Origin of the sequence: Colwellia polaris (assembly GCF_002104515.1) — a bacterium.
GTDB classification, from domain to species: domain Bacteria; phylum Pseudomonadota; class Gammaproteobacteria; order Enterobacterales; family Alteromonadaceae; genus Cognaticolwellia; species Cognaticolwellia polaris.
The window spans coordinates 57,672-168,093 of the sequence record NZ_NBOE01000008.1; the positions used below are offsets into that span (position 1 = coordinate 57,672).

General features: G+C 36.7%; 99 protein-coding genes, 12 tRNA genes and 2 pseudogenes (1 of these 113 running past the window's edge). 42 read left to right on the top strand and 71 right to left on the bottom strand.

Annotated features, from left to right (window positions below; all coding sequences use genetic code 11):
* On the bottom strand, positions 1-257 hold the 5' portion of the coding sequence (locus B6A32_RS13090) for a hypothetical protein (protein ID WP_085304791.1). 121 nt of this gene lie to the left of the window's left edge; 257 of the gene's 378 nt are visible here — the first part of the coding sequence; the start codon lies at positions 255-257; its stop codon lies off the left edge, out of view.
* Positions 258-529: 272 nt separating this feature from the next.
* Positions 530-1,795 (bottom strand): bifunctional alpha/beta hydrolase/OsmC family protein, encoded by a 1,266-nt coding sequence (locus tag B6A32_RS13095; RefSeq protein WP_085304793.1) that lies wholly within the window; start codon positions 1,793-1,795, stop codon positions 530-532.
* A gap of 171 nt (positions 1,796-1,966) precedes the next feature.
* On the opposite strand from B6A32_RS13095, the gene B6A32_RS13100 reads away from it, so the two are divergent.
* The 4 genes from B6A32_RS13100 (at position 1,967) to B6A32_RS13115 (ending at position 4,690) form a co-directional block, all read left to right on the top strand.
* Positions 1,967-3,187 carry a M24 family metallopeptidase gene (locus B6A32_RS13100; protein ID WP_085304795.1) on the top strand — a complete coding sequence of 407 codons (1,221 nt, stop codon included), beginning with the start codon at positions 1,967-1,969 and terminating at the stop codon, positions 3,185-3,187.
* A 159-nt stretch (positions 3,188-3,346) separates the two neighbouring features.
* A complete protein-coding gene (locus tag B6A32_RS13105) occupies positions 3,347-3,913 on the top strand; it encodes a septation protein A (RefSeq protein ID WP_085304797.1) in 567 nt (188 codons plus the stop codon).
* A gap of 48 nt (positions 3,914-3,961) precedes the next feature.
* The gene (locus B6A32_RS13110) at positions 3,962-4,264 is read left to right on the top strand and encodes a YciI family protein (RefSeq protein ID WP_085304799.1); all 303 of its coding nucleotides are present in this window, start codon (positions 3,962-3,964) and stop codon (positions 4,262-4,264) included.
* A gap of 15 nt (positions 4,265-4,279) precedes the next feature.
* Positions 4,280-4,690: a lysozyme inhibitor LprI family protein gene (locus B6A32_RS13115; RefSeq protein WP_085304801.1), complete on the top strand. Its 411-nt coding sequence runs from the start codon at positions 4,280-4,282 to the stop codon at positions 4,688-4,690.
* Between the two features lie 122 nt (positions 4,691-4,812).
* Here the strand turns inward: B6A32_RS13115 and B6A32_RS13120 are convergent, their stop codons facing one another.
* On the bottom strand, positions 4,813-5,565 hold the full coding sequence (locus B6A32_RS13120; protein WP_158088489.1) for a lipoprotein intramolecular transacylase Lit: 753 nt from the start codon (positions 5,563-5,565) through the stop codon (positions 4,813-4,815).
* A gap of 398 nt (positions 5,566-5,963) precedes the next feature.
* Here B6A32_RS13120 and B6A32_RS13125 point away from each other — a divergent pair, with 398 nt between their 5' ends.
* Together B6A32_RS13125 and B6A32_RS13130 are read left to right on the top strand one after the other, a co-directional pair.
* The gene (locus tag B6A32_RS13125) at positions 5,964-6,434 is read left to right on the top strand and encodes a hypothetical protein (RefSeq protein WP_085304805.1); all 471 of its coding nucleotides are present in this window, start codon (positions 5,964-5,966) and stop codon (positions 6,432-6,434) included.
* Between the two features lie 243 nt (positions 6,435-6,677).
* Positions 6,678-7,166: a YchJ family protein gene (locus tag B6A32_RS13130; RefSeq protein WP_085304807.1), complete on the top strand. Its 489-nt coding sequence runs from the start codon at positions 6,678-6,680 to the stop codon at positions 7,164-7,166.
* Here the strand turns inward: B6A32_RS13130 and B6A32_RS13135 are convergent.
* The 3 genes from B6A32_RS13135 to B6A32_RS13145 form a co-directional block, all read right to left on the bottom strand.
* Positions 7,163-7,696, bottom strand: coding sequence for a VC2046/SO_2500 family protein (locus B6A32_RS13135; protein ID WP_233131417.1), 534 nt, complete (start codon positions 7,694-7,696; stop codon positions 7,163-7,165). The two genes, B6A32_RS13130 and B6A32_RS13135, sit on opposite strands and share 4 nt — an antisense overlap.
* Positions 7,697-7,818: 122 nt before the next feature.
* Complete coding sequence (locus tag B6A32_RS13140; RefSeq protein WP_085304811.1) at positions 7,819-9,111, bottom strand: ATP-binding protein; 1,293 nt, start codon at positions 9,109-9,111, stop codon at positions 7,819-7,821.
* A gap of 76 nt (positions 9,112-9,187) precedes the next feature.
* The gene (locus tag B6A32_RS13145; RefSeq protein ID WP_085304813.1) at positions 9,188-9,904 is read right to left on the bottom strand and encodes a response regulator; all 717 of its coding nucleotides are present in this window, start codon (positions 9,902-9,904) and stop codon (positions 9,188-9,190) included.
* Between the two features lie 381 nt (positions 9,905-10,285).
* Here B6A32_RS13145 and B6A32_RS13150 point away from each other — a divergent pair, with 381 nt between their 5' ends.
* Complete coding sequence (locus B6A32_RS13150) at positions 10,286-11,545, top strand: MFS transporter (RefSeq protein WP_158088490.1); 1,260 nt, start codon at positions 10,286-10,288, stop codon at positions 11,543-11,545.
* A 213-nt stretch (positions 11,546-11,758) separates the two neighbouring features.
* Here B6A32_RS13150 and B6A32_RS13155 read toward each other — a convergent pair whose 3' ends face one another.
* The 8 genes from B6A32_RS13155 to B6A32_RS13190 form a co-directional block, all read right to left on the bottom strand.
* On the bottom strand, positions 11,759-14,011 hold the full coding sequence (locus tag B6A32_RS13155; RefSeq protein WP_085304818.1) for a hypothetical protein: 2,253 nt from the start codon (positions 14,009-14,011) through the stop codon (positions 11,759-11,761).
* The gene (locus tag B6A32_RS13160; protein WP_085304820.1) at positions 14,011-16,572 is read right to left on the bottom strand and encodes an Ig-like domain-containing protein; all 2,562 of its coding nucleotides are present in this window, start codon (positions 16,570-16,572) and stop codon (positions 14,011-14,013) included. The genes B6A32_RS13155 and B6A32_RS13160 overlap by 1 nt, the downstream gene beginning before the upstream one ends.
* Entirely contained in the window at positions 16,572-18,263 is a 1,692-nt protein-coding gene (locus B6A32_RS13165) for a BatA domain-containing protein (RefSeq protein WP_085304822.1), read from the bottom strand. Before B6A32_RS13165 ends, B6A32_RS13160 begins: the two co-directional genes overlap by 1 nt.
* On the bottom strand, positions 18,260-19,183 hold the full coding sequence (locus B6A32_RS13170; RefSeq protein WP_233131418.1) for a DUF58 domain-containing protein: 924 nt from the start codon (positions 19,181-19,183) through the stop codon (positions 18,260-18,262). The genes B6A32_RS13165 and B6A32_RS13170 overlap by 4 nt, the downstream gene beginning before the upstream one ends.
* Before the next feature lie 13 nt (positions 19,184-19,196).
* On the bottom strand, positions 19,197-20,231 hold the full coding sequence (locus B6A32_RS13175; RefSeq protein ID WP_085304824.1) for an AAA family ATPase: 1,035 nt from the start codon (positions 20,229-20,231) through the stop codon (positions 19,197-19,199).
* A gap of 29 nt (positions 20,232-20,260) precedes the next feature.
* Positions 20,261-20,962, bottom strand: coding sequence for a DUF4159 domain-containing protein (locus tag B6A32_RS13180; RefSeq protein WP_085304827.1), 702 nt, complete (start codon positions 20,960-20,962; stop codon positions 20,261-20,263).
* 81 nt (positions 20,963-21,043) lie between these two features.
* Positions 21,044-22,411: a TldD/PmbA family protein gene (locus B6A32_RS13185; RefSeq protein ID WP_085304829.1), complete on the bottom strand. Its 1,368-nt coding sequence runs from the start codon at positions 22,409-22,411 to the stop codon at positions 21,044-21,046.
* A gap of 51 nt (positions 22,412-22,462) precedes the next feature.
* Positions 22,463-24,091: a TldD/PmbA family protein gene (locus B6A32_RS13190; protein ID WP_085304831.1), complete on the bottom strand. Its 1,629-nt coding sequence runs from the start codon at positions 24,089-24,091 to the stop codon at positions 22,463-22,465.
* A gap of 473 nt (positions 24,092-24,564) precedes the next feature.
* Here B6A32_RS13190 and xthA point away from each other — a divergent pair, with 473 nt between their 5' ends.
* Positions 24,565-25,374 (top strand): exodeoxyribonuclease III, encoded by an 810-nt coding sequence (gene xthA / locus B6A32_RS13195; RefSeq protein WP_085304833.1) that lies wholly within the window; start codon positions 24,565-24,567, stop codon positions 25,372-25,374.
* Positions 25,375-25,385: 11 nt separating this feature from the next.
* Complete coding sequence (gene rlmA, locus B6A32_RS13200) at positions 25,386-26,216, top strand: 23S rRNA (guanine(745)-N(1))-methyltransferase (protein WP_085304835.1); 831 nt, start codon at positions 25,386-25,388, stop codon at positions 26,214-26,216.
* Positions 26,217-26,279: 63 nt separating this feature from the next.
* Here the strand turns inward: rlmA and yfbV are convergent, their stop codons facing one another.
* From yfbV to B6A32_RS13220, 5 genes and pseudogenes are all read right to left on the bottom strand, one after another.
* Complete coding sequence (gene yfbV, locus B6A32_RS13205; protein ID WP_085304837.1) at positions 26,280-26,711, bottom strand: terminus macrodomain insulation protein YfbV; 432 nt, start codon at positions 26,709-26,711, stop codon at positions 26,280-26,282.
* Positions 26,712-27,284: 573 nt separating this feature from the next.
* Positions 27,285-27,521, bottom strand: coding sequence for a hypothetical protein (locus B6A32_RS13210; RefSeq protein ID WP_085304839.1), 237 nt, complete (start codon positions 27,519-27,521; stop codon positions 27,285-27,287).
* 787 nt (positions 27,522-28,308) lie between these two features.
* Complete coding sequence (locus tag B6A32_RS13215; RefSeq protein WP_085304841.1) at positions 28,309-29,283, bottom strand: transposase; 975 nt, start codon at positions 29,281-29,283, stop codon at positions 28,309-28,311.
* 114 nt (positions 29,284-29,397) lie between these two features.
* Positions 29,398-29,496: pseudogene (locus B6A32_RS19165) on the bottom strand (transposase); the annotation flags it as partial.
* A gap of 97 nt (positions 29,497-29,593) precedes the next feature.
* Positions 29,594-30,313: pseudogene (locus tag B6A32_RS13220) on the bottom strand (transposase); the annotation flags it as partial.
* Positions 30,314-30,500: 187 nt separating this feature from the next.
* Between B6A32_RS13220 and B6A32_RS13225 the strand changes: the two are divergent.
* The gene (locus B6A32_RS13225; RefSeq protein ID WP_085304843.1) at positions 30,501-31,256 is read left to right on the top strand and encodes an IS110 family RNA-guided transposase; all 756 of its coding nucleotides are present in this window, start codon (positions 30,501-30,503) and stop codon (positions 31,254-31,256) included.
* A gap of 653 nt (positions 31,257-31,909) precedes the next feature.
* Here the strand turns inward: B6A32_RS13225 and B6A32_RS13230 are convergent.
* From B6A32_RS13230 to B6A32_RS13280, 11 genes are all read right to left on the bottom strand, one after another.
* Entirely contained in the window at positions 31,910-32,341 is a 432-nt protein-coding gene (locus B6A32_RS13230) for a hypothetical protein (protein ID WP_085304845.1), read from the bottom strand.
* Between the two features lie 107 nt (positions 32,342-32,448).
* Positions 32,449-32,778 (bottom strand): hypothetical protein, encoded by a 330-nt coding sequence (locus B6A32_RS13235; protein ID WP_085304847.1) that lies wholly within the window; start codon positions 32,776-32,778, stop codon positions 32,449-32,451.
* Between the two features lie 166 nt (positions 32,779-32,944).
* Positions 32,945-33,574: a DUF6988 family protein gene (locus B6A32_RS13240; RefSeq protein WP_233131420.1), complete on the bottom strand. Its 630-nt coding sequence runs from the start codon at positions 33,572-33,574 to the stop codon at positions 32,945-32,947.
* Positions 33,575-33,721: 147 nt separating this feature from the next.
* A complete protein-coding gene (gene ptuB, locus B6A32_RS13245) occupies positions 33,722-34,552 on the bottom strand; it encodes a retron Ec78 anti-phage system effector HNH endonuclease PtuB (RefSeq protein ID WP_085304852.1) in 831 nt (276 codons plus the stop codon).
* Entirely contained in the window at positions 34,539-36,152 is a 1,614-nt protein-coding gene (ptuA, locus tag B6A32_RS13250) for a retron Ec78 anti-phage system effector ATPase PtuA (protein WP_085304854.1), read from the bottom strand. The genes ptuB and ptuA overlap by 14 nt, the downstream gene beginning before the upstream one ends.
* Positions 36,149-37,096: a retron St85 family RNA-directed DNA polymerase gene (locus B6A32_RS13255; RefSeq protein WP_085304998.1), complete on the bottom strand. Its 948-nt coding sequence runs from the start codon at positions 37,094-37,096 to the stop codon at positions 36,149-36,151. The genes ptuA and B6A32_RS13255 overlap by 4 nt, the downstream gene beginning before the upstream one ends.
* 649 nt (positions 37,097-37,745) lie before the next feature.
* Positions 37,746-39,557, bottom strand: coding sequence for a replication endonuclease (locus B6A32_RS13260; RefSeq protein WP_085304856.1), 1,812 nt, complete (start codon positions 39,555-39,557; stop codon positions 37,746-37,748).
* A 4-nt stretch (positions 39,558-39,561) separates the two neighbouring features.
* Positions 39,562-39,855, bottom strand: a complete 294-nt coding sequence (locus B6A32_RS13265; protein WP_085304858.1) for a hypothetical protein — start codon at positions 39,853-39,855, stop codon at positions 39,562-39,564.
* A 75-nt stretch (positions 39,856-39,930) separates the two neighbouring features.
* Entirely contained in the window at positions 39,931-40,134 is a 204-nt protein-coding gene (locus B6A32_RS13270; RefSeq protein WP_085304860.1) for a helix-turn-helix transcriptional regulator, read from the bottom strand.
* 140 nt (positions 40,135-40,274) lie between these two features.
* Positions 40,275-41,090: a hypothetical protein gene (locus B6A32_RS13275; protein ID WP_085304862.1), complete on the bottom strand. Its 816-nt coding sequence runs from the start codon at positions 41,088-41,090 to the stop codon at positions 40,275-40,277.
* Complete coding sequence (locus B6A32_RS13280) at positions 41,077-42,300, bottom strand: tyrosine-type recombinase/integrase (protein ID WP_085304864.1); 1,224 nt, start codon at positions 42,298-42,300, stop codon at positions 41,077-41,079. The genes B6A32_RS13275 and B6A32_RS13280 overlap by 14 nt, the downstream gene beginning before the upstream one ends.
* Before the next feature lie 1,179 nt (positions 42,301-43,479).
* Here B6A32_RS13280 and B6A32_RS13285 point away from each other — a divergent pair.
* The 5 genes from B6A32_RS13285 to B6A32_RS13305 all read left to right on the top strand — a co-directional run bounded on the left by B6A32_RS13285 (position 43,480) and on the right by B6A32_RS13305 (position 46,453).
* The gene (locus B6A32_RS13285) at positions 43,480-43,860 is read left to right on the top strand and encodes an ACT domain-containing protein (protein WP_085304866.1); all 381 of its coding nucleotides are present in this window, start codon (positions 43,480-43,482) and stop codon (positions 43,858-43,860) included.
* Between the two features lie 12 nt (positions 43,861-43,872).
* Complete coding sequence (locus tag B6A32_RS13290; RefSeq protein WP_085304868.1) at positions 43,873-44,217, top strand: ArsC family reductase; 345 nt, start codon at positions 43,873-43,875, stop codon at positions 44,215-44,217.
* Between the two features lie 16 nt (positions 44,218-44,233).
* The gene (gene dapE / locus B6A32_RS13295; RefSeq protein ID WP_085304870.1) at positions 44,234-45,382 is read left to right on the top strand and encodes a succinyl-diaminopimelate desuccinylase; all 1,149 of its coding nucleotides are present in this window, start codon (positions 44,234-44,236) and stop codon (positions 45,380-45,382) included.
* 10 nt (positions 45,383-45,392) lie between these two features.
* Complete coding sequence (locus B6A32_RS13300; protein WP_085304882.1) at positions 45,393-46,070, top strand: M15 family metallopeptidase; 678 nt, start codon at positions 45,393-45,395, stop codon at positions 46,068-46,070.
* Between the two features lie 134 nt (positions 46,071-46,204).
* Complete coding sequence (locus B6A32_RS13305) at positions 46,205-46,453, top strand: hypothetical protein (RefSeq protein ID WP_233131421.1); 249 nt, start codon at positions 46,205-46,207, stop codon at positions 46,451-46,453.
* 48 nt (positions 46,454-46,501) lie between these two features.
* Here B6A32_RS13305 and bamC read toward each other — a convergent pair whose 3' ends face one another.
* The gene (gene bamC / locus B6A32_RS13310) at positions 46,502-47,587 is read right to left on the bottom strand and encodes an outer membrane protein assembly factor BamC (protein WP_085304884.1); all 1,086 of its coding nucleotides are present in this window, start codon (positions 47,585-47,587) and stop codon (positions 46,502-46,504) included.
* Between the two features lie 552 nt (positions 47,588-48,139).
* Positions 48,140-48,931: a PhzF family phenazine biosynthesis protein gene (locus B6A32_RS13315; RefSeq protein ID WP_085304886.1), complete on the bottom strand. Its 792-nt coding sequence runs from the start codon at positions 48,929-48,931 to the stop codon at positions 48,140-48,142.
* A 185-nt stretch (positions 48,932-49,116) separates the two neighbouring features.
* Here B6A32_RS13315 and B6A32_RS13320 point away from each other — a divergent pair, with 185 nt between their 5' ends.
* Positions 49,117-49,647: a glycine cleavage system protein R gene (locus B6A32_RS13320; RefSeq protein ID WP_085304888.1), complete on the top strand. Its 531-nt coding sequence runs from the start codon at positions 49,117-49,119 to the stop codon at positions 49,645-49,647.
* Positions 49,648-49,706: 59 nt separating this feature from the next.
* A complete protein-coding gene (gene bcp / locus B6A32_RS13325; RefSeq protein WP_085304891.1) occupies positions 49,707-50,168 on the top strand; it encodes a thioredoxin-dependent thiol peroxidase in 462 nt (153 codons plus the stop codon).
* 119 nt (positions 50,169-50,287) lie between these two features.
* On the opposite strand, the gene cobA is transcribed toward bcp, so the two are convergent.
* From cobA to B6A32_RS13340, 3 genes are all read right to left on the bottom strand, one after another.
* Positions 50,288-51,118, bottom strand: a complete 831-nt coding sequence (cobA, locus tag B6A32_RS13330) for a uroporphyrinogen-III C-methyltransferase (RefSeq protein WP_085304893.1) — start codon at positions 51,116-51,118, stop codon at positions 50,288-50,290.
* A gap of 610 nt (positions 51,119-51,728) precedes the next feature.
* Positions 51,729-52,802 carry an AI-2E family transporter gene (locus B6A32_RS13335; RefSeq protein ID WP_085304896.1) on the bottom strand — a complete coding sequence of 358 codons (1,074 nt, stop codon included), beginning with the start codon at positions 52,800-52,802 and terminating at the stop codon, positions 51,729-51,731.
* Between the two features lie 5 nt (positions 52,803-52,807).
* Positions 52,808-53,032, bottom strand: coding sequence for a sulfurtransferase TusA family protein (locus B6A32_RS13340; RefSeq protein ID WP_085304898.1), 225 nt, complete (start codon positions 53,030-53,032; stop codon positions 52,808-52,810).
* A 117-nt stretch (positions 53,033-53,149) separates the two neighbouring features.
* Between B6A32_RS13340 and B6A32_RS13345 the strand changes: the two genes are divergently transcribed.
* The 5 genes from B6A32_RS13345 (at position 53,150) to B6A32_RS13365 (ending at position 58,455) form a co-directional block, all read left to right on the top strand.
* A complete protein-coding gene (locus tag B6A32_RS13345; protein ID WP_085304900.1) occupies positions 53,150-53,746 on the top strand; it encodes a hypothetical protein in 597 nt (198 codons plus the stop codon).
* 44 nt (positions 53,747-53,790) lie between these two features.
* Positions 53,791-55,245, top strand: coding sequence for a beta-barrel assembly-enhancing protease (bepA, locus tag B6A32_RS13350; protein ID WP_233131422.1), 1,455 nt, complete (start codon positions 53,791-53,793; stop codon positions 55,243-55,245).
* A 56-nt stretch (positions 55,246-55,301) separates the two neighbouring features.
* On the top strand, positions 55,302-55,652 hold the full coding sequence (gene arsC / locus B6A32_RS13355; RefSeq protein ID WP_085304902.1) for an arsenate reductase (glutaredoxin): 351 nt from the start codon (positions 55,302-55,304) through the stop codon (positions 55,650-55,652).
* Between the two features lies 1 nt (position 55,653).
* Complete coding sequence (locus B6A32_RS13360; protein ID WP_085304904.1) at positions 55,654-56,046, top strand: DUF2069 domain-containing protein; 393 nt, start codon at positions 55,654-55,656, stop codon at positions 56,044-56,046.
* A gap of 444 nt (positions 56,047-56,490) precedes the next feature.
* On the top strand, positions 56,491-58,455 hold the full coding sequence (locus tag B6A32_RS13365; RefSeq protein WP_085304906.1) for a hypothetical protein: 1,965 nt from the start codon (positions 56,491-56,493) through the stop codon (positions 58,453-58,455).
* Between the two features lie 86 nt (positions 58,456-58,541).
* Here the strand turns inward: B6A32_RS13365 and B6A32_RS13370 are convergent, their stop codons facing one another.
* Positions 58,542-59,141, bottom strand: a complete 600-nt coding sequence (locus B6A32_RS13370) for a TetR/AcrR family transcriptional regulator (protein WP_085304908.1) — start codon at positions 59,139-59,141, stop codon at positions 58,542-58,544.
* A gap of 105 nt (positions 59,142-59,246) precedes the next feature.
* Between B6A32_RS13370 and B6A32_RS13375 the strand changes: the two genes are divergently transcribed.
* Complete coding sequence (locus B6A32_RS13375; protein WP_101685962.1) at positions 59,247-60,065, top strand: peroxiredoxin family protein; 819 nt, start codon at positions 59,247-59,249, stop codon at positions 60,063-60,065.
* 70 nt (positions 60,066-60,135) lie between these two features.
* Here the strand turns inward: B6A32_RS13375 and hda are convergent, their stop codons facing one another.
* Together hda and B6A32_RS13385 are read right to left on the bottom strand one after the other, a co-directional pair.
* Positions 60,136-60,846 (bottom strand): DnaA regulatory inactivator Hda, encoded by a 711-nt coding sequence (gene hda, locus B6A32_RS13380; RefSeq protein ID WP_085304912.1) that lies wholly within the window; start codon positions 60,844-60,846, stop codon positions 60,136-60,138.
* Positions 60,843-61,964: a DUF2066 domain-containing protein gene (locus B6A32_RS13385; protein WP_085304914.1), complete on the bottom strand. Its 1,122-nt coding sequence runs from the start codon at positions 61,962-61,964 to the stop codon at positions 60,843-60,845. Before B6A32_RS13385 ends, hda begins: the two co-directional genes overlap by 4 nt.
* A gap of 141 nt (positions 61,965-62,105) precedes the next feature.
* Here B6A32_RS13385 and purM point away from each other — a divergent pair, with 141 nt between their 5' ends.
* The 3 genes from purM to B6A32_RS13400 are packed head-to-tail and all read left to right on the top strand — an operon-like array spanning position 62,106 to position 64,572.
* A complete protein-coding gene (gene purM / locus B6A32_RS13390; RefSeq protein ID WP_085304916.1) occupies positions 62,106-63,152 on the top strand; it encodes a phosphoribosylformylglycinamidine cyclo-ligase in 1,047 nt (348 codons plus the stop codon).
* Positions 63,153-63,158: 6 nt separating this feature from the next.
* Positions 63,159-63,803: a phosphoribosylglycinamide formyltransferase gene (gene purN, locus B6A32_RS13395; RefSeq protein WP_085304918.1), complete on the top strand. Its 645-nt coding sequence runs from the start codon at positions 63,159-63,161 to the stop codon at positions 63,801-63,803.
* A gap of 25 nt (positions 63,804-63,828) precedes the next feature.
* A complete protein-coding gene (locus tag B6A32_RS13400; RefSeq protein WP_233131423.1) occupies positions 63,829-64,572 on the top strand; it encodes a DUF3108 domain-containing protein in 744 nt (247 codons plus the stop codon).
* Positions 64,573-64,670: 98 nt separating this feature from the next.
* Here the strand turns inward: B6A32_RS13400 and B6A32_RS13405 are convergent, their stop codons facing one another.
* Entirely contained in the window at positions 64,671-65,462 is a 792-nt protein-coding gene (locus B6A32_RS13405) for a class II glutamine amidotransferase (RefSeq protein WP_085304922.1), read from the bottom strand.
* A 306-nt stretch (positions 65,463-65,768) separates the two neighbouring features.
* On the opposite strand from B6A32_RS13405, the gene fadE reads away from it, so the two are divergent.
* The 3 genes from fadE to B6A32_RS13420 all read left to right on the top strand — a co-directional run bounded on the left by fadE (position 65,769) and on the right by B6A32_RS13420 (position 71,969).
* Positions 65,769-68,189 (top strand): acyl-CoA dehydrogenase FadE, encoded by a 2,421-nt coding sequence (fadE, locus tag B6A32_RS13410; RefSeq protein WP_085304924.1) that lies wholly within the window; start codon positions 65,769-65,771, stop codon positions 68,187-68,189.
* Between the two features lie 567 nt (positions 68,190-68,756).
* Positions 68,757-70,394, top strand: a complete 1,638-nt coding sequence (gene ushA / locus B6A32_RS13415; RefSeq protein ID WP_085304926.1) for a bifunctional UDP-sugar hydrolase/5'-nucleotidase UshA — start codon at positions 68,757-68,759, stop codon at positions 70,392-70,394.
* A gap of 522 nt (positions 70,395-70,916) precedes the next feature.
* Positions 70,917-71,969: an aldo/keto reductase gene (locus tag B6A32_RS13420; protein ID WP_085304928.1), complete on the top strand. Its 1,053-nt coding sequence runs from the start codon at positions 70,917-70,919 to the stop codon at positions 71,967-71,969.
* 64 nt (positions 71,970-72,033) lie between these two features.
* On the opposite strand, the gene B6A32_RS13425 is transcribed toward B6A32_RS13420, so the two are convergent.
* The 6 genes from B6A32_RS13425 to B6A32_RS13450 all read right to left on the bottom strand — a co-directional run bounded on the left by B6A32_RS13425 (position 72,034) and on the right by B6A32_RS13450 (position 77,621).
* Positions 72,034-72,432, bottom strand: coding sequence for a DUF1801 domain-containing protein (locus tag B6A32_RS13425; RefSeq protein ID WP_085304929.1), 399 nt, complete (start codon positions 72,430-72,432; stop codon positions 72,034-72,036).
* Positions 72,433-72,558: 126 nt separating this feature from the next.
* Positions 72,559-72,897, bottom strand: coding sequence for a hypothetical protein (locus B6A32_RS13430; protein WP_143327910.1), 339 nt, complete (start codon positions 72,895-72,897; stop codon positions 72,559-72,561).
* A gap of 90 nt (positions 72,898-72,987) precedes the next feature.
* Positions 72,988-74,127, bottom strand: coding sequence for a heparin lyase I family protein (locus B6A32_RS13435; protein WP_158088492.1), 1,140 nt, complete (start codon positions 74,125-74,127; stop codon positions 72,988-72,990).
* A gap of 250 nt (positions 74,128-74,377) precedes the next feature.
* Positions 74,378-76,198, bottom strand: coding sequence for an acyl-CoA dehydrogenase C-terminal domain-containing protein (locus B6A32_RS13440; protein ID WP_085304935.1), 1,821 nt, complete (start codon positions 76,196-76,198; stop codon positions 74,378-74,380).
* Between the two features lie 378 nt (positions 76,199-76,576).
* Positions 76,577-76,996, bottom strand: a complete 420-nt coding sequence (locus tag B6A32_RS13445) for a hypothetical protein (protein WP_085304937.1) — start codon at positions 76,994-76,996, stop codon at positions 76,577-76,579.
* Positions 76,997-77,093: 97 nt separating this feature from the next.
* A complete protein-coding gene (locus tag B6A32_RS13450; RefSeq protein WP_085304939.1) occupies positions 77,094-77,621 on the bottom strand; it encodes a hypothetical protein in 528 nt (175 codons plus the stop codon).
* Positions 77,622-77,973: 352 nt separating this feature from the next.
* On the opposite strand from B6A32_RS13450, the gene B6A32_RS13455 reads away from it, so the two are divergent.
* The gene (locus B6A32_RS13455) at positions 77,974-78,477 is read left to right on the top strand and encodes a hypothetical protein (protein WP_085304941.1); all 504 of its coding nucleotides are present in this window, start codon (positions 77,974-77,976) and stop codon (positions 78,475-78,477) included.
* A gap of 112 nt (positions 78,478-78,589) precedes the next feature.
* Positions 78,590-79,066 (top strand): hypothetical protein, encoded by a 477-nt coding sequence (locus B6A32_RS13460; protein WP_085304943.1) that lies wholly within the window; start codon positions 78,590-78,592, stop codon positions 79,064-79,066.
* 7 nt (positions 79,067-79,073) lie between these two features.
* Here B6A32_RS13460 and B6A32_RS13465 read toward each other — a convergent pair whose 3' ends face one another.
* Together B6A32_RS13465 and B6A32_RS13470 are read right to left on the bottom strand one after the other, a co-directional pair.
* A complete protein-coding gene (locus B6A32_RS13465; protein ID WP_085304945.1) occupies positions 79,074-79,415 on the bottom strand; it encodes a hypothetical protein in 342 nt (113 codons plus the stop codon).
* Positions 79,416-79,483: 68 nt separating this feature from the next.
* Entirely contained in the window at positions 79,484-80,374 is an 891-nt protein-coding gene (locus B6A32_RS13470) for an alpha/beta fold hydrolase (RefSeq protein WP_085304947.1), read from the bottom strand.
* 656 nt (positions 80,375-81,030) lie between these two features.
* On the opposite strand from B6A32_RS13470, the gene B6A32_RS13475 reads away from it, so the two are divergent.
* On the top strand, positions 81,031-82,200 hold the full coding sequence (locus B6A32_RS13475) for a hypothetical protein (RefSeq protein ID WP_085304949.1): 1,170 nt from the start codon (positions 81,031-81,033) through the stop codon (positions 82,198-82,200).
* 107 nt (positions 82,201-82,307) lie between these two features.
* On the opposite strand, the gene B6A32_RS13480 is transcribed toward B6A32_RS13475, so the two are convergent.
* Complete coding sequence (locus tag B6A32_RS13480) at positions 82,308-83,171, bottom strand: MipA/OmpV family protein (RefSeq protein WP_085304951.1); 864 nt, start codon at positions 83,169-83,171, stop codon at positions 82,308-82,310.
* Between the two features lie 496 nt (positions 83,172-83,667).
* On the opposite strand from B6A32_RS13480, the gene B6A32_RS13485 reads away from it, so the two are divergent.
* Both B6A32_RS13485 and B6A32_RS13490 read left to right on the top strand, forming a co-directional pair.
* A complete protein-coding gene (locus B6A32_RS13485; protein ID WP_085304953.1) occupies positions 83,668-85,503 on the top strand; it encodes a GNAT family N-acetyltransferase in 1,836 nt (611 codons plus the stop codon).
* A gap of 91 nt (positions 85,504-85,594) precedes the next feature.
* A complete protein-coding gene (locus B6A32_RS13490; RefSeq protein WP_085304955.1) occupies positions 85,595-86,518 on the top strand; it encodes a histone deacetylase family protein in 924 nt (307 codons plus the stop codon).
* Positions 86,519-86,843: 325 nt separating this feature from the next.
* Here the strand turns inward: B6A32_RS13490 and B6A32_RS13495 are convergent, their stop codons facing one another.
* From B6A32_RS13495 to B6A32_RS13515, 5 genes are all read right to left on the bottom strand, one after another.
* Positions 86,844-87,293, bottom strand: coding sequence for a hypothetical protein (locus B6A32_RS13495; protein WP_085304957.1), 450 nt, complete (start codon positions 87,291-87,293; stop codon positions 86,844-86,846).
* Positions 87,294-87,480: 187 nt separating this feature from the next.
* The gene (locus B6A32_RS13500) at positions 87,481-87,771 is read right to left on the bottom strand and encodes a DUF6172 family protein (RefSeq protein ID WP_085304959.1); all 291 of its coding nucleotides are present in this window, start codon (positions 87,769-87,771) and stop codon (positions 87,481-87,483) included.
* A 294-nt stretch (positions 87,772-88,065) separates the two neighbouring features.
* A complete protein-coding gene (gene hpf / locus B6A32_RS13505; RefSeq protein WP_085304961.1) occupies positions 88,066-88,401 on the bottom strand; it encodes a ribosome hibernation-promoting factor, HPF/YfiA family in 336 nt (111 codons plus the stop codon).
* 145 nt (positions 88,402-88,546) lie between these two features.
* Positions 88,547-89,485 (bottom strand): DUF808 domain-containing protein, encoded by a 939-nt coding sequence (locus B6A32_RS13510; RefSeq protein ID WP_085304963.1) that lies wholly within the window; start codon positions 89,483-89,485, stop codon positions 88,547-88,549.
* A gap of 42 nt (positions 89,486-89,527) precedes the next feature.
* Positions 89,528-89,872, bottom strand: a complete 345-nt coding sequence (locus tag B6A32_RS13515) for a YajD family HNH nuclease (protein WP_085304965.1) — start codon at positions 89,870-89,872, stop codon at positions 89,528-89,530.
* Positions 89,873-90,088: 216 nt separating this feature from the next.
* Between B6A32_RS13515 and B6A32_RS13520 the strand changes: the two genes are divergently transcribed.
* The 3 genes from B6A32_RS13520 (at position 90,089) to B6A32_RS13530 (ending at position 91,968) form a co-directional block, all read left to right on the top strand.
* On the top strand, positions 90,089-90,616 hold the full coding sequence (locus tag B6A32_RS13520) for an Mpo1 family 2-hydroxy fatty acid dioxygenase (RefSeq protein WP_085304967.1): 528 nt from the start codon (positions 90,089-90,091) through the stop codon (positions 90,614-90,616).
* A 243-nt stretch (positions 90,617-90,859) separates the two neighbouring features.
* Positions 90,860-91,450 carry a TetR/AcrR family transcriptional regulator gene (locus B6A32_RS13525; RefSeq protein WP_085304969.1) on the top strand — a complete coding sequence of 197 codons (591 nt, stop codon included), beginning with the start codon at positions 90,860-90,862 and terminating at the stop codon, positions 91,448-91,450.
* Between the two features lie 17 nt (positions 91,451-91,467).
* Positions 91,468-91,968 carry a YqhR family membrane protein gene (locus B6A32_RS13530; RefSeq protein WP_269844046.1) on the top strand — a complete coding sequence of 167 codons (501 nt, stop codon included), beginning with the start codon at positions 91,468-91,470 and terminating at the stop codon, positions 91,966-91,968.
* Between the two features lie 73 nt (positions 91,969-92,041).
* On the opposite strand, the gene B6A32_RS13535 is transcribed toward B6A32_RS13530, so the two are convergent.
* The 17 genes from B6A32_RS13535 to B6A32_RS13615 form a co-directional block, all read right to left on the bottom strand.
* Entirely contained in the window at positions 92,042-93,358 is a 1,317-nt protein-coding gene (locus tag B6A32_RS13535; RefSeq protein ID WP_085304973.1) for an outer membrane protein transport protein, read from the bottom strand.
* Between the two features lie 567 nt (positions 93,359-93,925).
* Positions 93,926-94,615, bottom strand: coding sequence for a glycerophosphodiester phosphodiesterase (locus B6A32_RS13540; protein ID WP_198946918.1), 690 nt, complete (start codon positions 94,613-94,615; stop codon positions 93,926-93,928).
* Positions 94,616-94,745: 130 nt separating this feature from the next.
* Complete coding sequence (locus B6A32_RS13545) at positions 94,746-96,716, bottom strand: tetratricopeptide repeat-containing sulfotransferase family protein (RefSeq protein ID WP_085304975.1); 1,971 nt, start codon at positions 96,714-96,716, stop codon at positions 94,746-94,748.
* Positions 96,717-96,832: 116 nt separating this feature from the next.
* Entirely contained in the window at positions 96,833-99,232 is a 2,400-nt protein-coding gene (locus tag B6A32_RS13550; RefSeq protein WP_085304977.1) for a TonB-dependent receptor, read from the bottom strand.
* 428 nt (positions 99,233-99,660) lie between these two features.
* The gene (locus B6A32_RS13555; protein WP_085304979.1) at positions 99,661-101,010 is read right to left on the bottom strand and encodes an MFS transporter; all 1,350 of its coding nucleotides are present in this window, start codon (positions 101,008-101,010) and stop codon (positions 99,661-99,663) included.
* A gap of 900 nt (positions 101,011-101,910) precedes the next feature.
* Positions 101,911-101,997 (bottom strand) — tRNA-Leu (locus B6A32_RS13560).
* A gap of 80 nt (positions 101,998-102,077) precedes the next feature.
* Positions 102,078-102,153 (bottom strand) — tRNA-Gly (locus B6A32_RS13565).
* Positions 102,154-102,194: 41 nt separating this feature from the next.
* Positions 102,195-102,281 (bottom strand) — tRNA-Leu (locus B6A32_RS13570).
* 63 nt (positions 102,282-102,344) lie between these two features.
* Positions 102,345-102,420, bottom strand: a tRNA-Gly gene (locus B6A32_RS13575).
* 51 nt (positions 102,421-102,471) lie between these two features.
* Positions 102,472-102,547 (bottom strand) — tRNA-Gly (locus B6A32_RS13580).
* A gap of 63 nt (positions 102,548-102,610) precedes the next feature.
* Positions 102,611-102,697: transfer RNA gene (locus B6A32_RS13585), tRNA-Leu, on the bottom strand.
* A 4-nt stretch (positions 102,698-102,701) separates the two neighbouring features.
* Positions 102,702-102,775, bottom strand: a tRNA-Cys gene (locus B6A32_RS13590).
* Between the two features lie 56 nt (positions 102,776-102,831).
* Positions 102,832-102,907, bottom strand: a tRNA-Gly gene (locus B6A32_RS13595).
* Positions 102,908-103,054: 147 nt separating this feature from the next.
* Positions 103,055-103,633, bottom strand: coding sequence for a CDP-diacylglycerol--glycerol-3-phosphate 3-phosphatidyltransferase (gene pgsA / locus B6A32_RS13600; protein WP_101685963.1), 579 nt, complete (start codon positions 103,631-103,633; stop codon positions 103,055-103,057).
* A 65-nt stretch (positions 103,634-103,698) separates the two neighbouring features.
* Positions 103,699-105,552: an excinuclease ABC subunit UvrC gene (uvrC, locus tag B6A32_RS13605; RefSeq protein WP_085304983.1), complete on the bottom strand. Its 1,854-nt coding sequence runs from the start codon at positions 105,550-105,552 to the stop codon at positions 103,699-103,701.
* Positions 105,553-105,554: 2 nt separating this feature from the next.
* Positions 105,555-106,199 carry a UvrY/SirA/GacA family response regulator transcription factor gene (gene uvrY / locus B6A32_RS13610; RefSeq protein WP_085304985.1) on the bottom strand — a complete coding sequence of 215 codons (645 nt, stop codon included), beginning with the start codon at positions 106,197-106,199 and terminating at the stop codon, positions 105,555-105,557.
* A 147-nt stretch (positions 106,200-106,346) separates the two neighbouring features.
* Entirely contained in the window at positions 106,347-106,601 is a 255-nt protein-coding gene (locus B6A32_RS13615) for an anticodon-binding domain-containing protein (RefSeq protein WP_198946919.1), read from the bottom strand.
* Positions 106,602-106,777: 176 nt separating this feature from the next.
* Between B6A32_RS13615 and fabA the strand changes: the two genes are divergently transcribed.
* Positions 106,778-107,293 (top strand): bifunctional 3-hydroxydecanoyl-ACP dehydratase/trans-2-decenoyl-ACP isomerase, encoded by a 516-nt coding sequence (gene fabA / locus B6A32_RS13620; protein WP_085304989.1) that lies wholly within the window; start codon positions 106,778-106,780, stop codon positions 107,291-107,293.
* Between the two features lie 442 nt (positions 107,294-107,735).
* Here fabA and gltX read toward each other — a convergent pair whose 3' ends face one another.
* Positions 107,736-109,148: a glutamate--tRNA ligase gene (gene gltX, locus B6A32_RS13625; RefSeq protein WP_085304991.1), complete on the bottom strand. Its 1,413-nt coding sequence runs from the start codon at positions 109,146-109,148 to the stop codon at positions 107,736-107,738.
* A gap of 281 nt (positions 109,149-109,429) precedes the next feature.
* On the opposite strand from gltX, the gene B6A32_RS13630 reads away from it, so the two are divergent.
* The 4 genes from B6A32_RS13630 to B6A32_RS13645 all read left to right on the top strand — a co-directional run bounded on the left by B6A32_RS13630 (position 109,430) and on the right by B6A32_RS13645 (position 109,948).
* A tRNA-Val gene (locus B6A32_RS13630) sits at positions 109,430-109,505 on the top strand.
* Positions 109,506-109,535: 30 nt separating this feature from the next.
* A tRNA-Val gene (locus B6A32_RS13635) sits at positions 109,536-109,611 on the top strand.
* Positions 109,612-109,648: 37 nt separating this feature from the next.
* A tRNA-Val gene (locus B6A32_RS13640) sits at positions 109,649-109,724 on the top strand.
* Positions 109,725-109,872: 148 nt separating this feature from the next.
* A tRNA-Val gene (locus B6A32_RS13645) sits at positions 109,873-109,948 on the top strand.
* Positions 109,949-110,422: the final 474 nt, after the last annotated feature.

A 110,422-nucleotide genomic window follows, 5' to 3' on the forward strand; every position in this document is an offset into this window, starting at 1 on the left:
AAAACCTCAATACCTATAACAACACAGTTTTTACTACTTAATCGTTGAAAAAACTTTACGATTTCATTTACTGCTTCGGGAGTTAATCCTGCAGAATCATCAGGGTGTGCTACTAAAGCCCAAGGTGCTTCGTCAGGCGCAATCAACAGTACTTCACCGTTCAACTGCTTTACTCCTTGCTCATTAAACCCACCTGACGGGTAAATATGAACTTTATTTTCAATAAGTTCTATTTTGTAATTACCATGCGACTCCATGCTAGCTCCTAAATGCAATTAGCCAATAACAACTCTATCAAACTATTGATGCTGAACACGAATATAAATAGCTAATACACAATATTAAATCTAAGCATAAAAATATAATGCCCAATGACAGTTAAAGTAATCACAGTTAAAGTAATGACAGTTAAAGTAATATCGGCTATATAGTGTCAATACAACGATTTAAGATTACAGGTTTTTTTACCTTTATACTATTAGCTTTTTAAAACATTCAGCATGTTTTAACGGCATAGCAACAATGTAGATTAACTGACCAACTTACTGACAACCTTCACATTATTGTGCAAAGTTTTATGTACTGGGCATTTGTCTGCTATTTCTAAAAATCGAGATTGTTGTGCAGCATCTAATTCGCCAATAAAGCTAATTTCTCGCACAATAGCTTCAATACCCTGGCTTTTTTCTTCACACGTTTCACAGTCTTCTAAATAATTTCGGCTATGTTTCAGTTCAACTTTTATCTGCTTTACAGCAAGTTTTTTTCGCGTAGCGTACATGCGCAATGTCATGGCAGTACATGCACCTAAACCAGCAAGCAAGTGCTCATAAGGATCAGGTCCCATATTATCGCCTCCAACACTTACGGGTTCATCAGCAAGCCAATAATGACTAGCCGTGCTTATATGTTGGGTAAATTTATGATTTTTCTCTTCAACAACAACATGGCCTTGCGTTACTTTGGTTTGCTCAGCGTTTGAGTTTTTATCAACCGTATTAATTGTTGAGTGTTGCTTACTACTTTCACGAGTAATAAGGTCTTCATGGTTTATATATCGACCTGACCAAGCGGCAATTACGTCAGCAGCATATTCAGCGTCATGTTTATTCGTTAGTAAATGATCAGCGCTATCTAAACTAACAAAACTTTTGGGATGTACAGCAGATTGATATATCTTTTCTGCTTCACTAATATTTACAGTGCCATCGACCGGCGAGTGCATGACTAATAATGCTTTTTTCATTTTGGCAATATGGCTGCTATCGTAGCTTTTTATGTCGTCCAAAAATTGCTTTTCTATTGTAAATACCCGCCCTGCCAAATTAACGGCTGCTTTGCCATTTTTTTCAATATCTTCAAGCTGTAAAGCAAAGTTATGCGCAACATGTGCAGCATCTGAAGGCGCACCTATAGTAACAATAGCCATGGTTTCATTGACATACTGAGCAGCATTAAGTACAGCAGCGCCCCCTAAGCTATGACCAATAAGTAACCTAGGCGCTTGATAGCTCGTACGGAGAAAATCTGCAGCGGCGATTAAATCCTGTATATTGGAAGAGAAGTTACTATTAGCAAAATCACCATCACTGTTACCTAAACCTGTAAAATCAAATCTGAGCACTGCAATTCCTTTGCGTACTAACGCTCGACTGATACGCGATGCGGCGGCAATATCTTTACCACAAGTAAAGCAATGTGCAAACAAAGCATAAAATTTCACATCAGTTTCTGGTGTTTCTAGTAGGCCGCTTAGTTTATGCTCCCCGCTAGTAAACTCTACTTTTTTACGCATAAGTAATCCTTAGTTCATTTACATTTTTTCTAGTTGCCACAATTGACCGTTCAAACGGGTATTTAATTTTTATGACAAGTGTTATTCCGCTATAAATTACCTCAATATTTACGATACATAGCGTAGCATTTTGTATAAAATATACCGACATTAAAATGTAAAGGACCCAATATGACGATAGGTGTCGGCGGCTCTAACGCCAAAATTGAGCTTGAAAAATTAGTTAATATGACCAGCCAAGTTAATTCAGTTTCTGAAGCTGAATTTAAACAACGCATTACAAAAGCCCAAGCATTAATGGCTAAACATAACATTGCAGCCACCTATATTGATGCTGGAACAAATTTATACTACTTCACGGGTACGCGTTGGTATGCCAGTGAGCGTATGGTTGGCGCTATTATTCCTCAAAAAGGCGAAATACAGTATATTGCCCCTTCATTTGAAGTTAACACGCTTAATCAATACATGACAATTAAAGGTGAAATTAAAGGTTGGCAGGAGCATGAAAACCCTTATCAACTTGTCGCCCAAACCTTGAAAGATCTTGGCATTACCACAGGTCAGTTAGCCATTGATGAGTCAACCGCGTTTTTTATTGCTGATGGTATAAATAAAGCCACTCCTGAGTTAACGCTTATCGATGCAAAAGCAATCACAGCAGGTTGTCGTGCAGAGAAATCCACTAATGAAATTGCTTTATTACAACAAGCAAAAAATATGACCCTTGAAGTTCACAAAGCTGTTGCGCGGATATTACGCATAGGAATTACAGTTGAAGAAGTGACTAACTTTATTGATCAAGCACACCGCAAAGTGGGCGCTAAAGCGGGATCATACTTCTGTATTGTTTTATTCGGTGAAGACTCTTCATACCCACATGGCGTTAAAACACCAAAAGCTCTAGCTGAAAATGACATTGTACTTATAGATACCGGCTGTCAGCTTGAAGGATATAATTCAGATATTACCCGTACATATGTTTTCGGTGAAGCAAATCAACGCCAACGAGAGATGTGGTTAATTGAAAAACTAGCACAAAAAGCAGCCTTTGACGCCGCTAAAATAGGTGTTGCCTGTGGGGATGTAGATACCGCTGCAAGAGAATATTTAGCAAGTCAACAGTTAGGTCCTGATTATCAAACACCTGGATGCCCACATAGAACAGGCCATGGTGTTGGTTTAGATATTCATGAATGGCCTTATTTAGTTCGTAGCGATAGAACACCTTTAGCCAAAGGTATGTGTTTTTCTAATGAACCTATGTTGGTTTTGCCTAATGAATTTGGTATTCGTTTAGAAGACCATTTCTACATGACAGAAACGGGGGCAAAATGGTTTACTGAGCCTTCATATTCTATTGACGATCCATTTGGGTACAAACAAATTTAAACACAGTAATAAAATTAACTAGACTAACTTAAAAGCTTGGGCCTAAACCGATTTTATGCCCAAGCTTTAAAAATATTACATTTTAACCGACTAAATTGAGTGGCGTATGCCTTTCGCTTTAAGTAGAATCGATACATTGTTACTTTTGATACCATATTTATGCACGCATTTTTAGAATATATTCCACTGATTATTTTTTTCGTTTTTTATAAGTTTGCAGACATTTATTGGGCTACAGGCTCATTAATTGTTGCTTCAGCGATTCAGATTGCTTATTTTTTAATTAAAAAACAGCCTATTCCTAAAAGAAATTTGATCTTTTTCGGTTTAATTGCCATTTTTGGCGGCTTAACTATTTATATGCATGACGATACTTTCTTAAAATGGAAAGTCACCATTATTCAAGGTATTTTCGCTATTGCACTTATTGTTAGTCAAAAAGTATTTAATAAAAATATCATCAAAGAATTTTTAGGAGAAGCGCTTACATTACCCGAGCATATTTGGAATAGATTAAACTTAGCGTGGGCATTGTTCTTTGCCTTATGCGGTTTTTTAAATTGGTACATAGCCTTTAACTATAGTTTAGAAACTTGGGTTAATTTTAAAGTGTTTGGCTTAACGGCTATGACCTTTATATTTGCTATTGGCTCAGTATTTTCTTTATATAAATATATGCCGGAAGAACAAGAAGAATCAGAACAAAAAATAGAAAAACAAGAGTAGAACACTCTTATTCACGCTTTAATTTTAACTTAACTTATTGGACGTAAAATGTTTTATCTTATCTATAGTGAAGATGTTGAAAATAGTTTGTCGCTGCGTATGAGTGTTCGAGAAAATCATTTAGACCGACTTCGTACATTACAAAACCAAGGCAGACTACTTGTCGCTGGACCTTGTCCTGCTATTGATAGCGAAAACCCCGGTGATGCAGGTTTTACAGGCTCGCTTATTATTGCAAAGTTTGACAGTTTAGTCGCTGCTCAAGAGTGGGCAGACCAAGATCCTTATATCGCTGCGGGCGTTTATAAAAACGTTACTGTAAAACCGTATAAAAAAGTCCTTCCAGCATAAGTAATCGCTTTAACCATGAATAAAAAGACACTTAGTATCTACATATTAGTAAACGCCCTGTTGTTCTCAAACTCGGTAATGGCTAACAATAATGTTCAAAACTGCGAAAGCACTATGGACAGCAATACTGAAGTGTCTCGTTGCTTAGATAGTGTTAGAGAAAAGAAAGACCGTGAATTGCAAACCTGGATAAATAACCAAACGTTTATTTTAGAAGAGTTATCACTGATTAATGGCCGAAGTACTTCGCTAGATATGTTTAAGCGCTCACAACAAAACTTTATTACCTACCGAGAAAATAACTGCCGCTGGCAATATTTAGTACTAACCCCTGATGAAAGCGCGGCTATCGCTTATAAAAAATGCTATATCACGTTAACACAAGACCGTATTGAAGAATTAACACATCTTAACAAGCAAAACTAAATATTTTAGCTCTAATATATACTCATAATCGAGTAAATATAGTGAGAGTAAAATTGCACTCAAATACTTTAAAACTCTGTATTGAATTCATCACCACGATAACGAGTCACCTTAAACTAAGCTCATTTATTGCTGTTTCTAAGGCGCTTTACTTGATAAGAACTTAGTGCAGTATCGACTGCCCAAGCTATCAATAAAGCAACGGCTAAAAGCTGTGCAGCAATAGCGGAGAAAATATCAGGGGCTTTCATAAGCGTTGCCATTAAAGAGTCGCGATAATAAAAAAACCATTGATGCTCTGCCGGAAATATTACCGTGTGCAAATAATAAAAAACCTCGGTAAAGCCCCAAATACCTAAAACCACCACCAGTAAAACAATAAAGCTTAAAAGTGACATAATTTTTTGCTTACCTGTTGGCATTTTCCTTATCGAGTTAACATTTATTTTATCTATATTTAAGCCATATAAAAATAACACCCCAAATAACAATATCAAGCTTCCCCACCATAACTTTTCAACTGCGTTTAATAAGTTGGCAACATCTTTAAGATGTAGTACCTCAGCATTGGTTAACAGACGTTTTGATACCGCGTGATTATTTACATAACTGATTTCAGCTAAACCATAACCTTGTTGATGAATCGCTTGAACAATGTCGGCAAATTTCGTTTCATGTAGTTGGATGTTATCGATAGGGAAATCTCGTTTACCTTGAGTATTCTTCGGAACATTTTTTATGACTACGTCATTAATATGTAAGGTTTGATACCAAAAACTATACAAGAAATTTGTAGTTTTACTTATCTGCCAGCTAATACCCAAAGAGAAAACCAACAAAATTAAAGCAAAGATACACCAAAGAAATTGCCTCAAAACAGCACCTTTTTTCATAAAAATATACATTACCTTATTAATTAAATACGCAACAGCCTGCTCTAGTTTACCGCTTATTAGTTTAAAACTAATTAATAGTTGCACATTAACATATAGTTAAGCGTCTAAGGTCAAGTATAAGAAAGATAAATGAACGCTTTTATATTAACTTAAAAGCATAAATCTAACCCAATCACATCGAAATCATTGTTGACACGTTTTTTTAAAAAACTTTTATTTCAGTTTGTATTTCCATTTGAATTTTCATTTAGCATCTCGCCAGTTACTACCCAAACAAATATGCTAAAAAAGATGACATAAAAATAAATTCAATAATACTTGATCTTACCTTTAGATCGATATACTGTACATGCATACAGTATATCGAGGTAAGCAATATGATTAACGTTAACAAAATAGATTTAGATTTTAATATCAATAACTTAAAGTCAATCACCACTTTAACAAACCCAGTTAAAACAGAGTTAACTACTGTTTGGTGTAACGTAGTGCATGTGAATAATGCCATTGACTTAACTGAAAAATACCAAGATATTTGCCAGAAACATTACGACAATAGCAAGTGGATTTTAATGATTAATCCCGAAAATGACTCGCTAGAGCAACTCTCTACTATGGGGAAAATTAACCCTGAAAAAATATTGAAAGTAAATGCGAATAAGGTCAATGTTAGCTTAGAACATATTAAAAGCACTTTATTAAAAGGTACTTGTTCTGCAATGATATTGAATGATGCGAGTTATAATGAAGACGAATTAAATGACATAGCGCACTGTGCAGCTATAGGGAAAACGCAATGCATATTATTGCAACATCACCAGAATTGCCAAGCACAAAAATTACATTAAACCAGAGTTAGCTTTCAAGCCGAGTCAGAAAACTTAACCTGAAAAGCCAATTCACACGCTTATTTAAATACATCGCTTTATTTATAAAGACTCACTTATTTAGGCTGTTCATAGGGCTTAAATTAAGCCGGCTTAACCGACAGTAAGCTCAAAATATTGCCATATATGAACTGACATAAATAGCTCAACGACTTTGCAATGTCATGATAAACTCTTAATAATTTACTTTAGAAGAATATCTCCATGCAATGTCCATGTGGCTTAGAACTTACCTTTGCACAATGTTGCCAACCTTTAATAACGGCGACAAAGTTAGCAAACTCCCCAGAGCAATTAATGCGCTCTCGTTACTCTGCTTATGCAACAAATAATGCTGAGTACATTTACCTTACCTATGCAAGTTCTAGCAGGCTTGAACAATCTATTGCTGATATAGAGCAATGGGCCATACAAACAAAGTGGTTAAAGCTTGTTGTTCATAGTGCTAGTGAGTTCCAAACAAGCAGCGATAATAATGACAGTGCACAAGTTATGTTTTCAGCATTTTATCAACATCTTGGGAAAATATGGCAAATGCAAGAAAACTCAAACTTTATTATTGAAGATAGTGTTTGGCGATATGTAGATGGTGATGTTTCTGAAAGTAAAGTACTAAAAAAACCGAAAAGAAACGAAGCGTGCTTTTGCCTGAGTAATAAAAAATTTAAACAGTGTTGTGCTAACGCACTTTAAGCAACAGCCTCTACGGCAGCTGACTTCTCAAGGGTATTTTTTATACCAGATAACCACGCCTCAGCGTTAAATTCTGTATGGGGCTGAGATTGCTCCAGTGCTTTATTTATATATTTTTGCTGACAATATAAGCTTGTGTTACTCATTACTTGCTGGTTTATAAAGCCTGTATCGTTACGAAAAGCTAAAGGGTTAGGGTTTAATGCATTCATCAAACGTAGGTGTTCTAAACGTTTAGATTCAATTAAATCAGCTTGATTAAAAAGTTGCGTATCCTCAATATCCTTTAAAGCGATCGGCGCTTCTTTAGGAAGTTGAAAACGCTTTCGTAATAGCTCTGAAGTAGTGACATTGGCAGGGGTAACGGTTTGTGGAAGTTTGAACTGGCTATGGGCTCGAACATCATCGGTTAGCATAGCGAGTAACAACGAAAAATCAGCGCGACGTTTACTATGAACACTTTCATTAAGCTGTTCGCCCAATTGAAGTTCATGAACAAGAATGTCGTTTGATATGTTTTCTATTGTCAAAATAATCTACTATTTTACTGCCGATAGTGCTTTATCGGCAGTAAGGTAAATTACTTTATGGTTAAAATGAATTAATTAGATATTTTTATAATATTTACAGAATGTTGTACGATTACTATACCTTAAGTTACAACGTGCTTAATTGGCCAACTTAGAATAAAACTCGCCCCACCGTGTTCACTATCAACAACAGAAGCACTACCGCCATGCCACTCCATAATACGGCAAACTATCGCTAGGCCTAAACCAAAACCACCCGTTTCACGATTGCGTGAAATGTCACCTCGAGAAAAGGCATCAAAAATTGTGCATTTAAAGTCGTCACAAACACCTGCTCCGTTATCTGTCACTTTTATTTGACATTGATCGGAGTTTTTCGAAATAGTGATATCTATTTCACCATTGCCGTATTTTATTGCGTTAGAAATGTAGTTGTTCAAAGCCCGAGCGATAAATTGTTTATCAACGTCAACTTTATCTTCGCCAAGTAAGTTATTCACCGTAAAGTTTTGTTCAAATTGCTGGAAATTACCGACTTGGTTTTTAACAATATCCACTATTGCTTCGTTGGTAAATTTTAACTCCGGCTTTTCATTATCAAAACTAGCATAAATTAGCATTTCACTGATCAGCTGTTCTAACTCACAAATATCTTTACTAATAGCCTTTCGGTATTTTTCTTGTTTAACTTTATCATCAGTACACTCTAACATTTGTAAAGCAAATTTTGTGCGTGCTAAAGGGGTACGTAATTCATGAGCTACTGCCGTAGACAATTCTTTATGAGCATCAATTAAACGTTTTATTCGACTTGCCATGGTATTAAAAGCTGTCACCATAGGTTCAGTCATTGTTGATCTTGCTTTTGGGGCCACCATATCAAAACTTTCTTGACCAAAAGCTACGGCGGTTTTTCGCAACTGATCTAAATCACGAGAAAGAGGTCGTAACCAAAAAAACAATAAACACGCTAAACTTGCCAGTAAAATAACACGAATTAAAGCCTCAACTCTTGGTCTGGTTGGCATTTTAGCTGGACCAAGTACAATCACTGCACCTGTACTATTAATACGGTGATGAATTTCTACGGCATCATTATCATAAAAGATATGGGTGTTATCTTCTTTAATTACATCATGGCGTTGATGACTAATTTTTTCTACTTGCTTTTCTGACATTAGCTTTAATGACAGCTTCCATTCTTTTGAAGCGCCCGCCAATATATCTTGCCATTCGTTTTCAGGGTGTTTTTCTAAATAATTAGAAAGCGATAGCAGCATACTTTTATAACCAGTATATGACTCTATATCTTGTTCTAAATAAGAACTCCACACTTCATCTAGCATCCAAGAGAAGATGATAAAGATAGAGATTATTAGAAAATATAAGCTAAAAAATGAGCGACCGAGTTTCATCAAAGTGCCTAAATAGAGGAAAGAAATTCTGATGAGTTGGCGTAGCAACCCATCAGTTTACACATTGAAATAATGTTTAACTCCATGCGTCAGGAACAAATAAGTAGCCTTGACCCCAAATGGTTTTAATTCTGAAAGGTGTTTCATTACTATCTTGCAGTTTTTTACGTAAACGAGAAATACGTACATCGACACTTCTGTCCATACCATCGTATTCACGACCAACAACGGCTTTATAGATGTAGTCGCGATTTTGCACTTCGCCTGCACGGCTAGCTAACAACCAAAGTAAATCAAATTCTTGACTGGTCAGATCGACATTTTTACCATGTAATAACACTTGTCTTGAGCCACGACTAATGTGGAGTTCTCCGCAATCAATTTCCGCACTTTCTTTACCTTCATTAGGTAATTGTCCTCGACGTAATAATGCATTAACTCGTGCTAATAATACTCTTGGCTCAACAGGTTTAATAACATAGTCGTCTGCACCTATCTCTAAACCTAACACTTGATCAAAATCAGTGCCTTTTGCTGTTAGCATTAAAATGGGACCTTTAAAGTTAGGACGCAACTCTTTACAAACAGTAAAACCATCTTTACCTGGTAGCATAATGTCTAAAATAATTAAATCAGGGACAAATTTGTCCACACGTTTTTCGACAGTATCACCTCTAAACTCTTGTTTAACATGATAACCTTCGTTTTCTAAAAACTCTGTGACTAAATCCGATAACTGGCGGTCATCCTCAACGAGCAATATCTTTTTTACTGGCAATTTATTATCTGACATTAATTTGGCCTACTTTATTACACTGAACTAACAGTATTTTCATGGATGCATTATCAACACGGTTCAATGTTTATTCTAGCGTTTTAGCGCTAATCAATAAATAACAACCATTGAAAGTATGAATGACTCTAATTTTTAATAATCATAAAATGTTTATAATTAATTAACAACGCTATGTACAAGGTGTTACGGCAATAGTACAACTTATTACCCTGAGTTAACATTTAATTACAACTTGTCAACCGACTGATTTTAAATGACTTTTAATGAAGTTAATTCTTAAGTTATATTCATTATACTTTGGAGTTAAGTTTACTTAGCTACTAATGACATTTATTATATTCGAACAAATCTATGTTAATCATTGCTGTTAAGTACACTATGACAATTCACTTACCCCAAGCACAAAATTCGACAGAGAACACTTCTAACGCCGAAACATTAATAGCCAAAAAAACGCTATTCTCTGTCATGCTTGTTGTGCTTTTCAGTTGTGCCGGTATCGCCCTACCTTATCCTGTGTTAGCGCCTATATTTTTAAATGAAATTAGTCCTCTTACTACCTTTGCAGATTTACCCAGTAAAATTTTGTTAGGCATAATATTAGCAATCTATCCATTAGGGGTTATTTTAGGTAGCTCAGTGTTGGGTGCCGCTTCAGGAGTTTATGGTCGAAAGAAAACGTTAATTATTACATTAATGTTAACAGTTGTGGGATATGTACTCTCAGCATTAGCCGTGATGGCTGAAAGCTTTTTATTATTAATTTTCGCCCGTTTTATTACTGGCGTATTTTCCGGAAATATCAGTATCGCAAAAGCTATTGCGATAGATTTGTCGCCTACGCTAGATAAAACCCATACATTTAATTTGGTTAATGCGACAGGTTATATTGGTTGGTTGTTAGGTCCTTTAGCAGGAGGTTTACTGGCAATATATGGTTTAGATACTGTTTTTTATTTTGCGGCTTTAGCTCTAGTTATAGCGCTGTTCAGTGTTACCTTGGTTTTACAGCCCGACAAAACTAACCTCAATAAAACTCAGGTTAAATTTTCTCAGCTTTTTAGTAAACAAAATTCATTTGCTTTACTCGCGAATACTAAGATTAGACGCATATTTTTAATTTATTTATTGGCGACTCTAGGTCTTAATGCTTATTATGAATTTTATCCAGTTTGGTTAGTTGAGAACTTTAATTTTTCTAGCCTTAATATTGGATATATTACCGTTGTATTAACCTTTTTTATGACAATAACCAGTGTATTTTTTGTTAAAAAGTTAAAGGTAATTATGGGTCTTAAGTTTGGTGCAATATTCGGTATGCTATCACTGGCATTACTATTAGGTTTACATATGGTGCTATCTTTATCTAGCCTATGGCCAGTTTATGCCATAACCGGTATTTCAATCGCCATATTTAATGGCTTATTACCGGTTTATATTTCAGAGCAATATGCCGATATTGAGCAAGGTCAACTTATGGGACTAATCACCACAACTTTTAGTCTAGCAAATGTGCTGATGGCGCTTATTGGTAGTGTGCTAGCGTTGCTTGGTGCGCATTGGGCGATTTTATTTGGCGCTGTGTTACTAATTATCGCCTCGGTTGACTTTCACTTTAGTCAGGAAGATATTCGATAATGATAATGCATGGAAATACGCCTAAATCTTAGCCAATACGAAGCTAAAAAGCGCTAAACATTATTTTGCATAAATTGCATAGTATTAGCTTTGCTTCACTTCTAGCTTATTGCTTCGGACTAATCCTTTCGGGCTCATGTGCTTGAATAATGTTTCGATATAAATTAAAAGTACATAATTAAAATATATAACTAAAGTATATAACTAAAGTGCTTAACTACTTCGCCATTTTTGTTCAATCCATAATACGATTAGCGATATAAACATAATTAACCATAATAAAAATTTATTTACTGGCTGATAAGTAGAAGATAAGTGAGCGGTTTCACTTTCCATCGCGACAACATCCGAAGGCATAATCTTGTTCAAATTCCCCGACTCTAATTGATGTTCACTAGCTTGATGCTTAATAGCTTGCTGCCAAGCTGGAAAGTCTTTTTCGCTATAATAATAACGATGCTGTTCACTAAGAATGGTTTGTTTATCATTCAATACTTTAAAAGAGTGCCAACCTTTAAGAGCAGTTATAAACTGGCCACATTGCTTATGTGTTGAAAGCGGATATGTCGTTAATTTCATGTTCGGAACATCAAGTTTTTCTAGTGAAGATATGAAACAAATATTTTCAAAGTTTTTTACTTTAGCAACAGACTTTGGCGATGGAATTAACCAGCGGGTATTATTTTCCGCACGCGATAGGTTCAATAATAAGTACTGCCAATAAGCGCTATAGTACGCTGGTGTAATTTGCGAAGACCATTGATATGTCTCGTTTAATGTCGTGAGTGAAACTACTCCTAAACCTAAGGGTTGCTTCACCACTAAAGCTTGGCCAGTTGCTGACTCAACCAGTGATTGGCCCTGTTTAGCATTCATATTTATTGTAATTGCTTGCGGTGAAATAACTTCGCCCTTTGCTAAGGAAGGTTGATTAGGCCATTTAGCTGCAACCTGATTAAGAGACGGGTCAATTGGCGTTAATTGAAAAAATCGTAACAGTTTACTTAATTTGTCCCGATTATTATTTTCAGTTGATAGCAAAGCCCCATCGGCATTAATTAATAGTCCTAGCCCTTGTTTTATAGCCTGATAAAGCGCATCAAGTTCGCTTTCTTTTAATGCTAACAACATTCTGCTATCCACTATCAAAAGATCATAATTATCAAGTATTGCTTTAGTTAATTCGGTTGGTTGAGCTTTATTTATTGCTTGGGAGGTATTCACTCGCTGTTGCGACCATTTACTTTTACTTATTTGACTAATAACCGTAACTTCACTGCCTGTTTCACTAAGCCATTGTTTCAAGCGTCTTGTTTCAAAAGACGGTGCTGATTGTTTTATTAACACCTTAGGTTGGTTGTCATTTATAACGCTAAAAGCAATATCTTCACTTATGTTAATTAGGCGTTTATCGCTATTTTTTACATTAACAGCTACAAGCTTGTTTATATCGTTTTTCGGTAACTCTTGCAGTACCAGTTGATAATTAAATAAACCTGTTATCTTGCTCGTCGAACTTAATGAAAAAGTATGATTACTCTGCACGATCACACTATCTTGAATACGCCCATTACTTACTAAGCTCAGCTCGAACTTAGTATTATTATCTAATGAATGCTGAAAGCGCCCTGTTATTGTTAATGCTTGTCCTAAAATCAACTGTTTCGGCCACTGTAAAAAACTTAAACCGGTTATTGGTTCACTTTTATAGAAGGTAAATTTAATAGCATTTGGGGCAGGTGTACTTTTGTTTAACGGTTTTGAAGCTTCAACGTTAGAAATTTTTGTAATTAAGTCTGTTGTGTCGAGTTTATTCGCATGCAACTGGTTAAAGGCATTTAATTGTTGCCACTGTATTTTACTTAGACCATCACCAAAAACTTGCAATAACGTGGGTATGGCATAATTTTCTATATCGGTATTTGAATAAGTAAGCTTACTTAGTGACCAAATATCGACAAGCTCTTCAATGGCTGTAATTACCACTACCTTATCTTGATAATTATTAGCTAGCCACTCTTTTAATAATTGATTATCTTTAGATTTTTCTGATGGCGTTGTTAGTAACCAGATACGATTAGCAGACTTTAGCGCCTTATCTATCTTGCTTTTATCAATGCCAATAATATTAAAATCTTCATTATATGATGATTGTTTAAAGCCATTAGTAATTAAAACGTCATAAGTAGATGTGGGTGCTTTTACCTGAAAAGGTAAAAGAAACAGTAATACACTGATCAGAGCAATAACATTGCCAAGTATTAATAATGACAGATGGGTGTATTTATTTAATCCTGCGGCTTTTTGTGTTGTTAAACTGCTTTGAGATTCTTGTGTAAAGCGTCGATAAATTAAGCCACAGCTGACCAACAAGCCAAATAATGCGATAAATATGATTGCCCAATGAAATGGTGTATTTACCATTAAACGTAAGCTAGCAAAATCAATGTGGGTTGCTGAATTCATCACAAGTTAGCCTCTAAAAATTGACTATATTGTTCAACCAAAGGTTGTTGATTTTCAAAGTCTTGTATTTTACGATTCGGACTAGAAGTTGGGCTGGGTAATAACTGCGAAATTTTACCTGCTAATAAGTTAATACATTGCTGGCATTGTGATAAATTTAACCTTTGTTCCAGTAATATTTGCTCAATAACCACTAAGACATCGACTAAAGCAGGTCGATCGTCAATTAGTTCTTCTATTGCTAATTTTGCTTGTTTAACAAGCGCTAGTTCGTTAACAGATAATGGTACGTTTTTCGTCAACTCACTTTCATTTTCAACATAGCTAGTGTTTCGAACTATCACTGTTTTTGGTCGCTTACTGACAACTACAAGCTGTTGATTAACATTATTCAATAGTTGCAAGAATTGGCGAAATACAACTAGTGTTTGATCAGATAATTGCTCAGGTTTAAAGCGTGAAATTTGCACCGAGTTCGCTAGAATATCGCTTTGTTCGCCTTGATAGCGGCGCTGCTCGGTTACCGGTGGTGGCTCAAAACCCAGGCGTTTTACATAAATACGCTCTGCTTTTCTCGCTAAATTTAGTAATTTAAGTGCTTGTTGTTCAAAAGGTAAAGCCAGTTCAGGTTCAAACAACATCAAGTGCAACTCGGCCTGCCACATATTCGCTAAACTTTTTTTCATTAGGGCTCGCGGATCTTGACTTGTCATAACGCCAACATCACTATCTTCATGGTTATGTCCGTATTTATTAATAAGCTCCATGCGGGCTGAACCTTGGCTATTATTTTTCGTGGTATGGTTTTCATGTTCGTGACCCGAATTGCCACTAGGGTTTACCGTTTTATTCGCAGAAATAACAGCATTAGCGCTACCGCCCTGCTCATCGTGTATGTGTATTTTCGGTTTAATATGCTCTGTGTCATGATTGTCATGATGACTGTCATAAGACTCTGTGGCTTCATTTTCCTCCCGCTCAACTTCATCCCCGAGGTACTGACCATATTTTTCTTTCAGTGCACTTTGTGCCACACCTAACAGTTCTGACTTCTGATTAAAGCTTTTGCGATCAAGGTCAAGCTTATCTTCAATTAACGCTAGGGTTTCAATAATAATTTGTCGTTGGCTTTTAAAATATTCAGGCATGAAGTCGATCAGTATTCCATCAGCATTAATACCTGTTTGCTCTTCGTCTAACCAACGTATAATTTTAGTTTCTGAGCGAGTCTGTTGCTGCTCAGGTTCACGATTATCTGTTGCAACAATACTAAAATAGAGTTCGTCCCCAGGCTCCATAGCTAGCTCTTCTATCGACCACTTTTTGTAATAATGTTGTTTAGCGTTAACCATAGTATTGCTGTCGAATGTAAAGTTTTCATCTCTAAACTTGACGCCTTCACCAGAGCCTTTGGCTATAGAAGCCTTAATGTGAATATCGGTTAGTGCAAAGTCATCTGATATTTGTACTTCAGCATAGAGTGCAGGCACTGTATTTTTTCCGTACTCGGTTATGGTACTTTTAGGATTAATAAAGCGAATTTTTGGCGCGTTATCTGGAGTTAAGTTTATCCGAAAAACATCTGAAATAGCTTCAACAACTTCGCTAGCTTGATCCCTAATTGCGATATGGTAAACCATGCTTTTGTGCAGTGTTAATTCAACCTGAAATGTACCATCAGTTTGTATAATTAATTGATGCTGCTCGCCATTAGAAAAAATCAGAAAGACGTTTGCGCTTTGTTCAGAGGTTGTTAACTGCCAGCGCACTTTACTGCCCACTAACGTATCAACATCTAACACCTGAGAGGTAAATTCAGTTGGCTGCCCTTCTGCTACGCTATAGCTTGGTGGCGTTACAGTAACGTTTGTAGATAATAGCTGCACAATTGTCTTATCTTGTTCGCTTTGGTTTTGGTTTTTATCGTAAATTTCATGAATGTTGTTATCTGCAGAACCCTGCAACAATAACGCTTTATCAATTAAGTTGAACTGAGTAAAAATGAAAAAAATTATGAGTGAAAAAAACAGTGATACATTCCTTAAGATGAATTTTCTCTTGTCAAATTTGGGTGTAATTTCAGCATCATTTATTTGAGATTGTTGTAGAATATCGTTTAAACGGACAAACACTTTGCTCTGTTGTAGTTTCTCTAAATTAGACAGTTTATCTTGTTCTAGTAATAGCAATTGCGCACTTTGTTCAAGTGATTCAAAGCGACTATTTAGATGAGCGATCAGGTTTTTCAATGTAATGTTATGATAATTTTTACTACGCTTTATTAACACCAGCTTAGTCATTATGCCGAAAATAAATAACATCACGCCAGCTACCGCAAGCTCATTTTCAGCAACATCACCAGCTATATTCAAACCGCTTAAAGAAAGGCAAAATGAAAACACCACTAACACAATTAACCAAAGCGGCAAAAATAATAACAAATGCTGCTGTAGGTGCTTACGTCGCCATTTTTTTAATTTTTGACTTAGCAAGCTAATAGCTAGCTGTTGATCATCATTTTTAAACGCTGGATTGTTTTTATCGAACGGGTTATTCAACATTAAACATCAACCTTAGTAGGAGATACGGTTGGTGTACTATGAGTTTTGATATTATCAATGTTACTAGCACCATCAAAAGCTAATGTTGATGTTTTACTGCGGTTTCTTCTACGATAATACTCACTAGCTATTCGCTCAAGGCTCCATAATATAATAATCAGTAGCGATAAGAATTCAGTCCAATAATTTTCATTGCTTTGTTGTTTAACAATTATATCTTCAGCGCTTTTTAAACGTGGAGTAACACTGTTATTTTTATTTTTAGCTTTATCTTCAAAACTCACCGTTTCATGCTCGTCTAAAACTCGATCTTCATTGCTAGAAACTAATTGAGTTATTTGTGTATGCGTTAATGTTTGCTGATCAACAAACCTGTTAATTTGCCATTGCTGAAATAGTATTGATTGTAATAACAACGGAAATTGTTTTGATACTATTAAGTTACTCCAAGACGGTGAAAATCTTGAATACAGCTGGTAAACATAACTTTCATGAGCATTACTTTCGTTAACTGTGCTTTCTTTAGCACTATTTTCGGCGCTACTGCTTTGATAAGAATGAGTCGTTTTCGTTAACATATCAGTGCTAGCGCCATCGGGTTGATTAAGCTGCCAAAGTGTTTCTTTATATACACTTGTAGGCTTTGGACTTAATTGTTTTGTAACATCTAACGGCAAAGCGCGTTGGTAAAACCTAGCCTCGGTACCAAGTAAAGGAGAGTTATTATTGATTTCGCTAGCAGTACTCAACAATGTGCTCTCTTGCGAGTTTTGTGCATCAACAAAAAGGTTGGTGCCTGTCGATAACGCCTGCATTATTTTATGATTAAGTTTTTGGCTGCTTAAATAAAATAACCAGTTAGGCTTATTATTCATTGCTTGTTGATACGGCTCTGATTTTTCAAGGCTGTTGTGGCTAAAGTAACTAACAGATAATTGTGTTGCCGTTTCTTGTTTAATTAATGCAAAGGCTTTCTGAAAATATTTAACGTCTTCGAAACGATCTTGATCGTAAATCAACACGACATTCATTGTATCAACATATTGTGCGTCGGCTTGATAACTCGTATTAAGAATATGCCATTCAAGGGTGTTGTTAATATTATATAGGTGCCCTTGTTGCGATAATTTATATTGCGCAGCACGATCAGTAACAAAAAATTTAATGTCGGTTTCTGGCGTTAATAATTCACTAAACGTTATCAGGTTTTTAAGTATATTTTCAGTTTGGAGGATGTTTTGCGTTTGAACATTGGGCTTTGGCGGCCATTGTAATATTTCGTCATCAGTTATTAACTTAGTGTTACGGTTTAAAAGATAAAACGGCTGTTTTAGCGCCTGTTCAATTAACTGTTGTCGCTGTATCGATGAACTTTGATTTAACCAATCAGCACTCACAAGATAAATGCTTTCATTTTTAATCAAAGGCTTAATTAAAAATAATTGTGCTAACAGTAATATAGAAAACAACAGTAATAACAGTCGTAATAACAATAACCAAAATTCGGTTAAACGCAGCTGTCTCATACTTTTCGGCTGTTGGGCGTCGATTAATGCAATATTAGAAAATTTAATCTGTTGCGGTTGGCTTTTACTGAGTAAGTGCAACACTATGGGCACAACTAAGCCTAATAATGCAATAAAACCCCACGGATTTTGCACGATCAACGAGGCAAATAAATTCAAATTCACCTGCGATTACCTCTTTGCCTGATACCAAGGAAGTCGATTAACGTTTGATCTAAAGCTTGATCGATATTTGCGTGAAAATATTGAATGTTTTGTTGGGCTAATTTCAATTTTAATACATCGTTCAAGCGCTGTTTGTTTTTAAGATAGCCGGCCCGTACTTCTTTCGCTGATACTTGGCGATACTGATGAGTTTCTAAGTCTTGAAAATTAACGAGTCCTTGATAAGGAAAGTTAATTTCATCATCGCTATCTAAATGAAAAGCAACCACATCGGTTTGTTTATTACTAAGCTTTGAGGTGATCTCAAGTAACTCAGTATTTACTTGATGAAAATCACTAATAACAATCACTAAACCATTTTTACGTACTGCTTCTAGGTGAGTTAATATTGCTTGTGCATTAGGTATTACGCCACTCACCTTTAATTGCGTTAATGTGTGTAATATTTTTTGCCAATGACGTTCGCCTGACAAGGCGGGTATTTGTTTTTGCTCATCTGCGCCCAATGTTAACAAACCAACCGAATCACCTTGTTTTTGTGCTAAATAGGCAATAGATGCAGCTAAGTATTGCGCATAAGTTATTTTATTCCATTGCCCTATTGTTGAAGCTTTATTCTCGCCTTGAGCAGATTGTTGCAGCATAGACTCACTGCAATCAACGACTAACCAAACATTGATATTACTTTCTCGTTCTGCTTCTCGAACAAAATATTTATCTGAACGAGCAAATAGTTTCCAATCGATTTTGCTTGGTTCATCGCCAGGCTCATAAGCTCGAAACTGGCTAAATTCGATACCAACACCTCGTTGCATACTGGCATGGTTGCCGTGTAAAAAACCTTGCGCTAAGGCTTTTATCGCTAACGGTAAATCTTTAACGCGTAATAAGGTTTTGGCATCAAAATAAGGCTTTTGCACGTGTATTACCTGCTTACTGCAATGGACTGTTTGGCAAACTTACAAAAGCTAATAAGTCTTCAATGACCATATCTGGCGTAATGTTTAAGGCCTCTGCTTGAAAATTCACTAAAATTCGATGCCGCAACACTGCCGGGGCAACAAATTTAATATCGGCCAGCGAAATCGCATATCGACCTGCCATTAAGGCTTTTGCTTTTGCACATAATATTAAGGCTTGTCCGGCTCTTGGTCCTGCTCCCCAACGCACATGCTCTACAACACTTGGGCAGCAACTTTGTGATTGCTTTGCCTCTTTATCGTTAAGCCCGTTGGATGCAGCAGGTCTTGTCGAACGAGCCAAGTTTGCTGCATAAGCCAATAACTCATCTGAGACAGTGACATTTCGAACAAGCGCTTGTAAGGCAATAATATCATCGCCTGTTAGTACTTGGGTTAATTCGGAGTGACGACTACCCGTTGTACGTTTTAGAATTTCAATTTCTTCTTGCTCTGTTGGGTAGCCAACGCGTACAAACATTAAAAATCGGTCTAACTGTGCTTCAGGCAAAGGATAAGTGCCTGCTTGTTCAACCGGGTTTTGAGTGGCTAAAACAAAAAATGGTTTGGGTAAGCCATAACTTGTACCGGCATAACTTATTCGACGCTCTTGCATCGCTTCTAATAATGCAGCTTGGGTTTTAGGCGGTGTACGGTTTATTTCATCAGCCAATAAAATTTGGGTAAATACCGGACCTTTTTGAAATTTAAAAAAACGTTCGCCACTTTCATGATCGGTTTCTAATATTTCAGTACCGACAATATCGCTAGGCATTAAATCTGGCGTAAATTGCACACGATTAAACTTCAAGGCTAATGTTTGTGCTAACGAACTTACCATTAAGGTTTTCGCTAACCCTGGCACACCTTCTAATAAACAATGTCCGCCAGCTAATATACTAATTAATAGTTCATCAATAACGTCTTGTTGACCCACAATAACTTTGGCTATTTCGTCACTAACTTGATTAAGCTTGCCCAGTAATTCGGTTATCTGTTGCTCTTGCATGTATATTCCATTTTATAAATTTTTAATCTTTAGCTATTCATAGCGTACATAACAATATTGACAGCGAAGCGGGTATTATCTTCCTTTAACCAACGTTTATTTCTAAAATCATAATCCCATTCACAACCTAAGTCTTTATTACTATATAACACCGCAATTCGACCATCGATTTCTATGGCTTTTAAATAGTTATGCACCAAATCATCTCCCCAACCATTAAGTTCTATTGACGTTCTTGGGGGACCTTCAAACTTAAAAAATGAAGAATATATAGCGTGGTCATTGGGAATTTTTTTTAATGCACCTTCACCAAAAATTTCACGCATTTGTCGCTCAAAACTGCGTGCAAACATACCATCTATATCATGGTTACAGTCATCAACAAAAACAAAGCCACCGTTTTCAACATATTGTTGGAAGTTTTGTTTTTCTTCGCGATTAAATTGCACTAAGCGATGCCCTGCTAAATAGCAAAATGGTGCCGCCAGCATTTGTGGATCAGACAAAGGAATGATTCGCTCTTTAATATCCACGCGTAAACTGGTGTATTCTATTAATGAGTTCAAGACATTGGCAGGCATTCTTTCGTCAACTTCCCAATCACCTGATTCATAGCTCAAGCGTGTAAAAAAGAAGTCAATTTGCTCTTGGGCACCCAATTGTAAAAACGGTATGGCACAGGTACCTACCGTAAATAGTGACAGAGTACGAATAAAGTTACGTCGATTCATATAAACTCAAGAAAATTAAGGGTAAACAATGATGATTGATTTACCCTTACTAACCTTCTTATTTTTGCTCCTGTATTATCACTATACAGCGTCAGATAAACTGCTGAAGGTAAAGTCACGTATTTTCATCGGCGGTATCATACTGCCATTAACACGTTGGGGTTTACCTAATGCTTCGATATTATTTAACATAACAATTGGGCTTTCATTAAAGCGGAAGTTTTTAATTGGAAACTTAATTTTACCGTTCTCAATATAAAAAGTGCCGTCGCGCGTTAAGCCGGTATACAGCAAGGTTTGTGGGTCTAAAGCTCTGATATACCAAAGACGAGTAACAAGAATGCCACGACGAGTGTCTTTGATCATATCTTCAAGACTATCACTACCACCTGCCATAATAATTTGTGAAGGCCCGCCAAATAAACCAGAACCAGCATATGCTGTTGGGGTATATTCCACGCCAGTTTTACTAGCCCAATAAGGAGAATTAGGCATATTGACTATTTTGCCATCTTTGATCCAATCGGTTTTTGTAACGCGATGTCCGTCACCTGCAAAAGGTGCCGTTGGTGCTTCAGGGTGCATAGGATCTGAATAAATATGAACACGTTCATCAAACAGCTTTTCGCCTAACTTATTGGTTGGTCCGCCTTCTTTACCTTCTTCTTGCAGTTTACTTAAAAAGCTACGACCTTCGTCAGCGGTTCGCTGATTCATGCTACCAAACATATTATTTAATAATTGCACGCTAGCAGCAGGTTCTAATATAACCGTATATTTGCCCGGTTCTAACTCTTTGGCGCCAGAAGAACCAATAGATTTTTCAATGGCAACTTGTGACGCTGTTTTCGTGTTCAACTTTTTAAAGTCACTATAATCACGAGTAACCCAGCCAGAGCCTTTACCGTCTTCAGTTCTAATAGTTACGGTGAAGTCGACATTAGTAGACTTATTATAAGCGAACAAACCTTTATTATTCATAATCGCAATAAATGTTGTCGCATCTTGTAAAAATCCCGAAGAAACCAGTTTATTTTCTTTAGATGGCTTAATACTATTTTCTGCAGCTAACGCTCGGTCATCAGGGGTTATGTTGGTTGTTGAGTCAAATGCGCTTTTGGGTGCCTCATATTTTTGCTTACTAAACAGTGGCATGCTTTCTGGATTTTCAGGGGCTAACTTTGCTAACTCTTCTGAACGTTTAACCACTTTCATTAATGAGGCGTCGTCAAATTCATTGATCGTGGCAACACCCGTTTTCTTACCAAAAGTAGACTGCACAGACAAAGTTAAATCGCTTTGCTCGCCAGCAGTTGAAACGGTATTACGTGCGGTTCGAATATTGCCGCCAACTTCACCACCTAAATTACACTCACATTCGTCAGCTTTTGAAAATGAAAGTACTTTTTCTAATAACGCTTTCGCGTGTTGTTCTGTTAATATTGTCATGACGCTATGCTTCCTTTTATACTTTATTTTTATCGTCAAATATCAGTAAGATTAAACTTTACGAGCGGTATTGATCACGTTGATATTGTTAAACCGTGTGGTTGGACAACCGTGTGAAACCGCACTAACTTGCGAAGGTTGGCCTTTACCATCAAAAAATGACCCGCCTATGCGATAGTCAGATTTACCCGCTATTTGTGTACAGCTATTCCAGAACTGTTGGGTGTTTGATTGATAAGCCACATCTTCAATCTGCTCAGTAATTTTACCGTTCTTAATTTCAAAAAATAATTGCCCGCCAAATTGAAAGTTATAACGTTGTTGGTCAATCGAAAATGAACCTCGACCAGCAATGTAAATTCCATTTTCAACATCTTTGATAACATCGTCAGCCGATATATCTTTATCATTGGGTTTTAAAGAAACATTTGGCATACGTTGAAATTGCACATCGCGCCAGCTTTGCGAATAACAACAGCCATGCGATTCTTTTTGATCGATCATATGCACTTGGTCACGAATTGCTTGGTAATTAACTAACGTGCCTTTTTTAACTAGATCCCACTCTTTAGTTTTAACACCTTCGTCATCATAACCCACATTACCTAATGAATAAGGCTGGGTTTTATCAGCAAATAAGTTAACGATATCTGAACCGTAATTAAACTTGCCACTCTTCCACTTATCTAAAGTCGCAAAGCTCGTACCGGCAAAATTAGCTTCATAACCCAATACACGATCAAGCTCTAAAGGATGCCCTACCGACTCATGAATAGTTAACATTAAGTGGGCTGGGTCTAGTACTAAGTCATATTTACCCGGCTCAACTGATTTTGCTTTTAACTTAGCTTGTAGCTGTTTACCTGCTGCAACTGCATCTTCTACTATATCGTAAGAGTTTTTATAACCAACGTTAGCACCCGAAATACGAATTTTGTCTTCTTCTTTACCATCTAAGTATTCAAAGCCCATACCAACAGGATTACCTAAACCCGTGCGTTGCTTAAAGCCTTCTTTACCAACTGCGGTTGCAAAAAATGGTGCCCATAAGCGATGTACATCTTGATCTATATAAGAACCATCAGTAGAGGCAAAATACTTTTGTTCATTCACTAAAAATAAAACCGATGTAATATAATTAGCACCATTAGACATAGCAGCATCGTTTACCGACAACAATAAATCTACTTTATCTTTAATAGGAATTTCTAGGGCATTCTTTTTAATGGGTGTATTCCAACTGACATCGCCAACGCCTTTTACTGGCGCAAGTTGTACGGGAACCGTTTGAAATTTAGAATTTGCCATGGCAACAGCTACGGCTTTTTCGGCAGTTTTAGCAATGCTATCTGGTGTCATATTCGACGTGGAAGCAAAGCCCCAAGTGCCATTAGCAATAACTCGAATACCAATACCGGCTGACTCGGTGTTAACAATGTTATCTACGCGTGTCTCTTGTGTGGTAACAAACTGATTAAGGTAGCGTCCAATACGCGCATCAGCATAAGAAGCGCCCTTTGCTTTTGCGGCGTTTAAGGCGATATCAGCTAGTTTTTTCTTATAAGCGACATCCATTGGTTTATCTAACAACTGATCTGCTGATACCGCGAAGCCTGACATCGGCAACATTAACCCACCAGCACCAACGCCAGTAAGTTTAATAAAATCACGTCTTTGCATTTCCAATTCCTCTTTGTTTTTATTTTAACTTCTTGTTATATTTTATGTTTTTTAAACTAGCTACAACAAAGCCCTAAACATACTTAAAACAAACAACTCGTACCTACATGCGTAAATAAGCTTCATGCGGATAAATAACACCCATCAAATATAGCGTAATGCTTCACTTGATAAAAGCGGTTAAAACAATATACGAAGATATTTATTAACAATTAAGTCACAAAATATTTACGGTTGAAAAAGCGCTTTGTTGTAATGTTAAATCACTCCTCTCAAGTCTGTGCCAAACATATAATATTTATTACTTTCACTTTGTTCAGTACAAAACAAACGTTATCGCATTATTTAATATTGATAAATATGTCTGGTAGGCCTAGCTAATAACAAGTTTTCATTACTTTTCAACTCAATATGACTACTGCTAATAGGCAAGTTCTGGTAGCATAAGCGAAAAATAATTATCGAGTTTCAAAATGAAAATCATCTCTTTTAATATTAATGGTCTACGTGCACGTTTACATCAATTACAGGCGATTATAGACAAACATCAACCTGATATTATTGGCCTACAGGAAATTAAAGTTCATGATGAAGCTTTTCCGCTTGCTGATGTTGAAGCTATGGGTTATCAGGTTTATTTTCATGGCCAAAAAGCGCACTACGGCGTGGCTATGATGTGTAAAAAACCTGCCGATGTTGTTAGTAAAGGTTTTCCTACTGACGATGATGAAGCTCAAAAGCGTATGATCATGGTAGAAACTACCGATGAAAATGGCGAGAAAGTTACGGTTTTAAATGGTTATTTCCCTCAAGGTGACAACATTGCCCATGAAACAAAATATCCATATAAGCGCCAGTTTTACAAAGATTTAATGCAATATTTAAATGAAAACCATACCCCTGATGAAAATATTGTTGTGATGGGAGATATAAATATTTCTCCTACCGATTTAGATATAGGCATTGGTGAGCCAAATAAAAAACGTTGGTTAAAAACCGGTAAATGTAGTTTTCAGCCAGAAGAAAGACAATGGTTAGCTACCCTGATGAACTGGGGGTTTACTGATACTTTCAGAGCACTGCATCCAACAAGAGAAGAACGCTATTCGTGGTTTGATTATCGCTCACGAGGCTTTGACGATAATCGTGGACTTCGCATTGATGTGGTGCTTGCTACCGAAAAACTTGCAAAGCGCTGTATAGAGTCAGATGTTGATTATGAATTACGAGGCATAGAAAAGCCTTCTGATCATGCCCCTATTTGGTCTACTTTTAGCAAATAAAATTATACAAAATGATATCTATAACGCCCACGCATTATACTTGCCCTTTGTGCAACTTACCCTTGCTTAATCAAGCCAGGGTATTTCGCTGTGAAAACAACCATAGCTTTGATCTTGCCAAAGAAAACTATTTAAATTTGCTACCAGTACAATTCAAGCATTCTAAAAACCCCGGTGATAATAAAGCCATGGTGAATGCTCGTCGTGAATTTTTAGAGCAAGGTTATTATCAACCTCTGATGGACAGGTTGTTAGCTTTATATAATGAAAAAGTAACGGCTAATAGCGATAAACCCGCTATGGTTCTCGATGCAGGTTGTGGTGAAGGCTTTTATACTCATCAGCATAAAAATGACCAAAATAGCGTTTACGGTGTCGATATTGCCAAAGAAGCCATAAAAAAAGCCGGTAAAAAATATCAACAGTGTCACTTTAGTGTCGCAACGTTATCAAAACTGCCTTTTGCAGATAATCTATTTTCTTGGATAGTATCGGTTTATGCGCCAATACTAGAAAAAGAATTTACCCGTGTATTATCACCAGGTGGTTTTTTGTTAACCGTAACTCCGGCTAAGCAACATTTAATGCAATTAAAACAGTGTATTTATGATGACGCTAAAGAGCATGATATGGAAAAGTTACCTATTGAGAATCTATTACTTGTGCATCAAGAGAATATTTCTTATCAAATGCAGTTAAAGTCGGGACAAGACACCTTAAATTTATTGTCGATGACCCCTTTTGCATTTAAAGCCAGTGAAGAAGTTAAGCAAAACTTGTTAAATAAAGACAACTTTACTTGTCAGGCTGACTTTCTCATTCGACTTTACCAAAAATCATAATAAAAAAGCGATACGTTTATGACGTATCGCTTCGTTCAAATGCTTAATAACTTATTGTACTTGCTAAGAATTTTTGTAGCGATTTTGAAAAGTTAAATTCAATAACTGAGCAAGGTCTAAGTAACGTGGGCGCTTTGAAGAAAGCTTAACATCCCCGCCACTTTGATTAACACGAGCTACACTTTCTTTGTACCAACCTTCTAATCCTGGCGGTAAAAATTTATCGGCTTTAATGCCCATAAAGATCAAGGCTTGTAACGGAAAGCTCAAAATACATAGAGTGTATAAAAGTGCTTGAGGTAAAACCGCCCAAGAACCAAAATATACTTGCATGATTAAACAAAACAAGGCTAATCCTGGCATTATTTTACACACCAAACGACTCATTCTAACTGCTTGATAATCAGCAAAATATTCGCCAAGCTCTGTGCGCGATGGCCATAAATTAATGTACTTTCGGCCGAGAACAATAATTTCTAAAATAGATAATTTCATAAATTACACACTACATTAGCGGTTGGTTAAAAGATAGTACTAACTTGTTACCCCAATAAAATGCAATTAAGGCACAGTCATGTTGATATAAGATTATTTTAATATACTTAGCTTAGATCAGGTATATATTATTTGGTATAGCGTGGTGATAATCAATGTTGTTAATTAATGACGTTAGTCAGAATGTCAAATCCGCTGCTTAATGGGTAATTACATTAGTTATGCCACCCTATTGCATTAGAACGGCTGATGGTGAACATTCACTACTCCCCATTAAATATTAAGTAGCATTGACTTTGACCCTCTTACTAGCACTTAGGTTAGTCATTATTTGTAATAAGTAAATCATTATAATTTTAGGAAGGTAGTCTTTAAGAGTAATTTTTAAAATGGCAACTTTTCCGACAAAACGGTCATTAGCTTTGTTAACTCATGAACATATTTAGGGAGAATTTTAACCAGAAATAATTCTATGATTCATGGACTGATGTAAGGTCATAGCGGCCAGTGCTTTTTCATCTCAGAACGCTAATTTTATTTGTTGTCCACCTCAGGGCGTGTTGTTATATTGCTTTACTGCCAACCCCATTCTGCATAAGTTTTCTTATATTCAAGGTTGTTGGTTTCATATTCACCCCAATCCATATATTCATAGTATTTAGTCATGGCTTCAAAATGAGATTTCGCATCAAAAGTAAAAACTAGTTTAGCGTCAGGCTCAAGAATATTATTCCTAGCATCATCACCATGTTTCCCTTCTAAACATAAAGTTGTTAAACCTTCGTCATCTTTCCATATTTCATGCTTCATAGTTCGAGAGCCATATAACGAGCCTGTAGAATTACTCGTTTTTTATATAATTTTTAATCAAAATACTCTAACTGGATTATTTTCTTTTAACAATCAAAAACGTTTACGTTTTTGGAGGATTTTTATTTTTGCATCGTTAAAGGTTTATTAAGGGTGTTGATTAAGTGGTTTATGTCGCTTCGAGGCTGGTTTTTCGCGTGATGTTGGGCTTTTAGGCCCTAATGCAGATTGTTTCTTAACTTTTAAAATTTAATAATTGTTTTAATAATTGTTTTAATAATTGTTTTAATAATGACACTCATCCTAAATAATAAAACCACATAGCATTGATATTTCTCTGTTGTTGCCATAAATAAGCTTAACGATTGGCTATTAGCAACGGAAGATTACTAGTTCTCTCTTAAACGACACCAAAAAACCAACTTTTTGGCAAGCCTCATCCTCAAGTAATGACTCGTTAAGTGTTTGGCTGTTTTTAATAGTGTAATTTAATAATGACACTCAGCCTAAATAATAAAACCACATAGCATTGATATTTCTCTGTTGTTGCCATTAATAAGCTTCACGATTGGCTATTAGTAATTTAATAATGACACTCAGCCTAAATAATAAAACCACATAGCATTGATATTTCTCTGTTGTTGCCATTAATAAGCTTCACGATTGGCTATTAGCAACGGAAGATTACTAGTTTTCTCTTAAACGACACCAAAAAACTAACTTTTTGGCAAGCCTCATCCTCAAGTAATGACTCGTTAAGGGTTGTTTTAAATAGTGCGTTGTGAGTTTACGCAAAGAGTTTTTTGCAGTGGCTTAAGTTTTGTCGTCGTTTGAGTTGTTGGTGTTCGCAATAATCACTGAGTACATCTTCGCGCCCTATTGCACCATGGAACTGTGTTTTAAATTCAGTGGTGATGATTAGCCAGTTTTCAGCTGATATGTTTAATCGGCTCAGTATGCTTGGTAGGTTTTCGTCGATGTAGCCAGGTTTATCTTCTCTGATACAACGACCGGTAAGTTCGATTAATTGTAAATAGTCAGTCAGCTCAAACGGTAGGCCTTTGGGCATGTTTTCTCTGGGGTTACCAACAAAGGGCATGAGTGTTTTGGGTTGTTGGCTTTGTGTGGTTTGCTTGCAGCGCAGTTTAACGCTGGTGTGCGTTGAGTCTTCTGGGGTGTTGGCGATATTGGCGCGAATGGGGTTTAAGTCCACATAAGCCATACAAGCAGCAAGTGCGGCTTCATCAAGTAAAGCTTGAGATTTAAACCGACCTTCCCAGAACCTGCCTGTGCAGTTATCTTCTTGGTTGGCGGCTCGTGCAATGTTTTCGTTGATATAGCCCATAAACCAGCTGATTTTCATCAGGCGCTTTCGATACACTTCAGCGGTAGCTTCAACGATAGCCATTAAGTGCTTTGGCAGTGCATCACCACGACAGTATTGTTGTGTGAGTATTGTGCCTTTGTATAAGCGATGCCAACGCTCAAGCACCTCTTTCATACTCCATTGTTGGGCTTTTTCTTCATCAATAAATAACACCACATGATAATGATTACTCATTACCGCATAAGCACAAACGTCAATGGCAAACACTTGGCTGAGAAAGTGTAACTTCTCTTCTATCCATTCTCGGCGATGTTCAAAGCTTTGGCCTGATACGGTATCTTCACCGCATAAAAAAGCGCGTCGAACACAACGCGCCACACAATGATAATACGGGGTGTTAACTAAACTAATTTGCTGCTTCCTTGGCGTAGCCATAACTCACCTGAGATAATGTTGTGGGGTTTTTCTTAGTTTAGTTCAGTGTTCTGTAATTTCAATTTAGGATGGGTGTCCTGTTAATTCCGTTATTTAGGATGGGTGTCCTGTTAATTCCGTTCCGCATAAAAAAGCGCGTCGAACACAACGCGCCACACAATGATAATACGGGGTATCTACTAAACTAATTTGTTGCTTCCTTGGCGTAGCCATAACTCACCTGAGATAATGTTGTGGGGTTTTTCTTAGTTTAGTTCAGTGTTCTGTAATTTCAATTTAGGATGGGTGTCCTGTTAATTCCGTTGTCAGTCAATTCAAACGGTAGGCCTTTGGGCATGTTTTCTCTGGGGTTTCCAACAAAGGGCATCAGGGTTTTGGGTTGTTGGCTTTGTGTCGCTTGCTCGCAGCGTAGTTTAACGCTGGTGTGTGTTGAGTCTTCTGGGGTGTTGGTAATATTGGCGCGAATGGGGTTTAAGTCCACATAAGCCATACAAGCGGCAAGTGCGGCGTCATCAAGTAAAGCTTGAGATTTAAACCGACCTTCCCAGAACCTGCCTGTGCAGTTATCTTCTTGGTTGGCGGCTCGTGCAATGTGTTCGTTGATATAGCCCATAAACCAGCTGATTTTCATCAGGCGTTTGCGATACACTTCAGCGGTGGCTTCAACGATAGCCATTAAGTGTTTTGGCAGTACATCACCACGACAGTATTGTTGTGTGAGTATTGTGCCTTTGTATAAGCGGTGCCAACGCTCAAGCACTTCATTCATGCTCCATTGTTGGGCTTTTTCTTCATCAATAAATAACACCACATGATAATGGTTACTCATTACTGCATAAGCACAAACGTCAATGGCAAACACTTGGCTGAGAAAGTGTAACTTCTCTTCTATCCATTCACGGCGGTGCTCAAAGCTTTTTCCGGATAAGGTATCTTCACCGCATAAAAAAGCGCGTCGAACACAACGCGCCACACAATGATAATATTGGGTATCTACTAAACTAATTTGCTGCTTCCTTGGCGTAGCCATAACTCACCTGAGATAATGTTGTGGGGTTTTCTTAGTTTAGTTCAGTGTTCTGTAATTTCAATTTAGGATGGGTGTCCTGTTAATTAGTATTTAAGATGGGTGTCCTGTTAATTAGTAATTTCAATTTAGGATGGGTGTCCTGTTAATTTTTTTAGTTTAGTTCAGTGTTCTGTAATTTCAATTTAGGATGGGTGTCCTGTTAATTTCGCGCGCGGCAAATATAAAACCAGCCAGAGTGTTAACCAATGAAGAGCAAGGGTTGCAGTCGGTTGGGAAAATGAGAGATTTACTTGATAAACAAAAACTTCAGATATCAAACCAAGTACGTGGCTTATTATTAGAGTTTGGTATCATAATCAATAAAAGTATAAAAAGCTTTAAAGCGCGAATACCTGACATTTTAGAAGACGCTGAAAATCAGTTACCGATGCCGATGCGTCACAGTATCAGTAAAATGTGGACGCTATATTCTCGCCTAGAAGATGATTTTAAAGTCATGAATAACGAATTAATCAACTTAACAGGGCAAGACAATGTCTGTAAAAAATTCATGAAACTTGAAGGTGTTGGTCCCATAACATCGATGAGACTGAAAATACAGTTAGGTAGTGGTGAACATTTCAACAGTGGTCGACAGGTATCTGCTTGCATTGGACTTACCCCAAAACAACATAGTAGCGGTGGAAAAATACAACTCGGCTCCGTAGGGAAAAGTTCATGTGATAAGCCATTACGAAGTTGTCTTTTTTTAGGGGCAAGAGCCGTGGTCTCCAAACTTAAAAACAGGCCAGCAAGAACAGAAAAAGAAAAGTGGTTAAAAGCCTTAATTGAACGTAGAGGATCTAATTGTGCATCAATGGCATTAGCCAATAAAAACGCACGAACCGCCTATGCGCTATTGAAAAATAATACAGATTACGCACCAGTACTAATAACCAATTAAAAATGATGATAAGCACATTAAAAATTTACACGTAAAATTGCTACAAAAAAGATCTTAAAAAAGGTTAGACCAACCTTCAACAGCCTGATTTTTGCTCTGAACATATAGAATGTCGTGAAGGAGAATAGGCATGAAGGTGCGAATACATCAAAGTGGCCGGGATAGCTTCCCATTATGAGCCCGAATATAAGCGCGCATCTAAAATTTTAAAAGTTTTTTCTTGTACAATATGAGGAGTCCATATAAGCCTTAATTGAACGTAGAGGATCTAATTGTGCATCAATGGCATTAGCCAATAAAAACGCACGAACCGCCTATGCGCTATTGAAAAATAATACAGATTACGCACCAGTACTAATAACCAATTAAAAATGATGATAAGCACATTAAAAATTTACACGTAAAATTGCTACAAAAAAGATCTTAAAAAAGGTTAGACCAACCTTCAACAGCCTGATTTTTGCTCTGAACATATAGAATGTCGTGAAGGAGAATAGGCATGAAGGTGCGAATACATCAAAGTGGCCGGGATAGCTTCCCATTATGAGCCCGAATATAAGCGCGCATCTAAAATTTTAAAAGTTTTTTCTTGTACAATATGAGGAGTCCATATAAGCAAAAACCAACTGTTATTTGTCCTTTTGAGTGCCTTGTTATAAGGCAATTACTTCACCCAACACTTTTTCTATATTTGTTTCCAAGTCACTATTAGATTTGTAGCCCTGTTCAATCAAGTCTACTTCATCACTTATCCAGATAAACTTATCAAAGGCTTCGCAACCCCATTCAAGTGACAAGTATAATTTATGCGAAATATCACCTAGCTTTTGAGTATTAAGTTCACCTTTTTTGTAAAGGGTGAGTAGCTCACGTGCAATGATTTTACAGTCATCTTCATTAATAGGCTCAAGTATTAAATCAAGTAAGGGTTCTCTTTCTAGGCTTTCACCAAGAGATATTTTAGTAACCCAATCAGGGAATACTTCATTATCAATAATGTAGTTATCGGCTAACTGTATTAATTGATCTTTAGACAGCAAGCCCACTTTATTTTGTATAATCCATTGTCGGAATTCAGACTTCAATATCGACTTGCCTTATAACGCCTTGCTAAGAGGCGAGTAATTGTTGGCTAAAATGTGGAGCGAAGCGGAACCGAGCCAACTGTTACGAGTCCTGCTTGAGCAACTTGTTAGAGTGAAAAGTTCGCCAAGCCTCCAAGGTACATGCTTGTAAAAAATAATAAGGCTAAATAAATACTTAACGAGATTAAAACAATTTTTTTAAAGTTTAAACTAGTTGCTTGAGTGAAACTTTTTTGTAATTTGGTAACAGTTAACCAAACACCGTAGCTTGCCAAGAAAAGTAACAACAACCAAAAAGCTTGAATACGAAAAATAACCGTTAATACAGTTATAAGTCCGATAATACCTATTTGTATGCGTTGTGATTTCCCTTGCTCGTCATTATTTAATTGGACAATAAAACCTTTGCGTCGTCCCCAAGTGATTAATGCAACCAAACTTACGTAATAGATTATTATGAAAAAACTCAAGTTGGATAACATTATTTGATATTCACTCTAACAGCTTATTAGATTTCAATTTAATAATTAACCAATAAATTCAAATGCTTACCTAAACAAGCACTATACATGTATGCACTATGTAGTCGAAAAAATATTTATTTTATAAATTTTTATTCGTTCTCATTTGAAAGCAATCAGAAAACGTTTGAAATGAGTTATACACATCCTTGGTTAAACTTTGTCTACCTGTAAGAATAGAACCTAAAATCGCAACCATGCCATTTACTCCATTTGATGCTTTTAATGCTTGCTCAAGTATTTCAATGGGGTAGCCTTTACTATGACGATTAACAGCATGTAGACCACCATGAACATACCCACTCAAAGGCTTCCAAGAATATTTTTTAAACTCAAGTATTGGATTAATCGCATTCTTTGGAGCTGTTTCTTCAAGGCGTTTAATCATTTCACTCAACATTGGTAAATTGTCTGCTCTTTTTTGATTTTTTTCATTTAATTCAGCAGTAAGTTTACTTACTGCACAGTCTGTAGCAACATAAAGAATCCACATTCCTCGAACTAGACATTCAAACTGCAGTCTTAATAAACCTATGGCAGATGTGAAATTTCGAGAGGCTAAAAGAATTTTAAAACTTTCGGCATGCTCTAAAGAAACACTGCACATTATTCTACTTACTTTCACTCTTTGTGAATTATCATAGAGAGGATAACTCAAAACATTAAGGACATAGTTTTCGAATTCCGAAGACCTTAAAAGTAATTTATCCATAAACTATCCCTGAAATTTAGAACGCCCTGATAATGGCCTTTTAATTTAAATTAAACCCAACAAAAACAATTAACTGATAACCTCTCTTTCAGGGGTGACAATAAAATATAGCGCATATGTAGCACGAGATAGTATTAAAGTTTAATACTAATTTTCATCTTTTAATAAAGCCACAGCTATTGGACTTTCACTTATTAGAATATCGCGAGTGGTTTGAAATAACTTGGGTTTTTCAACTCCCCACTTACACAAAAAAAATTTAAATTTTTCCATGTTTCCTGAATCTCTAGCCCGCTTTTTCGCTCGTTCAAAATCATATAAGATCTGGAGCCTAGCTTTATTTAGACGTTCACAATTTAAGTTAAATGAGTTAATCGTGTGCCTAACTAAACTAGCTGTGTCAGGGTGGTTATTTTTTATAAAACTTAATTTAGAACAGTATTCAACATTTTCGTTAAGCTCACCCGTTGCTTTATTAAAAGTGAATAATTGATGAAAACGGGGTAAATATACGGGGAAAAGGACATTACCATGCCAATCTTTATTAATGTTTTTCGATTTGGACTCTAAGAATTCTTTGTATGCATCGCAGCTTTTATTCTCCGACATACTAAAGTCTTCTAAATTCTTATTATAATTATCAGTACCCCCAATACATACACCAATAACATTATCCCAATCTAGACTCCAATTTATTCCATGGTCTCCTAATTTCCAACCTGATTTAGATTTAAAATGCTCAACTCTCCGATGATGCTCGAATATACCTGCTGGATTATTTACAGTTGAATCAGCTAAAGAAAGATCAACTTCGCAATAAGCACATAAGTCATATTGTTCGTCGAATAATTTTTTCTTTATTGCTGTTGAATCTAAACCTCCATTAAAATCCCTAAAATTTTTCCAAGTGTCATTAGGGTATTTTGATTCGTAATGAGTCAGCTTATTAGGTGGTCTTGATTTATCAACCTTCCTCATATTCTTTATCCCACACACGGTTATCTATATAAAGTTTAATTTTTATTAAAGCTTCATCATCTTCTCCAAAATGCGCAGTAAGAGTTTTACCTAATGATATACTACGTTCTTCCTTATATTTTTCTTGATAAACTAACTCTTTATATTCATTTAACATTTCGGTGTATTTATCATTAGGAGGTCTTTCATCAACAAAAAAAAGATTCTCTAGCACCCATGAAGATACAGCCCCTCTTGTTCCTTTAGGCGGTCGATATTTTTTCCCATTTCTTAAAAGCCAAATGTTGTCACTATCAATCGTGTGACAGACTTGTGGACTATGAGTGGTAATTATGAATTGTAAATTAGGAAATGTATGCTCGAGCCTCTGGATTATTTTTTGTTGCCAAGACGGATGTAGATGCAGATCAATTTCATCTATTAATACAATTCCCGAACCATTTAGTGATTCAGTACTATTAGGATTTAATAATGTTAGTCTTCTAGCAATATCCGCGACTAAGGATAATACACTTTTTTCACCCTGCGATAACTGGAGTACACTTAAAGTAACTTCATTCTTAACGATAGTAAGATCAAGTGGACTGCGCATGAGCTTGAGGTTACTAAAACCATCAAGAAACATGTAAATTGCATTCTTCACAACCTCTAGAGATTTATTATCAATATTAGAAGTAGCGTTTAGTTGTTTTTTTAAAGCATTAACTTCTGATTGATATTGCTTAATTAGTTCTTTCGTTTCTGGGTGTTTAGTTAACAATTTCTTAAGTAGAGGGCTATTTATTTCTTCTTCTTTAGATTTGATTTTCGACTTTAATACAATAAATTCTGAGTTTTCTGAGTTATCTTTCTCAACCATCTCTTTAAACCATCGAAAAAACAATTTAAAGTCAGCTTTTCCAGATAAACTTTTATTGTAAGCCTTTGCTTTATTCCAGATATGGTTATCTTTTATTTCTTCTGAGTCTTCTATATCTTTTGTTGTAACGTCATTGGCACGACCAACTGTATAAGAAGCAAATAGAGGTAATGATAAATCAGGCCTCTCTGAATTAGCTAATCGAAGTACTTTACTTAACTCGTTAATTTCTGAATACTTTCCCTTTAGTTGTGTTTCTTCAAGAACTCGGCTTGACGCTAACTCCATGGAAAATTCACAATCCTGTAGACTAAAAGTAGGAATTATCTTTGAAAATTTAGATTTTTCCGTAATTTCAAGTTCGTCGATCAACTCACCGTTCGGGGAGTTAGTAGCAAGTCTGGCGCTCAAGTGAGTAAGGGTCTTTTGAATTGCCTCTAATATTGTGGATTTACCACAACCGTTATTTCCTATTAATATAGTTGTATTATTCTTTTTTGAAAATTCAATTTCAATATTATTAAAGCCTTTAAAATTCTCTAATTTTAAAGAATCAATCTTGAATTTATTATTAATTAATTGTCCCGCACAAACCTGTTTATAATGTTGATATTTTTCTGGACTTTTTTCGACGCTTATTCCTTCGTTATATAGCATAGCCAACTGAAAGGATGCTGCGAAATCACCTTTTTGGGAGCGCCTACTTAATTTTATACTGCCTTTACTTTCGTTGCTGCTCATTTTAAGTCCTCACTATTAAATTTTCTGATTCTTATCATTATATCGCTACCATACTTTTTAGTTAATCTTACAATGAAGTTTGGTTCAATATAATAAGCAAAACCAAGCAACCCTTTAAGGTGATTAATTTCAGTTAAGTCATTTAATTGGTTAGTTTTGAATTTGTGAACTAATGCAGATATATATCGTTTTCTGATTCTACCGATAGACAACTTATTACTATTAGTTAGTGTTATACCCGTGACATGCCTATTATGTTTTTTCGAAGAAAACACCGTTTTTGAGCTATTAATATTTATCTCACCTTCAAATTCTATTTGTAAGGCTTCATTGACCATATCGACAAGATTAAAAAGTACTGATTTTATGTTTGTAGAAAATGTTAAATCATCGGCATATCTAGAATAGTTTATATCTAAAGCTTTACATATATCTTCGATTTTTCTATCAAACGAATACATAACGATATTTGAAATTAGAGGGGAGCTTGGTGCTCCAATACTTAAGACTAATGGAGCATTAATTTTTTTTGACCTATTCCAAAATAATATTTCTGATAATATTTTGGAATCGCTTTTAGATACACTCACTCCTTGTTCCGCTAGCACTTTAAATAACATTATAGGTGTGATGCTATTGAAAAAATTTTCGAAATCCAATTTCAATAAATATTGTGAGTTCAAATGAACAGCAGCGTTATCTTTTATACTACATTTTTTTATGTATGCCTTAGCTGCATGATGAACTTTTACATGAGGAAGCAATAAATCTACCACCTTTCGTTGAACGTCTTTTAATGAAGAGGTAGGTTGAGCAATAGTCCTAAAGCCAATAGTGCGTTTAGGTATTTTGAATACTTTATAGTGCGTAGAAGGTGTTTTTTTGACAAGCTCTTTGAGTTCAGGGAACTCTTTAATTAATGCTTGAACTATTTTAAATTCCATTAAAATCATTTCTTAATTAAATTTAGCGATGCAAGTTACCTTGCATCGCTTTTTTACTCTTTACTTAAAGACGCGGAATCAAATTATTGATCCGTTATCTGTGCGAAGTATGAGTACATATCACGGATCAATAATTTGATTTCGCAACTGTAAATGTACTCAATAAATTTGAGTTTGGCGCAACGCCAAACTAGATTAAACCATTAAATTCAATCAAAAATACACTAAAGAGCTCTTGAATTGTATATTCATCACAAGTAAAGATCAATGCTACTTATATTATAAATATCCTTATAATATTCATCTAAGAAGACATTTAATTATAACTACCGGACTAAATAATTAATTAGGAAACTCATTTACAGTAGGAGTATAGGCTTTAAGTTCAACTGTTATTTGAGTCCACTCAGTTGTATTGACTTTTATTAGTACAGTTATTTACAGAACTCCAAGTAAAAGCATCTTTACCATTCTGGCAGTCGACTAACTAAAGCCTTAACATTACTATTTGAGTGTTTTTCGGTGTGAGCTAAAGCCTATTTCTAGCTAAAGGCTCTTTTGAGGTGTGCTGAGTTGCTCATGTTTGTAGATTTACAACAAAATAAGCCTTTAGCCTATTCTGGACGATATTAGGCTTTACCTAAGGCTGTTATGCTTTTTCTATTTTCCAGTGGTAATGACGTGTTACAACCGCTTTACCTGCGAACCATAACCCTTTTACTTTGAGTATCAGTTCTCCATCATAATAACTTTGCAGGCATTCGCCTGTTTGCTCATTAATATTTAAATCGTAATGTAACTGAATAGGTCTGTCTTTGTGTTTTATGTGTAATCCGCCCATAGCGAGCGTGTAACCTTGCCAATCACTGTTATCGGCAGCATATCGCGCTTGCTCTAATACGCTATCGGCTTTATCCATGAACTTGATACGTAACCGCCTGAGTTCACGCCAAACAGAAACACTTGCACCACCAATTTGTTGAAATTGACGAATACACCAACAAGACGCCCATGCATCAATGCGCTGTGCGACCAATAGCGAGTCATTACCAAACTTATCTTCGCCAACTCCTTCACCATCAATATTTTTAACGATGTACTTTAGGATATAGCCCGTTGCTGAGCCTTTTGTTGGGTCGATTTTTTTAAAGTCACAACGATTCTCTGCCGCGCCTTTTTCATCACCATCAACTTCTAAGGCGTAACGGCGAATAACGCTCTCTAAGGCTTTAAGTTTTTCAGCGTCAATGAAAAGCAACATGTGCCAATGCGGTGTTCCGTCATGTTGAGGTTCAACGACACGAAAGCCATAAGGTGAAATACCTTGTCTTTGAAGCTCTGCTCTTGTTTTTTGCCATTGGCGATTTAAATACGCGTTGGCCGCATCAGGCATTAACCCTTGCCACTTTGGATTCGCAGCACCAGACTTAGCAAACGCGCGATGATATTTTGAAGGGCAAGTAACAGTAATAAATAAAGCCTCATGGCCTAACTCTTTAGCGAGGTTTTCAAAGCCTCTTGCTCGGCAAATAAGCTCGTCTTTTCGTACCTTGGGGTTTGACACATTTAAGTCAGATATTTCTTGTAATGAATAGCGTTGACCTTGTTCGTTAAGAATGAAACTTGAACTGAGTAATTCTTGATTTCGTAACCGTTGAGCAATACGATTTTTAGTCGTTATGTTACTGGCATAAACTTGTCTTTTACTGTTAACGAAATTTAAATGCAATGCGGCCTTTTCATTTGCTTGGGTAATGAGTTTGCGAAACTTGCGTAACCACCAACGATTATCAGCATAACGCTTTATACAACCTGAAAGCTGAATTGTTTTATTTAGCTCAATAGGTTTGATTGAAAAGGTTTCAACATAACGGGATAAAAATTCATATACGGTTTTTTGCTCTGCCATAGCGAATTCGCTAGCCTTTTCGCTGTTGGTATAGCGAACGGGAGCAAAACTTTCGTTAACGGTTTCGTTACCACTTACTTTTTCGTTACGAAATACGGGCGAAATATTTCGCTCAATTTCGCTACTGTTTGGCTTATGATTTTCGTTAACGGAAATATCAGGCGTCGACATTCCGTTAACGGAATTTACATGATGGACATAAAGAAAACTAACCTTTTGCGGGTCGATAACAATTTGTCGGCAATAGTTCGCACACTCTTTCGCTTTAGCGTTAATGTCATCATCAAAACAAAAGAACATACTGGCGAGCTTATTGGGTAATAATTGATAAAGTTGGGTTGAGGTATCCAAAATATGACGATTACGCTCATAGTCACTTGGTTTGTTAAATGCCTGCGTTAAAATCGTGCTTTTAATGATGTTAGAAAAAGGCGCTAGCTTTCTCGTAATAAATGCAGCATCCGCCCTATCAACTTGAGCTAAATAAGGTGCAATAACATTATCTTTATCGTTAATGGCTTTAACGAGTATTTTTTCTTTAAAAGTATTCATGTAACTAGCGCGCTATCGCTAGCATCAAGACATAAACTTGACCTGCTTCAGTCAAGAAGTAATGCTCATGCTTCACACCAAATGGATAAATAAATTCGCTCGTTACAAGGTTTTCGTTAACAAGTTTAACGAGTGTTCGCATATCAAACTTGTAAGGAACACCATCTTTACTAATGTAACTATGAAGGCCATTTACTTTACGGTATGAGCAACCAATTTCACGGCATATTTCAAAATGCGTTTCGCGATAAGATAGCCAAATTAACAGGCGAATTTGCTCATTAGTTAACTTAGGCATGTTTACCCCCTAAAGGGTTTTGGCCTAGGTATTGTTCTGGGTATAAACCAGTGAAAAAATGCTGAGAATATTGCATTACGCCATTCCACCTTCACTGGTTGAATAACATAAGTTATCTTCAATGTACTTTTCGATATCTTGTAGACGATAACGAATAGCTCGAGCGCCTACCTTGATGAATGGAATTCTTGCGCCTGCCCATCTGTCACGCTCAAGAAAGGCTTCACTAACACTTAAAATAGCAGCTGTTTCTTTGGTATTTAATAATTTGATTTGCATGTTTGTTACTCGTAGTTTTAAAAGACGAGTACAGTTTTGATCATGTTTTAATTGGTATGAATGTCGCTAGGGGGTAGCGGTATACCTATAGGGCGTAGGAGTATACTTATAGGGGGTATAAGTATACTTTTGGCGTATTATTAATTAATAGAAAGCTTAATTTGACCATTTTTAAATTTACCTATCCACTTTCCAAATTCCACCTGTTTTTCTTCTGAACTTGATAAAGCCAGTAAAGGGCTGCCTAATTCGATTAATTCAGCTTCAATTAATTTACTAGCGTGTCGATTCGAACGACTCGTGTATTTTGCCAAATATAGTCGAATGACCTCGTCTTTGAGGGGCTCTATTCGCTTACCTTTTGAAGTACCACCTTTGCTGCCTGTTATGACTGATTTTTGTTTTTTATCAAATAAACATTCTGCTCGCGCAATACTATCTAATGTTTCTGTAGCCATATCGAGGATAAATTTCTCTGAATATAACTTCATTGCTTGCGACATATCGTCATCACCATAGCTTTTATGCCTAGCGCCTGAAATCTCAGCCGACTGCATAAGTGTTAACGTGGCAAACATTTCACACCACAGAGCTTTTTTAACCGCTATTGTTGTTAAATCGAAATAATCAGAAAGTAAATATAAAGCACGACCTTGAGTAAATGTAATCGCCTTTCTCGTTGTGGAAGCAGATAGTTGCTGCATAGAAAGGATTGTTAATAAATTTTCACCAACTTGTAACATCGAATCAATACCGATAGACATTAACAAAATATCTTCATTAGTGCGTTTTGATAGAATATCACGGGCAATATGTGCGGCGTCATTACCTTCTTCTTCAAGCACGAAATCTAACGGTTGCAGTTTTTCACGAATGAACACATTTGGGTGATTATATCCCTCACTAGCGCTTGCTATAAGCGATTTAGCTTCAATTTCAATTTTATCTTGATACATAATCTTCCATTGTTATGTTGCAGTTATCTTTAAAAAAGTCTGTTATGCGTTGCATAGGCGCTCGTAAGCGGTCATGGTTTGCAATAATATAACCTTCAGTAACATCATTGCCACTTTTATGATTAACGAGTCGTTTAATGGCATAGGATGATATATCTAACGATTCAGCGACCGTAATAAACGTCCTCCTTAAATCATGAAAGGTAAATTTGACACCTGACTTTTCACATAGGTGTTTTAAGGCTTTTTCTGGGTAAGCAAAATACTGTGACTTTCGTGAAGAAAACACATAGTTATTGATTTTAAAACGTTGTCGATAATTGAGTATGGCAATCAGTACATCAGATAATGGCAATGTTAACGGCTCTTTGTTTTTGGTATCAGGTATATGTATGGTTCCTTCTTCCAAATCAACGTTATCCCATAAAAGCGTTGCCCCTTCATTTTTTCGTAAACCTGTTAGCAATAAAAATAAGATATAATCTGCACCTACATGGTGTGATTCTGCCTCTGCATTAAATTTCATTTCTTGAAGTGCTTTGTACCAAGATATTAATTGCGTTGGTTTAATGATGTTTTGGCGTCTAGGCTCTTTAGCCCATGCTTTCATTTGCCCAAGTCGCTCAACAGGGTTGTGAGGAAATAAACTTAACCCATTATTGTCTTCGTAATGCTCTTTAGCAAATTTGTATATGGCACTTAAAATACGCATAGCGGTATTGGCGTAGGAAGGACTATGGCTTTTTAATAGTTTGCCATGACGCACCGAAACCATGTCTTTTGTAATATCGACGAGGCGCTTATTCTTCCAATCCTTTAACTCACCGTTCAAATACATTTCATATTGAACGTAGGTTTTATCTTTTAAGTAAGACTTAACACGACGATAATCTTGCCATACTTGCCATAGCGTTGTTTGCTCAGCTTGTGCTTGCTGTCTTTTGGCAATGGGATCTATACCTGTAGCAATTTCACCTAAATACTTAAGTGCCTCTTTACGCGCCATTTCAACCGTTATTTCAGGATAGCGACCCAGTGTTATTCGTTTGAGTTTGCGGTTGATACGTTTCTCTAGAATAAACGCTTTACTACCGCCTGTAGTCACACGAACGGCAAAGCCTTTTAATTCAGAATCTCGGTAGAAAACTTGCCCTTTTTCAGGAAGAGTAAGTTTGTCTACAAAAGACTTGGTTATTTTGCATGTAGACATTGTGTAGTCATGCTATATAAAAATTAGGTGGGCTATTTAAAACAGCAAAGGGGCGCCTTGTCAATTAAAATAAGGGATGTAAGTAACATGAGTATTTATTCAAACTACGTAAAACAACTGGAAATAAAACAGCTTATTATGAGGAAAAATTCCTTGTTTAAACAAGGAAAAAATCCTTCTTTCATATTTTAAGATAATCAAAACATACCTGATTTATTCACTATCTACAATAAGTTACTAATAAAACATCTCGTTATGCTAAAGACATAAACGAGAATATTTCCTTTTTATTGGATGAAAGCAGGAAATCGCACTAATCTGTACAAATACACAGTTAAATTTGTGACGTAACAAAATAAATAAGGATAAATATAAACTGCGGAGTCAGGCTCATTGAAATATCAGCAATGTGCTCAAACCGAAATATTAGTCGAGTTATACTACGTCTGTTTTAGGTTCACAATTGCCATAAAATAAATGAATGATTACATCTTTTTTCTAAATGCTTAAAAATTTTAGGGTGGCAAACTTAAATATAATTTGCTGGCAACGATAAATGCAATTCGGTGGCACTGATGATCGATATATCCAACTTATTAAACTTATATTAAATCAAACCCACTAATCGTAGAAAATTATTACTTTTATCTTGCCTTGTGAGTAAAAGTGCATTAATGCAAAAAAAACTATGGTTACAAATCACACGTATTATTACTCTACTCTGTGTATTCATGGTTAATAGTACGATCTACCCTGATAAAAATACGATCTTTTAGCACTTTGATTACAAATGGGATATTTTAATAACTTATCTAAAAATTATTTTTTTAAATTGCACCTGTCACTTTTTAACCAACACGATAAACAATTTATAAACAAACACTTACACAGTTAAACAATAGTTGTACACAATGATACCCACAGCTTATGTGGATATCATTAAATGCACAATTTTTAAATTAAGCCATTTAATTGACTTTATATTTAACTCTAGACATATAAATACACTAGCTTGACAGCAATAATTCATTTAATACAACCTAAGTACAGGTTAACCAGTTTATTAAATAGCAATTCAAGCATACTTGGTTGCACTGTATTGTATGATAATCGCTAGAGATCATACGTATTAACCGTTATAGTAATGCCCACAAGATTTAAATTATCAAGAAGTTATTTATGAGCAATTTAACCCTGCGCCGTTTAACTGAAACATTTGCGATTCATAGCTTACAACGTGAAAGTGCTATACCCGATGCGGTATTTAACGCGCCAATATTTTTTCTAGCCAAAACCTATGATGAAATTTCAATTGTCTTACCTGAACACATTGAAATTGACAGTGAAGAGGCTGAGCTTGGTTGGCAAGCATTTGAAGTGGTTGGCCCATTAGATTTTAGTTTAACAGGCATAATGTCAAACATATCTACAGTTTTAGCGAATGAAAAAATCAGTATTTTTGCTATTTCTACGTTTGATACCGACTATGTGCTCGTAAAATCAGATAAAATAGCAGCAGCGACAAACGCCCTTATAAAACATAATTATCAAGTAATATAATCAGGAAATAAAATGACAATACTTTATGGCATTAAAAACTGCGATAGCGTAAAAAAAGCAAAAAAATGGTTAGAGCAAGAGAATATTCCTTACCAATTTCACGACTTTAAAACTGACGGTTTAAGCGCTGAATTATTACAAGAATTTATTAGCGCTTCAGATTTAACTTCCTTATTAAATAAACGAAGCACTACATTTCGTAATCTCAGTGATGAAATTAAAAACAACCTTAGCGATGAAGTTATAAAAGAAAACATTCTAGCACAACCTACGTTAGTAAAACGTCCACTCCTTAAACATGACCAAGCATTTTTAGTCGGGTTTAAAGACAGTCAATATCAAGCAGTTTTCTGCTAGTTATAACGGTACCTTCATGACAAAACATCCAAATATCACCATCTCATTAGCCCAAGCATTAATTGAACGTCCTTCTGTAACCCCAGAAGATTTTGGCTGTCAGCAACTTATGTCTGACCGTTTAGCCAAATTAGATTTTAATAATGAAAGCATGGTATTTGAAGATACCACCAACTTATGGTCTCGACGAGGTAACACTGGCCCGGTATTTTGTTTTGCCGGTCATACTGACGTTGTGCCCGCTGGAAACCTTGACAGCTGGCTTACTCCTCCTTTCGAGCCTGTAATTACTGACGGCATGCTTTATGGTCGAGGTGCTGCAGATATGAAAGGCAGTTTAGCGGCTATGGTTGTCGCTACAGAAAGGTTTGTTAGCGATCACCCTGATCATAAAGGCTCAATTGCATTTTTGATCACCAGTGACGAAGAAGGCCCTTTTATCAACGGCACAACGCGCGTTATTGATACACTTGAAGCACGAAATGAAAAAATTGATTACTGTATTGTTGGTGAGCCTTCAAGTACCAGTAAACTAGGCGATGTTGTTAAAAATGGTCGTCGAGGTTCTATATCAGGTGAATTAACTATTCGCGGTAAACAAGGCCATGTTGCCTACCCTGAACATGTTATTAACCCTATTCATAAAGCTATGGCTGCATTAGATGAATTAAGTAAATTTCATTGGGATAAGGGTAATGAATATTTTCCACCGACAAGTTTTCAATTATCTAATATCCAATCAGGCACCGGGGCAACTAACGTCGTTCCGGGTCATTTAACTGCCTTGTTTAACTTAAGATATAGCACAGAGTTAACAGCAGAAATGATAGTAGAAAAAGTTGAGGCACTTTTAAATCAGCATCAACTCGACTATGACATAAAGTGGGTATTTAACGGCCAACCTTTTATAACTGAGCCGAGCACACTGGTTGACTCTGTTGTTCAAGCGATTAAAACTTGCTGTAAGATTACTCCTGAACTCTCAACCAGCGGCGGCACATCAGACGGCAGATTTATTGCGCCAACAGGTGCACAGGTTATTGAGCTTGGCCCTTGTAATGCAACTATTCATAAAGTTAACGAATGCGTTGCAGTTCAAGATTTAATTTTATTAACTGATGTTTATTACCAAACATTAGTTAATGCATTAACCGACCATGCCTAACAGACCTAACATGAGCGAACTTGAGTTAATATTAACCGGTAAAACTGAGCGTCATATTCATTGGTTAACGCAAAATGTGGGGATTCACCATGAAATGCTATCAGCATTCGAGCAGTTAACATTAGCTGCTAAAGCTGCCGGTTTCGAGCTTTGTATAGCAAGCGGTTTTCGTAGCTTTGATAGACAGTTGGCCATTTGGAACAATAAGTTCTCGGGTATTACTGCTATTAAAGATAAAGCTAATCAAACATTAGCGATTGAAAAACTCAGTGAGCGTGAAAAAATACACGCCATTATGTTATTCTCCGCATTGCCTGGTGCGAGTCGTCACCATTGGGGCTGCGACATTGATGTATATGCAAAAAATTTATTACCTCAAGATCAAGCGTTAGCACTAGAGCCATGGGAATATCAAAGCTCCGGCTATTTTTATCCTTTAAGTGTGTGGCTTCAAGAACATGCAAAATCGTTTGGCTTCTTTTTACCTTATGATAAATTTCGTGGTGGTGTTGCACAGGAGCCCTGGCACCTTTCGTACCTGCCACTATCGAAAGAATACAAAAAATTTTATAGCGAGAAACTCTTAGCTGAGACATTGTTAAGTACTGATATTCAGGGAAAAAACGAACTTTTACATTTATTACCAGAACTATATCAACGTTACATCATTAACACCGCTGAAGCTTAAAAGTAGCAAACAGCAAAACAGCATTCTTAACTAAAATAAACTAACAGTTTAGGTAAACATAAGATTTAGCCATAAACAGTTTCATTACGACAATAATGAAATTAGATTTATACCTGTATTTGGAGTATTACACTATGAGCACTATGAGCACTATGACCAGCATATTAACTGAAGCTTGGGTTGCACCCACCATTGTCATTATTGCCTTAGTTATATTAATTGGTAATTTAAGTACCTTTCAAAAAAGTGCAAAAACACCTTTGCGTAAAAAAAGTTTAAATGACTTAAAAGAAACCCTGCCTAGAACACAAAAATCAGCTCACAAAATGCCAACAGTAACCAAAGAAAGTGATTTAGCCCAGAAAACAAAAAACTCCGATTAACGGAGTTTTTTATCACAATTTATCGCTGAGGATAATTCATTCAACGCATTAAAATGTATCTTTAAATGACAGTCCTGATTCCATAACGTCAAATATTTTTTCTAACGTTGCTTCAGGTAATGCATTGCCTTCACTATCAAATAGGGTAACAACAGATTTATCTGCCATTTTTTCTAGTTGAAATTGGTATTTACCATTCGGTAAATCTACAACAGGCACGCTATCGCCCCAAATACTATCCCAAAAACTGGTTTCAGGTTTAACATAATCAACAAAGTAAATTTTGGTTGATTCGTTAAGATCTTTAATTGTAAAACCATGCTCTTCAAAGAACAGCGGTAAATTAGACCACAACAAGTCTTCGTCAATTTCAACAATAAACGCTGGCTCGCCAGAAACATTTTCACCTAAGCTAACAAACTTATGATTAGCGCGTAACAAACGGTTTTCTTGTTGTTTTAAACGATATTGGAAATCAACTTGGGCGATAATTTCATTCAACATGTTCATTTCAGCACGTTGTTGGTCAATTATATCTATTTTCTTACTGCCGCCTGATTTATCGGTTTTCATGTAGTCAAGTAACTCAACCACTAAAGCAACACTTCGTCCGTGCGACTTACTTTCTAGTAAGAAACGATATTTAATGCTTTCAGCAATGGTTATTTCTTTAAATAACCAGCTACCTTCTTCTACTTCTTTATGATACCAGTCTGATTTGAACTCAAAACCCTCTTCGTCGATTTGGGTTAGTTCAACGTTGTCTGATGCCAACTGTCCTTTTATGGCTTTTATGATAAAAGCACGTAAATCTTCATCGTCAAGCACTTGGTCGAACCAAACTTTAGACGCTGAGGTAGTATTTTCTGTTCTTGTAGATGCGGCAACCGGCAATACAAGCGAAGGTGCTCGTACATCAACACTAGCACCAACTGGCCCTTCATGGTTTATTTCATCAGTAACAAAGTATGTATCAACTTTTTTAGGCTTGGCTAAGCCTGAAGGTATTTTTAACGCAGGTACTTCTTTATGTTTCGCGTATTCAAAATCGCCTACTGCTTGCTTATTATTTACTGTACTACAGCTAGCAACTGCAACACTTAATAATGAAAAATAAAATATCTTGCGATTCATTAACACTCCCGAGGATACAAATCTGAATCTTTCTAAATTTAATTTTGCTTGTTATATTTATGATTAACATTTTTATTTATTACGACACGCTGTAAAAACATAAGGTCGTAAAGTTCAAGCAATACATCTATAACGCTATTTGATGACTGAAACAGGGCTAAGTTCCCTAAATCATCTCATTTATTTCATCGCTACCAAGTTAATGAGTTTATAGCTAAAATCAGCAGCGCACCATGGTACTTGCCTGAAAATACAAACACAAGATATTGAGGGTATATTTATCATAAAAAGTAACGAAGTTTTAATCGTAAGCTTTATTTAACCTTTTAGTTTTGCGCTACAACTTCTATCTTCTTCTATTTAAATACCATAAAGCGTATTTGAAACGCCAATAGGCTTATTCATTTTGTATTATCCGCTATATAAATCGTTTAAGGTTTAGGTAAGTAATATTGATTAAGCTCTGAGTTAATTTGCTTGCATTAAATATACTCAATAAAAGTAACAACCTAGTCTTCTTTAATGCCTTATTTTATATTTTTTGAAATCACACTAAACGGTAATGATTCCTTCAAGATATTGCACTGCTTTACCTGAAATATGAACTTTATCGCCTTTTACACTGCACAATAACTTTCCTCCGCGTGCAGATGCTTGAAAAGCGACTAAATCAAGTTTATTGAGTTTTATTGCCCAAAAAGGCGCTAAACCACTATGGATAGATCCTGTAACAGGGTCTTCGTGCCCGCCATTAGCTGGCCAAAAATAACGAGAAACAAAGTCATATTCAGTCGATTGGGCGGTAACGACTACATCAAAAGGCGCAAGCTGTTTAATCCATTCAATATTTTGTTGTACTGAACGAACAGCTGATTCATCTTGGTAAACCGCAAAATAAGCCTGATCATTTAGCAAAACTTCTAAGGGTTTAATTGATAAGCCATTGATTAGAGCTTCGGGTATATCGTTAACAATTTCAGGCATTTTATTTGGAAATATCATTTCAATATAACCATTACTTTGTTCTGTAACCGATAAATTGCCGACAGCTTTAGCGTAAAAGTTAATCTTCTTTACATCTTGGTGTAGCTTAAAAATAACAAATGAAGCCGCTAAGGTTGCATGACCACAAAAATCGATTTCTGTTATCGGTGAGAACCAACGTATTTCATAACTATTTGGGGCTATTTGTTTTACAAATGCCGTTTCTGATAAGTTATTTTCCAAAGCAATTGCTTGCATTAAGGCATCATTGAGCCAATCTTCGACGATAATAACCGCTGCTGAATTACCTTTAAATGCTATATCAGTGAATGCATCAATGACATTAATTTTTAATTCCATAGGGGCAACATGCTCCGCGCGTTTAGGTAGAGTAGAACTGTGCTGTTATATTTATCAGCTTACCTTGATATTTAAAAGCTTAATCCAAATACTGATCTAAATTGAACAAACATTATTCACGTTGGCTTTAGCTATGTAACATACGTTACAATAGCTTTTTTTAAATATCACAGTTAGGTTTATTGATGAGCGAGTATTTAGTTTTAACGGCCATGGGACCAGATCGTAAAGGTAGTGTTAGTGATTTAACTAAACTAGCCAGCGAATGTGGCTGTAATATTATAGACAGTAGAATGGCAATTTTCGGTTTAGAATTTACCTTAATTATGTTGCTTACTGGTAATAATAGAGCTATTCATCAATTAGAAAGTAAACTCCCCGCTGTAGCGCATAAACTTGAACTTATCACTATGATGAAACGAACTTCAGGTTACCGGGAGCAAGATTTTGTTCATCACTATCAAGTGGATTATGCCGGTATCGACCAGCCTGGCGTTTTAAAAGCTGTTACCGCATTTTTTGCTACGCGTAATATCGACATATCATCATTAAAGTCTGAAATTAATCAAAAAAACAATCATATGAGTGCATCCATTTTAATCGCACTGATGGAAGAAACCAGTATTGAAAATCTTGAAAGTGATTTTCTCCAATTGTGTGAGCAATTCGACGTTCAAGGCTGTATAAAGAAAGTCCAATCTAACCAAATAGATTAAACAACCAAATAACCGTTACACTCCTCGTGTATTAGCTAAATGATAAAGGATAATAACAAATGTTAGAAATAGGCCAACCTGCCCCGAAATTTACATTACTCGATCAAGACAGTAATTCTGTTGAGTTAGACTCATTCAAAGGTAAAAAAGTACTGGTGTACTTTTACCCAAGAGCTTCAACACCGGGTTGTACGGTACAAGCTTGTGCATTAAGAGACTCTAAATCAGCACTTGATGATTTAAATGTAGTTGTATTAGGCATAAGCCCTGATACGCCAAAAAAACTTACAAACTTTATTAATAAACAAACACTGAACTTCACCTTATTATCTGATGAAGATCATGCTGTATGTGAAGCTTATAACGTATGGCAGTTAAAGAAGTTTATGGGTAGAGAAAATATGGGTGTAGTGAGAACATCATTTCTTATTGATGAGAATGGAAATTTAGAACATATTTTTAATAAATTTAAAACCAAAGATCATCATGAAGTTGTTTTAGAGGTATTAAACAAGCTTTAAATCATCACTGGTTATTGCTTGAAAACACTCGCAAAAATATCTACACAAGTACCGACAAAAAAGGCTTAACAATTAAATTGTTAAGCCTTTTTTTCTTACCAAATAATGGCGTGAAATAATTAGCTATTATCTGAGGAAAGTTGTAAATTTTGTTGATAATTATCAGCGTCTAAAAATCCAGGCTTTGCTAGTGCAACATCAGTTAACTGGTTAACTACGTCACCAATAACAATTAATGTCGGTGGGGTAATTTTATGCTCTGCTACTAATGCTGCAAGGTTCGATATTTTTCCGCGAAAAATTTGTTGCTCGGGTTGCGTGCCTTTTCTTATAAGCGCAGCAGGTGTATTAGCATTGCGGCCATGCTTTATTAACTGCTCTGTAATACTTGGCAGAGTATTAATGCCCATATAGAACACTATGGTTTGGCTACTATCACTTAAGCTTTGCCAAGGTAAGTTCAACTGTCCGTCATTTTGCATATGACCGGTAATAAAAGTACAGCCTTGAGCAACACCGCGATGGGTTAAAGGTATGCCAGCGTATGTGGTACAACCCGAAGCCGCCGTTATACCAGGACACAGGTGGCAGCTAACACCATTTTTTAATAAGTATTGAGCTTCTTCACCACCGCGACCAAATATAAAAGGGTCGCCACCTTTCAAACGAAGTACTCTTTTGCCTTGCTGAGCATATTGTAATAAAAGTTCATTAATTCTATCTTGTGGTACGCAGTGTTTAGCTTGTTCTTTGCCAACATATAGGCGTTCACAATCAGCCGGTAAAAGCGCCATTATTTCATCACTAACTAGGCGGTCATAAATAGCAATTTCTGCTTGTTCAATAAAACGTAAGGCTCGAATGGTAAGTAATTCAGCATCACCAGGACCAGATCCAACAAGCGCTACTTCACCAGCTTGTAACTTAGATTTGCTATTTACGTTTTTCAAAACACTTATACTCTATTGATTTTTATATTAAAAGATGACGTTTTATATCGATATGGCAATATTTTGCCTTATTACAACTATTCGATTATAGAATAAAAAAAGTGAATTTTATAAACATTTTATTCAATAACTTAGTGCTAATTAACCTAAGCTATTTTAAATTTATCCAGGTTAGTAAAGGCAGAAACAACGCCAAGTTTAAGTTATAGCAAATATAATAAGTAATTGACGATTTAAACCGCCTGAAAATAATCGATTCTTTATTTCAATGAGTATTAGCAGGTTTAATAGCCGTGAGTCAGTACAAGGGGAGTGAAAATGTAAACTAAAGCCTAAAGTAAGGCTTTAGTTTTTATAGCGCAGACAAGTTATCTAACCTGAACTCTGGATAATGAGTGCTTGAAACTCAAGTGAACCAAAAGCTTAGTTAATAAAGTAAATGCTATAGCCAGGTGAACATCAATAATAGACATCATCAATGCTTCATTTTATGCCATTTCCAAGGCAAAACGTTGATGAATAGCGCGCTATTTATCGACGTTTTAACGCAGAAAATGGCTTAAAAGGGAGCATTGAGCAAGTGCTGCTTATCCAGAGTTCAGGTTATCTATTAACTCTCGGTAATGCCTTCAGCTTGTGTCGTTGTCGACCAAGCATTAAGCACTGCCTTAACAAGGGTTGCTAAAGGAATAGCAAAAAATACGCCCCAAAAACCCCACAAGCCACCAAACAATATTACCGCAATAATAATAGTAACAGGGTGTAAATTAACCGCTTCAGAAAAAAGTAATGGCACTAACAAATTACCATCAAGCGCTTGAATAATTGCATAGGCTATCATCACATAACCAAACTCAGCACTGGTACCAAATTGAAATAAAGCCACCAATAAAACAGGTAAGGTTACTATGGTTGCACCAACATAAGGAACAAGCACTGAAAACCCAACTAAAACCCCAAGTAAAACAGGATAGTTAAGCCCTAAGGTTATAAAAGCTATGGTTGATGCTGTGCCAATGATAATAATTTCGATTAATTTACCACGCATGTAATTCATGATTTGTTGATTCATCTCACTACCCACTTGCTTTGCCATTCGGCGGTCTTTGGGTAAAAATTTACGCAAACTATCAAAAAGTACACTTTTATCTTTCAAAAAGAAAAACACCATTAACGGCACTAAAATAAGATAAATCAATAATGCGACCACATTTGAAATTGAGCCAAGCGATGCTTGCAATGCTAACTGCCCCCATTCAATTAACTTATCATTAACTAAGGTAATAACGTTGCCGATTTGTTCGGCACTAACCAATTCAGGGTACTGCTCAGGCAAGGCCAATAAATAGGTATGCCCTTTGCCAACCATTTGAGGTACTTCTTGAAGTAAATTAGAACTTTGCTGCCATATCACTGGCATTAAACCTAATATTCCCACTAACGTTAGTCCGACAAATACTGACACCACAATAACGACAGAAAGACTACGAGACAAACCAAACTTTGCTAGTTTGTTTACCGGCAAATCTAATAAAAAGGCAATGGCAACGGCGACAAAAACAGGCATTAACAAACTACTAAAAAAATACACAAACAAAAAAGTACAAATTAGGATAACCATTAAGGTTACCGCACTCGGATCCGAAAAATTTCTTTTGTACCAATCGCTAAACAGTGAAACCATAATATTTATTTTTCCATTCTAATCATTAATTCAATAATATGTTGATCAATTATACGCTCTTCAAAGTAAAACCCTTGCTTTAATAACAACTTAGGAATATCTTTTTTAGACCCGTTATCGCAAATACGTATCAGACAACTATCAGTGGGTGTTAACTTTCTTAGTATTAAGCGTAAATTTACCAGTGGAACCGGACATTTATCTTGTGTGGCATCGTATTCGTAAGTCATAAATAAACTATGCGTGGTGCTTTAGTTTGATTATCTAATTTGCGACAATTGATTACAATGACATTTGGTAATTCTTTTGATGTATTTTTAATAATTTAAAGAGGTTATAGAAAATATATGAGCAAACTTTCTGAAAACCCAAGTCTTAAAGAGATTAACGCTTATAAAAATAAATTAAACTGGGGCGATATTCCCTCGATTTATCAACTAGCAAGCAATGCTATAAGAGAAATGGACGGAATGTTAACTCATGGTTTCAATAACCCTTTTAAACAATTACTCGACCAAAGCAATTGGAACCTAAAACTTGCTAAGCAATCGAGTAATATTATAGGTAAAGTAACGACAGGTAAGCCAAAAATTTCACTTTATCATAATATTAATGAACAAGATTATGAGTTACATTGTTACCCAATGAATAATAATGAACCGGTAAAAGAAGCTCAGTTTAATAACCCGCATTGTCCATTTATTGTTTGGACACCGCAAACAATGCAAATATTGTTTAAATTGAACTCATTAGTACCTTTTATTGTCTACACCTTTCAAAAAGGTGATATCGCCGATTATGCCCTTATTCGTTATGCAAACCAACGTGTTGATGAACTTATTAGCGTGCTTAGCCAGTCTTTTGACATTATTGATATCAAAGGTTATTCAATTGCTGAGTTTTGCAAAGAAATTTATCGTAAGCACTCAGAGTTACAAAGCTAAATTATGACCAACGATAATACATTTTATAAAATGGAAAACTAAATTTGTTTAAATTAAAACCGCTTATTATTGCACTTGCCTTTACTTCAATAACAACGAGTGCTTTGGCAGCGAGTGCTGAAACCAATAGAAATAAATTACCTGAAATAGGATCAGCAGGTGTCAGTGTTCTCTCTATTGAAAAAGAACGCCAAATAGGCGGTGAAATGATGCGTCAAATTCGTGCCACTCAACCGATATTGCATGATCCCGTACTAACAGAATATATCAACGATTTAGGCAATCGCATGGTGCGAAACGCTAAAGATGTTAACTACAGTTTTGAGTTTTTTGTTATTCGTAACCAAGAGCTTAATGCCTTTGCTTTTTTTGGCGGACATATTGCTATTCATAGTGGCTTGATCACAACCGCAAATACAGAAAGTGAGCTAGCCTCAGTTGTTGCACACGAAATATCTCATGTAACGCAGCGCCACTTAGCCAGAAGACTTGAGTCTCAAAACAAATCTCAACCATTAACTATGGCGGCTATGGTGTCTAGTGTTTTACTTACGCTAATAAACCCAACCGTAGGCATGGCAGCGCTTAGTACAACAATGGCAGCCTCACAACAAGCCAGCATAAATTACACGCGAGGCAACGAGCAAGAAGCCGACAGAGTTGGCATTATGCTACTCGTTAATAGTGGCTTTAACCCGCAAGGTGCACCTGATTTTTTCAACATAATGGCAGAAAAGTATCGCTACACATCAAAGCCCCCTGCCATGTTGTTAACTCACCCACTACCTGAGTCACGTATTGCAGACGCCAGAATTAGAGCACAAAACTTTTCACCTCGCCCATTAGCGCCAAGTTTAGCATTCGAGCTCACTAAAGCCCGAATAAAGGCAAGATATGAAGGCGATGCTGAAAGTAACATTATTAATTTTCAACAAAGCATAGATAAACAACGTTATGCTATTGAAGCAGCAGCGCGTTATGGCCTAGCATTATCTTATTATGAAAATAAAGACTATGAAATTGCCGTTAAGCAGCTAGAGGCTTTATTAAAAAATGACAATAGAAATTTATTTTATGCCGATGCCCTAACCGACGCCTATATTGGGGTTAAAGATTTTGATAAAGCGATTGCAATGCTTGACGAGTTAAACTTATTAATGCCAAACAACCAAGTCGTGACATTAAATTACGCGAACGTGTTAAATGAAGCCGGAAAATATGCGCAAGCCGAATCATTACTGCAAACTTTTTTAGTGTTAAGTCCGAAAAATTTTATTGCTAACGATTTACTCACCGAAGTGTATAGAAAACAAGATAAAAAAGCCTTAATGCATGCAACTAAGGCTGAAGTTTTCGCACTATTAGGCGCTTACCCTAAAGCGGTTGACGAATTGCAAACAGCATATAACTTTGTTGAAGATAACCCATTATTACAAAAACGCATGAAAGGTCGAATATTGCAACTGCAAGAACAACAAGAAAAGCTTAAACGCTTGTAAAAAATCAGTTAAAATAAGCTTAATTTGATGAACTTAAAATAATCTAAGAGAAATACATGTTAACGATTTATCACAACCCTCGTTGCTCAAAAAGCCGACAAACACTAGCACTTATCGAAGAACAGAACCATGAAGTCACTGTTGTTGAATATTTAAAAAACCCTTTAAATGTTACTGAAATTGAAACTCTGTTAACCTTGCTTAACGTTTCGCCGCTTGAAATGATGCGAACAAAAGAAGCCGAGTTTAAAGAGCAAAATTTATCTCAAGCTGATAACGCTACGTTAATTGCTGCAATGGCTGCAACTCCTAAGTTAATTGAGCGCCCTATTGTTAGTGATCAAACACGTGCCATTATTGGTCGCCCACCAGAAAACGTGCTGACATTAATGCAGGCTAAAAATTAAAATGGCAACTACACCACGCTTTTCAACCACAAGACTTAAACAAATAACCTTATTTGGCTACTTTTCATTATTATTTTATATGCCATTTTGGTTGATCATTGTTAGTGATGACACAGCGTTATCAGTACCATTAACACTGGCATTTTTTACACTACCTTTATTGTTTCCCATGAAAGGCTTAGTTCAGGGCAACCCATATACTTATGCATGGTCAAACTTTATTGTGATGATTTATTTTTTGCATAGCTTAACAACGTTGTGGGTTTCAGCTGATGAGAAATTATGGGCTGTAGGTGAACTAATTTTAGCTACCACTATGTTCATTGCTGGTAGTTACTATGCTAAATATCGCGGACAAGAGCTTGGCTTAAGTATTCGTAAAAAGAAAGAATAAACAACGCTATTCTTCGATAATTTCTCTCTAAACAAGTGGTTTGGTTTTTTAACCAAAACTAAGCACGAATCACTTGCCATTAAAAAAACACTAAAGTTACCTTTCATTAGTGTTTTTTTATCTTAGCTTACCGTGAATTAACCCATCTTCTTTCTTAAATAGCCTGATCTCTGGATAATGAGAGCTTGATACAAAAGTGAATCAAAAGCTTAGTTGGTAAAGTAAATGCTATATCGAGTTATTTATAAACGTTTTAACGCAGATAATGACTTAAAAGGGGCATTGAGCAAGTGCTGCTTATCCAGAGTTCAGCTTAAACACATTACTCTTTACTAACAGAACAAATTTGTATAAAAATAGTGCAGTATATTTATTATCTGATGACTAAAGTAAACTCAGCTACAACAGTACTATATATTAACCATACAGCAAACAAGGGCTAAAATGAATACTATGCATTTACAACCTAATATTTTCTCCCACAAAAAGTATCGTACGATATTAGCTGCTGCTGTTTTAATAATACAAGGTTGTGGAGGTGGCAGTGGCGCTAAAAATAAAAGTAATGAACCTATTGATACCTTTACACCTGTGGTAACACAAACCGGTATAATCGCTTTTAACGAAAACAGCAAAACTAATCAACCGGTTGAACTATTTCTTTACTACCCTGACGACTCATTAAATAATATAAGTTGGCAACAAACCGCAGGCAATGCAGTTGTATTTCTTGCTAACAATTCAAAAGGCATTGCTTTTACTCCTTCTTTTGCTGGTGATTACAGTTTTCAAGTAAGTTTTAATCGAAATGGTCAAAGCGAAACCCTGTCTCATTCTTTTACCGTATCAAACGAAAATAGCCAAATAGCGGCCAGGCTCGGGCATGCAGTATTAGAAGGTAACAAGGTTTCTTTACGGGTCAGCCTAGAAGATGATCTATTACAAAATAGCATTACTTGGCAGCAACTTTCTGGCCCAAATGTTACTTTTAATGAAGCCACTGATGGCCAATATGCTGTTTTCTTTACGGCACCTGCGGTAAGTGCTGATAGTTTAGTTACCTTTAGCGTTAGCGCTACAAACGGTACATCACAGCAACAAGATACAGTGGCTATATTAGTAGAAAACGCTGCAAGTATTAGTAGTAATGAGAATATCGCCTACGACACAAGGTTAGCTAAGGTTCACCCGTTTAATGCTAACTCACCCTATGCTGATGTACTGGTAGATTGTGTTTACAGTAATGCCATAGATTTTCGCACTAGCTGTCGCCTAAACGACTTACCCTTAATAGCGCAAGATACAACCAACCCCACTGTTGAAGATATAATGAACCGTGTTGTGGTTTCACATGACTGGATGGGGCAACGCTTTAAAGAGTTTTTACAAAACTTTGATCCACAAGACGACTTTAAAAATTTATTACGCGCCACCACCGCCATTGTTATTTCCTATGACGTTCGCCCTTCCTATTATTGGGTAGTTACTGGTGCTATTCATTTAGATCCAAATAACTTTTGGTTAACCCCCGATGAAAGAGACACCATCAACGAAGCGCCCGACTATCGTGCCTCATTTGGCGACAGTTTAAACTTTGCCATGCCCTGGCGATATGTTAAAAATAATGATTACGCTAGCTATTATTATCCAGGAAATAGCCGAGTAACACGCAGTGCGAACGACGGGCTTTATAATTTGGCCTCTTTGATGTATCACGAACTCGCCCATGCAAATGACTTCTTTTCCCAAAGCACTTGGCAAAACTTAAACCGCAATGATCGTATACTCGACGCTGCCGATAAAATCATACAGTCTACAGGTATACCCTCAGATTTATTAAGCCAATCATATCCGCTAAACGGCGCTGAAATGTATGGCCTGGCAAAAGTTCGCTACCAAGGCGAAACAGCAACAAGCCTTGAAAAAAGTTATAGCCCAAGTGATGTAAGCCATTTTTTCAGTCCTGAACATGCGCCACAATTTTACAATTACACCAGTAAACGCGAAGACTACGCCATGCTATTTGACGGTTTTATGATGAAAGCCCGATATAATGTTGACCGCGATATAGCGGTTACAAATCAACCTCAAAGTGAAAGTGAAGAGCACCGCGTAAATTGGGGACAACGGGGTCGTATTGGCGATGAAAACATTAAACCAAGAGTTGATTATGTAACACGCAGAATATTGCCTGAATTTACCTCTGCCGCTAGCATTATTAATAATTTATCAGCGCCAATTGCCATGGAGCCAGGTAAAACGTGGAACGAAAATTTAGCCATTAGCCCTATTATTAATCAGCTTAATACAGGCGTAATTAATGATATAAGCGCTAAAAATATCAAACAGAATAAAATTAATTTAAATGGTCAAATGTTTTATGAGAAAGCAATACCTATTCGACAATAATAGTAACGTGTTTATTAGTTGTATAAATATTTAACTAACAGTACTAAATAATTTTAAGCAGCATTTATACGCTATTAGATACAAACCTAATTATTGTTTTCTAGTGCTTTAATATAAGTGATGAAAACTTCAATAGAGTTGCATAGGACCAAAGTTGACTCATGCATTCTAGACTGAACACGCAAGCCTTGTAGATTGGTCATAAAAAAATCTGTAAGTTTTTCTACATCAACAGATTGATTTAATCGTTGATCTTTTTTGTATGCAGTAAAAAACTTAAGCATAATACTTCTCGCATGACTTAAATGTTTATTTACAACCTCAAGTAATACGGGCTCGTTACCAGCGAGCTCCAATAAACTATTTATTAGCATGCACCCATGAGATATTTTATTATTTTTGTCCCTAGAAAAGCGCTCATTTAATAGTACTTCAATGTTTTCTGACAGAGACTTTTTCATATCAATAAGTTGAAATTGAGCTTTCAACTGCTGAGATACAAAATAGTCGATTGACTTTTTAAACAGTTCGGCTTTATTGCCAAAGGCATTATATAAACTTGTTTTTGTTAAATTAGTTATTGCAGATAATTGGTCAACCTTTGTTGCATTATAGCCGTGAAGCCAAAAATATTCAGCTATAACCGCGAGCACTTCATTTTCATCAAATTGTTTTTTTTTACCCATTACAACCTCACTTTATATTGCCTTGACAAGTATTGTACCCGTTAGTACAATAATTTCAAAATGTACTAGTCGGTACAATTAAACTATAACCTTGAGATAATATTAATGAATACATTTGCACTAACAATTTCCTTAGTTGGTTTAATAATAATGCTAACGGGAATTGCACTTTATTTTTCTAAATTAATAAAAAACAAAGTACCTAAACTTCCTATAGGATTATTCTTTTGTCTGTCTGTAGGCGTTCTTACAGGTTTATATAGCCTTTACCTTGCTATTCCAAATGCCTTTTTATCGGTATTACCCATTGCTATTCCTGCCGTTTTCACTGTGTTTATAGGTAGTTTTTTTATCTTCGTTTTTTTGAATAAAAACACACCATTAGGTGATATTAAAGTAAGTATTGGAGACAAACTAATACCCTTTGAAACAAAAACTGCAGCAGACACAATATTTTCAAGTGAACAATTTAAAGGTAAAAGAACGCTGCTTAAATTTTATCGTGGTTCTTGGTGCCCATATTGTAGTCGTGAATTAACCATGTTTGAAGAAATGGACAATGAGTTTAAAAAGTTTGATGTGCAAGTGTTTGCCTTATCGGGTGACAATGCAAAACAAGCAAGTGCTCATATCAAAAGAGATAACCTGAGCCTGACCTTACTTGCTGATCCTGAATTAGAAGTGGTAAAAAAATACGGAGTAGAACACCAAAAGTCATTAGGTGCAGACTCTGAAGGTATCATGACTGTTTTTGGTTTACCTTTTCCAAAACCTTATCAATTTAAATTTAAGTCGATGTCTATTCCTACTACTATATTGATTGATGAGCACGGCATTATTAAATGGATTGATCAATCAGAAGATTATAGGTTACGTGCTAGCAAAGAACGTATTTTAAGCGCTCTTCAACAAAGTTTTAAATAAAAGAGAGATTAGCAAAGGCACTCATCCTAAATTGTATTTATCTTGAGTGTCATTGATTAATTAATAAGCATTAAAACAAAACATCTTTAATAAAAGGAATAGTAATACGGCGTTGTTCTCTTATAGAGGCTTGATCAAGTTGTTCTAACGCGGCAATTAAGCTGGTCATGTCTCGTGATAAACGATTAATTAAAAAGCTCGCAACTTCATCACTGATATACAAACCTCTTTGCTGCGCTCTATATTGCAAGGAAACAGATTTTTCTTCATCAGATAATGGTTTTACTTGTTCCGTTAAGCCCCAACTCAGTCTAGAGACTAAATCAGGCAAGCTAATATTTAAGTTCGTTACACTTTGATCACCAGTAATAATTAAACATTTATTTTGTTCAACCATACGGTTATATAAATCGAATACGCCTTGTTGCCATTTTTTATTGCCAGCAATCAATTGAATATCATCTAAGCAAACTAAATCTATATTCTCTAAACCATCGAGTACATCAACCGATAGTTGTGTGAGCTCAGAAAAAGACAAACATAAGGAGGTAATACCTAATGTGTCGGCATAGGCGCAACTGGCATGTAGTAAGTGGCTTTTTCCAACGCCAGATAAGCCAAATAAATACATACTGTGTACTTGCTTGTTGCTTTTGGTTATTTGATCAAGAAAATGGGTTAGTTGTTGCACAACCATTTGATTGCTTTGGCTTTTAAAGCTCGCGAAAGTTTCATCATCAGGTAATTGTACCGATAGCGTTAATTGCGATACTCTCTTCACTTTTTACCCCAATAAAACATTGGTATTTGCTCATTGTTTTCAGGCGCTGCCAGAGGATCAATATACCGGTTTAGCTGTTCACTCAACTTTAATGAGGCGAGTAAAGCTTGTTTTGAGCCAATTAAGGCGAGCTTAAAACGTCTATTGGTTGCCTTTGCACTGATCAATTGCACTGACTGCACAGCCGATAAATCAGCTAAGAAGTCTGACACAGCAATTAAGTCTGCTAAAGTTGCGATATTTGCCACATCTATTTCAAACTCATTACTGTTGGTTGTAGAAAGCGCATATTGTTGATAAATAATATCGGTAATGTCTGATAATGCCGTTGTTAATAATTCTTCAGCATTATCTCCAGAGTAAGGTTGACTAAATACTTGTGCATGCTCACTTTGTGCATCTGTCATTAAGCTCCAATCAACAATCAAACTGTGATTTTGACAAAGCGGACAATCTTGTGGATCTTCTGGAGTTGGCACTAAGCTCGAATTAGATAGCCTGATCACGACCACGGCCTCAGCTGAATATCGAGCTGAAGCTTGTGCTACAGGTTGTGAAAATCGCCCCCAAACATCGGTGAGTGTTAAAGCAGTAACATCGGTTAAATCCATAATAGGCATTACAACAGGCAAACCACGTAACTGAGAAAAATTATCGATAACTGCCGGTAGTAAAGAACTTGATGTTGAAGAAACTATTTTTCGTTCAAAGCCATTTTCTTCAACCAACCAAAGCATAACCTGTGGCCTTAGTCGCCCCCAAATAGCAAGGTTACTATCTTTAAATAGCTGATTAATTTTATCTTCATCAAACGAGACATTAAGTAATACATTATTATTGTTGTCACGGATATATTGATATTGAGTGACATATTTATTGTAATTTTTTTGCGCTTGATTAATTAGCGGATGGTCAATTTTTTTCCCACCAACTTTCACTAATATAGCACTCAAGGCACTTTTAAGTGCTTGGTTACGATCGTTGTTCGACTGTGACGTTACAGCAACTTTTGCGCTGTACAAATTTTCAACTTCGATAGCGCTAATATTAAGCGGTAATACAAAGCAAAAGAAAAGTAGACAATTTCTGAACATATATGGCTTAAGCATGTGTTTCATAATGAAGATCTTACCATAATGTTACTGATTTTTATCACATATAAAAAATAATTTATTTTAAAGATTTTCAGCGGGTCTTTGCGCTGATAGAATGTGCGCCTTTATCGTACAAGTAAACTAACAACATAATTGAGGTTTCCCGTGAGCGAAGAAAAACAGTCTTTAAGTTATAAAGATGCTGGCGTAGATATAGATGCAGGTAATGCCCTAGTTGAAAATATTAAAGGTGCAGTAAAACGCACTACTCGTCCAGAAGTTATGGGAGGGCTAGGTGGTTTTGGTTCTGTCTGTCAACTTCCTACTGGCTATAAAGAACCTGTACTTGTTGCTGGTACTGATGGCGTAGGTACTAAATTGCGTTTAGCTATCGATCTAGAAAAACATGACACTGTAGGTATCGACTTAGTTGCCATGTGCGTAAATGACCTAATTGTACAAGGCGCTGAACCGCTATTTTTCCTCGATTATTATGCCACAGCTAAACTTGACGTAGCTGTTGCTTCAGCTGTTGTTGAAGGTATTGCTGAAGGTTGTGTACAAGCAGGCTGTGCGCTTGTTGGTGGTGAAACTGCTGAAATGCCAGGCATGTATCACAAAGGCGATTACGATATTGCTGGCTTTTGTGTTGGTGTAGCTGAAAAATCTCGTTTATTAGACGGCACTAAAGTTGCTGCTGGCGATCAACTTATAGCACTGGGTTCTTCTGGTGCTCATTCAAACGGTTATTCTTTAGTACGTAAAGTATTAGAAGTAAATAACACCAATACTAATGACTTGCTTGACGGTAAACCATTAGCAGAGCATTTATTAGCGCCAACAAAAATTTATGTTAAATCTGTTTTAGAATTACTTAAACATGTTGATGTACACGCATTATCACATATTACGGGTGGCGGATTTTGGGAGAACATTCCACGTGTTTTACCAGAAAGTGCACAAGCAATTATTGATGGTAACAGCTGGCAGTGGCCTTCAATCTTTAACTGGTTACAAGAAAACGGCAACATCAGCGAACATGAAATGTACCGCACATTTAACTGTGGTGTTGGTATGATCATTGTTGTGCCTGCTGACGAAGTAGAAAAAAGCATCGAAATTCTTAGTGCTCAAGGCGAAAATGCTTGGCATATAGGTGCAATTGCTGACTTACAAGCTAACCAAGAACAAGTTATTATTAACAAAGGTTAATCATTAATGCGAAGCCGAATTGTAGTACTAATTTCTGGCGGCGGCACTAACTTACAGGCGATTATTGATGCCAGTAAGCAAGAAAACTACGGCGGCGAAATAGTCGCTGTAGTTTCTAACAAAGCTGACGTTTATGGGTTAACTCGAGCACAAGATGCCAACATTGCAACCGCTGTGCTTTCACATAAAGACTTTGATAGTCGAGAAGACTACGATACTGCGCTGATAAGTGAAATTAACCATCACCAACCTGACCTCGTTGTTCTTGCTGGCTTTATGCGTATTTTAACGCCTAAATTTGTGCAAAAATTTCAAGGTCGATTAATCAACATACACCCTTCTCTACTTCCTAAATACCAAGGTTTACATACACATCAACGTGCTATTGACGCCGGTGATAAAGAACACGGTGTAAGCGTACACTTTGTTACTGAAGAGCTCGATGGTGGCCCGGTAATTTTACAAGCTAAAGTACCTGTATTTCCAGAAGATACCGCAGACGAACTAGCACAAAGAGTTCATCAACAGGAGCATCGAATTTATCCTATGGTGGTAAACTGGTGCTGTACTAAGCGCGTTACTATGGCTCAAGATCAGGCATTATTTGATGGTGTAATCTTACCTGTTTCAGGTTATGCTAGTGAAGAGTAGCATTTAACCTAGAGAGTTTACCATTTTGAAATCATTAGCTTATATACCTTTATTTTTATCTTGTATTACATGTAATGTCTTGGCAGAAGATAAAGCAGCAAGCAAAGTGATACCGGCGTTTAGTGCAAAATATGTTATTTTGAACAACGATAAGTCGGTCGGTGAAGCAACACGTAAATTGAGTTATCTCGATAATGGTCTGGCAAAGTACAGTTATCATACCAATATTGAGTGGTTAATTTTTTCTGATGCCCGTGATGAAACGTCAATGATTAAACTTGAAGGAAATAAAGTTATTCCGCAAAGTTTTGAATATGTTCGTGAAGGCACTGGCTCAGATAAACATTATAAATGGCGTTTCGACGTTGAAAACAACCTTGCTATTAATGAAATTAAAAACCGCAAGAAAAATGTTGAATACCCTGAAAATATTCAAGACCCACTTAGTTACCATTTACAACATCGATTAAATTTGATTGAAAATGCCAACCAAGAGCATTTTGTTTACCCTGTTATTAAAACATCAGGCACAATCAAAAACTATGTTTACCAATATGACGGTGAAGAAGAACTTATGTTGCCTTATGGTTTAGTGAAAACCATTAGGTTAAAGCGTGAAGTCATTGAGAAAAAACGGGTTACTTATGCTTGGTTTGCACCTGAGTTAAATTATTTGTTGGTAAAACTGAATCAAACTAAAGGTGATGTGGAGCAATTTGAAGCACAATTAAAATCTGTTGCTAACAGCAATGAGCAAAATACCAAGTAGTTTGAATAAATTATAAAGGTAAGCGACTTTTTATCTCGCTTACCTTAAATTTTCTACCCTTTACTTTCTTGCCCTAACTTCCCTTATTTATATTTAGCCTATTTCTCATTCTGTTTAGTTTGAAACATTAATTCCCCTTTGCAAAACAACAGCCCTTCACCAGCATACATTTTTTGCCAGGTTTCATCGCCGGTTAAAGGTTGTGTAGCAATTACAGTAACAATGTCATTGTCTGTAGTTTCATGATCAAAATTCACCACCATTTCTGCATCTATTAAACTTGCATTACCAAAAGGTGCCCTACGCGTTAACCAATGTAAATTATTACTGCAGTAAACCAATAAAAAGTCACCATCAGTCAATAATAAATTGAATACGCCTAATTTATGTATTTGCTGGCACAGGCTAATAATATAGTGAAACATTACTTCGGTATTAGGCTCTTCTCCATCAAATTTTTTCAGTAGTTGATCTAATATCCAACAAAATGCTTGTTCACTGTCAGTCTCACCAATGGGTAAATGATATTTAGTGCTTAATTGGGCTTTATAATCAGCCAACTGACCATTGTGCGCATAAGTCCAATTTTTCCCCCACATAGGACGAATAAAAGGATGAGTATTTACTAACGAAACATCGCCTGAATTGGCTTGTCGAATATGACAAATCACCGTTTCACTTTTTATTGGGTAGTTAGTCACTAATTCAGCAATGGGTGAATGCGCAGAAGGCAGTGGGTCTTTAAAGCTTCTACAACCTTTACCTTCGTAAAAGGTAATGCCCCAACCATCTTTATGCGGGCCAGTATTGCCACCTCGTTGCATTAAACCGCTAAAACTAAAACAAATATCTGTTGGTACGTTGGCACTCATGGCCAATAATTCACACATAAAATAAAACCTAAAAAGCACACCATAGCAGGAGCAATATTATTCAGTATAATCACTCTAAACAGTATTATTTAATATTAACTATAATGTATATTAAGCATGCATTTTACATTGAGCTAGTCATAAAATAATAGTGTTTTAAGTCAATGTTACTAATATTTGGAGATAAAGCAGTGAAGTCACTATAAATAATTTGAAATTATGTAACAGACGAATTAAGCTTAAATAATTGATCTGGTCTGACCTTTCTTTCGTATAGTATTTTTAAGATAGCGTTAAACCTAAATTTTACACTAAGGAATAAATGTGGACTACTTAACTTGGATACTCATTGCTATAGCTTTATGCGGGTACATGGCTTATTCACGCGCCTCACTATCAACATTTACTATGTCATTCGCTTTACTGATGATTGTTGGCACTTTTTTCGGTGTTATCGGTTTCTTCGGTTGGTTACTTTTCGTTATTATTGCCATACCGCTAAATATTAGCGATATTCGAAAGCAATATATATCTAGCCCCTTACTTGCAATGTTTCGCGGCATTATGCCCGAAATGTCAGATACTGAACAAGAAGCTATTGATGCAGGTACAACTTGGTTTGAAGCTGAATTATTTCGCGGCACTCCTGATTGGAAAAAACTACATAATTACCCTAAGCCTCGACTAACCGCTGAAGAACAAGCGTTTTTAGATGGCCCAGTAGAAGAAGTTTGTCGCATGACAGACGATTGGGAAACCACACATGAGCTTGCCGACTTAACACCTGAAGTATGGCAATATTTAAAAGATAATAAATTCTTCGCCATGATCATCAAAAAGCAGTACGGCGGTCTTGAATTTTGTGCTTATGCACAATCTCGTGTGCTACAAAAGCTTTCTAGTGTTAGCACTGTGCTTGCTTCAACGGTCGGTGTACCAAACTCACTTGGCCCTGGCGAATTATTACAACATTACGGCACTAAAGAACAACAAGATTATTATTTACCTCGTCTAGTTAAAGGTGATGAAATTCCATGTTTTGCTTTAACTAGCCCTGAAGCTGGCTCAGATGCTGGTGCTATTCCTGACTTCGGCGTTGTTTGTCGTGGTGAGTTTAATGGTGAAGAAGTGTTAGGTATGCGCCTAACATGGAATAAACGTTATATCACATTGGCACCCGTTGCTACGGTTCTAGGTTTGGCATTTAAATTACAAGACCCGGAGCATTTATTAGGTGAAGAAGAAGACTTAGGCATAACTTGTGCGTTAATACCTACAGATCTCGAAGGTGTTATTACAGGTCGACGTCACTTCCCACTTAACGTACCATTTCAAAATGGTCCAACTCAAGGTGATGGCGTTTTCGTTCCATTAAGTTTCATCATTGGTGGCCCTGAAATGGCAGGCCAAGGTTGGCGTATGCTGGTTGAATGTTTATCTGTTGGCCGTGCGATTACCTTGCCGTCAAACAGTACTGGTGGTATTAAATCACTAGCGTTAGCAACGGGTGCATATAGCCGTATTCGTCGTCAATTTAAAATTTCAATCGGTAAAATGGAAGGTGTTGAAGAAGCACTTGCCCGTATTGGCGGCAATGCCTACTTAATGGATGCTGTAACGACAATGTCGACAGGCGCTATTGATATGGGCGAAAAGCCAAGTGTAATCTCGGCAATTGCAAAATATCATTTAACTGAAAAAATGCGTTCTTGTGTTGCCGATGCTATGGATATTCATGGTGGTAAAGGTATTTGTATGGGCCCAGGCAATTACTTGGCTCGCTCTTATCAAGGTGCTCCTGTTGCCATTACTGTTGAAGGCGCAAACATTTTAACACGTAGCATGATTATCTACGGGCAAGGTGCCATTCGTTGTCATCCTTATGTTTTAGCTGAGTTGTCTGCAGCTAATAATAAAGATAACGAGCAAGCACTTAATGATTTTGACCATGCATTATTTGGTCATATCGGTTTTGCTATTAGTAATATTTGCCGTAGTGTTTGGTTCTCATTCAGCGGTAGCTATGCATTAAGCTCGCCATACAATGATGAAACAAAACGTTACTACCAATTAATGACTCGCTTTAGCTCAAATTTAGCCATGCTTTCTGATATTGCCATGTTAACTTTGGGTGGTGATTTAAAACGTCGTGAGCGTATTTCAGCGAGATTAGGTGATATTCTTAGTTACTTATACTTAGCCTCTGCAACACTTAAGCGTTATAACGATGAAGGACGTCAAAGTGCTGATTTACCACTAGTAAAATGGGCGCTAGAAGATAGCTTATATAATATTCAACAAGCAATTGATGAACTTATTAGTAACTTCCCTAACCGTATTGTGGCTAAAATGTTACGTATGATCATTTTACCGCTAGGTAGCTGGTTGAAAAAGCCATCTGACGTTACGGATCATAAAGTAGCCGCTTTATTGCAGTACCCAAATGAAACACGTACACGTTTGGGGCATGGTCAATACCTAACACGCGAAACAGGAAACGTTTTAGGCGAGTTAGAGCAAACACTAGAAGATATTATTGCTTGTGAACCTATTTTTGACAAAATTTGTCGTGAACTAGGTCAACGTCTACCATTTTATCATCTTGATTTAGTAGCAGAAAAAGGCCTTGCTGCCAACATTATTACTCAAGAAGAAGCTGACTTGTTAACAAGAACCGAAGTCGCTCGTAAAGCGACTATTGATGTTGATGATTTTGACTCTGATTATTTAAAAGCAGGCAAATAAACTACAATTAGCTATTTTGATAAATTTAAAGCCCATTATTGCCACGTGCATTAATGGGCTTTTTTAATACACTTATCGAATGCAGTTATGAAATGCTTTACCTAATAAAAATATAGGCCAAGCCTAATAAATATAACCTCCTAAATAACTACTCATTTGCTTCATTACCCTTTATAAAGCTACTAAACAATGAATTCGTATATGCCCACTCAACATTCGAATTACCGGTTATTATTATTCACTACTGCCACTAAATAACATTGTTTTTACTATCTGATATCATTTAGATTAACCATGATTTTTTAATAAATCATCATAACTTTAGGGAAGCTGTGTTTAGTGTTTATTTGGTATTCCCCTTCCTTTTTAAATACCAATACTCTGTGTTCTGCCGCTATTGCCATCGAAGGCATCAAGTTTAATTTCATTTTGATAATTTATACTATTCATAATAAGATTACGCTGGTTTGAGGGTTAATTCAGTGTTTGTTTTTACACAGCACTTATTGTTTAACACTTTAGCCAACTACACTTTTCCTAACATGCACTAGCCAAATAAGTTGAACTATGCGTATTTTAATTTCCTCACTGCTACTCGTTTGTCTTTCTGCATGTAGCCAATCCCAGAAAACAACAGAAACACAAGTAAGCTATTTAACTGTACTTCATACTAACGATAATCATGGTCGATTTTGGCACAATAAACATGGTGAATATGGCATGGCTGCACGTAAAACATTGATTGATCAATTACGTGTCGAAGCAGAAGCAAAAGGCCATTCATTATTATTACTTTCTGGTGGAGATATAAATACAGGGGTACCAGAGTCTGATTTGCAATTCGCAGAGCCTGACTTTAAAGGCATGTCTGAAATAGGTTATGACGCCATGGCTATTGGCAACCACGAATTTGATAACTCACTTGAGGTACTTGATACACAACAATCCTGGGCAAACTTCCCTTTTTTATCCGCTAACATTTTTGACAAATTAACCAACACGCCTCGTTATCAGCCATATACAATAATAAAGAAAAATAACTTAACTATAGCCGTTATCGGTTTCACAACAACCGATACCGCAAAAATTGCTAATCCAAAATATGTGGGTGGCTTAGTATTTAAAAAGCCAGAAGCTATTGCCGCCTCTTTATTGTCAGAAGTACAACAAAAATATCAACCTGATATAACGATTGCGGTAACGCATATGGGACATTATGCAGACGCTAACCATGGTGTAAACGCCGCTGGTGATATTACGCTTGCCCGTTCATTACCTAAAGGAGCATTAGATATTGTTGTGGGAGGACATAGTCAAGAGCCTGTTTGTATGGCTGGGGAAAACAAAGTAGATGAAACATTTTCGCCAGGTAAAAAATGCCGTCCAGATATTCAAAATGGCACTTGGATCATGCAAGCACATGAATGGGGAAAGTATGTAGGTAAAGCCGAATTTAAATTAGAAGGTGACCAACTCACTTTACTTAACTATGCCTTGTTACCGGTTAACTTATATAAACAAGACAGTAATGGTGTGCGTTTGAAGCAACTTGCTAATGAATATATTGAACCCAACCAAGCCTTAAAAGCGTTGTTATTACCCTATCAACAACGAGGTGAAAAACAAATTAAAGGTAATGTTGGCTACGTAAATGGCAAACTTGAAGGCAATCGAAGCAAGGTACGTATGCAACAAGTCAATCTTGCCCGCTTAATTATTAGCGCACAAATGAGTGCTGTAGAGGCTGATTTTGGAATTATTAGTGGCGGAGGAATTCGCGATAGTATCCAAGCAGGCAATATTAGTTATAAAGATGTTTTGAAAGTGCACCCCTTTAATAATCGTATTAGTTATATTGACTGGAATGGCCAGCAGATACTAGATTACTTTTTAATTGTCGCTAAATTCCCACCAGATTCTGGCGCCTATTTACAATATAAAAATATCAGCTTTAATTGGAAAAATGGTCAAATACTTAATGTTAAGATCAAAGGTAAGCCTATTCAGTTAAATAAAACCTATCGCATGAGCATTAATAGTTACAATGCCTCAGGGGGAGATGGATATCCAACGCTGACTGATTTTCCAGCTTATGTCGCTAGCGAAAAAACAGACGCTGAAGCACTTAAAAACTATATTAAAAAACATACACCACTTAACATAATGGATTATGCCGTTGATAACGAAGTGACTAACACGCATTAGTTGCGATGTATTAAGTAGGGTCAGGTACACTTTATTGATTATTCACCTAGCCATAAAAATTTCAATAACTGCAATGAGCGCTAACCTCCTGCCTCACAAGTTAATGTAATAACTTGGGCTGACAATGTTTTCAACACTATCACTTCTTCAAATAATTTGAATGACTCAGCGCCGACAATTACTTGTAAAGTCTTAAATATTTAAAGGGCAAACTTAAATGTAATTAGCTAGTTACGCTAGATTCAATTGGGTTGTCTTGATGATAGGTATTGCCCAAATTACATCAATGTTTTGTGAAACGGCCTAAAATCGGGTAAATTATCTCTCTTAATTAGCAACACATGCGTAAAATAAATTCATAAAAAACATTGATTTCAAGGTTGAGCAAAGCTAGCTAAATTATTTAAAAGAATAAACACTTTATACCAAGATAAATAATTAAATTGGTATTATGATCAGCTGAGTTAATTGACTCAATTAAAGTAATTACATCGTTAAATTCTGTATTTAAAAGGTTAAATCATGAAGTATGTTCGATTAGGTAGTAGTTCATTAGACGTATCACGTATTTGCTTAGGCAGTATGACCTGGGGTTTACAAAATAATCAACAAGATGCAAACGCTCAAATCGATTATGCCCTTACCCAAGGTATTAATTTTATTGATACCGCAGAAATGTACGCTGTACCGCCTACTGAAGATACCTACGGTAAAACAGAAGCTATAATTGGTCATTGGTTTGCTGCTGATCCTGCACGTAGAGAGAAAGTTATTCTAGCGTCTAAAATTGCGGGTCCTGGTTTTTCCTATATTCGTGATGGGAGTAAAATATCAGGGGCAAATGTTATTAAAGCTGTTGATGCATCACTCAAGCGTTTGCAAACTGATTATATAGATCTTTATCAGTTACATTGGCCGAATCGTCAATCGCCACACTTTGGTAACCATTGGCCAAATGATGTTATTCACACCAATGTTAATGTTGAACAACAAACAGCAGAGATGTTAGACATTTTACAAGGCTTAGCAACTTGCGTTAAAGCGGGTAAAATTCGTTATTGTGGGCTTTCTGATGATACCCCTTGGGGCATAAACCAATACCTAAAATTAAGCGCAGAGCATAATTTGCCGCGTATGGTGTCGATTCAAAATGAATTTAGTTTATTACACACGAAAGACTCGCCTTACTTGATCGAAAACTGTGTGCATGAAAACATAGCTTTTTTACCTTGGTCTCCACTTGCAACCGGCGCACTTACCGGCAAGTACTTAAATGCTCAACGCCCAGAAGGTAGTCGTTGGACCTTAACTCAACGTCATGGACTTTATCGTGATACAGCGAATGCGGAAGCTGCAATTAGCGCGTATATCGAAATAGCTAAAAAACATAATGTTTCGCCGGCACATTTAGCATTAGCCTGGTGTGATCAAGTTAACGGTGTATCTTCAACCATTATTGGTGCCACTAATATGCAACAGCTAAAAGAAAATATAGCAGCATTTAAGCAACCTCTACCAATAGAAGCAATTGACGAGATTAAACAGGTATTACAACAGTATCCAATGCCGTATTAACATTAAAAGTAAACACAACAAACGTTGTGCACTAAAAACATAACAGGGTATATATCGCTGCGCGTTATTTGTCGCTGCAGCGGTATTTTTGTTGCATAGCCCTTACTGATAAAGTAGATATTTCCAGTAAAACATCAAGGTCAACGTCTTTTAGTTTATTGATATATAAACAAGACTTACCCACTTTATACTTACCTAATTTTTCAAGTAATTTTTCATATTCAGAAAAGCCATTCATAATGTAAACCACTAAACGTTGTTTACGAGGGGCAAAAGCAATAACAGCAGCGTAACCTTCTCGGCCACTTTCATATTTATAATGATATTGCCCAAAACCAATAATACTGCCTTGTAAAACCGCAGGATAACCCGAAGCTTTTGACAGCAAAGCTAGCAAGGTTAATGCGTCATTACGTTTTTCTACATGCTCAATATCAGTAATAAAATTTTCAACACTATTCATCGTGTTAGCCTTTCAACGTTTTTACGATAATATATTTAATTAGTTTAGTCGATTTGCATTCGATATTGTCGCTTTGAGATTTTATAATATTGTTAGCCGTTGGTGCTGATATTATTTATTGTACGGTTAGTACACATAAACCATGCTCGCCGTTGGAAAAGGACCTCCCGCCATTGCTGGGGTACATGTGCCGTCCAACCAGAAAGCGATTTTACGGTTATTAGCATGCGCCAACATAATAGATGCATATAATTCTGCAAAATTATCACGCACTGCAGAAATAGAAACCGCTATAGCTTCATTCGTTCCGTTACAGTTCGCATTATCAATAAACTTAATACCGCTCGGAACATAAATTACAATTCTTTGTGAGTCTATTTTGTAATAATAAATGTCTTGCTTGCCTGAGTTATTACCTGCATTACAAACACCAATTCCTGCAAAAAATGCCAGTAATCCCATCATTATTATTTTTGTTATTTTTATCATATTTTGTTTCCAGTAGTTTAATACTTATTTATATTTTTCTTCATCGCTACTCAAAGTGAGTAGTCATTACTTAGGTGCGACATATTCAAAACCATCATCTTCAGCGCCTGCCCAGAGACGTAATGGCCCAATATATTTTGTCATAAACCTATCTTTTTCTGCTATAGCTTCACTACTATTTACCCGTTCATGGCGGTAAACACCATGACGAATTTCTGGCGAAGGAATAGCCGATAAATAATGCGATGGGTACGTATACATGGTAGCCCCATGAAAATCCCATTCAGGCACGTCATTAATACTATAATTTACAGCGCTATTAACGTTATGTTCGTATACCCATATTCGCAATCTACCATTATCACTTTGTGAGTACTTAATTTGAATAATAAAATCGTACCATTGGTTTGTTTTTATAGGGAAATTTGAAAGGTGTGTATGGCCTTGTGGTACACGCCAGTTCATAGTTGTCCCCTCTCTTGCGGTGAATTGGTAGTGTAAGGCTTCATTAATCGGTGTGGTAATTATACCAACGGCAGGACCACCTTTATTTATATCTGCATTAACAAGTTCGGTTATTTCGGATTGAGTAAACCCAGCCTCGGCGAGTGTCTGCTCATTGGGTTGATTTCTAAATTGAAAAACCGTCGTGATTTTATCCATATCTAAATCACTATATTGTTCTGACCAACCCAGCCATAACGTATCACCTTCTTTTACTTTCATATCTTGTAAGGTACTTCGAATATGTATTTCAGCACGTGTCATACCAGAAGTTTCAGCGCCAGTTTGCCCGAAATCACTGTATAACCTAACATTTTTACTATTTGGTTCGCGCGGTGCAACTGTTGTATCGGCAAATTCTACTTCAATACCGTAGTGCTCACCGTTGGGGCCAGTAAAACTTGGATCGGTCTCACTGTAGGGCTTCACTAAAGGAATAGGCATTCCAGGGGTTCCGGGATAACGGTCACTGACACCCCAGTTCTCGATAGCAGGTCGATTCCAGTTTTTATTTAAATTATCGACTTTATTAGTGACCACGCCGGTCCAAAGAAATTCTCGCTTATTATTCTTAAGATCGTGCTTCTTAGACATTAATAAGTAGCTTTCAATCGCCGTTAAATTAAAGGCAAATACAGGTAAAGAGTTAAATAATAAAAGTAATAATACCGAATTAACCAACAATTTTTCACATCTCATCATAACGTCCATTAAGGTTGTGATAACAAAATCAAAGCAAGAAATTGAACGCTAAAATATATTCCAGTAACTCAGCAAGTCATTGTTATAAAATATTTTTAAACACTTACAAGTGATATATTCTTGATAAGATTTAAACTGTGAGGAATGTTAATTTCAATACAAATCAAAGTCAACAGCTGCTCAATATACAAAAAAGCCGTATTTCATAAGAAATACGGCTTTCATTATTAAAGCTTAAATCAAACGCGTTTTACAAAAAAGACAATAACTCTTCATCTAACTGCATTAAGGTTTTAGGGTCTGCCATCATAGTTACAGCTAAAGACTTAGTTCGTGGTAATAAACGTTCAAAGTAAAACTCTGCCGTTTTAATTTTTGCACGGTAAAAATCTCTGTTTTCAACATCTGTAGCTAGTTTTTCGTAGGCAGATTGCGCCATTTGAGCCCAAAAATAACCCATAACGATATAACCTGAATACATTAAAAAGTCGACAGAAGCTGAACCAATAACATCGCGATCTTTTTTCGCTTTAAGTCCTAAACGAATAGTATATTGTTGCCATTTCGCAACCGTAGTACTTAACGGCCAAATAAACTTGTTCATTTGACGTTTATGCGGGTTATTCGAGATCATACTTTGGTCTTTACAGAAAATAAGTACTTCTTTAGCAAAAGCATTTAAAGATTTACCACGTGTCATTAGTACTTTACGACCTAATAAATCAAGTGCTTGAATACCGGTAGTACCTTCATAAAGCGTTGAAATACGAGTATCACGAACGATTTGCTCCATACCCCATTCTTTAATAAAACCGTGACCACCAAAAATTTGTAAACCGTGGTTAGCACTTTCTTGGCCAAGCTCCGTTAAAAATGCTTTTAAAATAGGGGTAATAAAACCTAAACGATCATCCGCTTTTTTACGGTCTTCTTCAGATTTCGCGTTTTCTATTTCATCAACAAGCTTTGCTGTGTAATAGATCATCGCGCGTCCGCCTTCACTAATAGCCTTTTGGGTCATTAGCATTTTACGAACGTCTGGGTGAACAATAATTGAATCAGCTATTTTATCTGGTTGTTTAGTACCTGATAAAGAGCGCATAGACATACGTTCTTTCGCGTAAATCAATGAGTTTTGATAAGCTAATTCTGCTGCACAAACACCTTGTAGTGCTGTACCAACACGCGCTGTGTTCATAAAGGTAAACATACATTCTAAACCTTTATTTTCAGGGCCAATAAGTACACCTTTAGCATTATCAAAGTTCAGTACTGCTGTTGCAGAACCTTTAATACCCATTTTGTGCTCAATTGAACCACAAGAAACATGATTGAATTCGCCAATATTACCTTGCTCATCTGTTTGCATTTTCGGCACGATAAATAGAGAAATACCTTTAGTACCCTTTGGCGCACCAGGCAATCTAGCAAGTACAATATGAATAATATTGTCGGTTAAATCATGCTCACCGGCTGAGATAAATATTTTTGTACCTGTAAGGTTGTAAGTACCGTCACCATTAGGCTCTGCTTTAGTTTTTACCTGGCCTAAATCAGTACCACATTGTGGCTCAGTTAAACACATAGTACCGGTCCACGAACCTTCAATTAAACGCGTAAGGTATAATTCTTTTTGTTCAGCTGTACCATGAGTATGAATTGTATTCATTGCGCCGTGGCTTAATCCAGGGTACATAGCCCAAGACCAGTTAGCCGTTCCCATCATTTCTGACATAACCATGCCAAGAGATGCAGGTAAACCTTGGCCACCATGCTCAACAGCATGAGGTAAACTAGGCCAACCACCTTCAACAAACTTTTGATAAGCTTCTTTAAAACCTTTAGGTGTTGTTACTTCACCATCGTTAAAGGCACAGCCTTCTTCATCACCACTTTGGTTAAGTGGCAATAATTCATTTTCACTAAATTTTGCACACTCTTCCATAATGGCATCAACCAAATCGGGTGTTGCTTCTTCAAATTCTGGATGCTTTTGGTAATGCTCATAATAATTAAATACATCTTCGAACAAAAATTTGATATCTGCAATTGGCGCTTTATAACTTAGCATGGCTAACTCCTAACACTTGTAAAAATAATTTTTTTGCATTTCTGCATAACTGTATCGAGTATACACAGATCCATCCACTGGTCCAACCACTATTTTTATTTTTACTTAAACAACGTAAGAAAACAACCTATAAGCATTTAAAATCAGCTAGTTACATATAGCTAGCTGTGTGATATTGATAGCTGCTTTTATAATAAAACGATATATAAAGCGTTTAAATTAGCAATATGGTTTAGAAAAGTTTTGCTTATTAAGAAAAAATTGCGGTTTTATCAATATATATGGAAATTAACTAATCAGTGAATAGTCTATTTAGAATAGAATGAATATGAAGCTAGTATTAAGTATTGAAAGTAGCTACCAAAGAGTATTAAGGATTTAGAGTGTTGACCGGGCCTGCTTTAATCCGATTAAGTGCACAAGACCAATAATAAGACAGATACTTAAGCTCCAAATCCAGAATTCGGGTGTGCGCCCTAGCGGGGTATTCATAAAAAAATATCCTGCCACGCCACGGAATATATAAATAGCAGTAATCAACATCAATATAACGCGAATAAAGGGTAATTTAATTATCGCACCTGCGGCTGAAAAAGCATATAACGACCAAGTCATCAAGACGAGCGTAATGCTTAAGGTTATTAAAGTCGGTTTAATGCTACCTTGCTCCGCCATTAATGCCATGTGTTCGCCAGCACCAAAAAGCCGATACCAACTAGCGCCGAAATATATACAACCTAAATGAAGAGCAGCAGCGATTAAGCTCATAGTGCCTGCAACAATAAGCATTACATTCATCTGTTTATACCTTTTAGTCCATTACTTAGAATGATATTTACTCATATGAAATACAGCCTTTATTGGTTTTTACGCAACTGCTAACTATCAGCGAAAGTTACTCTTCAATAAGCCAATCAAGATAACATTGCATAAAGAGTTGCCAAAAATGTTGGCAACCTGATACTTCAATCAGTTGTTGCTTTAATTGTTGCAATATAATTTCATCGGTTACAGTAGAGTCGTCAGGGAAAAACTGCGCTTGAGTTTGCTGACCATGATCAAATAAAAGCTGAATACAGGCTACATAAGCCTCTAAACTTTTGGCCACTTGCTCTACTTCCCAGCCATTCTCGGCTAAAAAACCTGTGTAAACAGGCAATAAGTCTTCGCGCGTATCAACAAAGTATGGGTCGCCTAATTCAGTATCTCGAGCAATAACTTGCCAAGCAGTTTGCCAACATCCAGCTTCTTCGCTAGCTAAATTATCTTCAGTTGTTGATTGCCCTAATTCGCTTACACCAAAACCCAGTTGCGCCTCATTCAATTCATCAACAGTGGTTACATTATTAAAACCCTGTGGACCAAAAAACACTTCATGGTTTGTCAAAGTAGTTAATTTACTGATCAGTTCTTTATCTGTCATATTTACCTAATAATTTTAAAAATAATTGATACATTGCGTTTGTTTTTTCGGGCTGTTTGAATAAATATTATTTCAACGCTTAATTTGCTAATGAGCATTAGCCAATACTTAGCATTATAAGTTGTGAAAGATTTAAATCAAAGACTGTCTAATAGAAAACGGCTAAATAATCCAAATTTTCAGAGCAGTGAGAGCCGCCAAATAATCTAATAACATTCTGTAAAAAAAGGAAAAATGGTGGTTTGCCCTCACCTGAATATTCTAGTATATTGCTTTCAGGTCCTTCTTGGGCAGTTATATTCAAATACCAATATTGGCATTTGATCGGATTTCTAAAATATAAGGATATACCTTGAGAAAATTAGCTTTACTCCTACCCTTCTTATCCCTCAATTGTTTTGCCGAAGATGGCATGCAAGATAACAATTATTCTGTTGGCCTTGGTATAGGAGCTATGTACGCCGGTTTAGGCACAAATTTTTCATTAGTGTCTAAAAACGATTTAAAATATATTTCTGCTGGTTGTGTGGAGTATAACTCTAGCACTAAAGGTACTTGCGGTTTTGGTCTAGGCTGGATTAAAACCGACTTGTTTGACACTAACTCTAACAAGCATGGTTTTGGCCTTTATGTAAGCTTAACAGGTTCAGAGTCATACGTTAGCTACACATCGTCTTCAACCCGTGATGAATCTTTTAGACACGACAGTGATATATATGGCGCAGGTGTTAGTTATACCTATTTTATGAACGGTATAGATGAACCAGGTACCACTTTCGGCCTTTCTATTCATGCGACTAATGCCGATTTCGAAGATAGCTATGGCGGATTTTTTCAAGTAGGTTATCAATTTTAACCTTTAGCAAACACTCAAAGAGAAACTGTGAAACTTGTCAGTTTCTCTTAATTATACTAAGTAAAGTTACTAATATTTACCCAAAACTAGATATAAACATTAAGGAATTTCCATGCACCCAAATCGAAATGCAATAGCATTTGGTGGTTTAGCTTTTTTATTCGTTTTATTTGTTTTGGTTATTACAATTGCTTTGTGGGCATGGCCAAAATACAAAGTTTATAGTATGGAAATGCAGGGAAAAGCGTCTTTAAAAGAAGCGCAATGGAGCAAACAAATTTTAATTGAAGAAGCTAAAGCGCGTGAGCAAGCAGCACTTATGCAAGCCAAAGCAAGAGTTACTTTAGCGCAAGCAGAAGGTGAAGCCAAACTCGTTCGCGCTAAAGCAGAGGGAAAAGCTGATATTGAGCTTGCTAAAGCAGCGGCAGAGGCAAACAGAATAATCGGCGAATCATTAAAAAATAACGAGGCTTACCTTCGTTATATTTGGATTAAAGGTCTTCAAGAAGGTAATGGTGAACGTATTTATATTCCTACCGAAGCAGGTATGCCTATTTTAGAAGCTGGCAAGGCTAGTTCAACCCAATAAAAGTACTTTATTTCTTTAAGCTGTATTTTAACCAAAGTTTATAATACACAGCATTGCAGGTTTGGTTATCATCCATTTTGCCATCTCTATCACAATCTGAGCCTGTTAAGCCTTTTACAACTTCTGGTCCAAATTCTGCTACATCACTTTGTTCAGCCGGCACTATAATAGTCACTTTTGGAGAGTGATCTATAAATTCAGCTACATTTTTATATGATGTAAATTCGGCTTCGCTTATTAGCTGAGAAATATCATTCGATGCCAAGGTATTATTCATCGTTAATAGTAATATTAACAACGCTAGACTTGTTGAAAATAGCATTTTATTTTTCATTTTCGTTTTATTCATTTTTGCCGTTTCTAGCACTTATTGAGCAGATAATATTAATATGAAATTTGAAAAATACCATAAATACTTTACCTAAACTCTTTCAGCCAAAGGGCGAGTTTTGGAAAATGATCATTTACCGCCTGCGGGTGAGTTAAAATATTTATATGATCATAATTTACCTTATCGCCTGCTTTTTTTGACAGTACCGTGAATTTTGCATTGTGGTTATTACATTCATCGATAAAAAGTTTTACATCTTGTTGATGGCCTAAAGCATAATCGCTTACACCGGTTAAATGCCATGTTGGTGGCCAAGTAACATTTTGTGCCGCAGTGTGGTAGTTAAAGCCATCAACGAGATCATGCCATTTATTACCGGGAATAACCCAAGCAATACTTTCTTTTAGCGATTGTTTTGTTTCACTGTCCGAGCCAAAACGATATTTTTTCGCATCAAAATAACCGTTTTTCTTTGCAACTATTGGCGCGATATATCGCCACATAAAAGCCATTTTAAAATACGCTTCAAAAGTATTTGCAGTAACTACGCGTTTAGAGGCAAAGCAAGTTTTACTGTGCACTTTGTCAAGCCACTGAGGATAACGCGCTAAAAAACTACTCATTAATACACCACCCCAAGAATGAGCAATTAAATGTATTTTTTGAGGATTAAGCTGCTGAATTTTTTTTAAAAATAATGGAATATCGCGCGTAATGGCTTCGAATTGGCCAAAAACCGAATTAGCACTAATAGCAGGTTTACTTTTACCACGGCCCCGTAAATCTGCAACATAAACATCAAAGCCTTGTTCCGCTAGATAACAGGCTAAACCTTTACCTTTTTCAGTGTAAAAAATGAAACCGTTTTCTATTAAACCATGCAACATAAAGATTGGTACACCACCTTCGCGTTGCCATATATGCCGTAAGTGAAGTTGCTCATCACCTTCGGTAATAAAAATTGATTCTTGTTGCATTACAACTTACTCGATATGTTAATGAAGTATGTGTTATCTGGTTAGAATGTATATATTGCGACAATACTAAACCTAGCTATGTCGTTATAATACAATCACTAAACTCATGGTCTGACCAGAGAGCTAGATTACTCATTTTTCAACTTAAGAACAAGCAAGATAAAGCAATTTCTTGCTCGAACCCCCTCCTTAACACACTAAATATGAGAACAAGATCTTTTGTATATTTTCAACGTTGTTGGAGTAAAACGACGAACTATTTAATGATTAGAAAATTCAAGCCACAAAGTTTAGCCTATCACCTTATTGCTAAAGTTTTACTGCTTATTTGCCTTTGCTACAATTTCAATTTAACCAATTTTGTAATTGAAGTTTTTTAGATAAGCGGTTCAGCTATTTGCTTAATAAAGTATTAAGCAAAACCAACACTAACCGTGAGTATTGAATAAGCAAATTGATTACAGCTAATACCTATGCTGTCTCAGTTATTGTAACTGATACTATAGAAGTTTTAGTTGATAAACCCTTCAGTTATTGTTTGATTTTACACCAGTTAAGTATTTATCCTCCAAATTACGTTTTTTCACTTGCGTTAGCCTTTTTTATACGTATCATGCCGCCCTTATTTTAAGTTTATATCGCTGGAAACCTGTCAAATGAGAAAATTACTTACCTCGCCTAACGCCATGCCCTTGAGTACAACTGAACAAATAATTTACCAAAATGCATTGACGTTTGTCGCAGATCTCAGTCTTAATTTAATGGCTGTGAAAGTAGATAATCATCCAGATAATTTTCTTGATTGGTGTCGAGAATTACACCGTATTTGTTTACATGATATAAACCGTGATTTACTTGAAACTAGCCAAGAAAAGCCTTTAAAAAAATTGCAAGAAGTCCTGTCAAATGGTGTTAGTGCATGCCAATTAAAAATGGCCCGTGTGATCCCTTGGCCATTATTCGCTAGCTTTATTCAAGAGCATAGCGGATTACAAGCATTACCTGAAAGACTGAAGTTAATTGACTATATAGTAAAACTACCCTCTACAAAGTTGTCTGAAATGATAGAAGAAGACAGATTAGCTTTTGCGGGTAAACATACAGCGCAGCACGATATTAGTGTTTACGACTTTGACGTAGAATGGTTTGCAGGCACACGCGGCGCAAAAACTTTTCACCAGTTATTAGCATCTCACCCTGAAAAATTCGATACCGCGCTTGATTGTATTCCGCTTGAAGGCGAAGTTTCATCAGTACATTATCAAAACTTTGTTGAGGCCTATAAAGCTATTTTCGCTACCCATGCTAGCGATGTAAAAGCACCATTGAGCGCAGCAACAAGGTTACTTGCCATGCGACGCCCTGATCAATTTATTGCCTTAACGAGTGCTAAATTAGACATTCTTTCGCAAGGATTAGGTTTAGTTAAACTGAACAATCAAAGTTTCGACGATTACTGGTATGAAATGATCGCCAGCATTAGAAGTACACAATGGTGGCGCAGTGAAATGCCATCAGATGAAGAGGAAATCCGCCTTTGGAAAAACCGTGCTATTTTGATTGATTTATTTTTATTTGCCGATAAAACACTAGCAGAAAATTCAAACTTTATACGTATGCGTGACAAGCCTAAAAAGATTAAAATTGGTGTGGCTAAAGCGGTTAAACGCAGTAAAGAATCAGCAGAAGCTATTGTAGATAAAGCGTTTGAAGCTGATGATATTCCAGACTTCATTATTAACATGCGCAGTACTATCGTGAATAGTGTTAAAGATGGCAAAACAGTTGATCAAGCCATTACCTTAATGCGTAATATTTTTGGCTAATTGATTTATTAACATTAGCCAAGCTCAAATTAAAAAGCCCAATTTTATTGGGCTTTTTAATCGCTGAAATTAACCAGCTATATATAACACTACACATCTAACGGTAATTAATTAGATTGATATAGAGTCCACTTTAACCCAAGGCCAAATGAGTAGTTAAAGTCTTTTTTGAATAACGGACTTTCCTCATTACTTGCACCTTGATAAAAACCTACATTGCTGCTAAAAAATATAGAAATATTTTCACGAATTTCAAACCTATTAACCAGTGTTACTTCACTACCCAAATAGCCACCTTTAGCATTATAGTTTGGCCTTTCTAGAGTGCTATACACCTCATCAACTTGATAAAAGTACTGATGCATTTTCTTTGTGGCAAACGAAGATGAGAAAGTGAGTTTAAAAGAGTCGTTATCACCAAAAAGCTGCTTGCCTTGATATGACAACTCAGGCTGGAATATGTAGCCTCGATCATCAATACTTGAAAAATCAGTCGAAAAAGCCTGCCGAAGTTGAAATGTTAACCAAGTTTCACTTTGCTTAGTATTAGTTAACATAACACTGACTTCAGGGCCTATTTCAAAAATAAAGTCTAAATCAGGCATACCCTCTCTAACTTTCGCGTCATCCGAATTTGCAGCAAAAGCTGCTCCAAGTGACAAATCTACTTTAAAGCGAGGTTTATCAACCGCCATTGCTTTAATAACCCCACCCTCACCCACTCTTAATCGTTCGCCTCTATATATAACAAAAGGCACAGGGAGGAACTTACTTTGATTTTCAGCCGCAGCTGGGTAAAGAGGTGTATTAAAGGCCGCGACAAAAGCACCGACTTCCCATTTTGGTTTGGCTGCGTTTGTATCTAATTCTGGTATCTCGCTCATGGCTTGAATAGTAAACGACAAAGTTAAATTTACAGCCGTGGTTACAGTCAAAATAATGAGTTTTAAATATCCGCTTATGTTTTGCATCCGTCTCTACTTATTATATTAATTCATGTGTTTAGCGATTGAGCTTAAGTCGATAAGTATCTTAGCAAAGCTATGAGTAAAGCTATGAACAAAGTTATGATTAAAAAGCTTTATCCTTTGCTAGAACTTACCTTGTTTACGCTAATTAGCCTATATGTTATCGAGTAACGGTTCAATGAGTTTAATACTGTATTCGCTATGATTTAGATCAATCTAAAAATCAATAATTTAAAGCATACTACTAGTTAATCAGTTAATTTACTGCTGATAACTAAGTATTGAAGACATAACGCTTTCATCTGGTATAACGTGATGAAATTATTAATAACGCACGGATGAATAAGTCACTATGAATGCACGCAAAATAGTAAAGTAGCGAGTTAATAGCACAAGATATAAAAATATTTAACCCTTAGCGCACTCGCTTGATATTTACTGAATTTTTAATAAATTTTATGTTAAATTAAATATCACAGTTGAAAATACAGAGAGACCTATGCCATTACGAAAACAGCAACCATCTAGTGTCGACTGGTCTAAATATCTAAAATCTGGCAACAGAATGTTTATTGGCTCTAATGCCGCAGTACCCAATGCATTAATTGCAGATATTATTGCCAACAGCCAAGGTTTGCATGACATAGAAGTTGTGCATATTTTAACACTTTCAAACGATGTTTGGTCAGAGCCAAAGCATAGCGACTTATTTAAAGTAAACGCTTTTTTTATTGGCGGTGAAAAAGTCCGCAATGCCATTAAAGAAGGTAGGGCTGACTATACACCGACTTTTTTATCTGAAATTCCAAAGCTATTTAATGAAAACATTTTGCCTTTAGATGTTGCATTAATCATGGTTAGCCCACCTGACGAATATGGTTACTGTTCCTTAGGTGTAAGTGTCGATATTATTCAAGCAGCAATCAACAAAGCAAAATATGTTATCGCTCAAATAAACCCACATATGCCTCGCACTAATGGCCATAGTTTTGTGCATGTAAATCAAATTCATGCTCATATGACTGTTAAGCAATATTTACCTGAAACACCCTTACCTGAGGTTGATAGAGTAACCGAACAAGTAGGTCAATATGTAGCTATGCTGGTTGAAAATGGCGCGACTATACAAATTGGTATCGGCAATATTCCATCGGCTGTATTACGTTATTTAGCCAACCATAAAGATTTAGGCGTACATAGTGAGTTAATTTCTGATGGTATTATCGACCTCATGCTTTCAGGGGTTATTAACAACCGCAAAAAGACCTTTCATAAAGGTAAAACCGTTGTCAGTTTTTGTGTCGGTACACGCCGATTATATAAGTTTGTTGATAGTAATCCACATGTGGCATTTTATCCTAGTGAGCACGTTAACTCTCCGGTAAACATCGCTCGAAATGACAATATGGTTTCTATTAATAGCGCTATTGAAGTTGATTTAACCGGCCAAGTAGTTTCAGACTCAATTGGTTATCATTTTTACAGCGGTATTGGCGGACAAGTCGACTTTATTCGTGGCGCTTCTTTAAGTAAAGGCGGTAAACCTATCATTGCGTTACCTTCAACAACTAAAGACGGAAAAATATCGCGCATAGTGGCGCATATTACCGAAGGCGGCGGCGTAGTTACCTCAAGAGGTCATGTTTCGTATGTGGTTACTGAATACGGTATTGCGTCATTGCAAGGTAAAAGCATTCGCGAGAGAGCCCTCGAGTTAATTCGTATTGCCCACCCTAAGTTTCGCGACCAATTACTCAAAGATGTTCGCAAACACTATTGGGTACCTGAATATCAAGAAAATACTCCAACCTCAGTACCTGAACTTGGTGACGTTGAAATAAAGCGTTTTACCTTTGCTGATTCAGAATATTTTCTTCGTGCTCTATCTCCTGCAGATGAACGTAAGTTACAAGAGTTTTTTTACTCGCATAATCAAGAAACTTTAATGATGCGTTACAACCATCACACAACACATATGTCCCGAGAAAAGTCTTGTGATTTAGTCAGCGTTAATCAGCATGTTGATTTAGCCTTGTGCTTAACTGAGCGAGACAACAAAGGTGAATCTATTCAAGGTGTTGGCCGCTATTACTATCTTGAAGCAAATAACAGTGCCGAAGTTGCATTTGTTATTAAGGAAAGTAAACGTGGTAAAGGAATGGCTAAAGCACTGCTTACTGAAATAATTACCATTGCAAGAATTCGTGGTGTTGAGCAATTAATAGCAAGCGTTAGGCGAGACAATGCCCCCATGTTAAAAGTGTTTGAAAAAGCAGGTTTCGTCAGAAAACCTTCTGATGGGTATGACGAGGTGAGTTTAGCTTACACGCTATAGCTAAACACATATTGCTTAAGTACAGCTCAAGTTTGAATCATTAAGTTAACTATAAAAAACTTAGTAGTGAAAAGATGAAGGAATGTAGATTATGACAGTTGGCGTTATTAGTCATCACCAATGTTTGACCCACGATATGGGGGATTATCACCCTGAAGCACCTGCGCGCATGGCTGCAATTCAAGATCAACTTATTCGTAGTGGTTTGGAATATGTTATTAAGCAATTTGATGCAAACCCTATAGATAAAGAACTGCTCTATTTAGCTCATGACAAAAGCTATATCGCGTCAATCTTTGAAAATGCCCCTAGTGAAGGTACATATAACGTTGACGACGATACCGTAATGAACCCAAACACTCTCAATGCTGCTCTTCTTTCTGCAGGTGCTGCTAAAGACGCGGTAGATTTAGTCATGTCAAAAGAAATTACCTCAGCTTTTTGTGCTACTCGACCACCTGGTCATCATGCAGAGTATGACAAAGGGATGGGCTTTTGTTTTTTTAATAATGTTGCTATTGCTGCAGCTTACGCAAAAGAAAAATATAAACTTAAACGAGTCGCCATTGTTGATTTTGATGTGCATCATGGCAACGGTACTGAGAATATAATTAAAGGCAAAAAAGGCTATTTATTTTGTTCTACTTATCAATATCCTTTTTACCCGTTTGAAGTACAGGAAAGTACCAAACCACCCATTATTAATACCCCACTTGCAGCAACCACTAAAAGTACTGACTTTAGGCAGGCAATTTTGGATCATTGGCTGCCGGCATTACAAAAATTTAAACCACAAATTATTTTCATTTCCGCTGGTTTTGACGCTCATGTTGAAGATGAAATGTCTCAAGTTTCTTTAGTCGATGAAGATTATCGTTGGGTGACAGATCAAATTAAAGACATTGCCGATAAATACGCAGATGGTCGTATTGTATCTGTGCTAGAAGGTGGCTATTCGCTCAGCGCATTAGGGAGAAGTGCTGTCGCACACATTAACGGATTAATTGGCTATTAGTGAACATTGATCAAAGATTCACAACGTGATAATACATAATGATAAGTTATACCAATTGATTTAATGAATCGATCAATTTTAAACGAGGATAAATTTTCAGTAGCAAGGCGCTTGATTGATTCTTACATGGATAATGTAAGCCATTAGAGCAATGCAGGAGCATATTGTCGAGTAATAGCAGGCTATTGGGAATGAAAGCAACGTAGATACTGGTTATTTAAGCCGCTTTAGAATGATCGATTGTTTATATCAATTGGTATTAAGCGCTAATACGAACATACCTAAAGCCTATGCTTCAGGTATGTTACAGTGAATACTAAGTTAATTATTTAAAGATAATTTCTCTTAAGCGATATTCACCGGTTAAGGTTCTAACATTTGGGTAAGTTTTTGTTACTTCTCTGGTATTTTCTTGATTAGCTTTACCCCAGCTCTTCATAAAAGTATTGTATTTTTCTTGGTTTGGTTCTAAATCACTACTGTTTTCAAAAATAACCATTAGCACCAAATTAAATTCACCACTTTGTGGTAATTCGCTGCCATATATTTTCCAATCTTTGATGTAGCCCAATTTCTTTTGCAAACGAACTGCTTTCACCCAGCTTTCCCGGAGTCCTTCTAAGTAGATATCTTCCATATTGGGGTCAACACGAACAGTAGTCATTGAAGTAATTTCACTACCAATATCATAATCTTTATAGATCTCAAGCTCTGCCTGAGAAAAAAAAGCAAAGAGTATGCAACACAATCCAAAAACTTTGGTGATATGTTTCATTTTATACTCTCCATTATTTGTCGGAAAATCGACAAGAAAAGTATAGTTAATTAACGCGAGATTGCGAATGAGGGAACGAATACTGGCTGATTATGTGGAATGAAGTTTGTAAAGAAAGTTTGTGCATTTATAAAAATTTACTATAAACGCACAATAAACTTAATACTGTCTAATGAAAAAATTAACGCTATCTTTCTTCAAATGAACGAACAGCAGGTTTAACCAATATTTCAAGGTAAAATGAAGTGGCATCTTCCGCTAAAATTGTATCAATTTCTTGGCTAATAGTTGCAACATGTATAACATCAGCCGTTTGCTCTGTTTTACCAATTTTACAATCGAAGTCCCAATAGTCAGCGCCTTCAGGCAATGTTTTATTACGCTCACGCTTTAAATATTTTTTAACTTCGTGTTTAGCTGACTCAACCATTCTAGCGAGTTTAATTTTAGGGTGAGTTAACTCGAATGTTTTTTTCATGAAATTCCTTGGGGCAAATAATAGTGCGCTCTACAATAAATTATATAAAGCTAATAACGCTATTTTACGTAAACATTTCACTAATAGCCATACTTCTTCTTATGATAGTTAAATAACCTAAAAATCTGACGATGGAATGCTATTAATTATAATCTGCCATTATTTTTAATACTGATTGAATAATTTAGCAGTATTTGATTTGGGTTAAATTTGAATTTAATTTTGGTTTAATTTTGGTATAAAAAAAGGCCGTTTAATAACGGCCTTACATAGTTACATACTAGCTAGTTTATATTAAGGGCTTTCAAATGCGTTTGACTGCTCTACTTCAAACTTCTTTTTCTGTTTAGCCGATAATACGCCCTTTCGATGTGCTAATGCGGCCTCAAGTTTAGTCGATGCACTTGCTATTGCAGCATATAATTCTTTATCAACGGCGTGAACTGAAACTGTTGCGCCTTCATAAGAGGTAGATACTTCTAACTTCTGCTGATGCGGTTCTACGGTAATAATAACTTCTAAGGTCATTAGACTAGGGAAATGTTTAGCAACTTTAGCAAACTTATTTTCAATTGCTTGGTTTATACCTTCGGTGATTTCAACGTGATGTCCGGAAATGATTATTTTCATATTGCTACCTTTTTTGTTGTCTTCAATTATATACTCAGGGCGATGACAACAAAAAACAATAGCTAAAATGAACTAAATTGTAATCTTTCGCTAAATAATTGAAATAATTAATAAAAGCTAACCGAAATATCTAATTACTTAACCGCTAATGTTTACTTTTTAATCGAGATATTACGCTAACAATAGCCAATACTAGACCACCTGCAACAATTCCGGTAATGCCATCGAGTAATATCGACAAAATACTTTCAGAAATTGCACCTAAATATCCACCTACCCACTGTTCAATTTGAACAAATTGACGATTCAGCCATGAAAAACTATGAACGATAATGCCACCACCAACAAGGAACATCGCAATAGTGCCAACAATCGTTAACAACTTCATAAGAAATGGCGCGAAGATAAGTAAGCCTCGACCTACAGCACGTTGTATAGCGTTAAACTTTCCAGACACTGATTTTCGCAGTAAATAAAGTCCTAGATCATCTAACTTTACAATGCCGGCAACAAAGCCATAAACTCCGACAGTAAACGCAATAGCGAGCGCAGAAACCACTAACACTTGTGTTTGGAATGCCGCATCTTGTACAGAACCTAATACAATCACGATTATTTCAGCAGACAGTATAAAGTCAGTACGAATAGCACCTTTAATTTTTTCTTTTTCGAAAACTTCAATATCAATATTGTCATTACTCACCGCTTCAACCAATTTTTGATGATCTTCAGCTAATGACTTTTTACTATGAAAATATTTGTGTGAGACCTTTTCAAAGCCTTCAAAACACAAAAACAACCCACCAAGTACTAATAAAACCGTGATCAGCGGAGGTAAAAAAGCACTGATCAATAAAGCAGAAGGCACTAAAATGAGTTTATTGAGCAATGACCCTTTAGCAACAGCCCATACAACCGGTAACTCTCTATCAGCTTTAACGCCTGAAACTTGCTCAGCATTAAGTGCCAAGTCGTCACCCAATACACCTGCTGTTTTCTTCATAGCTACTTTCGATAAAACAGCCACGTCGTCTAATACCGTAGCAATATCATCCAATAAAGTTAATAAACTTGACCCAGCCACATGTAATTCCTTTAATAAATATCGTTTAAGCCAAATAAGGTTTTATTTTTTCAGCAATGACTTTAAGTCAGCAAACGGGTTATATGTTGCCGTGTCTTGATTAGTATCACCGGCTTTAACTTCCGTATGATAATTAGCATGGTCAGTATACTTAGCATGTTCGTTATCATGGCAGTAAATACAAAGAAGCTCCCAATTACTTCCGTCATTAGGGTTATTGGTATGATCATGGTCAATATGGTGAACGGTTAATTCTCTAATATTAGAATATTCAAATGCTCTTGCACAACGACCGCAAACCCAAGGATATAGCTTAAGTGCACGATCACGATAACCTTGCTCTTGACGTTTATAATTGAGGCTAGAGCCTAATCTATCTGAGGACATAATATGAACTTTTTCAGTAACTAATAGCTTATTGTATGGCTAAGCTATGACAACTGCAATATGGTAATTATTTTCAATTCTTTATTATTCAAAACCAGTATAATTTTTAAAGTAATGGATTAATTGAACAATTTGCAAACTTCTCCTGGTCTGATCTCTTTACTTCTAAAGCATAACTTGCCATGATATTTGGCTATAGAAGAATGAGGAACTGTCATGAAAACAGTCGAAGAACAATTATCTAGTTACAAAAGTGTCCATTTTAACAAACGCAATATAAAAACTCACTTTGTAGGAGTGCCACTTATTGTATGGGCTGTTACGGTATTACTTAGCATAAACACATTCAACCTTGAACTTGCCGGCCAAACCATAACTTATACACCAGCAATAATATTTTTCACCCTTTCAATGCTTTACTATTTAAAGTTACATATTAAGTTAGGCCTTGGTATGTTGGTATATACGGTTATAAATATTTACTTGGCTAGCTTAGTTGCTGATATGGAAAATGCCGTTTGGATAGGTATAAGCGCTTTTGTTATTGGTTGGGTAATACAATTTATTGGCCACATTTACGAAAAAGCTAAACCGGCTTTTTTTGATGATATTATGGGTTTAGCTATAGGGCCGTTATTTCTGATGTCTGAAATATATTTTATGCTCGGTTTTGAGAAAAACCTTGAAAAAAACATTACCCCCATGGCAATAGAAAAACGTCGATTATTAGAGCGAGCAAAATAAAATTAGACGTTAAAAATGAAAGCCATAACTAGGTTGATGGCTTTCACCTCCCCACCCTCCATTAAATTAATTTCAACTTTATTCGTTAGTAAGCTTTCCCCATAGCCTCATAAAATCAATGTATCAGCATCTATTAACATATCAAACAACGTTAAATATTTAAAAATAGTTATTGACCAATCGGTAAACAACCTGTAAATTACAATTATTGACCGAACGGTAAACAACTAATGAGGCGCTACTATGGCAAGGCCAAGAGAATTTGAAATAAGTGATGCGCTAGAAAAAGCTATGGAAGCTTTTTGGGCTAAAGGTTATGACGCAACTTCCATGGTTGATTTGATGCAGGCAATGAATTTAAACAAAGGTAGTATCTATGCAGCGTTTGGAAACAAGCATGCTTTATTTACCAAAGCATTAACACAATATACTGATACAACATATGCACGCATAAAGCATATTTTTACAAGTGCGGATTCACCACAAGCAGCGATGAAAATTTTTTTTGATAAAATGCTAGTAGAGCAATCAATATCAACAGAAAATGTCAAAACAGGTTCCCTTATGGTGAACTCTATTATTGAACTTGCCCCTCATGATGAAGAGGCAAAAATTATATTAAATCGTCAAGTAAAAAGGCTTGAAGCAGTATTCACAAAAGCCATTACACATGGCCAAAGTACCGGAAGCTTTAGAAGTGATACTGAGGCTAAAGATATGGCTATCGAAGTAAGCGTGTTTACTTTTGGCATTATGTCTTACCGTAAAACAGGTTGTGATATTACCAAAATACAAAATATTACTAATAACTACTTAAATTCGCTTTTAGCGTAATTTTTTTTACCTAATTATTGACCGAACAGTCTACAACTAAAAAGGAAAACAACATGAACTTTACTATTTCAAATATAACAAAAGGTATAATCGCCGGTTTAATTGCTACATTAGTGCTTACTGCCCTCATGATGATGAAAAAATTCATGGGGATAATGCCTGAGCTTGATCCCGTTCACATGATGGCCACTATGGCCGCACAAAAAGCAGGAATGGAGACAAATATGATGATTGGATGGGTTATGCACTTTATGATCGGAGCAGTTGCATGGGGTAGTGCATTTGCTGTACTTAACAATATTTTGCCGACAAAAAATCAACTGACAAAAGGTATTGTTCTTGGAATAGCCGCTTGGTTCATCATGATGCTTGGTCCAATGGTAATGGCAGGTAATGGATTGTTTGGTCTAGCCTTAGGGCCAATGGCACCGGTTATGACCTTTATGCTTCACATAGTTTTTGGTGTGGTTTTAGGCTTTAGTTTTGAAAAGTTAACTATCAAATCAACTCGCGTTTAACGCATTAAATAACTCGCAGCATAACAACATAAAGCCAATCAACTTAACGATTGGCTTTATGCTTAATAGCTAATTAAAAGCTTTTGTTATATTGCACAGCTAACAATAAAGCATTACCTTCTGAACTAAATTGCCAATCTTTTTGGCCAACCAATGGACTTAAAGATGCCGGTAATTGACCTAATAAAGCATCTTCTTCGGTAACTAATACTTTGTCACCATTTACATACGCAATAGCAAAATCTACGCTATCTGTCTCGTTTAACTTATAAGTGGCACCAGCACTATACCAAAGGCGATCACTATCAGGGATTGAAATTGAACGGTGATCTGCAGCCGCAGATTGATCAAATGCGACACCCATTCTTAATGTTAGGTCTTGATCAAAGTTATAGGTTGCACCTAAAGCAAACCGGTAAGTATCTTCAAAGCTTTCTTGTTTTTCAAAAGCAAGTGCCCCGCCAGCATAAGCTTCAAGTTTTTCAAAACTAGACCACTGTGTAAACATAATGCTGTATTGAGCAGCCCACTGTGCAGTTAATTGATGGAAACCTGAAAACTCTGTAATTGCGGGCATATCTATCGTTAAATTACCATCTTCTGTCGGAGTGCCTAAACCTGTGTAATCACCTTCAAAAGCAAGCTCTACTTTGCTGCGATAGGCAAAACCAAGTCGATGATCACTATTTATTTCATATACAACACCAACATTCCAGCCAAAACCAAAATCGTCACCTGACATGTTAACGATTTCAGTGCTGCTAGGTACTGGTGGAAACACTAAACCAACACCCGGAATGCTGATGCCGTTTTCTAGCACGCTACCCGCATGTCTAATAAGTTCGGCTTCGCCATAAACAACATTTAAGCCTAAACCTAAACTAAGCTGGTCATTAACACGGTAAGAGCCACTAATATTAGCATTAATGGTTTTTAAGTCGGTGATACCACCAATAGAGCCTGCCGCGTAGTTAGTACCATACTCACTTTTCAAACCATAATTTGAGTTGATTGCTAAACCATAAGCGAAAGTATCATTTACTGGGTTAATAAAGTAAGCCGCTGGGATAATTGCACTAGGTACAACGCCGTCTTGATCAAGTTCATTCGCATCGAAGTCTGTACCAAGAATATCAGGGCCACTAACACCCTCAATTTTTACACCGGGATCAATATAAGTTGCTGATAACGATAAAGACTTTTTGTCAAATAACGCCATGGCGGCTGGGTTACGGGCTAAAACAGCTGCATCATCGGCGATTACAGCATCACCAGCAAAAGCACGGCCTAAGCCTGAGGCACTTGTTTCGTTTAACTGAAAAGAGGCTGAGTAAGAATTAAAAGCGGCCAAGGTGATTGCAGTGGCGATAATTGATTTTTGAAATGTCATGCTAAGATCTCGAAATTATGGAAAAAATATATTTATCGTATTGGAAAATAATGTATTTATCGTATTGATAACTAAGGTAATAATACATGAAAAACTGTATTCTACTTGTAAGTAAGTGTAACTGAAGCATCAATAAATTTGTGCTGTATAATCTATTAAATAAATCCCCCCTTTGAAGTTGTTTTAATCTGTTAAAATATGCAATTAACTAACGGCGCTGCCTAAATCCGTTCTAAAGGCAGCACACTATTCCATGCAAGTAAGTCCCTGCCGTTTTCTATTCAAAACGGCCAAGCTGTAGATTTAAAATGGGTATAAAGTTCTATTTTGTGGATACTAATGAATTGAAAGTATTATATAAAGATACCAAGCTTATTTGACTTAGTTAACTTAGTTAATGCTACAGTCGGTTGCTGTAAATGGCATAATGTAAGATGATTCGTTGAATACATATTTCAATTGTCGTGATGTTAGTCTTTCAGCGCTGCGCAATATTGTTTTATTAACACAACTAATCCTTGAGACCGCCCTATTGGTAGATTTAATGTCACATGTAGTTTTTCTTAATTAGAGCCTTTCGGGAAAGTTACCAAAAATACCATCTACGTTTAGATTTTTTATTTTGGCAATATCATCACTGTCATTCACCGTATAAACATAAACTTTTAACCCTTTGTCATGTGCATCATTCACAAAGTCTTGATTAACGAAGTCTATACTTAAGTTGATAGATTGAGCATTAAGTTGAACAGCGCATTCAGCATAAGTAAGGGGAATACCTTCAAGTAAAGCACCAATAGGAATTTGAGGACACAAGTGTTTAAATTTATTTAACTCAGGGTGATCAAATGAAGAAACCATAAAATCAAGTTCGTTCCAGCCATGGTTTTTTATGTATTTATCTATTATTTGATACGTTGCAACTGCTGTGTTTCTTCCCTTTAGCTCGATATTGACGATCACCCTTTTATCAACAAGATCCAATACTTCTTCAAGTGTAGGAATTAACTCACCTTTACCCGCATCTAGTTGTCTTAACTCTGTAAAAGTTTTATCTTCGGTATACCCTGTGCCATTAGTAGTTCTGTCTATTTTATCGTCATGTATTACAACAAGTTCGCCTGTTTTACATACATATACATCTAATTCTATCGCATCAACATTTAACGCTAATGCTTTTTTAAAAGATCTTAACGTGTTTTCAGGTTCATGTCCCATTGCGCCACGATGCCCTATTTTTAGTATCTTTTTATCCAAAATTTATTCCTATTTGTTTCTATATTAGAATTATTAGCGCAATTAACACTATTAGCTTGCCCACAGTTAAATCAACAAAACGTTATATCAATACTCACCTATTGAACAAGCATAAGCAGTTTTAAATGATTTAAGACAATTGTTTTAATGCTTTTTTCAGTGGCTCTAGATGTGATTCATAGTTACGCCATTGTTCAAGGCCACTTTGATAAATGGGTTGTCGAACCTGCTCCGAACTCGGTGTGCGAACAGCACGCTTATTTCGATGAAAATCAATACAAGCCTGTTCAAAAGGAAGCCCACAATAATCTAATATGCGCCGAACCTGAGTTTCAAGATCCGCAACCACATCCTCATACTGCACTCGTAAAATTTTGCCTGGCAATTCTTTATCCCAATGATCCATAAGCTCAACATAACTGCGATAATAATGTCCAATATCTTCAAGACTATAGGAAAACTGTTGGCCCTCACCAAACAACTGTTTAAAACCACTAAAACAACAAGAAAAAGGGTCGCGCCTTGCATCAATAATTTTGGCGTTAGGCAAAATGAGGTTAATAAGGGCAATATGTCGAAAATTATTCGGCATTTTGTCGATAAAATACATGGCACCCTGGCGATGATGCTGGGTTTCTTCGATATACAGCTCGCCCATTTTAGTCAAATCATCAGCGGAAATATTGTTTAAAATACTCGGATATTTGGGGTTGTCCTGTGTGGCTTGTCGCCCATTCAAGCGGTGTGCTAAACCAATAATATTGGCCAACTCCATTGTTCCGTCAACTTGTGAATGAGAAGAAAGTATTTGTTCTAAAAGTGTTGAACCCGCTCTTGGTAGTCCGACTATAAATATAGGATCTGGGGCAAGACAACCGGCCGATTTATTTCGATTGAAAAATGCGGCATCAAAATTACTTTTCTGAAATTCAAACGATGCCTCTAGAGATTTACGATCAAACCGGTCTTGCTCACTTTTAAGCTTATTGCCGCGATGGTAAAAAGCAAACGCTTCGTCAAAGCGCCCACTGTCTTCTAAGTCTTTGCCAAGTGCAAAGCAAAAATGAATTTTATCGTTTATAGCTATTGTAGCGCTTGCTTCCTGAGACCGCATTTGTTCACGTTCATCTGCTGAAAATCGATAAGTTTTTAAATTAGCCAAACTCCAGAACGCATCGCCAAAGTCTGGTTTGATTGTATAGCTTTTGCGATATGCTTTAATAGCATCTTCAACACGGCCCATTGTTTTTAAGGCATGGCCAAGTGTTAAATATATTGAATAATTATCTTCGTTATTTAGCAATACACTTTCAAAGGTGTTGATAGCCCCTTCAAAATCTCCCGTTGCTTGTTGAGCATTACCAAAGCCAATTTTGAACGTTGAATTTTCTGGGTCTGAATCTAACAAAATTTTTGCTTGTTCAAGTGCCTTATGAAATTTTTGGCGCTTATGCAGAACATGCACATAGTCCAAACGGGCCCTTTTAAAGTTTGGTTCAAACTCTAAACAACTGGCTAATAAGAATTCTGCATCGTCAAGAATTTGAAACTTTGTCCCTAATTCAGCCAGTAGCCGCATAGCTTCTGGTTGATGTGGGTTCTCTTTGAGAAAATGACGACAAAGCCATTCTGCACGGTGTAATTGTTTTTGGTGTATTAGGCTAGAAACAGAGACTAATGCAGGCGGTAGGCTAGAAAGCCAATCAACTCGGTTCTTAGCTTCCTGTCGCATAGGATAGCCTGGTTCATCAGCCAGTACTCGCCAACTTCCAAACAAAGCAGGATTTAAGCTAACCGCCTTTTCTAGTGCGGTAATGGCTTTAGAGGTATCGCCTAGGGCTTTGTGAATATACCCCTGCTCTTGATGAGCCCTACCATGATCCGGTATTTTTAACAGAATTTGGTCAAGGTTTTCCATCGCTTGGCTATAATTTTTTTGTTTACGCTGACAAACGGCAAGACAATAAATCCCTTCAATGTGCCCAGGATTTATTAATAGCATTTTATGAAGAGTTTCAGACGCTTCGTTTAAGTGACCTTTACTAATTAAGCGTTGGCACTCTTTAATCGTTTGTTCAGGTGGGATCAATTTATTTGGCAAAATAATGTCTCAGTAAATATTAAGATACAGCTGATATTATCTATAGAGGTCAAAAAGTAAGAAGGGTCGACATGATTAAACGCCGACCCTTACGTATTTTAAATTATCTTAAAATGCTAATAATCATAGCTTACTCTAAAACCAATAGTACGAGGTCTTGTTGGCGAAACCCTATATACATTATCGGCTGAACCTGCTGCAACTTGCCCAAGCGAGTCTGTAGCATTGTCAATAAAGAGCGTTGCTTTCCAGTCATCTTTACCAATAGAAGCTGACAAGTTAACTTGAGTATATGACGGTAACTCAACGCGATCAGCTTCAACTAGGCTATTAAATCGTGAGTCTGTCCACTTAAATATACCTTGAAACACAGCAGAAAAATCACCTATTTCTTGGTAGTAACTTGCGCCAATAACGCCTTCAGTTTCAGGTGCATAAGGAAGGTTTGAGCCTACAGGTGTAATATTCACCAGTGTATTTGGAATATCAGTCAATTCTGAATCGATATAACTAAATGAACCAAAAACATCAACGTTATCGGTTGCAGCCCAGTTAAGTTCAAACTCTAAACCATTGATTTCGGCCGATCCAACATTGTCAAAGAATGAGTTATTGGCGATACTCAGATCAAGAACACCTTGTTGCATATCAGTAAAGTCAACATTATATATAGCGCCGTTAAAGCGTAATGTGTTATTTAGCCATGCGGTTTTCCAACCTAATTCAACACTGACTACATCATCGGTATCGAACGTAGCCGGGATCCCGCCAGTACCAACTGAGCGGTTAAATCCGCCGCCTCTAAAGCCTTCAGAATACGTAGCGTAGAACATTGCATCAGCATTCATTTTCCAGCGGATATTCGCTTTGTAAATGGTTCCTGATATGGTTGAAGGAGTCAAACCTTCTAGTCTTGAATCTACATTTGTTCCAGCATCAGCTTCTGGTCCAGACGCTCGTTGGCCAAAAGGCGACTGCCCCTTTAAGCCCATTTCAATGTCATAGCGACGGGCACCAACAGTTACGGTTAAATCGTCAGTAATATCATAAGCAAGTTCACCGAATACCGATATCTCTTCACGATCGGTTTGGTAATCATTGAAGTAGGTTACGCCAGCTGGTCGAGCACTACCGTCTGTATTAGTGAAAGCGCCTGGTATCGGAAAGTTTGGCGAGAAACCAGCAGCAATAGAACCTGCATAGTTAAAATCGGTTAAAGTGTTAAGTTGTTGATCATCATAAAACACACCACCAATCGCTCTAAAACGATCATTAGCATTTGTTGCAACACGAATTTCGTGCACGCTACGTTCCGTTTCAAATTGTTCAGAAGTCGTCATCACAGGACTAAAACATTCATCATAACCTGGGTAACTACAAATGTAGTAAGGAACAAAAGGGCCTATTTCAATATAAGCGGTATAATCAGTATTACCTTGGAACGTTCGGCTGGTGAATGAGCCATTATAGATTACTTCTAGGCCACCAAGCATGCCATTCACAGTCCATTGTGTAAGGTCTACCTTGTCATCGCCGTCAGTAGGAGAGAAAGTCGAAACATTTAAGTCATCTTCAGAACTAATAGCGGGATCGTATTCGAAAGAGCCTTCGGTATCTAGCTGTTGGCTTGTGTGCTGTACTAACAAATCCCATTCGTTATTGATTTGCCATAATGCACTGACTCTCATGCCGCGGAATGTCGCTTCATTGTAATCGTCTTTTGCAAGCGTGGCGTTACTTACTTCCTGTCGAGACGAAGGTACATTTCCACCCAACGCTGGATTAGTCAATGGTAATTGCGTCGTGGCAAGAGGATTATCAATAAAGCCAGCATCTGTAGAGTTATAAGCAGCAACACGAATTGCAAATTTATCGTCTACAATAGGAACATTAATATAACCCTCAGATTTATTACTTATGCCACCACTTTTAGTAGATGACATACCTATTTGACCACCAGCTCTAAATTCGTCCAATACTGGTTTATTCGTAATAAGGCGCACAGTACCCGCTTGTGAGCTAGCACCAAATAATGTGCCTTGAGGACCTTTTAAAACTTCAATGCGTTGCAAATCAACTGCATATAAATCTATATTACGACCGGGAGTGGTCACTGGTGCTTCATCAAGATAAGTGGCAACACTTGGCTCGCCACCAATGCCGGCAAGTCTAACATCGGCACGACCTGCCGATACACCACGAATATATGTTTCTTGTTTACCAGGTCCTTGGCCTTCAGAGCTTACACCTGGTAGCATTGCGATGTAATCGCCAAAGCTATCAACACCTAACGCTTGAAGTTTTGCACCACTCATTGTTTGTACAGCGAGTGGTACCGTTTGTTGATTCTCTGATCTTCGAGTGGAAGTAACGACAATAGTTTCAATTTGACGTTCAGTCTCAACTTCTTTTTGTTCTAATGTACTATTTTCTTGAGCTTGTACGTTGCCATTGCATAATGCGAGAGTAATCGCCATAGTCAATGCTGTTTTAACGGGTCGGTTCTTTTGATACATGTGTATCCTCTTTTATTATCTTAGTTGATTATCTTGGTTGATTATCTTCATACGACGTAGTGAGCTTTAATTGACGCTAGGGAGATTAATATATTGATTTTGATGCAAAGCATTTATCGACAACAACATCCCTTTATCTATTACCTAGTAACTCCTACTACATCTTTACGACTCACCGTTACAAATAAATAACGGCAGTCGCATAAAGTTTATCTGTCTTATAATTTCATGACTTTTATCTAGTAATTTTACGCTACAGCATACTACAATATTTAAAAGATTACTGAATATAGGCAAAATAAACTGCAATCTTCGGTGAAAAACGCCTATTTAGCTGAAGTTCTTGTTGAACAGTTTAACAAAATTACTTCAGCGAATAGTGACTCAATATTTAAAGGCACTAAAAATTTTAGGTCATTAACGCTTAATTAACGTTTAAGTAAAGCTTCTCCTAATTTTGCCGCTTTATATTCAGCATGCATAAATCCCCAAACTGAGATAATGCCAACAGAAGAAATTAATATCAGCATGTTCATAAAGCTAGACCAGCCACCCACACTATCTGCCAACCTTCCCCCAATAAAAGCAAACATTGCACTTGCTGCAAAACCGAAAGCATCAATCAAACTCACCAATTTTGCACTATGCGGCCCACCGTATTCGATAGAAAATATTGACATCGGCAAGTAATAGGCTGGAGAAATTGAAAAGGCAAACAAGAATATTGCGCCTAGCGCCACAAAGTAATTAACTTCAACACTCAAATTAAACCAATATAGGTATTTCAAGGTAAGTACACTTAATAAACTAAGCGTCATTGCTATAGTCAATACAGTACGGATCCCCTTTTTTGAAAAACGGTCATAAAATGCTATCGAAGCTAACAACCCAACCAAAGAACCGATCGGGAATATAGTAGAGGCCATTGCTGCCTGCGATGGAGATAATTGGTAAGTTTCCATCAGATAAACCGACACAAAGTCTAAAAAGGCCATCATACAAGTAAGCATCATTAACATGAGCACTACCAACCAAACTCTTGGGCTTTTCACAAATGCCAACATACCACCCATCATACTTGTGCCTTTTAGCGGATGGTTGTACTTGTTCTCAATTGCTTGTTTTGATGCTATTGCCATCGCTATTCCTTCGGCACTAGTATCAGGGTTATTGTTTTCATTTTCTCTGAAAAAATTGGGGTTTTCAGGCTTCTCTTTCAAGAAAAAATAACAGCCAATAAAAATAACGAGTGCAAATGCGGCAGCGATAAAGGCTACTGTTCGCCAATGCATAAAACTCAGCAACCAACCGAAAAATAGTGTAGCTAACACTACACTGAATCTAGAACTGGTAGAAATAATGCTCCACACTCGTCCGTAATGATGCGGGTGATACCATTCTCCTACCAACTTAGTCATACCAGGCCAGCCTGAAGACTTTGTGCAATAAAGTAGAAATGAAAACCCGGTAAAAGCCATTACATTAGGCGAAAGTCCAAAAGCGATAACAAATAGCGCGGTAAGAAAAATACCGATTAAAAAAGTAAAGCGCCCACCAATGATATCGGCAAGAGGCCCCCAGATGAGTTTCCCCACTAGCGCACCTAAGGTGCCATAAGCGGCAAAATCACCTATATTTGTTTTTGTTAAGCCCAAAGTATCGTCAGCAAGCATAGCCGGACTTAAAATGGTCACCATTTGGCGACAGATCATCATGGCGGCATAGCCAAGATACATGGCGATTAAAATATTTAATTGTTGTGGAGGTCGAATAGACATAATTTCTCTGTGAACTGTTGCAATATAGTTGACTGGGCTTCTATAAAACTAGGGTTCTTTTGGGGTTAATTGTTATTGTTATTGTTTAAACGAGGTATGTTACTCATTAGCTTACGTTAAATTACGCATAAACAGTCAGCGCTAGATGATACTAAACTTAACCAAAATAAGGAAACTTCTATAAGTTAAATTTTTGTTAAATAATACCAATTGACTTAATGAATCGATCAATTTTAAACGAGGATAAATTTTCAGTAGCAAGTCGCTTGATTAAGCAATAGCAGGCTATTGGGATTGAAAGCAACGTAGATACTAGATATTTAAACCGCTTTAGAGTGATCGATTGTTTATATCAATTGGTATAAATATTACTTATAGAGATTCTATTCTGATACCAAATCTTATAACAAATTCACTACAACCTTCGTTGAGTTCAAAACATGTGATTGATGCTTACAGTGATCTAAGTCAATAAGCAATACAGACACACATTTTAAAGCAACAGCAGGATATTGTGATTAAACACAATGCGAGAATTGCTTGGCAGCACTATTTGAAAGAAACTATTTGAAAGAAGCTATTTGAAAGAAGCTATTTGAAGAAAAGTTACTTGCAAGAAAACAATAAATAAATCTGTTTAGCTTTCAAGAAGTAAACATTTAAAGGTTTCTGGCGAGCGCTATCATAGAATTATTAATAAACTTACATTCTGTCAATGTTAACAGGGGTATAATACCAACCTGCATAAATATTTTGAGAACATCTAAATACAAGACAAAAAATTTAGTCTGTAGTTATCGCTAGAGAGTTATTAAAATAAAATCGTAATTGATAAAGACTTTTAGAGAAATAGAGTTACAAAAGTTTTGGATTTACTGAATAGATATTTCAATATAAAGATGGTACCCGGGGCCGGACTTGAACCGGCACGCTCTTACAAGCGAGGGATTTTAAATCCCTTGTGTCTACCAATTCCACCACCCGGGCAACGAGGAGCATTTTTAACGTAATCTTGGTAACTACGTTGTTTTACTGAAAAAATATCAACAATAAAACTAATAAAAAATTGGAGCGGCTAACGAGACTCGAACTCGTGACATTCACGTTGGCAACGTGATGCTCTACCAGCTGAGCTACAGCCGCTTCGTAGAAAACTTTATACTGCTTACTGAAATATCCAGTAATGGTACCCGGGGCCGGACTTGAACCGGCACGCTCTTACAAGCGAGGGATTTTAAATCCCTTGTGTCTACCAATTCCACCACCCGGGCAACGAGAAGTATTTTTTTATAGTAGAGATTGGTTCCCTACTTGATAGTAAAAACTATCGAAATTGGAGCGGCTAACGAGACTCGAACTCGTGACATTCACGTTGGCAACGTGATGCTCTACCAGCTGAGCTACAGCCGCTTCATAGAGCTAATTTATCTTAAAAAAAGCATTCACACATGTTTTAAAATTTGGAGCGGCTAACGAGACTCGAACTCGTGACATTCACGTTGGCAACGTGATGCTCTACCAGCTGAGCTACAGCCGCTTCATTTTAAAACTATCTATACATATGCCAATATGTATTAACACCCCTACTGCATTAATGAAATGGTACCCGGGGCCGGACTTGAACCGGCACGCTCTTACAAGCGAGGGATTTTAAATCCCTTGTGTCTACCAATTCCACCACCCGGGCAATGTGGAGGCGGGTCCCGGAGTCGAACCGAGGTAATCGGATTTGCAATCCGGTGCATGGCCACTCTGCCAACCCGCCAATCTCATTAACTACGAGTAAGGTAGTATTCCTTGAATTTTTCTCTTAAAGAGAATTGGAGCGGCTAACGAGACTCGAACTCGTGACATTCACGTTGGCAACGTGATGCTCTACCAGCTGAGCTACAGCCGCTTCATCTGCTGACTCCCTGTCAACTGGAAACGCATTCTACATTGAAAAACTGATGAGTCAACCCTTTAATATCAATTTTATTTTGACTGCTCAAAAAGCGACTAATATGGTGTTTTTTTAACTAAAATTACGGTTATTTATCACAAACTACTTATTTAACTCTGGCCAAGCGGCTTTAAAGTAAACCACCATAGACCAAAAAGTAAGCACTGTAGCAAGTGCATAAAAACTATATGCCGCAAAAAGTAATATTTCATGCGGAAATTCAAATAAAATTAGTGGGATATCGTAAGTTGGATACCAAATTAATCCCATAATACCTAACATTTGCGCCGCGGTTTTATATTTACCTAGTTGTGAAACAGCAATTATTTCTCTTTTTCCACGAGAAGACATGAATTCACGCAGTGCACTTATAAATATTTCACGCGCAATCATTAAAATAGCCGAAACAGAAATCCACCATACTTGTAGATCTTGAATAAGAATGACTAAAGCTGCAACCACCATGAGTTTATCTGCTACAGGGTCAATAAAAGCACCAAATGCTGAGGATTGATTTAACTTTCGTGCCAAATAGCCGTCAAGTGCGTCACTGATGGCAGCAAACCAAAAGACCACAAAAGCGCCAAAATGGTTCCACGAAACGGGTAAATAAAACACCACGATAAAAACGGGGATTAAAACAATTCTAAATAAAGTAATTTGATTGGGGATGGTCCACATAATATGTTTTTATATTCTTATCGGTAACTGAGCAAGATTTACAGACATTTTACACAGATCACGTGTTAATTGTCATGCAAGGCGTCATAAATATTTTCTGCTAATATTTTACTTACACCGGGTACTTTTTCTAAGGTAGCTCTATCAGCTTTTAAAACTTCTTGTAAGCCACCTAAATATTGTAAAAGCGCCTGCCTTTTTTTAGCGCCAATACCCGGAATACTCTCTAAGGTTGATTTTTTACTTACCTTTTGTCGCTTAGCTCTATGCCCGGTTATTGCAAAGCGATGCGATTCGTCACGTATATGTTGCACTAGATGCAAAGCTGGCGATGTAGCTGGTAAAGATATTAACTGATGACTGCCAGCTAAAATTAGAGTTTCAAGGCCTGGTTTTCTCGACTCACCTTTGGCAACCCCTACTAATAAAGGTGTTTTTACTTTATCAACGCCAGCAAAAAAATCTTCTGCTTTGGCTAACTGCCCTTTTCCGCCATCAATAAAAATAATGTCAGGCATTTTCTCTTCACTAGTCACTTTGCTGTAGCGTTTATCTAATGCAAAGGCCATAGCAGCATAATCATCGCCAGGGGTAATGCCATGCACGTTATAACGCCGGTAATCACTTTTTAATGGGCCTTCTTGGTTAAACACCACATTCGACGCCACAGTTTGTTGTCCCATGGTATGGCTAATATCAAAGCATTCAATACGAGATATACCATTAGGTAGCTCAAAGACTTCATTCAATGCTGAAAATCGAGCTTGCATAGATTCTTTGTGAGAGTTTCGTGTCATTAATGCTGTCGCCGCATTGGTACAAGCCAACTTCAGATACTGGGCACGTTCAGTGCGAACATTATGCGACATTTTAACATCATGCTCTGCCTGCTCTATAATCACTCGAATTATGTCTTCTTGGCTTTCAATCGCCTCAGGAATAATAATTTCTTTAGGAACAGCGCCTAAGTTAAGATCATTACCAATATAATGTTGACTAATAAACGCGGCAATTATCTCAGCATCGCTCGTATCAACAGGCACAGTGGGGAAATAACTTTTACTGCCTAATATTTTATGATCACGAATAAATAATAAATGAATACAAGCTTGAGATTTATGACGATGAAGCCCTATTACGTCCATTTCTGCGGCAGAGCCACTCACAAATTGTTGTTGCTGTACTTTACGTAATGTCGATATTTGATCTCTATATTTTGCCGCCAGTTCGAAATGTAGAGTTTTGCTAGCGTTTTCCATGTTCTCAACTAGGTGCTCAATAACTTTTGAGCTTTTCCCTTTAAGAAACAGTTTCGCTAACTGAACCTGCTTTTGATAATCTTCAGGCGATATTTTATCTACGCAAGGCGCTGAACATCGACCGAGTTGATACTGTAAACATGGTCGACTACGGGCGCGGTAATAACTGTCTTCACATTGACGCAATGGAAAAAGCTTTTGCATAAGGCGCAAGCTTTCCCAAACTGCACCTACGGTAGGATAAGGCCCGAAGTAATCTCCCTTAACTTTTTTACCGCCGCGATGCAGACCTAATTTTGGATGTTTGTGATCGGTAATCAACAAATAAGGATAAGATTTATCATCGCGCAGTAAAATATTATATTTGGGTTGGTATTTCTTAATATAATTATTTTCAAGGATCAGCGCTTCGCCTTCCGTATGGGTAACGGTAACGTCTATAGCTGAAATCTGTTTTACTAAAGCGCGGGTTTTATTACTGCCAACATCTTTTCGAAAATAACTCGCTAAACGTTTTTTTAACTGCTTAGCTTTACCGACATAAATAACAGTTTGGGTTATATCGTACATACGATAAACCCCTGCTTGTTCAGAAACAGCGGCTAGAAAGGCTTTATGATCAAATAATGTTTCATAATTTGATAGGCTCTGGTCAGACAATGCTACAAAACTTCGGTTTTTAACATGCCATGACGAATTGCTAAATGCGTTAACTCAACATCGTTACCAACATTAAGCTTTTCAAACATGCGGTAGCGATAGCTGTTAATAGTTTTGGTACTTAGTACTAATTGTTCAGAGATATTCGGTACTTTTTCGCCCCTTGTGATCATCAGCATTATTTGTAATTCACGTTCAGACAAACTACTAAAAGGGTTTTCATCAGGAGACTTAAACTGACTTAACGCCATTTGCTGAGCAATTTCTGGCGTTATATAACGTTGACCGCTATTAACAGCACGAATAGCATTAATCATTTCGTCTGGGCCAGCACCTTTAGTTAGGTAACCTGCCGCGCCAATTTGCATAACTTTGGTAGGAATTGGGTCTTCGCAATATACGGTTAATACAATCACTTTAACGTCAGGCGCATAACGGATAATTTTTTTCGTGGCTTCTAAACCACCAATGCCTGGCATGTTCATATCCATCAGAACCACGTTAGGTTCGACTTTACGACAAAACTGAACGGCTTCCTCGCCTGTTTTGGCTTCACCAATCACCTTAAGTCCTTTTACTTCGTCTAGGATTTTTCGTATTCCAGTACGAACCAACTCGTGGTCATCAACTAACAAAACATTTATCAAAGCAAGTTTACCTTATGAATACTTTATAAAAAGTAGCGGAGTAAAGACAAAATAATATAGCGATTAAGCTGTTAACACAATCAAAATTCGAGCCGAACTATTAATTTAGTACACAAAGCGCACAAATGCTGATTTTTATAACAAAAACTACAGGTCGTTTTTATTTAGCCAGTTATTTAATAAGCCAATTTGGCCATTTTTATATGCTGCATAAGTTAAACGCACGGCATTACTTAAAATAATACTGTCGTTCCATTTTGTTTGTTCTGCAATCAATTCGTAGCATTTTTGAGCTTCTGGAGAAAGATAACCGCGCATTTCTTTTTTACCTTTGTCTTTTTGTCGCTCACGATAACGCTTTTGTTTTTCTGCATTAGTTAATGCTTTCTTTTTATTATCCATCAATTACTTACCTAATTTCATTTTAAAACGTTACCGGTTACGCATAACTAATTCTGGCAAATTTAACCGGCTTTGTTAAGTAAAATATAGATTTATTTAACTGTTCGGAGTTGTTTAGCGTACAAGTGTTCGCTAAAGTAACGGCTTTGAAATTATTAATAAATTTAAGTGATCACATGGAACAACAAAACTCGTTCTCGAAAGAAGACCTAGTAAAAGCAGGTACTGGTGAAATGTTTGGCCCTGGCAACAGCCAGTTACCTTCTGACAATATGTTAATGATGGATAGAATTATTAGCATAAACGATGATGGCGGTGAGCATGGCAAAGGCGAAATTATTGCCGAATTAGATATAACCCCGGATCTGTGGTTTTTCGATTGTCACTTTAAAGGCGACCCAGTAATGCCAGGTTGTTTGGGCTTAGATGCTATGTGGCAATTAACCGGTTTCTTTCTAGCATGGTCAGGTGGTCCAGGTCACGGACGTGCTTTAGGTGTAGGAGAAGTTAAATTCACTGGCCAAATTCTACCAACAGCGAAAAAAGTAACTTATAAAATTACGCTAAAGCGCGTAATTAAGCGTAAACTCTTTATGGGCATTGCTGACGGCACCGTATCTGTAGATGGCCGTGTAATTTATACAGCTAAAGATTTAAAAGTGGGTTTATTTACTGATACCACTAAATTTTAATGAAGAGCTAACCTAGTTTTTTCATTAAACATAAAAAGCCAGCATTCACGCTGGCTTTTGTGTTTCTAATTACCGGGTAATTAATCTTAATTAACGTAGAGTCCCCAGTAGTAAGAACACAAATCTAAAACACAGCAAAGAGATATCACCACCAAGGGACTTCGTCCTGCACCGAGAAGAACAAGAAACATTAAAGTAAGACCTTACCCATATTCACTTTTCTTATCACTAATCACTGCTCGGTGTAGCGCAAAGCGCCTCGCGGTGCCTCGGTGGTAGAAGCCCTTAATCCCTTAAGCTCTTAATTTTTTAAATACAAAGAGTACTCAATGGTAGAAACATTTAATCATTTAACTTCTAACACAATAGTGCGAAAACGAAAAAGCCAGCAATTACGCTGGCTTTTGTTCATCAAATATTTACAGCATATTAGCGCTATAAATTAACTATTAGCGATACGTTCATCGACAACAGCTATCGCTTGATCAATTCTAGCTAATACTTTTTGTTGATCTAACAACGCTAAAGTAATATCTAATGAAGGAGAATTACCACCACCAGTTGCAGCAACACGTAAAGGCATACCAACTTTACCCATACCTACTTCAAGTTCAGTCGCCGTATCATTAATTGCGGCATGAATTGGTGCTGGTGACCAATCAGTTAAGGCAGCTAACTTCTCTTTTACTAACAACAATGGCGCTTTAACTACTGGACGTAAGTGTTTTTTAACAGCACTGGCTTCAAGTTCAGTAAAATCTTCATAGAAGTAACGGCTAATTTCTGCCATCTCTTTCAATGTTTTAACACGATCTGCCTGTATTTTAACTATTTCAGCAAGCGCCGGGCCATTTTCAATGTTAATGCCCTGTGCTTTCATATGCCATTCTAGGTGAGTAGCAACATAAACAGGATCGAGTGTTTTCATATAATGCTGATTAACCCAAATAAGTTTATCTGTGTTAAAACCAGAAGCAGCACGATTACAATCTTTAAGATCAAATAATTCAATCATTTCTTCACGAGAGAATATTTCTTTATCGCCATGTGACCAACCTAAACGCACCAAGTAATTAAGAAGCGCTTCTGGTAAATAACCGTCATCACGATATTGCATTACTCCAACTGCACCATGACGTTTAGATAAACGTTTGCCGTCATCACCTAATATCATAGGAATATGAGCATATTCAGGTACAGTTGCACCTAAGGCTATTAAAATATTAATTTGTTTTGGTGTGTTACTAATATGGTCGTCACCGCGCACAACATGAGTAACTTTCATATCCCAATCGTCAACCACAACAGTTAAGTTATAAGTAGGCGTACCATCAGAACGTGCAATTATTAAATCGTCAAGTTGCTCATTACTTATAGTAATGTCACCTTTCACCATATCTTTAATAACAACATCGCCATTTAATGGGTTCTTAAAACGAATAACGTAAGGTTTATCTTCTGGGTAATCAGAACGGTCACGCCACAAACCATTGTATTTCTCAATTTCGCCTTTTGCTTTAGCCTCTTCACGCATAGCATCAACTTCTTCAGCAGTACTATAACAACGATAAGCATTGCCAGAAGCAAGAAGTTGTTCAATCACTTCTTTATAACGGTCAAAACGTTGAGTTTGAAAGTATGGGCCATGAGTCCAAGGTAAGTCTAACCAATTCATACCGTCCATAATCGCATCAACAGAAGCTTGTGTTGAACGTTCTAAATCAGTGTCTTCGATTCTAAGAATAAAATCGCCGCCATTCTTTTGCGCATAAAGCCAACTATATAAAGCAGTACGTGCACCACCAACATGTAAATATCCTGTTGGGCTAGGGGCAAATCGAGTTGTTAAAGTCATAAAAATCTCAATGATGTATATCTCTGTCTAAGTAAGTAAAGAAATTAAACAAAGGTTATTAAAAAAGTTGTCGGCATTTTATCAGGCACACGCAGGAAATACACCTTTCACATGTTAAATTTATTATCGTGCTACCTCGAAAATTGAAAATAAAGCACACAAAACCACCACTCTGTCGAATTTTAAAGCGTTCGAGCTAAATAGTTAAAAAAAATATAAAAAATTACCGACTTTTGGTTGACAGCTTTTTCGATCTCCCTATAATACGCCCCCACAGAGAAGGACGATTAGCTCAGTTGGGAGAGCACCGCCCTTACAAGGCGGGGGTCACTGGTTCAAGCCCAGTATCGTCCACCACTTCTCTGAAAATACAGTTTATTATAGATCGGACGATTAGCTCAGTTGGGAGAGCACCGCCCTTACAAGGCGGGGGTCACTGGTTCAAGCCCAGTATCGTCCACCATATTTATGTATTTATAACATTATTTAATTGTTAGATTGGACGATTAGCTCAGTTGGGAGAGCACCGCCCTTACAAGGCGGGGGTCACTGGTTCAAGCCCAGTATCGTCCACCACTTTATTAAAAGTGAGGTAGACAATTTAGCGTTTGGAAAAGAAATAAGGTCAACACCTTCTACTCTTTATCACCCACGCCGAATCACTGGTTAAATATCAGTATCGTCCACCACTTCTTTACCATTAAAGAAGTATAAAATAAAAAATGGACGATTAGCTCAGTTGGGAGAGCACCGCCCTTACAAGGCGGGGGTCACTGGTTCAAGCCCAGTATCGTCCACCACTTTTATTTATAAACTACAAACATCTAAAAAAAAAGTTAAAGCACCTTCTGCTCTTTATCACCCGCACCGAATCACTAATTCAAGACCAGTATCGTCCACCACTTTTATTTATAAACTAAAAACATCTAAAACATCTAAAACATCTAAAACATCTAAAACATCTAAAACATCTAAAACATCTAAAACATCTAAAACATCTAAAACAAAAAGTTAAAGCACCTTCTGCTCTTTGCCACCCGCGCCGAATCACTAATTCAAACCCAGAATAAAGTAGGGTCAGATACTGAGGGATCCCCACAAATATTAAAGTGTATCAATTGTGTAAGCCCCGCCGAATAAGTGAAGTAGCGCTATTGCTTTTAAAAACTGCTTCACTGGCAGTCGTGCATATCGGTCAGATACTACCCTCAATCCAATAAAGTGCAGCGATAGGACTGTATTATTTTTCAGACTGTTAGCCTGATATTGTCGGT

Coding starts and splice junctions, on each gene's coding strand:
- B6A32_RS13175 (WP_085304824.1), bottom strand. CDS start 20,231: ATGCAAGAGCAACAGATAACCGAATTACTGGGCAAGCTTAATCAAGTT.
- B6A32_RS13460 (WP_085304943.1), top strand. CDS start 78,590: ATGCACCCAAATCGAAATGCAATAGCATTTGGTGGTTTAGCTTTTTTA.
- B6A32_RS13435 (WP_158088492.1), bottom strand. CDS start 74,127: ATGATGAGATGTGAAAAATTGTTGGTTAATTCGGTATTATTACTTTTA.
- B6A32_RS13345 (WP_085304900.1), top strand. CDS start 53,150: ATGAGCAAACTTTCTGAAAACCCAAGTCTTAAAGAGATTAACGCTTAT.
- B6A32_RS13520 (WP_085304967.1), top strand. CDS start 90,089: ATGAAAACAGTCGAAGAACAATTATCTAGTTACAAAAGTGTCCATTTT.
- B6A32_RS13210 (WP_085304839.1), bottom strand. CDS start 27,521: ATGAAGCATGAAATATGGAAAGATGACGAAGGTTTAACAACTTTATGT.
- ptuA (WP_085304854.1), bottom strand. CDS start 36,152: ATGAGCAGCAACGAAAGTAAAGGCAGTATAAAATTAAGTAGGCGCTCC.
- fabA (WP_085304989.1), top strand. CDS start 106,778: ATGGAACAACAAAACTCGTTCTCGAAAGAAGACCTAGTAAAAGCAGGT.
- hpf (WP_085304961.1), bottom strand. CDS start 88,401: ATGAAAATAATCATTTCCGGACATCACGTTGAAATCACCGAAGGTATA.
- B6A32_RS13300 (WP_085304882.1), top strand. CDS start 45,393: ATGAGCGAACTTGAGTTAATATTAACCGGTAAAACTGAGCGTCATATT.
- B6A32_RS13525 (WP_085304969.1), top strand. CDS start 90,860: ATGGCAAGGCCAAGAGAATTTGAAATAAGTGATGCGCTAGAAAAAGCT.
- B6A32_RS13225 (WP_085304843.1), top strand. CDS start 30,501: ATGGGTGTCCTGTTAATTTCGCGCGCGGCAAATATAAAACCAGCCAGA.
- B6A32_RS13305 (WP_233131421.1), top strand. CDS start 46,205: ATGAGCACTATGAGCACTATGACCAGCATATTAACTGAAGCTTGGGTT.
- B6A32_RS13150 (WP_158088490.1), top strand. CDS start 10,286: ATGACAATTCACTTACCCCAAGCACAAAATTCGACAGAGAACACTTCT.
- gltX (WP_085304991.1), bottom strand. CDS start 109,148: ATGACTTTAACAACTCGATTTGCCCCTAGCCCAACAGGATATTTACAT.
- B6A32_RS13145 (WP_085304813.1), bottom strand. CDS start 9,904: ATGTCAGATAATAAATTGCCAGTAAAAAAGATATTGCTCGTTGAGGAT.
- ushA (WP_085304926.1), top strand. CDS start 68,757: ATGCGTATTTTAATTTCCTCACTGCTACTCGTTTGTCTTTCTGCATGT.
- B6A32_RS13270 (WP_085304860.1), bottom strand. CDS start 40,134: ATGCAAATCAAATTATTAAATACCAAAGAAACAGCTGCTATTTTAAGT.
- B6A32_RS13130 (WP_085304807.1), top strand. CDS start 6,678: ATGCAATGTCCATGTGGCTTAGAACTTACCTTTGCACAATGTTGCCAA.
- B6A32_RS13140 (WP_085304811.1), bottom strand. CDS start 9,111: ATGAAACTCGGTCGCTCATTTTTTAGCTTATATTTTCTAATAATCTCT.
- B6A32_RS13445 (WP_085304937.1), bottom strand. CDS start 76,996: ATGAATGTAATGCTTATTGTTGCAGGCACTATGAGCTTAATCGCTGCT.
- B6A32_RS13550 (WP_085304977.1), bottom strand. CDS start 99,232: ATGTATCAAAAGAACCGACCCGTTAAAACAGCATTGACTATGGCGATT.
- B6A32_RS13320 (WP_085304888.1), top strand. CDS start 49,117: ATGAGCGAGTATTTAGTTTTAACGGCCATGGGACCAGATCGTAAAGGT.
- B6A32_RS13280 (WP_085304864.1), bottom strand. CDS start 42,300: ATGTCTACATGCAAAATAACCAAGTCTTTTGTAGACAAACTTACTCTT.
- B6A32_RS13335 (WP_085304896.1), bottom strand. CDS start 52,802: ATGGTTTCACTGTTTAGCGATTGGTACAAAAGAAATTTTTCGGATCCG.
- B6A32_RS13535 (WP_085304973.1), bottom strand. CDS start 93,358: ATGACATTTCAAAAATCAATTATCGCCACTGCAATCACCTTGGCCGCT.
- B6A32_RS13475 (WP_085304949.1), top strand. CDS start 81,031: ATGAGAAAATTACTTACCTCGCCTAACGCCATGCCCTTGAGTACAACT.
- B6A32_RS13360 (WP_085304904.1), top strand. CDS start 55,654: ATGGCAACTACACCACGCTTTTCAACCACAAGACTTAAACAAATAACC.
- B6A32_RS13375 (WP_101685962.1), top strand. CDS start 59,247: ATGAATACATTTGCACTAACAATTTCCTTAGTTGGTTTAATAATAATG.
- B6A32_RS13155 (WP_085304818.1), bottom strand. CDS start 14,011: ATGAATTCAGCAACCCACATTGATTTTGCTAGCTTACGTTTAATGGTA.
- B6A32_RS13105 (WP_085304797.1), top strand. CDS start 3,347: ATGCACGCATTTTTAGAATATATTCCACTGATTATTTTTTTCGTTTTT.
- B6A32_RS13180 (WP_085304827.1), bottom strand. CDS start 20,962: ATGAATCGACGTAACTTTATTCGTACTCTGTCACTATTTACGGTAGGT.
- B6A32_RS13370 (WP_085304908.1), bottom strand. CDS start 59,141: ATGGGTAAAAAAAAACAATTTGATGAAAATGAAGTGCTCGCGGTTATA.
- B6A32_RS13185 (WP_085304829.1), bottom strand. CDS start 22,411: ATGACAATATTAACAGAACAACACGCGAAAGCGTTATTAGAAAAAGTA.
- xthA (WP_085304833.1), top strand. CDS start 24,565: ATGAAAATCATCTCTTTTAATATTAATGGTCTACGTGCACGTTTACAT.
- B6A32_RS13485 (WP_085304953.1), top strand. CDS start 83,668: ATGCCATTACGAAAACAGCAACCATCTAGTGTCGACTGGTCTAAATAT.
- arsC (WP_085304902.1), top strand. CDS start 55,302: ATGTTAACGATTTATCACAACCCTCGTTGCTCAAAAAGCCGACAAACA.
- B6A32_RS13275 (WP_085304862.1), bottom strand. CDS start 41,090: ATGTATCAAGATAAAATTGAAATTGAAGCTAAATCGCTTATAGCAAGC.
- B6A32_RS13110 (WP_085304799.1), top strand. CDS start 3,962: ATGTTTTATCTTATCTATAGTGAAGATGTTGAAAATAGTTTGTCGCTG.
- B6A32_RS13555 (WP_085304979.1), bottom strand. CDS start 101,010: ATGTCTATTCGACCTCCACAACAATTAAATATTTTAATCGCCATGTAT.
- B6A32_RS13315 (WP_085304886.1), bottom strand. CDS start 48,931: ATGGAATTAAAAATTAATGTCATTGATGCATTCACTGATATAGCATTT.
- B6A32_RS13340 (WP_085304898.1), bottom strand. CDS start 53,032: ATGACTTACGAATACGATGCCACACAAGATAAATGTCCGGTTCCACTG.
- B6A32_RS13450 (WP_085304939.1), bottom strand. CDS start 77,621: ATGACAGATAAAGAACTGATCAGTAAATTAACTACTTTGACAAACCAT.
- B6A32_RS13515 (WP_085304965.1), bottom strand. CDS start 89,872: ATGTCCTCAGATAGATTAGGCTCTAGCCTCAATTATAAACGTCAAGAG.
- B6A32_RS13480 (WP_085304951.1), bottom strand. CDS start 83,171: ATGCAAAACATAAGCGGATATTTAAAACTCATTATTTTGACTGTAACC.
- rlmA (WP_085304835.1), top strand. CDS start 25,386: ATGATATCTATAACGCCCACGCATTATACTTGCCCTTTGTGCAACTTA.
- B6A32_RS13160 (WP_085304820.1), bottom strand. CDS start 16,572: ATGTTGAATAACCCGTTCGATAAAAACAATCCAGCGTTTAAAAATGAT.
- B6A32_RS13465 (WP_085304945.1), bottom strand. CDS start 79,415: ATGAATAAAACGAAAATGAAAAATAAAATGCTATTTTCAACAAGTCTA.
- B6A32_RS13290 (WP_085304868.1), top strand. CDS start 43,873: ATGACAATACTTTATGGCATTAAAAACTGCGATAGCGTAAAAAAAGCA.
- pgsA (WP_101685963.1), bottom strand. CDS start 103,633: ATGTGGACCATCCCCAATCAAATTACTTTATTTAGAATTGTTTTAATC.
- purN (WP_085304918.1), top strand. CDS start 63,159: ATGCGAAGCCGAATTGTAGTACTAATTTCTGGCGGCGGCACTAACTTA.
- B6A32_RS13240 (WP_233131420.1), bottom strand. CDS start 33,574: ATGGATAAATTACTTTTAAGGTCTTCGGAATTCGAAAACTATGTCCTT.
- yfbV (WP_085304837.1), bottom strand. CDS start 26,711: ATGAAATTATCTATTTTAGAAATTATTGTTCTCGGCCGAAAGTACATT.
- bamC (WP_085304884.1), bottom strand. CDS start 47,587: ATGAATCGCAAGATATTTTATTTTTCATTATTAAGTGTTGCAGTTGCT.
- B6A32_RS13440 (WP_085304935.1), bottom strand. CDS start 76,198: ATGCTAAGTTATAAAGCGCCAATTGCAGATATCAAATTTTTGTTCGAA.
- B6A32_RS13405 (WP_085304922.1), bottom strand. CDS start 65,462: ATGTGTGAATTATTGGCCATGAGTGCCAACGTACCAACAGATATTTGT.
- B6A32_RS13215 (WP_085304841.1), bottom strand. CDS start 29,283: ATGGCTACGCCAAGGAAGCAGCAAATTAGTTTAGTTAACACCCCGTAT.
- B6A32_RS13495 (WP_085304957.1), bottom strand. CDS start 87,293: ATGAAACATATCACCAAAGTTTTTGGATTGTGTTGCATACTCTTTGCT.
- B6A32_RS13615 (WP_198946919.1), bottom strand. CDS start 106,601: ATGGATAATAAAAAGAAAGCATTAACTAATGCAGAAAAACAAAAGCGT.
- B6A32_RS13100 (WP_085304795.1), top strand. CDS start 1,967: ATGACGATAGGTGTCGGCGGCTCTAACGCCAAAATTGAGCTTGAAAAA.
- B6A32_RS13425 (WP_085304929.1), bottom strand. CDS start 72,432: ATGAATAGTGTTGAAAATTTTATTACTGATATTGAGCATGTAGAAAAA.
- B6A32_RS13190 (WP_085304831.1), bottom strand. CDS start 24,091: ATGCAAAGACGTGATTTTATTAAACTTACTGGCGTTGGTGCTGGTGGG.
- ptuB (WP_085304852.1), bottom strand. CDS start 34,552: ATGAGGAAGGTTGATAAATCAAGACCACCTAATAAGCTGACTCATTAC.
- B6A32_RS13125 (WP_085304805.1), top strand. CDS start 5,964: ATGATTAACGTTAACAAAATAGATTTAGATTTTAATATCAATAACTTA.
- B6A32_RS13255 (WP_085304998.1), bottom strand. CDS start 37,096: ATGGAATTTAAAATAGTTCAAGCATTAATTAAAGAGTTCCCTGAACTC.
- B6A32_RS13470 (WP_085304947.1), bottom strand. CDS start 80,374: ATGCAACAAGAATCAATTTTTATTACCGAAGGTGATGAGCAACTTCAC.
- B6A32_RS13430 (WP_143327910.1), bottom strand. CDS start 72,897: ATGATGGGATTACTGGCATTTTTTGCAGGAATTGGTGTTTGTAATGCA.
- B6A32_RS13265 (WP_085304858.1), bottom strand. CDS start 39,855: ATGCCTAAGTTAACTAATGAGCAAATTCGCCTGTTAATTTGGCTATCT.
- B6A32_RS13115 (WP_085304801.1), top strand. CDS start 4,280: ATGAATAAAAAGACACTTAGTATCTACATATTAGTAAACGCCCTGTTG.
- B6A32_RS13500 (WP_085304959.1), bottom strand. CDS start 87,771: ATGAAAAAAACATTCGAGTTAACTCACCCTAAAATTAAACTCGCTAGA.
- B6A32_RS13095 (WP_085304793.1), bottom strand. CDS start 1,795: ATGCGTAAAAAAGTAGAGTTTACTAGCGGGGAGCATAAACTAAGCGGC.
- B6A32_RS13385 (WP_085304914.1), bottom strand. CDS start 61,964: ATGAAACACATGCTTAAGCCATATATGTTCAGAAATTGTCTACTTTTC.
- dapE (WP_085304870.1), top strand. CDS start 44,234: ATGACAAAACATCCAAATATCACCATCTCATTAGCCCAAGCATTAATT.
- bcp (WP_085304891.1), top strand. CDS start 49,707: ATGTTAGAAATAGGCCAACCTGCCCCGAAATTTACATTACTCGATCAA.
- B6A32_RS13420 (WP_085304928.1), top strand. CDS start 70,917: ATGAAGTATGTTCGATTAGGTAGTAGTTCATTAGACGTATCACGTATT.
- B6A32_RS13260 (WP_085304856.1), bottom strand. CDS start 39,557: ATGAATACTTTTAAAGAAAAAATACTCGTTAAAGCCATTAACGATAAA.
- B6A32_RS13285 (WP_085304866.1), top strand. CDS start 43,480: ATGAGCAATTTAACCCTGCGCCGTTTAACTGAAACATTTGCGATTCAT.
- B6A32_RS13365 (WP_085304906.1), top strand. CDS start 56,491: ATGAATACTATGCATTTACAACCTAATATTTTCTCCCACAAAAAGTAT.
- B6A32_RS13490 (WP_085304955.1), top strand. CDS start 85,595: ATGACAGTTGGCGTTATTAGTCATCACCAATGTTTGACCCACGATATG.